The organism is Dyella sp. 01N448 (genome assembly GCF_056399225.1).
Map to the genome: position 1 here is coordinate 56,298 of NZ_JBFTQX010000005.1, position 115,343 is coordinate 171,640.

Annotated in this window: 101 protein-coding genes (2 of these 101 cut by a window edge); 42 read left to right on the top strand and 59 right to left on the bottom strand. The window is 62.3% G+C overall.

All coding sequences use genetic code 11. The features are described 5' to 3' along the window. On the top strand, window positions 1-37 hold the final stretch of the coding sequence (gene fucP, locus AC1DKY_RS09890; RefSeq protein WP_441603834.1) for an L-fucose:H+ symporter permease. Its footprint begins 1,265 nt before the window's first position; 37 of the gene's 1,302 nt are visible here — the last part of the coding sequence; its start codon lies off the left edge, out of view; it ends in the stop codon at window positions 35-37. Then, window positions 34-384: an L-rhamnose mutarotase gene (locus tag AC1DKY_RS09895; RefSeq protein WP_441603835.1), complete on the top strand. Its 351-nt coding sequence runs from the start codon at window positions 34-36 to the stop codon at window positions 382-384. Before fucP ends, AC1DKY_RS09895 begins: the two co-directional genes overlap by 4 nt. Here AC1DKY_RS09895 and AC1DKY_RS09900 read toward each other — a convergent pair whose 3' ends face one another. Genes AC1DKY_RS09900 through AC1DKY_RS09925 form a run of 6 tightly spaced genes read right to left on the bottom strand, consistent with a single transcriptional unit; the run spans window position 385 to window position 6,446 of the window. Next, a complete protein-coding gene (locus AC1DKY_RS09900; protein ID WP_441603836.1) occupies window positions 385-1,530 on the bottom strand; it encodes an alpha-hydroxy acid oxidase in 1,146 nt (381 codons plus the stop codon). It abuts the gene before it with no gap. Window positions 1,531-1,533: 3 nt separating this feature from the next. After that, window positions 1,534-2,853, bottom strand: coding sequence for an L-fuconate dehydratase (locus AC1DKY_RS09905; protein ID WP_441603837.1), 1,320 nt, complete (start codon window positions 2,851-2,853; stop codon window positions 1,534-1,536). 52 nt (window positions 2,854-2,905) lie between these two features. Then, window positions 2,906-3,763: a fumarylacetoacetate hydrolase family protein gene (locus AC1DKY_RS09910; RefSeq protein WP_441603838.1), complete on the bottom strand. Its 858-nt coding sequence runs from the start codon at window positions 3,761-3,763 to the stop codon at window positions 2,906-2,908. Window positions 3,764-3,776: 13 nt separating this feature from the next. Further along, the gene (locus AC1DKY_RS09915) at window positions 3,777-4,523 is read right to left on the bottom strand and encodes an SDR family oxidoreductase (RefSeq protein ID WP_441603839.1); all 747 of its coding nucleotides are present in this window, start codon (window positions 4,521-4,523) and stop codon (window positions 3,777-3,779) included. Window positions 4,524-4,569: 46 nt separating this feature from the next. Then, a complete protein-coding gene (locus AC1DKY_RS09920; RefSeq protein ID WP_441603840.1) occupies window positions 4,570-5,424 on the bottom strand; it encodes an amidohydrolase family protein in 855 nt (284 codons plus the stop codon). After that, complete coding sequence (locus AC1DKY_RS09925) at window positions 5,421-6,446, bottom strand: aldo/keto reductase (RefSeq protein ID WP_441603841.1); 1,026 nt, start codon at window positions 6,444-6,446, stop codon at window positions 5,421-5,423. Before AC1DKY_RS09925 ends, AC1DKY_RS09920 begins: the two co-directional genes overlap by 4 nt. A gap of 276 nt (window positions 6,447-6,722) precedes the next feature. Here AC1DKY_RS09925 and AC1DKY_RS09930 point away from each other — a divergent pair, with 276 nt between their 5' ends. From AC1DKY_RS09930 to AC1DKY_RS09955, 6 genes are read left to right on the top strand one after another with little or no spacing between them, the layout of a single operon-like run. Next, entirely contained in the window at window positions 6,723-7,757 is a 1,035-nt protein-coding gene (locus AC1DKY_RS09930) for a glucokinase (RefSeq protein ID WP_441603842.1), read from the top strand. Between the two features lie 27 nt (window positions 7,758-7,784). After that, window positions 7,785-9,926: a glycoside hydrolase family 2 protein gene (locus AC1DKY_RS09935; protein ID WP_441603843.1), complete on the top strand. Its 2,142-nt coding sequence runs from the start codon at window positions 7,785-7,787 to the stop codon at window positions 9,924-9,926. Next, complete coding sequence (locus AC1DKY_RS09940) at window positions 9,926-11,551, top strand: alpha-L-fucosidase (RefSeq protein WP_441603993.1); 1,626 nt, start codon at window positions 9,926-9,928, stop codon at window positions 11,549-11,551. Before AC1DKY_RS09935 ends, AC1DKY_RS09940 begins: the two co-directional genes overlap by 1 nt. Next, the gene (locus AC1DKY_RS09945; RefSeq protein ID WP_441603844.1) at window positions 11,548-12,606 is read left to right on the top strand and encodes a glycosyl hydrolase family 18 protein; all 1,059 of its coding nucleotides are present in this window, start codon (window positions 11,548-11,550) and stop codon (window positions 12,604-12,606) included. The genes AC1DKY_RS09940 and AC1DKY_RS09945 overlap by 4 nt, the downstream gene beginning before the upstream one ends. After that, window positions 12,593-14,917, top strand: a complete 2,325-nt coding sequence (locus AC1DKY_RS09950) for a family 20 glycosylhydrolase (protein WP_441603845.1) — start codon at window positions 12,593-12,595, stop codon at window positions 14,915-14,917. The genes AC1DKY_RS09945 and AC1DKY_RS09950 overlap by 14 nt, the downstream gene beginning before the upstream one ends. Before the next feature lie 19 nt (window positions 14,918-14,936). Further along, complete coding sequence (locus AC1DKY_RS09955) at window positions 14,937-17,498, top strand: glycoside hydrolase family 3 C-terminal domain-containing protein (RefSeq protein WP_441603846.1); 2,562 nt, start codon at window positions 14,937-14,939, stop codon at window positions 17,496-17,498. Window positions 17,499-17,554: 56 nt separating this feature from the next. Here AC1DKY_RS09955 and AC1DKY_RS09960 read toward each other — a convergent pair whose 3' ends face one another. After that, complete coding sequence (locus AC1DKY_RS09960) at window positions 17,555-18,922, bottom strand: alpha-L-fucosidase (protein ID WP_441603847.1); 1,368 nt, start codon at window positions 18,920-18,922, stop codon at window positions 17,555-17,557. A gap of 77 nt (window positions 18,923-18,999) precedes the next feature. Between AC1DKY_RS09960 and AC1DKY_RS09965 the strand changes: the two genes are divergently transcribed. The 3 genes from AC1DKY_RS09965 (at window position 19,000) to AC1DKY_RS09975 (ending at window position 25,624) form a co-directional block, all read left to right on the top strand. Next, complete coding sequence (locus tag AC1DKY_RS09965; protein ID WP_441603848.1) at window positions 19,000-20,133, top strand: sialidase family protein; 1,134 nt, start codon at window positions 19,000-19,002, stop codon at window positions 20,131-20,133. Between the two features lie 661 nt (window positions 20,134-20,794). Then, on the top strand, window positions 20,795-23,803 hold the full coding sequence (locus AC1DKY_RS09970) for a TonB-dependent receptor plug domain-containing protein (RefSeq protein ID WP_441603849.1): 3,009 nt from the start codon (window positions 20,795-20,797) through the stop codon (window positions 23,801-23,803). Between the two features lie 153 nt (window positions 23,804-23,956). Continuing rightward, a complete protein-coding gene (locus AC1DKY_RS09975) occupies window positions 23,957-25,624 on the top strand; it encodes an alpha-L-fucosidase (RefSeq protein WP_441603850.1) in 1,668 nt (555 codons plus the stop codon). Window positions 25,625-26,558: 934 nt separating this feature from the next. Here AC1DKY_RS09975 and AC1DKY_RS09980 read toward each other — a convergent pair. Beyond that, complete coding sequence (locus AC1DKY_RS09980; RefSeq protein ID WP_477179908.1) at window positions 26,559-27,821, bottom strand: zonular occludens toxin domain-containing protein; 1,263 nt, start codon at window positions 27,819-27,821, stop codon at window positions 26,559-26,561. Between the two features lie 3 nt (window positions 27,822-27,824). After that, window positions 27,825-28,403: a hypothetical protein gene (locus AC1DKY_RS09985; protein WP_441603852.1), complete on the bottom strand. Its 579-nt coding sequence runs from the start codon at window positions 28,401-28,403 to the stop codon at window positions 27,825-27,827. 386 nt (window positions 28,404-28,789) lie between these two features. Between AC1DKY_RS09985 and AC1DKY_RS09990 the strand changes: the two genes are divergently transcribed. After that, complete coding sequence (locus AC1DKY_RS09990; RefSeq protein ID WP_441603853.1) at window positions 28,790-28,924, top strand: hypothetical protein; 135 nt, start codon at window positions 28,790-28,792, stop codon at window positions 28,922-28,924. Between the two features lie 663 nt (window positions 28,925-29,587). Here AC1DKY_RS09990 and AC1DKY_RS09995 read toward each other — a convergent pair. The 8 genes from AC1DKY_RS09995 to AC1DKY_RS10030 all read right to left on the bottom strand — a co-directional run bounded on the left by AC1DKY_RS09995 (window position 29,588) and on the right by AC1DKY_RS10030 (window position 32,902). Further along, the gene (locus tag AC1DKY_RS09995; protein WP_441603854.1) at window positions 29,588-30,031 is read right to left on the bottom strand and encodes a hypothetical protein; all 444 of its coding nucleotides are present in this window, start codon (window positions 30,029-30,031) and stop codon (window positions 29,588-29,590) included. A gap of 94 nt (window positions 30,032-30,125) precedes the next feature. Then, window positions 30,126-30,368: a hypothetical protein gene (locus AC1DKY_RS10000; protein WP_477179909.1), complete on the bottom strand. Its 243-nt coding sequence runs from the start codon at window positions 30,366-30,368 to the stop codon at window positions 30,126-30,128. 26 nt (window positions 30,369-30,394) lie between these two features. Beyond that, window positions 30,395-30,643 (bottom strand): hypothetical protein, encoded by a 249-nt coding sequence (locus AC1DKY_RS10005; protein ID WP_477179910.1) that lies wholly within the window; start codon window positions 30,641-30,643, stop codon window positions 30,395-30,397. Between the two features lie 148 nt (window positions 30,644-30,791). Beyond that, window positions 30,792-31,085, bottom strand: a complete 294-nt coding sequence (locus AC1DKY_RS10010; protein WP_477179911.1) for a hypothetical protein — start codon at window positions 31,083-31,085, stop codon at window positions 30,792-30,794. Between the two features lie 18 nt (window positions 31,086-31,103). Next, window positions 31,104-32,060 carry a replication initiation factor domain-containing protein gene (locus AC1DKY_RS10015; RefSeq protein WP_441603858.1) on the bottom strand — a complete coding sequence of 319 codons (957 nt, stop codon included), beginning with the start codon at window positions 32,058-32,060 and terminating at the stop codon, window positions 31,104-31,106. Window positions 32,061-32,283: 223 nt separating this feature from the next. Further along, entirely contained in the window at window positions 32,284-32,484 is a 201-nt protein-coding gene (locus AC1DKY_RS10020) for a hypothetical protein (RefSeq protein ID WP_441603859.1), read from the bottom strand. Further along, window positions 32,481-32,675 carry a hypothetical protein gene (locus AC1DKY_RS10025; protein ID WP_441603860.1) on the bottom strand — a complete coding sequence of 65 codons (195 nt, stop codon included), beginning with the start codon at window positions 32,673-32,675 and terminating at the stop codon, window positions 32,481-32,483. The genes AC1DKY_RS10020 and AC1DKY_RS10025 overlap by 4 nt, the downstream gene beginning before the upstream one ends. Continuing rightward, a complete protein-coding gene (locus AC1DKY_RS10030) occupies window positions 32,672-32,902 on the bottom strand; it encodes a hypothetical protein (RefSeq protein ID WP_441603861.1) in 231 nt (76 codons plus the stop codon). The genes AC1DKY_RS10025 and AC1DKY_RS10030 overlap by 4 nt, the downstream gene beginning before the upstream one ends. 89 nt (window positions 32,903-32,991) lie before the next feature. Here AC1DKY_RS10030 and AC1DKY_RS10035 point away from each other — a divergent pair, with 89 nt between their 5' ends. Next, a complete protein-coding gene (locus tag AC1DKY_RS10035) occupies window positions 32,992-33,375 on the top strand; it encodes a DUF3693 domain-containing protein (protein ID WP_441603862.1) in 384 nt (127 codons plus the stop codon). 516 nt (window positions 33,376-33,891) lie between these two features. Here the strand turns inward: AC1DKY_RS10035 and AC1DKY_RS10040 are convergent. The 3 genes from AC1DKY_RS10040 to AC1DKY_RS10050 form a co-directional block, all read right to left on the bottom strand. Continuing rightward, window positions 33,892-34,455 carry a hypothetical protein gene (locus AC1DKY_RS10040; protein ID WP_441603863.1) on the bottom strand — a complete coding sequence of 188 codons (564 nt, stop codon included), beginning with the start codon at window positions 34,453-34,455 and terminating at the stop codon, window positions 33,892-33,894. A gap of 803 nt (window positions 34,456-35,258) precedes the next feature. Beyond that, the gene (locus AC1DKY_RS10045) at window positions 35,259-36,056 is read right to left on the bottom strand and encodes an SDR family NAD(P)-dependent oxidoreductase (RefSeq protein ID WP_441603864.1); all 798 of its coding nucleotides are present in this window, start codon (window positions 36,054-36,056) and stop codon (window positions 35,259-35,261) included. A 44-nt stretch (window positions 36,057-36,100) separates the two neighbouring features. Further along, window positions 36,101-37,195 (bottom strand): alkene reductase, encoded by a 1,095-nt coding sequence (locus AC1DKY_RS10050; protein WP_441603865.1) that lies wholly within the window; start codon window positions 37,193-37,195, stop codon window positions 36,101-36,103. Window positions 37,196-37,290: 95 nt separating this feature from the next. Between AC1DKY_RS10050 and AC1DKY_RS10055 the strand changes: the two genes are divergently transcribed. Continuing rightward, window positions 37,291-38,187: a LysR family transcriptional regulator gene (locus tag AC1DKY_RS10055; RefSeq protein WP_441603866.1), complete on the top strand. Its 897-nt coding sequence runs from the start codon at window positions 37,291-37,293 to the stop codon at window positions 38,185-38,187. A 154-nt stretch (window positions 38,188-38,341) separates the two neighbouring features. On the opposite strand, the gene AC1DKY_RS10060 is transcribed toward AC1DKY_RS10055, so the two are convergent. Together AC1DKY_RS10060 and AC1DKY_RS10065 are read right to left on the bottom strand one after the other, a co-directional pair. Then, a complete protein-coding gene (locus AC1DKY_RS10060; RefSeq protein WP_441603867.1) occupies window positions 38,342-38,788 on the bottom strand; it encodes a cupin domain-containing protein in 447 nt (148 codons plus the stop codon). A 196-nt stretch (window positions 38,789-38,984) separates the two neighbouring features. After that, window positions 38,985-39,881 (bottom strand): LysR family transcriptional regulator, encoded by an 897-nt coding sequence (locus AC1DKY_RS10065; protein ID WP_441603868.1) that lies wholly within the window; start codon window positions 39,879-39,881, stop codon window positions 38,985-38,987. 115 nt (window positions 39,882-39,996) lie between these two features. Here AC1DKY_RS10065 and AC1DKY_RS10070 point away from each other — a divergent pair, with 115 nt between their 5' ends. The 3 genes from AC1DKY_RS10070 to AC1DKY_RS10080 all read left to right on the top strand — a co-directional run bounded on the left by AC1DKY_RS10070 (window position 39,997) and on the right by AC1DKY_RS10080 (window position 44,403). Next, window positions 39,997-41,040 carry an aldo/keto reductase gene (locus AC1DKY_RS10070; protein WP_441603869.1) on the top strand — a complete coding sequence of 348 codons (1,044 nt, stop codon included), beginning with the start codon at window positions 39,997-39,999 and terminating at the stop codon, window positions 41,038-41,040. Window positions 41,041-41,166: 126 nt separating this feature from the next. Then, a complete protein-coding gene (locus AC1DKY_RS10075) occupies window positions 41,167-42,804 on the top strand; it encodes a PQQ-dependent sugar dehydrogenase (protein ID WP_477179912.1) in 1,638 nt (545 codons plus the stop codon). Between the two features lie 42 nt (window positions 42,805-42,846). Further along, complete coding sequence (locus AC1DKY_RS10080) at window positions 42,847-44,403, top strand: methyl-accepting chemotaxis protein (protein WP_441603871.1); 1,557 nt, start codon at window positions 42,847-42,849, stop codon at window positions 44,401-44,403. Window positions 44,404-44,504: 101 nt separating this feature from the next. On the opposite strand, the gene AC1DKY_RS10085 is transcribed toward AC1DKY_RS10080, so the two are convergent. Both AC1DKY_RS10085 and AC1DKY_RS10090 read right to left on the bottom strand, forming a co-directional pair. Continuing rightward, window positions 44,505-45,377 (bottom strand): NAD(P)-dependent oxidoreductase, encoded by an 873-nt coding sequence (locus AC1DKY_RS10085; protein ID WP_441603872.1) that lies wholly within the window; start codon window positions 45,375-45,377, stop codon window positions 44,505-44,507. Window positions 45,378-45,477: 100 nt separating this feature from the next. Beyond that, entirely contained in the window at window positions 45,478-46,689 is a 1,212-nt protein-coding gene (locus tag AC1DKY_RS10090) for an MFS transporter (protein ID WP_441603873.1), read from the bottom strand. Between the two features lie 317 nt (window positions 46,690-47,006). Between AC1DKY_RS10090 and AC1DKY_RS10095 the strand changes: the two genes are divergently transcribed. The 7 genes from AC1DKY_RS10095 to AC1DKY_RS10125 all read left to right on the top strand — a co-directional run bounded on the left by AC1DKY_RS10095 (window position 47,007) and on the right by AC1DKY_RS10125 (window position 53,932). Then, on the top strand, window positions 47,007-47,960 hold the full coding sequence (locus AC1DKY_RS10095; RefSeq protein WP_441603874.1) for a LysR family transcriptional regulator: 954 nt from the start codon (window positions 47,007-47,009) through the stop codon (window positions 47,958-47,960). A 463-nt stretch (window positions 47,961-48,423) separates the two neighbouring features. After that, entirely contained in the window at window positions 48,424-48,867 is a 444-nt protein-coding gene (locus AC1DKY_RS10100) for a DUF2231 domain-containing protein (RefSeq protein WP_441603875.1), read from the top strand. Continuing rightward, on the top strand, window positions 48,860-50,170 hold the full coding sequence (locus AC1DKY_RS10105; protein WP_441603876.1) for a PQQ-dependent sugar dehydrogenase: 1,311 nt from the start codon (window positions 48,860-48,862) through the stop codon (window positions 50,168-50,170). The genes AC1DKY_RS10100 and AC1DKY_RS10105 overlap by 8 nt, the downstream gene beginning before the upstream one ends. Before the next feature lie 51 nt (window positions 50,171-50,221). Next, a complete protein-coding gene (locus AC1DKY_RS10110; protein WP_441603994.1) occupies window positions 50,222-52,396 on the top strand; it encodes a TonB-dependent receptor family protein in 2,175 nt (724 codons plus the stop codon). A 460-nt stretch (window positions 52,397-52,856) separates the two neighbouring features. After that, on the top strand, window positions 52,857-53,030 hold the full coding sequence (locus AC1DKY_RS10115; RefSeq protein ID WP_441603877.1) for a hypothetical protein: 174 nt from the start codon (window positions 52,857-52,859) through the stop codon (window positions 53,028-53,030). An 87-nt stretch (window positions 53,031-53,117) separates the two neighbouring features. Further along, window positions 53,118-53,738, top strand: coding sequence for a mechanosensitive ion channel family protein (locus AC1DKY_RS10120; protein ID WP_441603878.1), 621 nt, complete (start codon window positions 53,118-53,120; stop codon window positions 53,736-53,738). Window positions 53,739-53,791: 53 nt separating this feature from the next. Further along, window positions 53,792-53,932 (top strand): hypothetical protein, encoded by a 141-nt coding sequence (locus AC1DKY_RS10125; protein ID WP_441603879.1) that lies wholly within the window; start codon window positions 53,792-53,794, stop codon window positions 53,930-53,932. An 89-nt stretch (window positions 53,933-54,021) separates the two neighbouring features. Here the strand turns inward: AC1DKY_RS10125 and AC1DKY_RS10130 are convergent, their stop codons facing one another. Together AC1DKY_RS10130 and AC1DKY_RS10135 are read right to left on the bottom strand one after the other, a co-directional pair. Then, window positions 54,022-54,789, bottom strand: coding sequence for an Ig-like domain-containing protein (locus AC1DKY_RS10130; RefSeq protein ID WP_441603880.1), 768 nt, complete (start codon window positions 54,787-54,789; stop codon window positions 54,022-54,024). A gap of 4 nt (window positions 54,790-54,793) precedes the next feature. Then, entirely contained in the window at window positions 54,794-56,107 is a 1,314-nt protein-coding gene (locus AC1DKY_RS10135) for a hypothetical protein (RefSeq protein ID WP_441603881.1), read from the bottom strand. A gap of 404 nt (window positions 56,108-56,511) precedes the next feature. Between AC1DKY_RS10135 and AC1DKY_RS10140 the strand changes: the two genes are divergently transcribed. From AC1DKY_RS10140 to AC1DKY_RS10150, 3 genes are all read left to right on the top strand, one after another. Then, window positions 56,512-58,614: a S9 family peptidase gene (locus AC1DKY_RS10140; protein WP_441603882.1), complete on the top strand. Its 2,103-nt coding sequence runs from the start codon at window positions 56,512-56,514 to the stop codon at window positions 58,612-58,614. Window positions 58,615-58,896: 282 nt separating this feature from the next. Then, window positions 58,897-61,107 carry a TonB-dependent receptor gene (locus AC1DKY_RS10145; RefSeq protein ID WP_441603883.1) on the top strand — a complete coding sequence of 737 codons (2,211 nt, stop codon included), beginning with the start codon at window positions 58,897-58,899 and terminating at the stop codon, window positions 61,105-61,107. Next, entirely contained in the window at window positions 61,107-61,814 is a 708-nt protein-coding gene (locus AC1DKY_RS10150) for an acid phosphatase (protein WP_441603884.1), read from the top strand. Before AC1DKY_RS10145 ends, AC1DKY_RS10150 begins: the two co-directional genes overlap by 1 nt. Before the next feature lie 287 nt (window positions 61,815-62,101). Here AC1DKY_RS10150 and AC1DKY_RS10155 read toward each other — a convergent pair whose 3' ends face one another. Continuing rightward, window positions 62,102-62,542 (bottom strand): hypothetical protein, encoded by a 441-nt coding sequence (locus tag AC1DKY_RS10155; RefSeq protein WP_441603885.1) that lies wholly within the window; start codon window positions 62,540-62,542, stop codon window positions 62,102-62,104. Window positions 62,543-62,913: 371 nt separating this feature from the next. After that, a complete protein-coding gene (locus tag AC1DKY_RS10160) occupies window positions 62,914-63,633 on the bottom strand; it encodes a c-type cytochrome (RefSeq protein ID WP_441603886.1) in 720 nt (239 codons plus the stop codon). Between the two features lie 230 nt (window positions 63,634-63,863). On the opposite strand from AC1DKY_RS10160, the gene AC1DKY_RS10165 reads away from it, so the two are divergent. Then, a complete protein-coding gene (locus AC1DKY_RS10165; RefSeq protein WP_441603995.1) occupies window positions 63,864-64,070 on the top strand; it encodes a universal stress protein in 207 nt (68 codons plus the stop codon). 112 nt (window positions 64,071-64,182) lie between these two features. Here AC1DKY_RS10165 and AC1DKY_RS10170 read toward each other — a convergent pair whose 3' ends face one another. Beyond that, on the bottom strand, window positions 64,183-65,148 hold the full coding sequence (locus AC1DKY_RS10170; protein ID WP_441603887.1) for an AraC family transcriptional regulator: 966 nt from the start codon (window positions 65,146-65,148) through the stop codon (window positions 64,183-64,185). A 178-nt stretch (window positions 65,149-65,326) separates the two neighbouring features. Here AC1DKY_RS10170 and AC1DKY_RS10175 point away from each other — a divergent pair, with 178 nt between their 5' ends. After that, window positions 65,327-65,821, top strand: a complete 495-nt coding sequence (locus AC1DKY_RS10175; RefSeq protein ID WP_441603888.1) for a DUF417 family protein — start codon at window positions 65,327-65,329, stop codon at window positions 65,819-65,821. 93 nt (window positions 65,822-65,914) lie between these two features. Here AC1DKY_RS10175 and AC1DKY_RS10180 read toward each other — a convergent pair whose 3' ends face one another. From AC1DKY_RS10180 to AC1DKY_RS10240, 13 genes are all read right to left on the bottom strand, one after another. Continuing rightward, a complete protein-coding gene (locus tag AC1DKY_RS10180; protein ID WP_441603889.1) occupies window positions 65,915-66,853 on the bottom strand; it encodes an acyltransferase domain-containing protein in 939 nt (312 codons plus the stop codon). A gap of 3 nt (window positions 66,854-66,856) precedes the next feature. After that, window positions 66,857-67,762 (bottom strand): triphosphoribosyl-dephospho-CoA synthase MdcB, encoded by a 906-nt coding sequence (mdcB, locus tag AC1DKY_RS10185; protein WP_441603890.1) that lies wholly within the window; start codon window positions 67,760-67,762, stop codon window positions 66,857-66,859. Further along, a complete protein-coding gene (mdcG, locus tag AC1DKY_RS10190; RefSeq protein WP_441603891.1) occupies window positions 67,759-68,433 on the bottom strand; it encodes a malonate decarboxylase holo-[acyl-carrier-protein] synthase in 675 nt (224 codons plus the stop codon). Before mdcG ends, mdcB begins: the two co-directional genes overlap by 4 nt. Continuing rightward, window positions 68,408-69,133 carry a biotin-independent malonate decarboxylase subunit gamma gene (gene mdcE / locus AC1DKY_RS10195; protein ID WP_441603892.1) on the bottom strand — a complete coding sequence of 242 codons (726 nt, stop codon included), beginning with the start codon at window positions 69,131-69,133 and terminating at the stop codon, window positions 68,408-68,410. The genes mdcG and mdcE overlap by 26 nt, the downstream gene beginning before the upstream one ends. Continuing rightward, on the bottom strand, window positions 69,120-70,067 hold the full coding sequence (locus AC1DKY_RS10200) for a biotin-independent malonate decarboxylase subunit beta (RefSeq protein ID WP_441603893.1): 948 nt from the start codon (window positions 70,065-70,067) through the stop codon (window positions 69,120-69,122). Before AC1DKY_RS10200 ends, mdcE begins: the two co-directional genes overlap by 14 nt. Next, entirely contained in the window at window positions 70,064-70,381 is a 318-nt protein-coding gene (mdcC, locus tag AC1DKY_RS10205) for a malonate decarboxylase acyl carrier protein (RefSeq protein ID WP_441603894.1), read from the bottom strand. The genes AC1DKY_RS10200 and mdcC overlap by 4 nt, the downstream gene beginning before the upstream one ends. An 11-nt stretch (window positions 70,382-70,392) precedes the next feature. Continuing rightward, window positions 70,393-72,039: a malonate decarboxylase subunit alpha gene (gene mdcA, locus AC1DKY_RS10210; protein ID WP_441603895.1), complete on the bottom strand. Its 1,647-nt coding sequence runs from the start codon at window positions 72,037-72,039 to the stop codon at window positions 70,393-70,395. Window positions 72,040-72,294: 255 nt separating this feature from the next. Next, window positions 72,295-73,671, bottom strand: a complete 1,377-nt coding sequence (locus AC1DKY_RS10215) for a S41 family peptidase (protein ID WP_441603896.1) — start codon at window positions 73,669-73,671, stop codon at window positions 72,295-72,297. A gap of 287 nt (window positions 73,672-73,958) precedes the next feature. After that, window positions 73,959-75,092: a phosphatidylinositol-specific phospholipase C1-like protein gene (locus AC1DKY_RS10220; protein ID WP_441603897.1), complete on the bottom strand. Its 1,134-nt coding sequence runs from the start codon at window positions 75,090-75,092 to the stop codon at window positions 73,959-73,961. 59 nt (window positions 75,093-75,151) lie between these two features. Beyond that, on the bottom strand, window positions 75,152-77,398 hold the full coding sequence (locus tag AC1DKY_RS10225) for a GH92 family glycosyl hydrolase (RefSeq protein WP_441603898.1): 2,247 nt from the start codon (window positions 77,396-77,398) through the stop codon (window positions 75,152-75,154). A gap of 213 nt (window positions 77,399-77,611) precedes the next feature. Then, complete coding sequence (locus AC1DKY_RS10230) at window positions 77,612-78,940, bottom strand: phospholipase D-like domain-containing protein (protein WP_441603899.1); 1,329 nt, start codon at window positions 78,938-78,940, stop codon at window positions 77,612-77,614. Beyond that, the gene (locus tag AC1DKY_RS10235) at window positions 78,894-79,862 is read right to left on the bottom strand and encodes a CDP-diacylglycerol diphosphatase (RefSeq protein WP_441603900.1); all 969 of its coding nucleotides are present in this window, start codon (window positions 79,860-79,862) and stop codon (window positions 78,894-78,896) included. The genes AC1DKY_RS10230 and AC1DKY_RS10235 overlap by 47 nt, the downstream gene beginning before the upstream one ends. After that, window positions 79,859-80,599: a ZIP family metal transporter gene (locus tag AC1DKY_RS10240; protein ID WP_441603901.1), complete on the bottom strand. Its 741-nt coding sequence runs from the start codon at window positions 80,597-80,599 to the stop codon at window positions 79,859-79,861. The genes AC1DKY_RS10235 and AC1DKY_RS10240 overlap by 4 nt, the downstream gene beginning before the upstream one ends. 564 nt (window positions 80,600-81,163) lie before the next feature. Between AC1DKY_RS10240 and AC1DKY_RS10245 the strand changes: the two genes are divergently transcribed. Further along, window positions 81,164-81,367: a helix-turn-helix domain-containing protein gene (locus AC1DKY_RS10245; protein ID WP_441603902.1), complete on the top strand. Its 204-nt coding sequence runs from the start codon at window positions 81,164-81,166 to the stop codon at window positions 81,365-81,367. Between the two features lie 406 nt (window positions 81,368-81,773). On the opposite strand, the gene AC1DKY_RS10250 is transcribed toward AC1DKY_RS10245, so the two are convergent. From AC1DKY_RS10250 to AC1DKY_RS10265, 4 genes are read right to left on the bottom strand one after another with little or no spacing between them, the layout of a single operon-like run. Beyond that, window positions 81,774-82,202, bottom strand: coding sequence for a DUF4259 domain-containing protein (locus tag AC1DKY_RS10250; protein ID WP_441603903.1), 429 nt, complete (start codon window positions 82,200-82,202; stop codon window positions 81,774-81,776). A gap of 51 nt (window positions 82,203-82,253) precedes the next feature. Then, window positions 82,254-82,502, bottom strand: coding sequence for a hypothetical protein (locus AC1DKY_RS10255; RefSeq protein WP_441603904.1), 249 nt, complete (start codon window positions 82,500-82,502; stop codon window positions 82,254-82,256). Window positions 82,503-82,532: 30 nt separating this feature from the next. Next, window positions 82,533-83,009, bottom strand: coding sequence for a GNAT family N-acetyltransferase (locus AC1DKY_RS10260; RefSeq protein WP_441603905.1), 477 nt, complete (start codon window positions 83,007-83,009; stop codon window positions 82,533-82,535). 19 nt (window positions 83,010-83,028) lie between these two features. Next, window positions 83,029-83,643: a hypothetical protein gene (locus AC1DKY_RS10265; protein WP_441603906.1), complete on the bottom strand. Its 615-nt coding sequence runs from the start codon at window positions 83,641-83,643 to the stop codon at window positions 83,029-83,031. A 224-nt stretch (window positions 83,644-83,867) separates the two neighbouring features. Here AC1DKY_RS10265 and AC1DKY_RS10270 point away from each other — a divergent pair, with 224 nt between their 5' ends. Next, window positions 83,868-84,290: a VOC family protein gene (locus AC1DKY_RS10270; RefSeq protein WP_441603907.1), complete on the top strand. Its 423-nt coding sequence runs from the start codon at window positions 83,868-83,870 to the stop codon at window positions 84,288-84,290. A gap of 119 nt (window positions 84,291-84,409) precedes the next feature. On the opposite strand, the gene AC1DKY_RS10275 is transcribed toward AC1DKY_RS10270, so the two are convergent. Next, window positions 84,410-84,721: an OmpA family protein gene (locus tag AC1DKY_RS10275; protein ID WP_441603908.1), complete on the bottom strand. Its 312-nt coding sequence runs from the start codon at window positions 84,719-84,721 to the stop codon at window positions 84,410-84,412. A 147-nt stretch (window positions 84,722-84,868) separates the two neighbouring features. Between AC1DKY_RS10275 and AC1DKY_RS10280 the strand changes: the two genes are divergently transcribed. Further along, a complete protein-coding gene (locus tag AC1DKY_RS10280; RefSeq protein WP_441603909.1) occupies window positions 84,869-85,837 on the top strand; it encodes a cytochrome b/b6 domain-containing protein in 969 nt (322 codons plus the stop codon). After that, the gene (locus AC1DKY_RS10285; protein ID WP_477179913.1) at window positions 85,830-86,585 is read left to right on the top strand and encodes a molybdopterin-binding protein; all 756 of its coding nucleotides are present in this window, start codon (window positions 85,830-85,832) and stop codon (window positions 86,583-86,585) included. The genes AC1DKY_RS10280 and AC1DKY_RS10285 overlap by 8 nt, the downstream gene beginning before the upstream one ends. A 103-nt stretch (window positions 86,586-86,688) precedes the next feature. Here the strand turns inward: AC1DKY_RS10285 and AC1DKY_RS10290 are convergent, their stop codons facing one another. Beyond that, window positions 86,689-87,393: a hypothetical protein gene (locus AC1DKY_RS10290; RefSeq protein WP_477179914.1), complete on the bottom strand. Its 705-nt coding sequence runs from the start codon at window positions 87,391-87,393 to the stop codon at window positions 86,689-86,691. 471 nt (window positions 87,394-87,864) lie between these two features. Between AC1DKY_RS10290 and ligD the strand changes: the two genes are divergently transcribed. Continuing rightward, entirely contained in the window at window positions 87,865-90,405 is a 2,541-nt protein-coding gene (gene ligD, locus AC1DKY_RS10295; RefSeq protein ID WP_441603912.1) for a DNA ligase D, read from the top strand. Between the two features lie 40 nt (window positions 90,406-90,445). On the opposite strand, the gene AC1DKY_RS10300 is transcribed toward ligD, so the two are convergent. Next, window positions 90,446-90,646: a hypothetical protein gene (locus tag AC1DKY_RS10300; RefSeq protein WP_441603913.1), complete on the bottom strand. Its 201-nt coding sequence runs from the start codon at window positions 90,644-90,646 to the stop codon at window positions 90,446-90,448. 499 nt (window positions 90,647-91,145) lie between these two features. Between AC1DKY_RS10300 and AC1DKY_RS10305 the strand changes: the two genes are divergently transcribed. Next, window positions 91,146-91,586 (top strand): hypothetical protein, encoded by a 441-nt coding sequence (locus AC1DKY_RS10305; RefSeq protein WP_441603915.1) that lies wholly within the window; start codon window positions 91,146-91,148, stop codon window positions 91,584-91,586. A gap of 127 nt (window positions 91,587-91,713) precedes the next feature. Here AC1DKY_RS10305 and AC1DKY_RS10310 read toward each other — a convergent pair whose 3' ends face one another. Then, the gene (locus AC1DKY_RS10310; RefSeq protein ID WP_441603916.1) at window positions 91,714-95,610 is read right to left on the bottom strand and encodes an ATP-binding protein; all 3,897 of its coding nucleotides are present in this window, start codon (window positions 95,608-95,610) and stop codon (window positions 91,714-91,716) included. 348 nt (window positions 95,611-95,958) lie between these two features. Between AC1DKY_RS10310 and AC1DKY_RS10315 the strand changes: the two genes are divergently transcribed. The 3 genes from AC1DKY_RS10315 to AC1DKY_RS10325 all read left to right on the top strand — a co-directional run bounded on the left by AC1DKY_RS10315 (window position 95,959) and on the right by AC1DKY_RS10325 (window position 97,252). Then, complete coding sequence (locus tag AC1DKY_RS10315) at window positions 95,959-96,225, top strand: hypothetical protein (protein WP_441603917.1); 267 nt, start codon at window positions 95,959-95,961, stop codon at window positions 96,223-96,225. 124 nt (window positions 96,226-96,349) lie between these two features. Beyond that, window positions 96,350-96,697, top strand: a complete 348-nt coding sequence (locus AC1DKY_RS10320; RefSeq protein WP_441603918.1) for a YciI family protein — start codon at window positions 96,350-96,352, stop codon at window positions 96,695-96,697. 24 nt (window positions 96,698-96,721) lie between these two features. Then, window positions 96,722-97,252 carry a dihydrofolate reductase family protein gene (locus AC1DKY_RS10325; RefSeq protein ID WP_441603919.1) on the top strand — a complete coding sequence of 177 codons (531 nt, stop codon included), beginning with the start codon at window positions 96,722-96,724 and terminating at the stop codon, window positions 97,250-97,252. Between the two features lie 30 nt (window positions 97,253-97,282). Here the strand turns inward: AC1DKY_RS10325 and AC1DKY_RS10330 are convergent, their stop codons facing one another. Then, window positions 97,283-98,071 (bottom strand): anti-sigma factor, encoded by a 789-nt coding sequence (locus AC1DKY_RS10330; RefSeq protein WP_441603920.1) that lies wholly within the window; start codon window positions 98,069-98,071, stop codon window positions 97,283-97,285. Window positions 98,072-98,530: 459 nt separating this feature from the next. Between AC1DKY_RS10330 and AC1DKY_RS10335 the strand changes: the two genes are divergently transcribed. Next, window positions 98,531-99,556 (top strand): DUF1254 domain-containing protein, encoded by a 1,026-nt coding sequence (locus tag AC1DKY_RS10335; protein ID WP_441603921.1) that lies wholly within the window; start codon window positions 98,531-98,533, stop codon window positions 99,554-99,556. 124 nt (window positions 99,557-99,680) lie between these two features. Then, a complete protein-coding gene (locus tag AC1DKY_RS10340) occupies window positions 99,681-102,509 on the top strand; it encodes a C1 family peptidase (RefSeq protein WP_441603996.1) in 2,829 nt (942 codons plus the stop codon). Between the two features lie 34 nt (window positions 102,510-102,543). Here the strand turns inward: AC1DKY_RS10340 and AC1DKY_RS10345 are convergent, their stop codons facing one another. Next, on the bottom strand, window positions 102,544-104,109 hold the full coding sequence (locus AC1DKY_RS10345) for a phospholipase D family protein (RefSeq protein ID WP_441603922.1): 1,566 nt from the start codon (window positions 104,107-104,109) through the stop codon (window positions 102,544-102,546). A 249-nt stretch (window positions 104,110-104,358) separates the two neighbouring features. Between AC1DKY_RS10345 and AC1DKY_RS10350 the strand changes: the two genes are divergently transcribed. After that, complete coding sequence (locus tag AC1DKY_RS10350; protein WP_477179915.1) at window positions 104,359-104,739, top strand: DUF5329 family protein; 381 nt, start codon at window positions 104,359-104,361, stop codon at window positions 104,737-104,739. A 229-nt stretch (window positions 104,740-104,968) separates the two neighbouring features. Here AC1DKY_RS10350 and AC1DKY_RS10355 read toward each other — a convergent pair whose 3' ends face one another. Further along, a complete protein-coding gene (locus AC1DKY_RS10355) occupies window positions 104,969-105,445 on the bottom strand; it encodes a hypothetical protein (RefSeq protein WP_441603924.1) in 477 nt (158 codons plus the stop codon). 137 nt (window positions 105,446-105,582) lie between these two features. Continuing rightward, on the bottom strand, window positions 105,583-106,563 hold the full coding sequence (locus AC1DKY_RS10360; RefSeq protein WP_441603925.1) for a fatty acid desaturase: 981 nt from the start codon (window positions 106,561-106,563) through the stop codon (window positions 105,583-105,585). A gap of 406 nt (window positions 106,564-106,969) precedes the next feature. On the opposite strand from AC1DKY_RS10360, the gene AC1DKY_RS10365 reads away from it, so the two are divergent. Continuing rightward, window positions 106,970-107,644, top strand: coding sequence for a VOC family protein (locus AC1DKY_RS10365; RefSeq protein WP_441603926.1), 675 nt, complete (start codon window positions 106,970-106,972; stop codon window positions 107,642-107,644). Window positions 107,645-107,698: 54 nt separating this feature from the next. On the opposite strand, the gene AC1DKY_RS10370 is transcribed toward AC1DKY_RS10365, so the two are convergent. The 5 genes from AC1DKY_RS10370 to AC1DKY_RS10390 all read right to left on the bottom strand — a co-directional run. Further along, entirely contained in the window at window positions 107,699-108,382 is a 684-nt protein-coding gene (locus tag AC1DKY_RS10370; RefSeq protein ID WP_441603927.1) for a hypothetical protein, read from the bottom strand. A 155-nt stretch (window positions 108,383-108,537) separates the two neighbouring features. Continuing rightward, window positions 108,538-109,833 (bottom strand): amino acid permease, encoded by a 1,296-nt coding sequence (locus AC1DKY_RS10375; protein ID WP_441603928.1) that lies wholly within the window; start codon window positions 109,831-109,833, stop codon window positions 108,538-108,540. A 12-nt stretch (window positions 109,834-109,845) separates the two neighbouring features. Next, complete coding sequence (locus tag AC1DKY_RS10380; RefSeq protein WP_441603929.1) at window positions 109,846-112,158, bottom strand: Orn/Lys/Arg family decarboxylase; 2,313 nt, start codon at window positions 112,156-112,158, stop codon at window positions 109,846-109,848. Between the two features lie 92 nt (window positions 112,159-112,250). Beyond that, on the bottom strand, window positions 112,251-114,584 hold the full coding sequence (locus AC1DKY_RS10385; protein ID WP_441603930.1) for an Orn/Lys/Arg family decarboxylase: 2,334 nt from the start codon (window positions 114,582-114,584) through the stop codon (window positions 112,251-112,253). Between the two features lie 68 nt (window positions 114,585-114,652). Then, window positions 114,653-115,343 carry the final stretch of a DcaP family trimeric outer membrane transporter gene (locus tag AC1DKY_RS10390; protein WP_441603931.1) on the bottom strand. 785 nt of this gene lie beyond the right edge of the window, so 691 of the gene's 1,476 nt are visible here — the last part of the coding sequence; the start codon falls outside the window, past its right edge; it ends in the stop codon at window positions 114,653-114,655.

Consider the following 115,343-nt stretch of genomic DNA (forward strand, 5'->3'; position numbering starts at 1 on the left):
GCACTGGCAGCGGGCGATGGCGAGCGTGCCGGCATGAGCTGGCAATGCCTGGCGCTCGACCTGCGCGACGATCCGGCGCTCATTGCCGAATACGAACACTGGCATCGTCGCGAAAACATCTGGCCGCAGATCGTCGCGTCGATTCGCGAGTCAGGCATCGAGGACATGCAGATCTTCCGCACCGGCACCCGGCTGGTCATGCTTATGCGTGTTGCGCCGGATTTCGATGCGCAAGCCAAGGCCCTGGCCGATGCGGCCAACGAGCGCGTGCAGGCATGGGAGTCATTGATGTCCAGGTTCCAGCAGCCACTGCCATGGGCCGCGGCAGGGCAGAAGTGGGTGCCGATGCAGATGATCTTCGACCTGGCCGACTGCGTCGGCTGATCAGCCGTTGCGCCACAGGATGTCGCGCGAGATGCGCGAAGCATCGCGTTGACCGGTCAGTGCCATGGTGACGCTCAGTTCGCGCCGGATCAATTCGATGGCCTGCGTCACGCCCTGTTGTCCATGGGCGCCCAGTCCGTAGAGGAAGGCCTTGCCGATCAGGCCGGCGCGCGCACCCAGTGCCAAGGCCTTGATCAGATCCTGGCCGCTGGTGATGCCGCTGTCGAACAACACCTCGATGCGGCCCGCGACGGCATCGACGATCGAAGGGAGCACGTCGATGGTGGCGGGCGCACCGTCGAGCTGCCGGCCGCCGTGATTGGACACCACGATGGCATCGACGCCGCGCTCGACGGCCAGGCGCGCATCCTCGGGGTCCAGGATGCCCTTGATGATGAGCTTGCCCGGCCATTCTTCGCGTATCCAGGCCAGGTCATTCCAGTTCAGCGTGGGATCGAACTGGTTGGCGATCCATTGCGCGAGCGTGGTCAGGCTGTCGGCCCCCTGGATACGTCCGTCCAGATTGCCGAATGAGCGGCTCGGCGCCCTGAGTACGTTCCAGACCCAGCGCGGCTTGCTCATGATGTCGAACACGTTGCGCAGCGTCACCTTGGGCGGCACCGCAAGACCGTTCTTGATTTCGCGATGGCGCTGGCCTTGCACCGTCAGATCGGCCGTCAGCATCAAGGCGGAGCACTGCGCGGCACGGGCGCGGCGGATCAGCTCGCGGGTGAAGCCGCGGTCGCGCATCACGTAGACCTGGAACCAGAACGGCGTGTCGCAGGCGGCGCGCACCTGCTCGATCGAGCAGATGGACACGGTGCTGAGGCAGAACGGTATGCCCGCCTCGGCGGCCGCACGCGCGCCGAGGATCTCGCCGCTGCCGTGTTGCAGCCCGGTCAGCCCGGTTGGCGCAATGGCGAGCGGCATGCTGGCCGGCGAACCGAGCATGGTGGTGCCCAGTGAGCGATGGTCTACGTTCTGCATGACGCGCTGACGCAGTTGCAGGCGATCGAAGGCGCGCCGATTTTCACGCAGCGTCACTTCATCGTAGGAGCCCCGGTCAGCGTACTCGAAGAATGCCTTGGGCACGCGCCGGCGTGCGATCTCGCGCAGGTCGGCGATATTCGTCACTGGCGCTTTCATGGCTCACCCCGTCGCCGTCTTGGGAGCATTCTTCCACACGATGCCATCAGGATAGAGGTGGTCGCGGATCGAGGCCTCGTGCATGCGCGCGGAAAACCCCGGGGCCGTGGGCACCAGATAGCGTCCACGCTCGATCGTCACCGGCTCGACGAAATGCTCATGCAGATGGTCGACGAATTCGATCGCGCGATCCTCCTTCTTGCCGGTGATGGCCACAAAATCGGCCATGGCCAGATGCTGCACCAGTTCGCACAGCCCCACGCCGCCTGCGTGGGGGAAAACGCGCACGCCGAAGTGGGCGGCCAGCAGCAGGATGGCGAGGTTCTCGTTCACGCCGCCCACGCGTGCCGCATCGATCTGGATCAGGTCGACTGCCTGAGCCTGCAGCAGCTGCTTGAACAATACGCGGTTTTGTCCGTGCTCGCCGGTGGAGATGGGGATGGGTGAAACGCCTTGCCGAATCGCCGCGTGACCCAGGACGTCGTCGGGATTGGTTGGCTCCTCGACCCAGGCCAGGCCGATGTCCTTCAGCGGCTTGAGCCATTCGATGGCCGTCTGGACGTCCCAGCGCTGGTTGGCGTCCACTGCGATGGCGATGTCCGGACCCACCGCCTCGCGCGCGAGGCGGCAGCGTCGCAGGTCGTCTTCCATGCGCAGCCCGACCTTGAGCTTGATCGTGCGGAAGCCGTCTGCCACGGCTTTCCTGGCGAGACGCTGCATCTTCTCGTCGGTATACCCGAGCCAGCCGGGCGAGGTGGTGTACGCAGGATAGCCTTCGGCCTCCAGCTGGGCGATGCGAGCCTGCTTGTACGGCTCGGCCTCTTTCAGGATCTCCAGGGCGCGGGCGGGCGTCAGTGCATCGGTGAGATAGCGGAAATCGATCTGGGCGACCAGCTGCTCGGGCGTCATGTCCGCAATGAAGCGCCACACGGGCTTGTTCGCCACGCGCGCCGCCAGGTCCCACGCGGCGTTGATGACCGCGCCTATCGCCATGTGCATGACGCCTTTCTCGGGGCCGAGCCAGCGCAACTGGGAGTCGCCCGTCAGCTGCCGCGCGAACGCGCCCAGATCGTCGACGATGTCCTCCACCGTACGACCGACCACCATCGGCCGCAGTGCCGCGAGTGCCGCGGTCTGGATGTCGTTGCCCCGCCCGATGGTGAATACCAGCCCGTAACCGGCGAGCCCGCCAGGGGCGTCGGTTTTCAGCACCACATAGGCGGCGGAGTAGTCGGGATCGGGATTCATGGCATCCGAGCCGTCGTGCGCCAGCGACGTCGGAAAACGCACGTCGAAGGTTTCCAGGGCGGTAATTTTCACCATCGTGACCGGCCTCCGGCGCCGGTAACTCAATAAGGAAAAAGCAGGGCAGCGCTCAGGCGCGCGAAGCGGGATAGGCGAGCACGTCCTGTCGCTGCCGGCCAAGTCCTTCGATACCCAGTTCGATCACGTCGCCCGGCTTCAGATAGGTGGGCGGATGCAGGCCCAGCCCGACACCGGCCGGTGTTCCCGTGCTGATCACGTCGCCTGGCATCAAGGTCATGTAGCGGCTGATGTAGCTCACCAGCTGCGCCACGCCGAACACCATCGTGCGCGTGTTGCCGTTCTGGTAACGGTGACCGTTCACTTCGAGCCAGAGGGCGAGCTTCTGCGGGTCGGGGACCTCGTCCCGGGTGACCAGCCATGGGCCGATCGGCCCGAACGTGTCGCAGCTTTTGCCTTTCACCCACTGGCCGCCGTGTTCGAGCTGGAACTCGCGCTCGGACAGGTCGTTGATCACCGCATAGCCGGCGACGTGATCAAGTGCCTCGTTGACGTCGACGTAGCGCGTCACCTCGCCGATGATCACGCCGAGCTCCACTTCCCAGTCGGTTTTCGCCGAGCCGCGCGGAATGACGACGGCATCGTTGGCGCCGCCGATGGCGGTCGTGGCCTTCATGAAAAGCACGGGCTGCTCGGGCACCGGCGCGTTCGTTTCAGCCGCATGGTCGGCGTAGTTCATGCCTACGCAGAGCATCTTGCCGACGTGCGCCACCGGCACGCCGAAGCGTGGCGTGCCATCGACACGGGGCAGGGTGGCCGGATCCAGGGCCATCAGACGGCGCAGGCCATCGCGACCAAGCACAACTGCCGAGATGTCGTCGATCACGCCTGAAAGATCGCGCAAGGCGCCATCGCCATCGATCAGTCCGGGCTTTTCCGCGCCAGGTTCCCCATAACGGCAAAGTTTCATGCAGTGGCTTCCATCAGTTCGACCAGCCGCCATCCACGACATGGATGGTGCCGGTGGTAAAGGACGATTCGTCGGAGGCGAGATAAACGGCGAGCGCAGCGATCTCCTCGGGCGTGCCGAGTCGCCCCATCGGCTGCCGCGAGGTGAAGCTCTGCCATGCAGCTTCTTCGTCGCCGCCCAGGGCGCGCACGCGCTCGGCGAGCGATGGCGTCTTGACCGTGCCGGGGCAGATCGCATTGCAGCGTATGCCCGCCGACACATAATCGGCGGCGATGGAACGCGTCAGGCCGATCACCGCGGCCTTGGTCGCGCCGTAGGCAAAGCGATTAGGCACGCCCTTGATGCTCGAGGCGACCGACGACATGTTGACGATGCTGCCCGTGCCGCGACTCAACATGCCCGGAAGCACCGCGCGACACAGATGAAACATGCTGTCCACATTGATGGCGAACGAGCGCCGCCAGCTGTCGTCGTCGGTATCGAGGATGGTGCCGGCATGCACGTAGCCAGCACAGTTGAACAACACATCGATGCGCTCAGTCGCGCCCACCAGCGTCCGGATCGCCGCGTCATCGGTGACATCGAGCCGGTGGATACGAATCGAGGAATGGCTCGCGGCAAGCGAAGCCAGATGGCTATCGTTGATATCGGTCGCCAGCACCGTGGCGCCGGCCTCGGCGAAAGCGAGCGCGGTGGCGCGCCCGATGCCTGCGCCTGCCGCCGTGACGAGCGCGTGCTTGCCGGACAATCGGTCGTTCATGCGAGGCGCTCCACGTCGCTGCAATGGCAGCAGGTAACCCAGGTCTTCATGGCCTTGTTCCGGATGCGGTCGCCGATACGCGGTCAGCGAGTGAATAGACGGTCGCGGCGTTGCCGCCAAACACGGCTGCTTCGTGATGACGGGCAAACCGTCGCGTCAGCTTTTGCGCGCACGCTTTCCATTGCTCGTAGGTCGCATGGGTCGTGAGCACGGGCCAGTCGCTGCCCCACATCACGCGCTGCGCGCCGAAGCTCTCGAAGAGGTGCGCTACATAAGGTTCGATGGCTGCCATGTCGGCGTCCGGACCGGTCAGTGTCAGCAACCCCGATAATTTGCAGGCCACGTCCGGCACTTGGGCGACGCGTGCAATCGCACCGGCCCACGAGGCGAATTGCCCATCCGCGATGTTCGGCTTCGCGCCGTGGTCAACCACGGTGACCAGGCCCGGGTGCCGGGTCAGTCGCTGGGAAAGGGCGCGCAGATGCCGGTTGTCGACCAGTGCATCGAACACCAGGCCGTGGTCGCGCAGGCAGTCGAACGCGCGATCAAGCGAGGGTCGGGCGAGCCACTCCGTATCGGGGATGTCCTGGACCATGGGACGGATACCGCGCAGCAGCCCTTGTCCGCTCTGGACGAGGGCGGCGATGCGTTGCGTGGCGTCGTCCGCTTCCATGTCGACCCAGCCGATCACGCCGAGCACGCCATCGGTCTGTCGGGCGATATCGAACAAGAACAGGGTCTCCTGCTCATCCGGTGCGGCCTGGACGAGGATGCAGGCGTCTGTCGTTGCCTTGAGATCCGGCGGAAGAAACGCGCGCTGCAGCTGGGCCGGGGCATGCGCCAGCCAGCCATAGGCCAGGCGCGCGGGATCCCAGTAGTGGCGATGCGCATCGATGATCATGGTGTCGGCACGCTCTTATCGAGCAGGCCGTGCTCGACCAGCGACGCCCAGGCCGCATCGGGAACCGTGGCGCACATGCGGGCCACGGCGTCATCGACTTCGGCGACCGAGCGCAGCCCGCACACGACTTTCGTCACCGCCGGATGGGCGAGCGGAAACTGCAAGGCAGCCGCGCCGACGCTCGCGCCCGTGCGTGCGCACACATCGTAAAGTTGCTGTGCACGCGCCTTGATCGCCAGCGATGCCGGCGCGTAGTCATAGGTATCGCCAGGACCTGCGTCCGCGCCAAGCAGGCCGGAGTTGTAAGGGCCTGCGATCAGCACAGCCACGCTATCGGCTTGCGCCCGCGCCATGACGGCCTTGCTGCGCCCCTGTTCGAACAAGGTGTAGCGGCCGGCCAGCATGATCGCGTCCAGCGGAAAACGATCCATCACTTCCAGGCAGACCGCCTCTTCGTTCACACCCAATCCAATGGCGCCCACTACGCCCTGGTCGCGTAACTCGGCCATGGCGGGCAGCGCTTCATCGAGGGCTTGCTTCAACACGTGCGGGTGGCGCGAACCATGGGTGAGCTCGCCGATGTCGTGCAGCAACAGCAGGTCGATGCGACCGGTGCGTAGCCGCCGGATGCTGCTTTCCAGGCTGCGCAGGATGCCGTCGCGCGTGTAGTTGAAGTAGGCCCGGCGACCATCGACCGCGAAGCCATCGCCGCGGTCCGTGCGCTCCTCATCCATGTCGATGAGTCGGCCGACCTTGGTGGAGATGGTGTAGCTGGTGCGCTCGATGCCTAGCAGCGCATCGCCGATGCGCGTTTCGCTGAGGCCGTAGCCGTAATAGGGCGCGGTGTCGAAATGCCGGATGCCCTGGCGCCATGCCTGCAGGATGGCTTCTCGCGCCGCCTCGTCGCCCACGCCGGCATACAGGTTGCCCGCTGGCGCGCCTCCGAAAGCAAGGGCGCCCAGTCGGGCTTCGGCCTGGCCTGGCTGGCCGAAGGACTGTTGATGTTCGTGCTGGACCGGCATCAAAACCCCCAAAACCCGCCTCCTGCAAGGCCGGACGACTGCACCATCGGACGACCGCCACCCGGGCGGCGCCGCCTTTCGGGCATCGTACTACTTGTGCATAGATAAAAACTAGGTTTATATGTGAGCGGACGGGCAGGCCGGCAGACCTCGAGTCGACGCGCTGTGGCGTCACGATGGGCCTGCTATTGAATCGATCGAAATCGCCCTGTTAACTGGGGCGAGGCAAGCACAGCATCGGGGTGGGTGATGACGCCGTTGTCGGATAAGAGGCCAGTGCCTCCGCATAGGGACCACCTGCAGGACATGGGCGGGCCGATCGTCGCTGGCGTACTCGGACGGCAGCCGCGCCCGGTGTCTCCCTTTCTCGCCGCCGACCTCGGGGGCACCCACGCACGCGTCGGCCTGGTCGTGCCCGACGCCATCACGGGCAAGCCGGACATCGTCCTTTACCAAGTCTATCGCTGCGCCGAGCACGCCTCGCTGGTCGATATTCTTGGCAGCTTTTGCCGGGAGCATCGCGTGCAGCCGGATGCGCTGGTGCTGGCCTGCGCGGGATTCGTCGAACACGGCGTGGTGATCAACGAGAGCCTGGCGTGGCCTGTGTTGCTGGACAGCGTGTGCATTGAAGGCGGGTTCGCCTCCGTCGATGTGCTCAACGACTTCGAAGCATTCGCGCATGCGGTCGGCCATTTTGAACAGGAGAACAGCGCCGCCATCGTGGATGGTGTTGCCAATCCCAGTGGCGCCGTGGCCGTGATCGGCCCCGGCACCGGACTGGGCGCCGCCCTCTGGCTGCCGGGCCGGCCGCCTCGCGTACTGCATACCGAGGCCGGACACATGGAGCTGGCCGCGCGCCCCGGCATCGAGCAGACCATTCGCGCGCAGCTGGGGCCGATCGACGGATACGTGCCTTACGACCGCGTGCTCAGCGGGCCAGGCTTGTTGCGCCTCTATCGCGCCCTCGCGGCGGTGCAAGGCGTGCCGGCGACGCTCACGGAGCCGGGCGAGATCACCGCCATGGCGCTGGCCGGCATGGACACGCTGGCCACGCAGACGGTCGATCAATTCTGTCGCTGGCTCGGTGCGTTCTGCGGTGATGTCGCCATCGCCTTCAATGCGAGCGGCGGGGTTTGCCTGGCCGGCGGATTTCTCGCGCGCATCACCGGCGTGCTGCGCTCCGGGCCGTTCACCGAGCGGTTCCTGGACAAGGGAGTGATGCGCTCGTTCTTGAACAACACACCCGTGTTCGTCGTCGAGCACGGGCAGCTGGGCGTGCTGGGCGCGGCAAACTGGCGATTGGGCCACTGATACGGGTTTCTTTGCAGGGGCAGGGGAATGGGATTGAGGTGGGGTTACACGCTGGCGGTTCTGATTTCGCTGCTGCTGTGGTCGATGGCTGGCCATGCGCAGGTGCGCATCGACATGGATCACGACTGGCGCTTCCGTACCGACGCCGCCGATGCAGGCATGGCTGCTGGCTGGCCGCGAGCCACGCCGGCCGAAACGCAGCTGGTGGATGTGCCCCACACCTGGAACATCGGCAAGGATGACGACTACGAAGGTGTCGCCTGGTATTTCAAGTCCTTCACCGTGCCGGCGTCGATGCTTTCGTCCCACGTGGAATTGCATTTCGGCGCCACCTTCTATCGCAGTCGCGTCTGGGTCAACGGCGTAGAAGTCGGCGGCCACGAAGGCGGACACACGGCATACGACCTGGACATCGGCCGGCAGCTTCGTGCGGGGGAAAACCAGATCGCCGTACGACTGGACAACCGTCCCGGCGAGGCGACCATCCCCGGTTACGCGATGCGGCAGGTGGCCAGCGGCAGCGTGTGGTACGACTGGTGGCATTACGGCGGCATCGTGCGCGACGTGTGGCTCAGCGTATCGGACCATGCACTGATCCGGCGGCAACGCATCGCGAGCAAGCTTGGCGGCGACGCGGCCAGCGTCAGCAGTCAGGTATTTGTCGAGAACGTCGACGGCAGCGACGGCAGCTATCGCGTCACCGCAAGCATCATCGATCCGGACGGCAAGACGGTGGCGCAAACGCAGCAGGGCGTCTCGGCAAAGGCGGGGCAGTCCACCTCCACGACACTTGCCGTGAACCTGCCACACCCCCAGTTGTGGAACGTCGGCGACGCGCGACTCTATCAGTGGGTAACGGAGCTGCATGCCGCCGACGGCACGGTGCTGGACTCGCGCAGCGATTCGTTTGGCGTGCGCGACATCGTCATCCGTGACCGCCGCCTCTACGTCAATGGCAAGCCGGTGCGGCTGAGCGGCGTCAGTCGCCACGAGGATTCGCCCTGGGAAGGATTGGCCGAATCGGCGGGCACGATACGCCGCGACTGGTCCGACATGGCCGCCTTGCATACAACGCTCACGCGGCCGGTGCATTATCCGCAGAACGACGAGGTACTCGACTTCGCCGACCGCCACGGCATCTTGCTCGTGCCGGAAATCCCGGTCTGGCAATTCAGCCAGGCGCAGCTGAAAAACCCAAAGCTGCTCGCGCTCGCCAAGGGCATGATGCGCGAGATGATCGAGCAGGATGGCAATCACCCCAGCATCTTCGCCTGGAGTGTTTGCAACGAGAGCGATGCCTCCACGCCTGGTGGTCGCGCCTATGTGGACGCCATGGCTTCGCTTATTCGCGACATCGACCCGGGCCGCTATGTGACCTTTGCCGATGCCGACATCAGCAGCAAGCCGTGGAAAGAAGCGCCGGTGATGCACGACATCGACTTCATCATGGCCAATGCCTATTTCGGATCATGGAGCGGCGCGGGCAGCGACGTGGAACCCTGGCTGGATTTCATCGATCGCACTTATCCCGACAAGATGGTGATCATTTCCGAATTCGGCTACCCGGGCGTTTTCTCGCACGACAGCGCTGCCGCCGACAAGGCGCGCGCCGAGAACCTGCTCCAGCAGATGGATGCCTTTCAGCGGCGCAGCTTCATTGCGGGAACGATTTTCTGGACGTATCAGGACTATAAATCCCATCGCAATCTGTGGCCCGGCCAGACCGAAGGTTTTGTCGACCACGGCCTGGTCGATGAGAACCGGCAGCGCAGGCCGTCTTACGCGGTCTACGAAACGCGCAACGAGGCGTTGTCGGTGGCGACGCAATGGCGGGTCGACGCCAGTGGACTGCGTGGATTCGAGGCCACGGTGAGCGGCTATCCAGCCACGCATCTGCCTTCCTATCCCATGCTCGGCTATGTCGCCCACTGGCGCGCCATGGACGATCGCGGCCACGAACTTGCGCATGGCGATGACGTGCTGCGCGACCTGGCACAGCCCATCCGCTTTGAGGGTGCCTGGCCCGCTATGGGCAAGGGCGCTGCTGTGCATCTGGCCGTGGACGTCGCCCGGCCCGACGGCGTGCGCGCCGGCGGCGTGGTCAGCGACTACCACCCGCTGAACATCGGCAGCGCGCACTTTCTTCCGAACAAGGACGAGCAACCATGATGAAACCGGCCGCGCATGGCGCGCTTGTCGCGGGCTGGCTGCTCTGCGCCTCGGCGTGGGCGCAGTCGCCCACGGCGCCCACAGCCGATTCCTTGTCGCCGGCAGCGCAGGATCAGGCCTGGCAGCAGGCCAGCGCCAAATTCGCGCCGCAACGAAAAGCGATCCTTGATCGTGTGGCCAACGCAGCCGGCCGGGGGCCCTTTCGCAGCGACTGGACGTCCTTGCAGAAGTATCGTTCACCTGCCTGGTACGACGACGCCAAGTTCGGCATCTTCATCCATTGGGGCGTCTACTCGGTGCCCGCGTTCGGCAGCGAGTGGTATTCGCGCAACATGTACCAGCAGGGGACAAAGGAGTTCGCCCATCACGTGGCGACGTACGGGCCGCAGTCGAGGTTCGGCTACAAGGACTTCGTACCGATGTTCAAGGCCGAGCACTTCGACCCGGATGCCTGGGCGAAACTTTTCCGCGTTGCCGGCGCGCGCTATGTCGTACCCGTGGCAGAACACCACGACGGCTTCGCCATGTACGACTCGGCGCTGTCAGATTGGACCGCCGTAAAGAAGGGGCCCAGGCGCGACGTGATCGGTGAGCTTGAACGTGCCGTGCGAGGGCAGGGCATGCGCTTTGGCGTGTCCTCGCATCGCGCCGAGCATGACTGGTTCTTCGACGGTGGGCGCCATGTCGATTCGGACGTCAACGATCCGCGCTATGCGGAACTCTATGGCCCTGCCGTAGCGCATCTCAGCAAGGAAGACGAGAACCTGGCGCAGGACTGGACCTATGTCTCCCAGGCCTGGCTGGACGACTGGCTTGCACGCACTGTCGAACTCACCGACAAATACCATCCCGACCTGATCTACTTCGACTGGTGGATCGGCCATCCCAGCTTCCGCAACACGCTGCCGACCCTGCTGTCGTACTACTACAACGAAGGCGCGAAACGCGACGGCGTGGTGGTCAATTACAAGCTGGGCGACTTCGCCGATGGCGCCGGCACGCTGGACATCGAACGCGGGCAACTGCAGGGCATCCACCCCGCCCACTGGCAGACAGACACCTCGATCAGCAACGATTCCTGGGGCTACATCGAGCACGACACGTACAAGTCGCCGACCTTCATCATCCATCTGCTGGTGGATGTGGTCAGCAAGAACGGCAACCTCATGCTCAACGTCGGGCCGCGTGCCGACGGTACGATTCCCGCTGGCGCGCAGGACACGTTGCGCAGCATCGGCGGATGGCTGAAGGCGAACGGCGAGGCGATCTATGGCAGCAAGCCATGGCGCACGTTTGGCGAAGGCCCGACCGAAGTGGTCAGCGGCACCTTCCAGGACACCAAGACCAAGCCATATACCGCCGAAGATTTCCGCTTCACCACCGGCAACGGCAAGCTCTACGCGATCGAGCTGGATTGGCCGGCGAACGCCCAGGCCATCATCCATTCGATCAAGCCGGAAGACAAAGTCACACGCGTCCAGTCTGTGGCAGACAACCGCACCATCCCGTTTACCCAGGATGCCGGCGGCCTGCATCTTAGTCTGCCGTCCCACCCAATCGGCAGCGATGCGTACGTCTATCGCATCACCTTCTCCACTCCCCATTCACTCAAGGCTGCGCCATGAAACGATGGTTGTCCCTGACCGTTTCGCTGTGTCTTGCATTGGCGTCGACCGGCGCCTTTGCGAAGGCTCCCACCGCGTTGTTCTATATGATCGAAGTACAGAAATCGATCAACTCGTTCGAGGCGCACATCGACAAGGTCGACTTGCTGGTGCCCACCTGGTTTGGCGTGGATGGCAACGGCCTGGTATCGGGCGCACCCAACCTCTACGTGCTCAAACTGGCCAAGGCGCATCGTGTGCCGGTGATGCCCATCATCTCCGCTGGCGGCGACCGCAAGAAGTTTCACGATCTGCTGGTCAACGAAACCGCCAAGAAGGCGATGATCGAGGGCATGCTCGAACAGGCGAAGCTCTACGGGTTTGTCGGCTTCCAGTTCGATTTCGAAAACATCGCCTGGACCGATCGCGACGCACTGACCCTGCTGACGCAACAGACCGCCACGGCGCTGCACAAGCACGGCCTGAAGCTATCCATGGCGGTGGTGCCGAATGCGCCGGGCTACGCGGGCCGCGGCCCCTTCGCCAAATGGATATGGGAATACTGGAAAGGTGCGTACGATCTCAAGGCGCTGGGACAGGCACTGGATCTCGTCTGCCTGATGACATATGACCAGCACACCCGCTGGACCACGCCGGGGCCGGTGGCGGGCATGCCGTGGGTGATGGCCAACCTCGAATACGCCTTGAAGGTGGTGCCGAAGGAAAAGCTCTCGCTGGGCATTGGGCTGTATGGCTACCACTGGTTTGCCGGCGATCCGGTGGGTGCGGACGGCAAGGAGAGTTCGAACATCTCCGCGCAATACATCGATGCGGACGAATCGTTCCCGCTGGCCAGGCAGTTCAACGCCACCATGCAGTGGGATCCGGTGGAGCACGAATCATGGTTCTACTTCTATCGCGACCAGATGCGCGAGTGGGTGTTCCTGCCCGATGCGCACGCGTTCCGCGATCGCTACGACGTGGTGAAGCAATACGGCCTGGAGGGCTTCTGTGCGTGGGTGATTGGCGCCGAAGATCCCAAGATCTGGGAGGCGCTCCCCGATGCGGTGCGCTAAGCGCGGTCTGAAGGCGCCGATCGCGCTGGCATTGGCAACGCTGTTTGGGTTCGCCGTCGATGCGCACGCGACAGGCACGCTGCCGATTATTCCGCTTCCCGCGCAGGTGAGCATGGGGCAGGGCGGTTATGCCGTCAGTGCCGCTGCCGTCATCCATGTCGCGCCGGGTGATCGTGCGGCCGCCGAGGCGGCCCGCTATCTGGCGGACCTGCTCGTGCGAACGCGCGGACTTTCGCTACCGGTGAAAGAGGATGCGACAGCCACGAGCCACGGCGACATCGTCATTCGCAGCGATGCGGCCGCAAGCGTCACGCAGCCGGAAGGTTATGTACTCGACGTTGATGCGCAGGGCATGCGCATCACTGCGCGGGATGCGGCAGGCCTGTTCTACGGCGCCGTCAGCGCGTGGCAGCTGATGACGCCCGATGCCGCAAAGGGTGCCGTCTCGGTGCCCTTGCTGCACATCGCCGACTGGCCAAGATTTGCCTGGCGAGGCCTGATGCTCGACTCGGCGCGGCACTTCCAGCAGCCGGTTGAAATCAAGCAGCTGCTCGACGCCATGGCACAGCACAAGCTCAATGTCTTCCACTGGCATCTCACCGACGACCAGGGCTGGCGCCTGGAAATCCGCCGCTATCCCAAGCTCACGCAGATCGGCGCATGGCGCCAGCCGCCCGGGGATGGCGGCACCAGGTACGGCGGCTACTACACGCAGGCCGACGTGAAGGACATCGTCGCCTACGCCGCCGTCCGCCACATCACGGTCGTGCCGGAGATCGACATGCCGGGCCACGCGCAGGCTGCCGTGGCGGCTTTTCCGGATATCGGCGTCACCGGCGAGCGGCCGTCCGTCTCGATCAACTGGGGCGTCAACCCTTACCTGTTCAATGTCGACGAACACAGCATCCGTTTCCTGCACAACGTGCTCGACGAAGTGATGGAACTGTTTCCATCGACCTTCATCCACGTGGGCGGCGACGAAGCCATCAAAGACCAGTGGCAGGCGTCGGCCGCCGTGCAGGCGCGCATGCGCTCGCTCGGGATCAAGGACGAAAAGGCGCTGCAAAGCTGGTTCATCGAGCGCATGGGGCAATACCTGGCGCAACATGGGCGTCGCCTGATCGGCTGGGATGAAATCCTTGAGGGCGGCATACCGCCGTCCGCCTCGATCATGTCCTGGCGCGGTACGCAGGGCGCCATCGATGCGGCGCGACTGGGGCATGACGTGGTGCTGTCTCCCGCGCCCACGCTCTACTTCGACAACCTGCAGAGTCATCGCGACGATGAACCGTCCGGGCGGCTTGGCGTCCAGACGCTGGCCCGCGTCTACGCGTTTGAAGCGGTCTCGCCGGAGCTCACTGCCGAGCAGGCGAAGCACGTACTTGGCGCGCAGGCCAACATCTGGACCGAGTACCTCACGGCACCCTGGCAGATCCAGCATGCGGCCTTCCCACGACTGGACGCCTTGGCCGAGGCGACCTGGACGCCTGCCAACGAGCGGCGCTTCGACAACTTCTTGGCGAGGCTGCCCGCGCAATTCGATCGCTATCGCAAAATGGGCATCTACTATGCCGACAGCGCCTTCGCCGTCGACATGCGTGCGCAGCGTTCACCCGGCAACGGCGACAAAGTCGCCGTGACCCTTGTTGCACAGGAGCCGTCCACCACGATCCGTTACACCACCGACGCAACCGTGCCGTCGGCGAGCTCGCCTGTCTATGGTGGACCGATCGAGACTGCGCTGCCTGTCACCATCAGCGCAACGACGTTTACTGCCGACGGACAGCCGCTCGCGCGCGTCCGCACACAGCGTTTCGACGCGCGGACGCTGGCGAGCTACGACGGCAATGCGCTGGAGGCCTGTCCGAAGGGCGACCTTGGCCTGCGCGTGCCGCTGCTACCCGATGCCACCTCGCCGGCGCCGGTGTACAACCTCGACGTCATGAACAGCTGCTGGCGCATGGCGAACGTGTCCCTGGACGAGGTGGTCGCGATTTTTGTCGACGGTGCATGGCTCGCCCGCAATTACGGCCTGGCGCATGACGCATCGAAAGTCGTGTCGCGCCCGTCACGCCGGCCTGCGGGCGAACTCGAGGTTCACCTCGATACCTGCAGCGGCCCCTTGGCGGCCAGCTTGCCGTTGCCTGCCGAAGCCTTGCCCGGCAGGACGTATCGCGTTGCGGCCGCCGTGACTGCGCACGGCGGCACACACGACTTGTGCATCCTCTCGACGGCGCCGCTTCAAGGTCCTTTGGCAGGCGTCAGCCGCATATCGTTCAATTATCCCGCGCCGCCTGGCGCAACGCAGTGAGCAGGCGGAGCAGACGCGCATGAGGCGATTACATCAGGCCTGCCTGCTGGCGACCCTGCTGTTCGGCGTCTTGCTGGCGACGCCCGCTCCGGCCGACGAGGCCACGGAGCGGGCGGCCAGTCTGGTCGCGCGCATGACGTCGGCAGAGAAGATCGCGCAGTTGCAAAGTGCCGCACCGGCCATCCCGCGCCTTGGCATTCCCGCGTACGACTGGTGGAGCGAGGGGCTGCACGGCTTTGCCCGCTTTGGCGAGGCGACCGTATTCCCGCAGGCCATCGGTTTGGCGGCCAGCTGGGATCCCGCCTTGCTTCATGCCGTGGGCGGCGTAGTGGCGACGCAGGCGCGCAGCAAGTTCCTCGCTACGGGTCTGCAGCACAATCATGGACGCTACAACGGCCTCACGATCTGGTCTCCCAACATCAACATCTTCCGCGACCCTCGCTGGGGGCGAGGCCAGGAAACCTATGGCGAAGATCCACGCCTGACGGCAACGCTTGCCGTGGCCTTCATCGACGGACTGCAGGGCGATGACCCTGCGCATCCCACGGTGATCGCCACGCCCAAGCACTTCGCCGTGCATAGCGGTCCGGAGCCCGGCCGTCATGGCTTCGATGTCGATGTATCCGCGCATGATCTCGAAGACACGTATCTGCCCGCCTTCCGCGCTGCGATCGTGGAGGGTCGCGCGGGCTCGGTCATGTGCGCCTACAACGCGATTCATGGCGTTCCCGTTTGCGCCTTGCCGTGGCTGCTCGGCGAGCGCCTGCGCAAAGACTGGGGCTTCGAGGGCTTCGTCGTGTCCGACTGCGATGCGGTGGACGATATGACGATGTTCCACCACTACCAGAAAGACAACGCCGGCTCATCGGCCAGCGCGTTGCGCGCGGGCACGGACCTGGACTGCGGCTCGGCGTATGCGGGCCTTGGCGGCGCGCTGGCAGATGGCCGGATCAGCGAGCGTGACCTCGATGTGGCCGCAACGCGCCTGTTCGCCGCGCGCTATCGCCTGGGCATGTTCGACGCATCGGCGCCGACGCCGCGGGTCGCCCCTGATGCTGATCGCTCACTGGCGCTGCGTGCTGCAGGCGAATCGATCGTCTTGCTCAAGAATCGCGCGAATACACTGCCATTGAAGCCCGGCGGCCGTATCGCCGTGGTGGGGCCAAACACCGACGCCTTGTCCGTGCTGGAAGCCAACTACCACGGCACGGCTCGACAGCCCGTGACGCCGCTCGATGGCGTGCGCGCACTATGGGGCGAGCAAAACGTGCGTTACGCCCAAGGCGCCACGCTTGCTGATGGCGTGACCGTTCCGATTCCCGTGACGGCACTATCCAATCTCAAGGGCGAGTACTTTCGCGATGCCCGCCTGACCGGCAAGCCGGTGATGACGCGCTCCGACGCCCGGATCGACTTGGATACTGATCACCTGCCGCCCGCGGATGGTCTCGATGCATCCCGCTACGCAGTGCGCTGGACAGGCCAACTGCTGCCTCCCGGCGCGGGCGACTACACCCTGGCCGTGCGCGTGGATCGATGCTTCGACTGTCGCGGGCACGACCCTGTGCGCCTCTATCTCGATGGCCATCTGATCGCTGGCAGCTCGGGCAGCGATGAGCCGCCTGCCGTGAAAATCCATTTTGCCGATACGCGTCCGCACGATCTGCGCCTGGAATGGGAGCACAGCGGCGAGGACCAAGGCATTCACCTGGAATGGATGGCGCCCGCCGATGCACAGCTCGCTGAGGCAGTCAGGGCGGCCGCCGATGCCGATGCCGTGGTTGCCTTCGTGGGTTTGTCGCCAGGTGTCGAGGGCGAGGAACTGAAGGTCGACGTGCCGGGCTTCATGGGCGGCGATCGGACCGCCATCGATCTGCCTGCGTCGCAGCAGAAACTGCTGGAGGCGGTCGCCGCCACCAGGAAACCGCTGGTAGTCGTCTTGATGAGCGGCAGTGCCGTGGCCTTGAACTGGGCCAGTGAACACGCGGACGCGATCATCGCGGCGTGGTATCCGGGCGAGCAGGGCGGATTGGCGGTGGCGCAGACCCTTGCCGGCGTGATCAATCCCGCTGGCCGCCTTCCGGTGACTTTCTATCGCGACGTGCGCGATCTCCCGCCTTTCATCGATTACGGCATGAAGGGTCGCACTTACCGTTACTTCAAGGGCGAGCCGCTGTATGCGTTCGGCGATGGCCTGAGCTACACCACGTTCGCCTATGACGCGCCCAGTCTGTCCGCGCAAAACCTGAAGGCCGGCGACGCGCTCGACGTCGCGGTGAACGTGCGCAACACCGGAACGCGCAGCGGCGACGAAGTAGCGCAGGTCTATCTTGCGTATCCGGACGCCCCCGATGCACCGCAACGGGCGCTGATGGGGTTTGAGCGTGTCTCCCTCGCCGCAGGGGAGCAGCGTGCCGTGCATTTCCATCTTGACGCGCGCGCCCTGAGCCTGGTCGATGCCGACGGTGTGCGTGCCGTCAGGGCAGGGCGCTACGCATTGTTCGCAGGCGGCCACCAACCCTCGTCGGGGCAGCCATCGGTGGCGTTCACCATCGCAGGACACGCCGACGTGCCGCGCTGAGCATGCCGATGAATGGCATGATCAGCGCCAGCCTGGCGCCGCATGTCGGCGCCATGTCAGTTCGAAGGCAAAGCGCCGGCGTCGAACACCTGGAATTCGCGGATGGATGCATCGCCGACGCTGGACAAAATGTTCAGTCGCACGCGTTGCGCAGTGACGCGAGGGAACACATCGATCTTCATGTGGCCGATGGCTTCAGCGTTGGCGACCGCATGCCAGGCCTTGCCGTCGAAAACCTCGATGGCGTACTTGCGCACATGCTGCCCGTCGTCCAGCCATTCCATCGCGAGCGTGCGATCGAACGTCACCGGGTGGCCGAAGTCGACTTCGAGCGTGGCGTGGCGGGAGCCAGCCGGCGCCGACCAGAATGTGTCCTTGTTGCCGTCCAGGGCTGCCTCGGTGTTTTCGTCCGTCTGCACGTGATGGCGCGCCAGGTTGCTGGCATCGCCATAGCGCGCACGCAGCGCCTTGCCAAAGGCTTCGAGGCGGGCGACGTCGGCATCGGGCAGCCGGCCGTGGCGATCCGGCGCGATGCCCAGCATCAATTGTCCGCCACGCCCGACGCTGTTCTCCCAGGTGTCCACGAGCTTGGCGACACTCTTGAGCGTGACTTCGTCGTTGGGGTGCCAGAACCAGTGCAGGTCATGCAGAGGGGTGTCGACTTCCACCGGGCGCCAGCGCTGGTAGCCGTGGCGGTCGATGACGTTCCAGTTCTCGCCGCGAATATAGCCATCCTCCTGGCCCACCCAGCGAAGGTCGCCGTACTCGAACAAGCCCATGTCGGCAAACACCATGGCATTGGGCTGATAGGTTCGCAGCGTTTCGATGTAGCGCGGGAAATCGTAGACATGGCCGGCGCTGCCTGCGCCATCGAGCCACCACTCGACCAGCGGCCCATAGTGCTGGGCCAATTCCTCCACCTGGGCGCGGTAATACACATCGTAAGCTTGCGGCTGCTTGTAGCGCGGCTCATGCCTGTCCCACGGCGACAGATAGACGCCGAACTCCAGTCCTTCGGCACGCGCCGCGTCGGAGGCGAGGCGCACAAGATCGCCCTTGCCATTCATCCACGGGCTGCTTTTCACCGAGTAGTCGCTCTGCGCCGTCGGAAACAGTGCAAAGCCATCGTGATGCTTGGCGACCATCACCATGTAGCGCGCGCCCGCTGCGCGGCTGGCGCGTGCCCATTGCGCCGCATCGACATGGTCGGGATTGAACACCCTGGGGTCGGCTGTGCCGTCGCCCCACTCGCGATCGAGGAAGGTGTTCGTGCCGAAATGCACGATCACGCCAAACTCCAGATCCTGCCAGTGAATCTGCTGGGGGGATGGCTTGGTATCCGCCGCGCCTTGCGCCAACGATGCCTGCGAAAAAAGAGAGAGCGCCAAGGCGGCGCCAAGAACGGTTCGGGCAAGTCGCTTCATTAGCCACCTTTGCAACAATCATTTGGACGTTAATACGTCCTTATGGAAGTTTTCATTAGAGGACGGGAAACGCAGTCGTGTCAATCAAATATGGCGCCGTGCCGAAGGGGAGGTCGAACAGGCCTCGCCTCGCTTTCGCTTTGCTCTTCGTCATGACGTTTCGTGGCGAAGCGGCGCAGACATCCGTGGTTTCGTCCGAGTTCGTATTAACGCACCCACCGACGGCGCAATGCCATGCCGGCACGATCGTTGAAACACCGACGGGGCTCGTCGCCGCATGGTTCGGCGGCAAGCAGGAGCGAGACCCAAGTGTTGGCATCTGGATGTCCCGCCAGGTTTCCGGTCATTGGATAAGCCCGCGCGAGATCGCCAACGGCAGACAATCGGACGGCTCGCGGTGGCCCGCCTGGAACCCGGTGCTGTTCCGGTCGACGACGGGCAGGCTGATGCTCTTCTACAAGATCGGCCCGGATCCGCAGCATTGGTGGGGCATGCTGACGACCTCCGCTGACGACGGCGCCACATGGTCGGCACCGCATCGACTTCCGCCCGGCATCCTCGGGCCGATCAAGAACAAACCCATTCAACTGGCCAATGGCGACATCCTCAGTCCATCCAGTACCGAACGGGGCGGCTGGCGAGTTCATGTCGAGCGGTCGGAGGACGACGGCAGAACCTGGGTGGCTGGCAGCGATCTATCATCGCGCGGCATCGAGGCCATTCAACCGAGCTTGCTCCCGAAGCAGGACGGCGGCATCGAGGCCATTGGCCGCACGCGCCAAGGGAAATTGTTCTGGTCGCAGTCCGCCGATGACGGGCACCACTGGTCGCCATTGCGCCTGCTGGACGTGGACAACCCCAACTCAGGCATCGACGCCGCATCCCTGGCGGACGGCCGCGATCTGCTCGTCTACAACCCGACGTCGCCCGGGTCCCGGTGGTGGGACGGACGAGGAACGCTGGCAGTCGCCATCAGCGCCGACGGCCTGCACTGGAAGAGGGTGCTGACGCTCGAAGACCAACCGGGCCAGGAGTACTCCTACCCGGCCGTGATCCAGTCGCGCGATGGACTAGTCCATGTCTTGTACACGTGGCGGAGAACGCGCATGCGTCATGTAGTGATCGATCCCGCGCGCCTGAGCGACGCCACCGCTCGCCTGTCTGAAAGCATCCCGCCGATCGTGTCAGGCGACTCAGCCGTCCCGCACTGACCGGGACGTTGCCCCCGCCAGGGACGCCCATGAGCGCGTCCAGGGCCGGGACCCAGGCCCTCGTGATTGAGGGCGCCGCCCCGCAGGGAGGGGCGCGAAACCAGCAGGCTCTCATCGTAGGGGCATTGAGCAGGCAAGTGGCCGTCTGCCGGGCAAGTTCTTTTCAAGATTGTTGCAATGCAACTTGCATCGATCCAGTTTAGGCTTATAACTAAGTCAAATATGAACTATAAGTTCGTATATGAATCTCTTCTCGCAGGGGCGGGACGGGGAGGCAGGCGGGAATGGGGCGTGCGGGGCGCGAGCTTGGCACACGCGACCTGGACCAAGGTGAACGAATGGCCCGATGCAGAGCAGGCGTCATGAATCTCCGTTGGCTGTGGTTGGAGCCCTCGACTCGAAGAGGACACATCGGAAAGAGCCGTTCTTGTATGGGAAGAACGTCGGAACCAAGAGCAGCGGATGGCACGGAGAAGGTTGGGCAAAGCCGTTACGCAGCTTGATCACCAGCAGGACGACTTGAAGCGTCTGATCCGGGATGGGGACCGCGAAAGCGGACCGGGGCAGGCGAGCGAACACAGCGCACAAGAAGTGAATAGAGCTGGTGAGCGCAAGGCTCAACAGCAATCACACCATTGAAGCTTTTCGGGGAGGGTTAACCATGAAAAAAATCCGTTTGCGACGCAGCGTACTTGCCACTTCCATGGCGCTGGCGCTTTTCACGCCACTCGCCTTCGCCCAGTCGGCACCAGCCGGCAGCGATCAGTCGTCCGCACAACAGTCATCGGGTGCGCCTTCGTCCAGCAAGTCGGACAAGGCAGTCGAGTTGCAGGGCGTCACGGTCACGGGCTCGATGATCCCGCGCGCGCAAGTCGAAGGACCGGCGCCAGTCGTCTCCATCAGTGCCCAGGAGATCAAGGATCAGGGCTTCACCACGCTGTGGGAGTTCCTCGATTCGTTGCCGCAGGTGGGTCAGCAGACGTCGGATCCGGCCTCCTGGGGTTCGAGCTCGGTCAATGCGCGCTCGGTCAACCTGCGCGGCGTCGGCCCCGGTTTCAGCCTGCTGTTGATCGATGGCCATCGCGTGGTGGATTACCCGCAGCCGCTCAACAAGCAGAGCAATTTTCAGAACTACAACAACCTTCCCCTCGGCATGATCGACCATGTCGAAGTGCTCGCCTCCGGCGCCTCGTCGATCTATGGCTCGGATGCGGTGGCGGGCGTCATCAACGTGATCCTGAAGAAAAACTATCAGGGTGACGAGCTGCAGATCACCGGCGGCACGGCGACGCGTGGTGGCCGCAACTACGGCGACATCAACTTCTTCGGCGGTAAATCCGGCAGCAACTGGCACATCCTGTACAACCTCGAGCAGTACAACCGAACGGCGTTGTGGGGCATGGATCGTCCGTACCAGGACTCGGTGTCCGATGCAGGCTATGGCGCATGGGGCCCAGCCTCGCGCATGTTCGGTTATCAGTACGACGCTGCCGGCGCCATCGCGCTCTCCGCCACGGATGCCAACGGCCACTACATCACGCCGCCGGCGGGCAGCTGCTCGAAGTTCACCAACTCGCAGCTGAGCCAGTCGCATTCGGTCACCACCAATGGCACGCAGATCGCCAGCATCACCGACAACGGTTACTACTGTTCGCAGCCCGCGCTGTTTCAGAACTGGGTGCTGACGCCTGGCACCCGCAGCCAGAACGGCTACATCGCCGGCGAGTACGACTTCAGCAACGGCTTGCAGCTGTATGGTTCGGCCGCCTTGTATGACACGACGGGCATCTCCAACACCCAGCTGCCCGTGGAAGTCACCGGCCAGTTCTACGACCAGAGCACGGGGCAGACCATCAACCAGGCCATCCGCCAGTTGACTGCGCAAGAGATGGGCACGGCGGCCAATACGCATGACCGCGAGCAGAACTGGAACCTGCAGGTTGGCCTGAAGGGCACCATGTTCGACAACCGGTTCAACTGGGATTTGAACCTCAACAGCCAGAAGTACACGGTGCGCGAAGACTATACGGGCATCAACGTCGCCGGCATGAACAACTTCTTCCTCGGCAAGCAGCAGGGCACCACGGCCGACGGCTTGCCGATCTACAACATGAACTGGCAGCAGTGGTGGAATCCGATCACCCCGCAGCAATACGGCCAGTTCGCGGTCAATGGCGAGAACACCTCGTCATCGTGGCTGGACCAGGCGCAATTCCGCATCAATGGCGATCTTTTCAAACTGCCGTGGGTGGACGAGTCGGTAGGTTGGGCAGCCGTGTTGGAAGCCGCGCACAACGGCTTCCTGCTTTCGCCTGACCCGCGTTCTGCCGACCCGACCACGTTCCAGAATCCGTTCGGCGCGTATCTCACCGGCGGCGGCACGCGCCAGCGCTTCTCGCTGGGCACCGAGTTCCGCGTGCCGATCCTTGATTCGCTGACCTGGACCATTTCCGGTCGCGGCGACAAGTACAACGACGCCAGCATGGCCGACATCGCCAAGACCTGGGGCACGGGCCTGGAGTACCGTCCGTACGACGGCCTGCTGCTGCGCGGCAGCTACGGCACCAACTTCAAGGCGCCGGACATGCAGGCCATCTACCTGACCGGCTCGACCTCGCCGGTGGGTGATTACCTCGACCCCCTGCAATGCATCAACGCGATCAAGTCTGGCCAGTCCAACAGCACCTGGTGCAGCCTGGTGCAGCGTCCGACCTCGCAGTACTACAACTTGAACACCAACGGCAGCCGCCTGCTGGAGCCGCAGACCGGCCACTCCTGGACCTATGGTTTCGTGTGGCAGATTCCGGGCGTGCAGGGCTTGTCGGTATCCGCCGATTACTGGCACATGGGCGTGGACAACGCGATCGAGTATCTGGACAAAGACACCGTGCTGGTCGACGAGGCCGGCTGCCTGACCGGCCTGCAGGCCAACGGTACGTCGGCGTTGTCGCCGTATACGGCGCATGTGCCGGGCTCGGCGTATTGCCAGATGGTGACCCAGATGGTTCAGCGCAATGCAGCTGGCCAGATCGTCTCGGAAGAGTCCGGCCCGATCAACGAGGCTTCGCTGTACGTCAGCGGCATCGATGCATCGCTCGATTACAAGATCCACACCGACGACTACGGCAACTTCCGCGCCGGCATCAACTACACCGACAACCTTTCGTACAAGCAGCGCGTGCTGGCTTCGGACCCGCTGCAGAACACTCGCTACAACAATGTGGCAAGCCGCATGACCTGGATCGCCGACTGGACCAAGGGCGACTGGAACGTGTCGATCTCCGGTGTGCGTGACGGCAGCATGCGCGCTCCGAACTACGCCGGCTGCGTCGTGCTGCCCAATGGCATCCAGCCGGGCATGGTCAACGTGCAGAACGGCAGCGAGTCGATCAGCACGGGCGTGTGCCAGGTAACCCAGGATGGCAACCCGGTGGCCGTGGACTCCGCGACGTATCGTGGCAGGACGCCGGTGTGGATCACCTGGAACACGGCAGTCGGCTGGCAGATGAATCCCGATACCACGTTGAAGCTCACCGTATCCAACATCTTCGACAAGGTCGGCTCCATCCCGTACTACGCCGGCGGCTTCGAATTCGTCACGACGGGTCAGACCGCCGATGAGTACAACGGCCGCGAAATCTTCCTGACGTTCGACTACAAGTTCAAATAAACCCGTGTTTCCCAGCCTGTGGCAGGCATGACTCTCCCCGTCTGACGGGTCGGCCTCGGTGTCCCCGAGGCCGGCCCGCTCATGACGGCAAGGGCAGGGGAGGCGCACTTCCATTGATGGGCGCCTTCCGGTGTGAATCAAGGAGTAGGGCGTATGTCGTTGTGGAAGAAGAAGGCCCGCGAAACCCGCGCGCCCGCCAAGTCTTCATTCGCTTTGCCGCATAGCCGCCTTTGGCTGGGCATGGCTTGCGCCTTATGCACAACAGCCGTTGTCGCTGGCAATCCACCGCAAAGTTTCGCACCGCCGGATGCGGCAACGATCGAACACCAATGGGAAGATGCGAATCGTCCTTTCGATGGCGCACGTCAAGCCATACTTGCGCAAACGCACAAGGCGGCCTGGCAAGGCCCGATGTCTCCCGACTGGAAAAGCCTTACCGCTTATCGCACGCCAGCGTGGTATCAGGATGCGAAGTTCGGCATCTTCATTCACTGGGGCGTGTATTCCGTGGCGGCGTACAAGGGCGAGTGGTATCCGCGCCATATGTACGAACGCAGCGGCGAGTACGCCAATTACTACCAACATCAAGTGAGCACCTATGGAGCGATGCCCCAGGTCGGCTACAAGGATCTGATTCCACGTTTCAAGGCAGAGCATTTCGATCCGCAGGCCTGGGCCGCATTGTTCCGCGCGGCAGGTGCGCGTTACGTGGTTCCCGTTGCCGAGCACCACGACGGCTTCGCCATGTACGACTCCAAACTGTCCGACTGGACGGCTGTAAAGATGGGGCCGCATCGCGACGTGATCGGCGAACTCGCCAAGGCGATCCGCGCGCAAGGCATGAAGCTTGGATTGTCTTCGCATCGTGCGGAACACGATTGGTTCTACGAATACGGCCGCAGCTTCGATTCCGACGTCAACGATCCCAGGTACGCGTCGCTCTACGGACCGGCACATCCCACCGAATCGGCCAAGGGTGCCGATGGCAAGGACGTCGACTGGACCTTCGTTTCGGACGCCTATCTCGACGATTGGCTCGCACGCTCGTCCGAAATCGTGCAGGACTACCATCCGGATCTGATGTATTTCGATTGGTGGGTCGGCCAACCGCGCTTTCGCGGCGCACTCGCCGAATTCGCCGCCTTCTACTACAACCAGGCCGCAACGCGTGATCAGGGTGTGGTGCTCAACTACAAGCTCGACAACATGATGCCTGGCACCGGCACCTTGAATATCGAGCGAGGGCAGGCCGCCGATATCCTCGCGCAACCCTGGCAGACCGAAACCTCCGTAAGCCCGGACTCCTGGGGCTACGCCGAAGGCGACACCTACAAGTCACCCGACGAGATCGTGCAACTGCTCGCCGACGTAGTTAGCAAAAACGGCAACCTGCTGTTGAACATCGGCCCCAAAGCCGATGGCAGCATTCCCGACGAGGCAAAGAGCATCCTGCTGGCCGTCGGCCAATGGCTGAAACTCAACGGCGACGCCATCTACGGCTCCAGGCCATGGCAGCGCTTCGGCGAAGGCCCAACCCAAGTCGCCGCCGGCACCATGCGGGACACCAAGACCAAACCCTATACGCCCGAAGACTTCCGATTCACCACCCACGACGGCCACCTCTACGCCATCGAGATGGAGTGGCCCGCGAACAACCAGGCGCTGATCCATTCCATCGCGCCATCGACGACGGTCCGAAAAGTAACGCTACTGGCCACGGGCAAGCCGATCGCATTCCACCAGAAAGCGGACGGTCTACATCTAGAGCTGCCAACGCGTCCGTCAGGCCCGCACGCCTATGTGTATCGGATTGACTACTAGGTTGAGGAGCCGGAGGTTGATGGGAGCGGGCCTTGGGGAGAGCCAACAGCAAAGGGGCCAGGCTGGCGCCGGTCATTTTGTAATTTTACATAATATACATTATGCGAAATGGAAGGCGCCGGAGACACGGCAGCAATTGCCTTGGCACATTCCTGGCTTGGCTGGCCGCCCTGACCCACGGAACGGGCCCATGCCTCGCCGCCGTACCCGCTTAAACTGGCTTTACGACAACGATTTGCAGCAGTTCACAACGCCATCCGGCCAGGTGGTCACGCTCCTGCAAATCGCCCAACTTCTGCAAGATCAGGTCAACTGTAGCCACGATTTCGCCGGCACATGGACTGGCTGGCGAATTCGGCAAAACCGGCTAATAGCGCCTGGTCAGACCTTCAAAACCAGCCAAATCACACCGACCAGTCTCCGCGCTTTCAGTCGGTGGCTGTCGAGCTTTGAGGGTTCCCAGTGCCAGCTGCCACTGGGCACGTACCCGACAGGACAAGTCCATCCGGGTCATATCGATACAGCTTCCCTTTCACGCACTGAACCGCAGGCAGTCCCGTCGAACGAACATGCTGCGGCGGAACAACGGGACTCGTACGCGCCACGGTCACGAGAGAAGGTTGTTCAGATGGCCGACTATCGCCGACGCGCGATCGTTCGATGATGTACCGATACATGGGAATGGTCGCCGCAAAAAGCACCAACGCCAAAGCGTAGTTAAGCCTGTCCCTAGTTGTCATAGCCTGCCCCTGTTCCTTGCGAACAGAGTATCAAAAGCGAGTTTGGCGGGAGAAGGTTCTGACCACTGGACCACGCAGAGAGGATATGCGGGCAGGGTGAGCCTCACTCCACTATTGCCCTCTCCCCTGCCCTTGGTTGCGCCCCTCCGGGGCTTCGTGGTCCTACGGACCACCAATCACGGCTCGCCACGCCGTCAATGGGCTGGGCGCCAATCAGAACGGCTAGGCCCGTGCAGCAGATCAGGCGGCGTGTAGTCCTTAGCCAGGGCGTTTTCCTTCCACTCTTGCGAGGAAACCGGCTCAGGAGACGAACCATTTGACCGCTGATGCTGATCCCCCGCCACATCGCGGGCTCTGTCGCTCGTTTCCACCGGAACAGGCCACGCGGTAACGACCATGGCATGGTCGCGGTACTTCAGCTTCACGCCGTACTGATGGACCTCAACAGTCATCCCCATATCGCGCAGCTGAGCAAATGTAAGCCGCTCGACCACGCCGCCCTGATCACCCTGCCACTCGATCACACCCCATCCTGGGCCGCCATCGACCGTGCCTACGGCAGCAAGGCGCGGCTTCGCGCTCCCCGACGTGTCGAACACATAGGCCACCTCATCCGGCATACCCTTCGTATCCACGGCCTTGCGACCGGCCACGACCTGCTTAGTCACCTGCTGAACAGGTGCAGCCACAGGAGGCACCGCAGACACCTGCGGGCCCGCGACCTGGCGCTGCTCCGCGCGCACCGCCGCATCCCTGAGCATCGGAGAACTCGAACTGAAAAAGCGAACGAACATGATGACGCCCAAGATAGTCAAGGGCACCATCCAAATTGCGTGCTTAATGATCTGCGCCCACACTGTACGACCACCAGCGGTGTAGACCTCCGTATTCGTCGTGCTAGGTCGCACGCCGTGATACAGCGGGAACATCGCTGGATCGTATTTCTTCGTTTCGGCACCGGTCTGTTCGAAGCGATCGGGATGGGTGCTCTGATAGTAGGTGACGCGGTAGCTGTTCTTAGCACCTACGGCGGTCAGCTTCTGAAAAACCGCCTTACGCTCGACGCGAGCGCGAACCGCCGAATGCAAACGCCTGTACCACTGCGACATCAAAACAATGTCCTGACCGTCGTGACGGTGCTCCGCAAAGAAGTTCTCCTGCTCGACCGCCATCGGCTCACGACTGGCCACGTAGTACTTGTGCGCCTCATCGATCACGATCAGTGCATCGTTCTCTGCAACCTTCGGCAGCTCAAGCACCTTGTCTTCTTCTACGCACACCAGCAATTCGCGCACGTCATCAACCGACATCTGAAGGTGCGCGGCAATCGCGGCGTGGTCCAGGCCGTTCAGTCGCGCAAAGACCTTACGACGCTTCGCCAATGCCGGCAGGATGTGTTCCTTCAAGGCATCGTAACTCTTGCCCGCACCGGGCACGCCTTCGTTAAAAACGAGCATAGGTCACCACTGGAAAAGAGTCAGGAATTTCCGCGTCAAGCGGAAGGCGTAGCCCGCGCCGATAAGCGATAGCCCTGCGGGAATCTGCAACTGCACCAGAAAAAATGCGAGAGTCGAACCGGTGTTCGCGAGGATCGAACCCATGGAGTACTGCGATAGCCACGACGGCACGCCGATAGCACTGATAGCCGACGCAACAAGGCCTAAAACCACGCCGATGATGTACGTCACGAGGTCTTTCAAGACCTGCACCGCCGCAACGAACACCGTATGCACTACGTTGGCGATCCACCCGGTGAGCTTGCTCAGCCAGCCAGTGCTAGACGACTGCGCCGGGAGACCGACGAGCTGCCCGAAGCCTGTGCCCAGGCTCGACAACTGCGAAGTGACCGTACCGCCGCCGCTACTGGTACAGGTCTGCACAAGCGTACCGGTATCGACGACACAGGCGTTTCCCGAATTGCCGAGCGAGCCATCGCCGCACACGTAGACCCCGCTAATGACCTTACAAGTGACCCCGGCGCCCTGAGCTTGGGCAGCGCGAGGCACCACCACGCCGAGCGCGAGGAACGAGAGCGCCACGACGAGAAGCGCACACTTAATAGATAGCAATGCGGAACGCACAGAAGGCTGCCACTCCCAGCACGATATAGCCGGCCATCACCAAGATGGCCAGGAACGAAGGGTCACAGAACAAAGTCAGGTCAAGGCCAGACGCGCCCCAATACTCGTTGCCAGCCAGGTGCCACGTGGGACAGGACGTTCCGCTCAGCGACACCGAAAAGAAGCCTGTAGCCGCTGAGACAATGGGCGAGATGGCTACCTGCGCCTGAAAGTTGGAGTACACACTCGACGGGCTATCAGTCCCCGCGGTGTACAGCGCGCCCGTGTCGCCGTCCGCGTTTCCGACATCACAAACGCCCGTATCACACTTGCTCTGAGTCGAAGACGACGACGCAGGCGTGGTCGTGGACCCGTTCGTGACGGTGGTGGTCGTGCCGTTCCCGGTGCCGCCCGTACCATCGCCCGTCGTTGTGCTAGTGCTGGACGTGGTGCTCGTCGTCGCCGGGTTGCTCGTCGTACTGGTCGAGTCCGTCGAGTGATTCGCCGAGGAACTGGACGACGCCGGCACAGTCTGTGCTGTCGTGCCGAAGGTCACACACTTCCCCGAAATCGGGTCACAGTCTGTCGTTGTGCCATCCGCGTTGTGGGTCTCCGATGGCTTAGTGAGCGACTTACTCCCGCCTGGTCCAGACCCGGCACACGCCGCACCCGTCAATACGTAACCACCACCACCCGACCATTGGCCGCCCGACATCGTGCCCGCGTTAAGCGCCATTGAGCAGCCGCCGGAGCAAGTCTCACCGATCGAATCAAATCGCTGCACCTGAGTACCAGGGGCGACCGCTTGACCAGCCGTGCATGACGGCGGCGGCGCACCGCAAAAACCAAACGTTCCGTAGCTTCCGCCACCGGGACCGATCAACTTCCACAGGCTGTTTTGGGCGTCCAAGACGCATTGGAACAAGGCCGGGTTATATGAGTTCGCCTGGGCCGTCTGACAAGAGGCCTGCGCTTGAGCATAGGTCGTGTCACCCACGCCACAGGCGAGCGCTGTCAAGGGCAACAGCAGGAGCGATAGCAATAGCGACGAGAGGAAAGCGAGCCTCGCCACCGAGAAGACGAATCTAACGATCACGGGTCAAGTCCCTTCACGACGGCCCAGCCGGAAAGCGCGCCCATAAACGCAAAGAACAAACACAGAATCACGACCGGCGCCCTCCGTCGTATTCCAAAGCCTCGTCAGACTCCGCGTCGTCCTCAACGTCATCTTCGCGATCATCTTCGCGGTCGAACCACTCGCCGGCCTCATGCAGCTTCTGGCCAAGATCGGCGTAATTTGTGTTGCGCCGGTAGTCGCTACGCAAGCTGTCAGCGGCTCTCGTTTCAGCGTCCGCCGCGTCCTGTTGCCGCTTGAGCTCCGCCTCACGTGCGCCGAAAAAGGCCGCGACCTTACGCCCGCCCCAGCGAGCAAACAACACGGCAGCAACGATCACAGCTGCCGCAATAAGCGCCCCCGTGATCGAGGTAGAAGACAGGCCGTCTATGATCTTGCCGAGACCATCGGAAGCCTGCTGACCAATGGTCCCGGTGCACTCCCCATTCGCGTTGGTGGAGCCGCCGATACCGCAAGGTGATGTACTAGGCATAAGAAGCTCCGAAAACCCCTTCCCTGGCTCCGCGCGCCACCGCGCGCGGAGGCAGGGAAGGTTCTTGCTGCGGGATAGCTGACCAGTACTTCGATCAACCGAAGAACTTGGCCACCTTCTTGCCGCCCCACTTGGCGAAGCCCACGGCGGCCAGGATCACGCACGCGCCCAAGATGGCCGTGATCGCCGTCGCACCACTCAGCCCCGTAAGGATCGAGCTGAAATCGGTACCACCGGTCTGCGCAAATGCGCCATTCGCCACCATGCCAGCGGCAACCATCGCGCCGGTCGCGACCACCTTGCCGCCCTTGACGATCTTGTACTTGACGTTCTGCATACCTTCCTCACTTTGTCTGCGTTGAGTTACTTGCCGAAAAACGAAGCCACCGAGCCGGCCAACCGGCTAACGATGTACATCACCACCACGCAACCCCATGACGACACGAAATACGTTGTCGCCTGCTGCGCCGTGGGCGTTGCAAAGGCGTCCTGAACTGCCTGATAGACGCCGTACTCGCTGCTGGAGACCATTACGTAGCCTGCGCACTCGCTGACCGGCTGCCCTGTCTGGGAAAGTGTTCCGTCTGAGTTGAGTGCTACGCACAGCGCCATGCCGCGAATCCTTAAGGCCGCACACGCGACCTACATTCCTCGGTGAAAGACGCGCTCACAGAGCCGCGTCACCTTGAACCACAACTCGCGCACGCCGAGGAAGAACACGTACAGCGCGAGCAATGCCATCACCGTGTTCATGACTGCGTTACGCTGCCGCGCTGCGAGCAGCAGGCTTGAGCGGGATGAATTCGCGCTCCATCTGCAACCGCCCGTCGCGGTCAAGATAGATGCCAACCGCCTTCACCTCGTAGTCACCCGGGGCGAGGAAATGCGAAGCGCGCGAGGGGTCGAAATACTGCTGGAACTCTTCGACCCGGCCCTCCCCTTTCACGATGCCGCACGTCTGAAAGCCGTGGCGCTTGCTGGAATCCTTCTTGTCCTCGTGGACGCGCACTTCGTTGTAGGCACGGAGCACGGTGTAATGGGTCTTCTCGTTCATGGTCGCCTCCCTGGGCGTTTAGACGGCTAGATTCATGTAATCCGTCTGCGAGAAGCCGAGTTGCTCGCGGACGATGGTTCGGAGGGTTTCAAGATCACGCGCCACGCCCTTGAATCGGCGAGGCACCTCAGAGCGCAGCACGCGCTCCTGGAGAAGCGGCCACACGTCGGGGCCAATGGCACGAATAAACAGGTCAAGCGTCGGCCCGCACTGCGTACGAAGGAACTTCAGGGCGGCGTGCGCCGTAGCATTCACCGTTCGCGCGATGCGCTCAGGCTTTGCCGCCTCCGCCTCTTGGGGCAGGATTTCCTCCAACAACGCGTAGGAGCCGCGCAGGAAGGCCAGAGGGCTATAGAGCAGTTCCAGCGGAAGAACGCAGTCCGCTGCCCACAGGCGCAACTCGCAGCGAATCCAACGCGAATGGCGATCCTTAAGCTGCTTGCCCTTCTCGTAGATGCACAGTTGCTTGCGGCCACGGCTTCCCACGTAAACCGAGCAACCTTTACCCTTGCCGTGATCGTCGATCATGTAGGTGTCGGCGGGACGTCCCTGCTTGGCGTCGAACTTGCCCTCCAGCGCCCACACATTGACCTCGCGGATATCCCGGAAAATCTGGCCTTCGAAGTCATCAAAGGCGATGTCCGCGCGCGAGATATGCGCGCGCAGACGACGGGCCTGAACCGACACGCAAAACCAATCATCGACCAGCGTGCAGCCGGCACCGGAAAGCGAAACGCACACGCCGTTGCCGTTACCGCCAAGGCCAATGCGGCCGACAACCTTGCCGTCAGGGCTGAAGATGTACGCGGATTCCGCGTAGAACTGCCAGCGCTTGGCCTCAACCGGCCCGACCGCGAGAGGCGCGTTCGGATAGAGCCACGCCACAACGTCCTGCACCGTCACGAGCTCAAGGCGTTCCGCTTCGCTCGCAGGAAACACCAGCGTGCAGTAGTCGATACCAAGAGCAAAACCCACGCGGGTTGGGGACTGAGGGTTTAGGCCCGTATTACTATCGGGCCTCTGCGAGCGACGGCGCGTTGCAGGCGCTCCGCCCGCTACAAAGTCATGGGTGCGAGCAAGAGCGGTCATCACAAGTACCCCAGGCGCATCAGGTCGTAGACCACCCAGATGAGAAACGGCGGGGCAAACAAGATGAACGCCCACACCGCGACCGCCCAAGCCCACTTCAAGAAGGTCTTCATGCCTCGCCCTCCCCTGCGCCGAGGGCTTCCAGCAGATGCGCAGCCTTGCCCAGCAGGAACATGCCACCAGCGCGAGAACCCTCGCGGAACGACTCCTCGGCCTGATCCAGATACGAGTGCGCGCGCTCGATGGCATCGAGGGTCGGCATGTCTTCGATCTCAACGCCTGCGACAGACGGGAGTGGCGCAAAGCTCATGCCATCACCTTGCGCATCGCGCGGCCGAAACGACGCCAGCGCGGAGAACGACGCACGAACAGCCAGACACCATGAAACGACATTTCGCCCATGAAGCGACCAGCCCAGCAGGCAGCAAAGCTGCCGAGGAAGGCGAAAAGGGAAATGCGAGTGATGGCGTAGGCCAGCGCCTCAACGGCGACGATATTCATGCCCACCGCTCCCCGCGAACCGACACACCCCAGCCCTTCTCGCGCATTGCCTGCATGTAGCTGGCCGCGCGCAGGCGCTTGTCAAAAAAGAAACTGAAGGGGCTGTACCAATCCTGCGGATGCACGCAGTCAACGCGGAATTGCCACGGCTTCAGAGGGCCGACGAAATCAACCAGGGTTCGAACGAGCCGGAGGCGGCGCGCGCGGCGCAGAGCGGCAATTACCATGCTGGATTCCCCGTTTCGAATGTAAGAGAGGCTCTTACAACGGGGGCATGTATAGTACCCTCTGACACCATTGTCAAAGGGTTTCTTACATGAACGCCGGACTCACGCTACTCGACCGCTACAAGAAGGCAAAGGGCATCGGCGCGGATAACGCTGCGGCCATTGAACTAGGCCTCACGCGCGCCACGGTGAGCGGGTGGCGACACGGCAAGTCGCACCCGGACGCCGAGAGCGTCTCCATCATGTGCGACGGCTGCGGAGAATCTGTAGCCCACTGGCTACCCCTAATCGAAGCCGACCGCGCTAGAACGCCAGAAGCCCGCAAGGTGTGGCTTCGACTTGCGCAAATGGCTGCGGCAGTAGCCCTGACCGTCGGCCTGTTCCCAGGTCACGCCGAGGCCGCAACAGTCGCGAAAATCGGCTCGGAAGCCGGTTCGCAATTGGCACCTGTATACATTATGCGAAATTGTTGAAGGATCTGGCGATTGGCACGACTGTTGTCGCTGTCCTCTTAATTCTGTCGTTTGTCCGCTAATCGTGTCATGTCCGCTTATTCGGTCATCTTTTGACACCGAGCTATTTGCGGCCTGGCCCTACCGGCGACTTCTTTGGTGCGCGAGCGCGTGTGGACGCCTGTGCTTTCGGGGAAAGCGGACGCTTGGGTTTTGCCGCTGCCGCATAGGCTTCCGATAACGCCTTTTCTAGTCCGGCGATCTGGCCAGCTTGCCGCGCAGTCTCTTGTTCGAGGTCACGCGACTGGGCGGCGACTAAATTGAGCTGGCCCTGCATTGCAGCGGCCATATCTCTCTGAACCCGTTCCGCGCCTTCGTGCCGTTGCTGCCATTGCTTGGCTTCCTGTCGAGCACGATCGACTTCCCTGCGAGTCTCCCGTTGAGATGATTTAGGCAACGAAGAGCCGGACAAATCCTCAAACAGATCAGAATTAGGGCGATAGGTGCGAGAAGAAAGCGCGGATTTCCTCCTGATTTCTAATCAGCGATGTCTCGCTGCATTATTGCCATGGCATCTCGGAAGTCTCTGGAGAAAGCTTTGAAACCATCACTAAGGAACCCTTGACGTTCATTGGAAGCGGGTTCGTTTGCGACCCTGTTTAGGTACTTCTCCATCCGCTCTAGAATGCCCCCAAGGGCCGCCCCGCCACGGAAGAACGACGCGCTGTTGTGCTTGTGGAGCTCTAGTCGAACCTGCCTTTTATTGAGCGTCGATGAGTCGTTTTGTTGGATTGAGCCAATGCCTTGAGCCTGACGACGGACTAACTTGACGTCCATGTAGATACGACCAACGTCAGCAAGAATCGCGAATCGAATCTTGCTTTGATCTCGAGCTCGCTGCAGTCCATCCTTGTAGGATTCGAGAACTCCCGTGGTCACGACACCTAAGACCGCGATGAGTCCCACCTGGATGAGCGCTTTGACCCACTCGCCTTCATTCCGGAGCGTTTCGAAGGGGTGCAAACTCAAATACATTGCGCCGCCGACGGCGCTTACTGCCACTACAACAAGGACCAGGGCGCGATATTGGTTCGCTTTCATGTAGTCCTCCCGGTGCAATAGCGGTGCGGAAATCATCCATTGGATCGCGAATTCGTCCTTCGACTGCGGTATCGAACAGTCTTTGACGAACGAGCCACCGTCTATCAGCCAATCTTCCTGTACTACAGGCCGTGACTCAGCAATGGACTGGCTTGGTATGTAGCGAGCACAGCATAAGTGTGTCATTCATGGCATGGCCTCCGCGGCCAAGGAAACTACGCATCCCGCGTCGAAAATCGCCGGCGACTCGGAACCGCTTGATAGCAAGATCCTTGATGCAAGCCGCCGCCCGCACTCGACCGAATGATCGCAAACTCGGACGAGGCCTCCTTGCACTACGCAAGGTGACCGACTGCCGCTCGCGGACCTGGACATGCAAGGCGCAAGGCCTTGCACAAGCAATCGCCCGTAAGTCGTAGGCCTTTGTTTTCAGCGTCGGATAACTGCCTTGGAATCCAATCGTGCCCCTGCAAAGATTGGTCCACGGAGGGAGCGGCATGACGTGCAGCTGGCTCTTACGGCGCTGGTGGACCAAAGTCGCGAAATGGCCAGTGACAAGGGGCTCTTGGGTCCGAAACAACTGGAGGTCACGGGCAACTGCCGTGCCGGACACCTTCGATTCAACGACGATGTCCATGGCGCCGGACTCATCGGCGAGAGTCCCGTTGGCTGCGAATGCGGACCGGCGGAGTAGTCACTAGCCAGGACAGATGGGAGTGCGCCCTACCCCCGATAACACGGGCTAATCGCCCTGCCTCGCATTCGGTATTGCACCCAATTGAGGTTGGGCGCCTGCACGTGCTCTATGCGTCGGCGAGTCCCATGCCGCGTGTCGCTGCGCCGGATAGCCGGACCACGGTCTTTCGCGGAAAGAATCGCGGAAGCACCGTGGCGACGCGCACGCTGAAGCGCCCTGGATAAGTGACCGCCTCGCCTTTATCGAAGGCGACCAATGTACGTTCGACCACCGACTCGGCCGTATCAAAATTCTTCTCCTTCATGCCGGTTTTGGTGCCCTCAAAGAAGCTCGTGGCCGTGGGTCCCGGGCATGCCGCCATCACCTGCACACCGTCACCGACCAGTTCGTAGCGCAATGCTTCAGTAAAGGACAAAACAAAGGCTTTCGTCGCTGCGTAGACGGCCATATACGGCACCGGCTGGAACGACGCATTGGAGGCGATATTGATGATGCCGCCCTGTTTAGCCGTCGCCATGCGAGTCCCGAAGGCGTGTGAAAGTCCGACGAGTGCCTGGATGTTCAATTGGACACTGGCCTGCTCCGCAAGGAGGTCATGGGAGAGGAAGGAGCCCGAGTGGCCAAGTCCCGCGTTGTTGATGAGCAGATCCACCACCAGGCCTCGCGCATCGAGCTCCTTCTCCACCAGTTGCGCCGCATTGGACGCGGTCAGGTCAATCGACAGCGCAATGCATTTCACCCCGTATTGGGTTGCCAGGGACTGCGCGAGGCTCTCCAGTCTTTCGGTTGATCGCGCCAGCAGGACGACGTTGGCGCCACGTGCCGCCAGCGCTTTGGCAAAGGCCGTACCTAGCCCTTTGGACGCGCCGGTGATCAGCGCGGTCTTACCCTTGTAAGCAAACATGGAGGTGTACCTCGGCAATAAGAAATCAATGGGATTTGGACAGCTCAACCGGCACGTTGGTAGTCGGTGTAGCCACGCTCGTCGCCACCGAACAGCGATTCGCCCTCAAAGGGGGCGAGCGGAATGTTCTCGGCAAGACGGTGAGGAAGATCGGGGTTTGCCACGAACGGATGGCCAAATGCGACGAAATCCGCGTAGCCGTGCCCAAGTACCCAATGGGCCTTTTCGAGGTCGTAATGGCCGGCGACGATGATGGGTCGACGGAAACGCGCGCGAATCTGCTGGCGGAATGCTTCAGTGAACTGAGGGGCGTCGTTCCAATCGGCTTCCACAAGGTGCAGATAGGCGACGCCCGTCGCCTGCAGAAAATCGACGGCCTCCAAGATGGTCGGCAAAATGTCGGGGCATGCCATACCGCGTGCCGTCAGGAACGGGGCCAATCGAATCGCGGTCCGCTCCGCACCGACTTCGCCAGCGACGGCATTGATGACTTCACGCAGAAAGCGCAAACGATTCTGACGCGTACCACCGTATTCGTCAGTGCGCGTGTTGGACGTCGTCCGCAGAAACTGATCGACCAGATAGCCGTTGGCGCCATGAATTTCCACACCGTCAAACCCGGCATCCATGGCGTTGCGCGCGGCAGCTCGGAAATCCTCGACGATCCCTTGGATCTCGCGACGGCTAAGGGCCCGCGGTGTCGGCGAATCCACCATCTCACCCAGACCCGTCGACGGATTCACTTTCCATATCTGCCCCTGGAAGGGCAAAGCGGAGGGCGCGACCGGCAACTCACCGTTGTGGAAATCGGGGTGCGACATCCGGCCCACATGCCAGAGCTGAACGAAGATTTTGCCACCCTCGGCATGCACGGCGTCCGTCACCAGACGCCAGCCGGCCACCTGCTCTGGGCTATAGATGCCGGGGGTAAAGGAGTAGCCCTTGCCCTGCGGCGAAATCTGCGAAGCCTCGGTAACAATCAGGGCCGCCGACGCGCGTTGGGCGTAATAGCGGGCATTTAGCGACGTGGGCACGTCGCCAGGCTGCGCAGTGCGCGCCCGCGTCATGGGCGCCATGACGATTCGATGGGAAACCGCGTGGCCAGCGAGGGTCGAGCGGGTAAAGAGGGGAGATTTCATGGGTGCCTCCTAAGGACAGGCACAATCTAGACCCTCTATAATCTGTTGAGTATCCACCACAAAGTGGATGGATAATCCACTTTTTGGAGATAGTCATGTTGAACGACATCGCTGAACTCCGCACCTTCGTTCGCATCGCCTTATCGGGCAGCCTTTCGGCAGCGGGCCGCGATATGGACCTCGCGCTGAGCGTGGTCAGCAAGCGTCTGGCCACGCTTGAACGCAAGACAAATACCCGGCTGATCACTCGCAATACCCGGCAGCTTTCGCTCACCGAAGAAGGCGCGAAATTGTTTGAACGCGCACAGCGCATCCTGGCTGAGGTGGATGAAGCGGAAGCATCGCTGACGCATGGCCGCGTCGACCCGCAGGGAACGCTGCGAGTGAGTGCACCCGTTGCGCTGGGACGCGCACATGTGGGTCCGGTCTGTCGCGAACTGGCGCGGACCTATCCTGCGCTGGCTGTCGAGTTGTCGTTGTCGGACCGGCTGGTGGGACTGATCGATGAGAACATCGATGTGGTGGTGCGCATTGGTACGCCACGCGACTCGGCCCTGGTCATGCGCAAGCTCGCGGACAATCATCGTGTCATCGTGGCAGCACCAGCGTATCTCGAGGCCAACGGCACGCCATTGCGCCCAGCCGATCTGTCGCAACACCAATGCCTTCACCATGGCGCTTTGCGCGTCGCCTGGCGGCTCCTTGGCGTCGACGGTGAAACGCAGGAAGTGAGTGTCGATTCGCGGCTGCGCAGCGATAACGGTGAGGTATCGCTGGACTGGGCGCTCGCTGGCTGCGGACTGATCCTGAAATCATGGATTGATGTTCAAGCCGACCTGCGGAGTGGACGTCTGGTCCGCGTCCTGCCTGAGTGGCGTAGCGAGGACGCCCCCGTCTGCGCCCTCTTCCCGTCCAATCGACTCGTCCCCACGCGGGTGCGGCTATTTCTTGATGCCATGGCTGCTCGTCTGGAAGGCGTGCGTCACGCCTGACTCCTGCGTCATTCGTTGCTCCGCTCTGCAACGAACGACGGTTCGTCCATACCGACCGCTCTACTCCATTGATATGCCCGTTGACCAGGCAAATGGGCTGGCGACGGTACTTCCTGCGGACCCGACGTCGATTTCTCCGGCTCATTGAAGACCATCAGTACTCGGGCTTTCCACCATCCACTTGCTTGAACGTGGGCATGCCTACAGTTCCCGAGTAGGTAATGACAAGAACTGTTGGTTCCTTGCCACTTATCCCGCGATGGACATCGTCCACGGACTCTGTAAATGCCTCGCCAGCCTTGAACGTCTGCTTCTTGCCGCTCGCTCTATCTTCGATCGTCAACTGTCCAGCCAATACATAGCCTGCGTTTGGCATCGGATGGATATGCCATGGCAAGGCAGTGTTGGCGGGAATGGTCAGTTTTAGAACGGTTAGTTGTGGAGCGCCCGTTGGGTACGAGGTGTACCTCTTGCCGTTCCACGAGCTATCGCTTTTTGCCAATACATCGGCATGCGCAGAGGCGACGTTCTGCGCATGCGCGCCAGCGGCGAACATCGCAAGTCCGACAAACAGTCCGCCAAGCTTTAGTTTGGATTTCACGTGACGCTCCTTGGATGATTGTTGCTCCCATGGTGCGCCTTCTGTTCCGCGGCAAGAATCACCGCTACCGCAACTCTTTTTTGCTCAAAAGGGCAAATTGCCGACGACGCGGCCAAGCTCAAGCTGGCCGTGAAGAGGCTGTCAAATCAAGACTGTGGCCCTGTCTGCTGATTCCACAGCATCCAGACCAATGACGCTACACAGGCCGCGCTTCATCCAAGAGCTCAAGGAATGCCCGCGGCGCCTGATCAGTGGGAAGCTGCTCCGATGACGCAACCGTGTATGCCACTACAAGCTCCCAACACAGTTCCGGTTCGGCGAGTTCGGCAATGCCCAGCGCTGGCAGCCGTGACCGGGCGACGGATTCGGGGAGCAGCGCTATGCCCAGGCCGCGCCGAACGAGTTCTGCCAAGGTTTCCAGATCGCTGACTTCGAATGCGGTATGCCTTTCGATGCCCACGTCCCTAAAGCCGCGATCAATGAGCTTGCGCGTTCCCCATTCGACATCAAAGTCGACGAATGGATATTCCTTCAATTGAGCTAACGGCACGTTGCTCCGGCCTGCCAACGGATGCTCTGGCGCGCAGGCCACTACCAACGCGTCGCAGGCAATCATCGTGGTGGCAATGTCGTCCAGCGGCTCAGCCACCGGGACAAAGGCAATATCCAGGCGCCCGCTTCGCACCAGGGCCAGAAGATCCGAGGACGCTCCCTGCGAAAGCCTCACTTCGATATCCGGATACTGCGTGTGGAACCGCTCAATCATTGCCGGCAGATCGAGAAAGGGCGGCAGGCTTTGCATCGTGCCGATGCTTAGCGTGCCTCGTCGCAAACCCTGCACGGCGGCCACTGCGTCGCGGGCATCGGCGATGGCTGCCAGCGCAACCCTTGCCTTGCCGAGAAATACCTTGCCGGCGGCAGTCAGGCTGACTTGCCGCGTGTTGCGTACGAACAGCGGCGCGTCGAGTTCAGCCTCCAGCTGGCGGATCGAGGTAGAGAGCGCCGACTGCACGATGTTCACGCGCCGTGCGGCGCGAGTGAAATGCTGTTCCTCGGCGAGGGCCACCATGTGTTGCAACTGCCGCAGTTCCACCGAGCTCTCCGTCATCACCATCTGCTTGACAGATTAATCCTATCAAAATATTCAATTTGAACGATGACTGGTCGGGGACTACTTTCCACGCAGTCCTTACTCAGGAGACTCCCCCATGGCCATCCCCGCCAACATCCTCACCTCTGCCGCCCCGCTTCCCACGCGCCAGCTCGGCCTCACCGACATGCTCATCACACCGGTGGGTTTTGGTGCATGGGCCATCGGTGGCGCCGACTGGGCAGTGGGCTGGGGCGCGCAGGACGACAACGACTCCATCGCCGCCATTCGTCACGCCGTTGCGCGTGGCATCAACTGGATCGACACCGCCGCGATCTACGGGCTGGGTCACTCCGAAGAGGTAGTGCGTCGCGCCTTGGCTGGCTTGCCCCGCAGCCAGCGGCCTTACGTGTTCACCAAGTGCGGCCTGGTATGGGATGAACATGATCGACTGGCGTCGCCGCGCCAGGTCGGCGCCCCCGCCAGCATCCGACGTGAAGTAGAGGCATCGCTGCGTCGACTCGATATCGAGCGCATCGATCTCTATCAGATGCACTGGCCAGCCAAGGACGGAACGCCGCTTGAGGCATATTGGCAAACGCTGCTCGATCTGAAGCAGGAGGGAAAAGTCCGCGCCGTCGGTCTTTCCAATCACAACGCCGTGCAACTGGCCGATGCCGAAGTGCTCGGCCATGTCGACACGCTGCAGCCGCCGTTCTCGGCCATTCGCCGCGACGTGGCTGCCGCCGAACTACCCTGGTGCCACGCCAATCAGACCGGCGTCATCGTCTACAGCCCGATGCAGTCGGGCCTGCTTTCCGGCAGTTTCACGCTGGAACGCGCTGCAGCACTGCCCAAAGACGACTGGCGCTCGCGCAATGCTGAGTTCACCGGCGACAAGCTCGTCGGCAACCTCATGCTGGCTGAAACATTCCGCGCGATCGCACAGCAACGCGGGACCACGGTGGCCGCCGTGGTCGTCGCGTGGACGTTGGCATGGCCAGGCGTGACGGGCGCCATCGTCGGCGCACGCAGCGCCGCGCAGGTGGACGGCTGGATTGCAGCCGCTAGTCTGCAACTGACGCGCGACGAGCTGGCCTTCATCGCCGAGGCTATCGTCACGACGGGCGCGGGCAGCGGACCCACTTTGCCGGTCGCTTAATCCCCGAAACACCACGGGCGTGGGTCCAGCGCCACGCCCATTCATGGCAAGACCGGGGAAGAACCAATGCATCGCCTGTCCCACGTATCCATTCGCCGCTTCCCTGTCGCAAAGCTCGCAGCATGCATGGCTGCGTTCGGCGTGATCATCGGTGGCGGCCTTCCCTTTCTTGCTGTCGCACAGGAGGACGCGGCGCGTTTTCATCACGCACCGCTATCCGTCGACGACGTGCGCAACCCTTTCGCCACCCAGGCAAACGCCGTCGACGCGGGCAAGGCGCTGCATGCCGCGCATTGCGCGGCATGCCACGGTGCATCAGCGCAGGGGAATGGCAACGTGCCGTCCCTGACCGGCACGAAGGTCAAGCAGGCATCGCCAGGCGCCCTCTTCTGGTTTATCAGCAAGGGGGACATCAACGATGGCATGCCCGCGTGGAACAGTCTGCCTGAGCAGGATCGCTGGAATCTGGTGAGCTTCGTGCAATCGCTGAGAGCCGGCGCCGACGCCCCTGCCAAGTCGGTCGCCACTGCCTCGATGACACCTGGCCACTGGCCCGCACCCAAGGCGCCGTTCACCGATTTTCGCTACGAATCGCCGGGCGCCAGCCGCAAGATCACCGTGGCCGACCTGCCCGCCCCTTACGCCACGGCATCTGCCGGCAATGCGCCGCAGCTGGTGGCACGCCCAGCCGACACATGGCCCAAGGCCCCACCGGGATTCAAGGTGGAACTGTTTGCCGACGGCCTGGATAACCCGCGATTACTGCGTACCGCACCCAATGGCGATGTCTTCGTCGCGGAAACAGCTGCGGGGCGCATCACGGTGTTCCGCGGCATCACGGCAGACGGCCATCCCAGGGAAACCCACGTCTTCGCCAGCGGACTCAACAAGCCGTTCGGCATCGCGTTCTACCCGGCCGGGCCGCATCCGCAGTGGATCTATATCGGCGATACCGACCAGGTGGTGCGCCTGCCCTATAAGGATGGGGATCTGCAGGCAGCAGCAACGCCCGAACCTATCGTCGACCTGCCTCATGGCGACGGCGGGCATGCCACGCGCGATGTGAGCTTCTCCCCCGACGGCACGCGCATGTATGTATCGGTGGGTTCCGCCACCAATGTCGACGACCCCGACACGACGCCAACAGAGAAGCATCGCGCGGACATCCTGGTGTTTCGCCCCGACGGCTCGGATATGCAGGTCTATGCCTACGGGATACGCAACGCCGTTGGACTTGCGGTTGATCCGAAAACCGGCGAGCTCTGGTGCTCGGTCAACGAGCGCGATGGACTGGGCGACAACCTCGTGCCGGATTACATCACGCATGTACAACAAGGCGGATTCTACGGCTGGCCCTGGTGGTACATGGGCGCCCACCAGGACCCGCGCCACGCCGGCAAGCATCCGGAACTGGCGAGCAAGGCCATCGTGCCGGACGTGCTGCTCAATTCCCACAGTGCATCGCTGCAGCTCATGTTCTACACGGGCGAGCAATTTCCCGCCGACTATCGCGAGGATATTTTTGCGGCGGAGCATGGCTCCTGGAACCGATCGGCACGCGCGGGCTACGAAGTGATACGCATCCCACGCCACGGCGGTGATCGGGCCACCGGTGAGTACCAGGATTTCCTCACAGGCTTCGTACTGCCAAGCGGCCAGGCGTGGGGCCGCCCTGTCGGCGTCACCACTGCCAGCGATGGCTCTTTGCTGGTGAGCGATGACGGGTCAAACAGCATCTGGCGTGTGAGCTACCCCAGGCCGTAAGCACGCACGCTCCAACCGCCTCCATGATGGAACCTCACGTTCATGTTGCAACTGAAGCACAGCCTCAAGACGCGGCTGGCGATGATTCTTGCTGCGCCCGTACTGCTCTGCCTGGTGATCGCCGCCATGGGCATCAAGGGAATCGTGGACGCGGATCAACGCGCCACGCAGCTGTATGAGCAACTGGTCGCCCCCAGCCAGGCGATTGAAAATTCGTACCGCGGCACTCTGATCCAGGCGATACAGATGACCGAGGCCATGTCTTCCAGGGACCCTGTGCTTCGCAAGGAACGCCTGGCTCTCATCGATAAGCTTCAACAGGGCATCGACCGGCAATTTGGCCGGTTTCTGCAAAGCCCGAAGACCGAAAAGCTAAAACCGATCGCGACCGCCATCGAGCGTGATCACCAGGCATACCAGCTGGCAGTTTCCCGAGTGCTTGGGTTGCTGCGCGACGGCAACGACGAAGCGGCGTTCGCGGCCGAGACCAGCGATGCCCGCCCCCACGGACTCGTGCTGTATCAGGACATGGAGAAAATCTCGCCTGAGCTCGACCGGGAAATCACCGCGTCGCGCGAGCAGGATATGGCGACGTACCGGGCCATGCTGATCGCGATGCTGGCCATCCTGCTGATCGGCGGCGCGACCTCTGGTCTGTGCGGCTGGCTGCAGATCCGTGCCATCGGGCATAGCATCGGCAACATCCAGGAGGCGCTGTTTGAGGTCAGCACCACGCTGGATCTGACCTGTCGCGCACGGATCGTGCGCATGGATGAAATCGGCCATACGGCTGCGGCGCTCAATCATCTGGTCGACCGCGTCGGGCAGGCGCTCGGCTCCGTACACGATTCCATAGGCTCGGTGAGCGTCGCTTCACACAAGATAGCGACTGGCAACGCCTTGCTCTCCTCGCGCACCGTACAGCAGGCCGCATCGCTGGAGGAAACCGCGGCCAGCATGTTGCAGCTCACGCAGACGGTGAAACAGAACGCCGCCAATGCGCATCAGGCAAATGCGCTGGCAGTGAACGCTGCGCAAATGGCTGATACCGGCAACTACGCCGTGCAAGCCATGGTGCAAACCATGGGCAAGATAAGCGAGAGTTCGATGACGATCTCCGAGATCGTTGGCCTGATCGAAGGCATCGCCTTCCAGACCAATATCCTGGCGCTCAACGCTTCGGTGGAAGCAGCGCACGCCGGCGCGCTGGGCCGTGGTTTCGCCGTCGTAGCCAGTGAGGTACGCAGCCTCGCACAACGCTCAGCCACGGCTGCCGTAGCGATCAAGGAGCTCATCGGCTCGTCCGTGGCGATCATCCAGGATGGCTCGATGCAAGCCGCGGACGTCGGCGGGATTATCGGCAACGTCCAGCAGGCCGTTAAGCAGGTCTCCGTCTTCATCGGTGAGATTGCCGCCGCCTCGGAGGAACAGAGCAACGGCATCGAGCAGGTCAACCAGGCCGTGACCCTGATGGATCGGATGACCCAGCAGAACGCGATCCTCGTCGAAGAAGCGGCCACAGCAGCCAGCTCACTGGATGGCCAGGCCCTGCAACTGAAGGCAGCGGTGGACGCATTCCGGCTGGCTGCGACGTGTTAGCAACAGACGGATACGAGGATGGGGAGGTGAAGTCTCCCCTCCCCATGAGCTCAGCCTGCTGGGATCAGCATGATCTTCGTGCGCTTGACTCCCTGCGCTTGTCAGGCGCGCTTGCCGAGACGGCGATAGATCGCGGAAATATCCAGTTCGCCGAGGCCCGCGTCCACCGCCTCCGACCATACCTGGTGGATACGCTCAAGCGCCGGCATCTGGATGTCCCTGGCGACGTCCAATGCCAGGCCCGCGTCCTTGACGCCCCACGCAAGCGCCATCTGCGCATCGAAACGACCGTCCTTGATCATGTCCAGTTTGACCTTGGCATACGGCGGTCCCAGCGGGCCGCCTTCGAGAGCCGACCAGAACTCGTCCGTGGTGAAGCCAAGCATCTCGGCCAGTCGGGTGGCTTCGGCGATGCCCTGCATCATGGTGATCAGCCATGCATTGACGACGAGCTTCATGCGCGAGCCGGCGCCCACCTCGCCCAGCCACTGCGTATGACTGCCAATCGCCGAAAAGGCAGGCTCGATCGCACTTGCGGATGCACGATCGCCACTGGCCAATATTCTTATCTTGCCCTGTTCGGCAGGTCCCTTCGTGCCGGAGACCGGCGCATCGATAAACGTGATGTCAGGGCGAATGGAATGGATCGCTCGGGCCAGATGCATGGTCGACCCGACACCGATGGTTCCCATCTGCGCGATGACGGCTCCTTTTGGCAAGCTCGCCAGTGCGCCGTGCTCACCGAGCAGCACGCTTTCGGTGATCGTGCCGTCGGGCAGCATCGTAATTACCACGCCCGCACCTTTGGCGGCTTCGCGCGGCGTGTCGGCAATCTGTGCTCCCGAGAGGCTTTCGGCACGGACTCGACTGCGATTCCACACACGCGTCGGAAAATCATGCTTGAGCAGATTGCTTGCAAAGGCGTGCCCCATGGCGCCAAGGCCCAGGACTGCGATGGTTGTTTTTTCAGTCATGCGAAATAGTCTCCGTCGGGCGAACGTTTTCATACAGATCAAGCGTGGTCGGCACACTCACGCCTGGCATCATCGCCGCGACGTGTTGGCGTTCATGGCACTAATTTGCAGCCATGCGTCTGGCACGCAGACGCAACACCTGCGTGAGCGCGAAACCGAGCACCGCCGCACCGGCGGCAAAGCCATAGATGGCGGCGAAGCCCAGGCCAGCGGCGACCCAGCCGCCGACCGGGCCGGCCACGGCCATGGCGACGTCGAGGAAGGCATAGAACAGGCCGATGGCAGCGCCCCGGCTGTGCTCCGGAATGCGCTGCACGGCTTCCAGGCCAAGCGATGGAAACACCAGCGAAAAGCCCAGGCCGGCAATCGCAGCTCCCGCGGCCGCGGCAAGGGCATCGCTGGCCATCCACAGTGTCAGCAAGCCGATGGCCTCCACCGCGAACGACGCCATGGCGACCTTGTAGCCGCCCACCCAGTCGATCGTGCGGGCAAACACGAAGCGCGCACCGACAAACGTCGCACCGAACACGCTGAGGCTGGCCGCTGCCCCGGTCCAGTCGTGCGCGGCGAAATACAAGGTGATGAAGGTTGCGATGCAACCGAAGCCGATGGAACCCAATGCGAGCCCCACGCCATAGGGAATCACATGAGCGGCTACGGCACGGAATGGCGAGCGTTCGCCGCTGACGATCGCGGTGGCGGGCTTGCGGCAGGCCCATGGCAACGCCAGCAGCATCAGCACCAGCGTCGTCGCGCCGATGGCGGAGAAACCATAGGCATGCGCGAGCGTGACTCCCAGCGGTGCACCCGCCGCGAGTCCGCCGTAGGTAGCCACGCCGTTCCAGGAAATGACGCGCGCCGTGTACTGATGACCGACCTGCCCCATGCCCCAGGTGATCGCTCCTGTTCCCACGCAACTTTCGGCGCAGCCAAGCACCAGCCGCGCCAGCATGATCATGCCCAGACTCAGGATGGGTTGCCGCGAGAGCAGCACAGCCAGCAACAGCAAGCCTCCGCTGGCCGCGCAAAGCAAGAGGCCGGCGAGCACGGTGTATTTGGGTCCGAGCGAGTCCGCCATGCGCCCGGCGTGGGGACGGCTGAGCAAGGTGGCCAGATATTGGGTGCTGATCGCCAGTCCCGCCAGCATTGCGCCGAAACCAAGCGTGCCATGCACGAAACCTGGCAGCACTGCCAGCGACAGGCCGATGGTCAAGTAGGTAGCGAAGGTGAAGGCAACGGTAGTGAGGATCGGCGCAATCACGGAGGGGCGGCGAGCCATGCCAACCACCGGTGCGGAGCAGGATTCAGTCATGGGAAAGTCGTGCGCAGCAAAGAGCGGGAGCGGGTGCCTAGGCACCCAGAGCATGGCGTCGAATCAAGTACTACGATGCAGCATGACGTGAGATTCACGCTGAGCCGCTGCCGACCCCGATTCAAAAGGCATCAGCGATACCGCCTTTTGATGAGGCCGGTCGAGTTCCGGGTAACGCGACGTATCATTCATAAGTGGCCTCGGAGCCTGACAGTCGCCACTGATACTGCGCGCGGACCGAGGCATTGAGAATGCCCGCAGACGCGAATGATTTTTGCAAAAATGGGCAGGCCCCCACGCGACGGAGAGGAACGAGAGTGGATTACTTCGCTGCCATGCGCGCGTTCGCTCACGTCGTGGAGCTGGGCAGCTTTTCGAAAGCGGCGGAGGAGGAAGGCATCAAGGTCTCCACCGTCTCTCGATACATCAGCGCACTGGAGAGCGATCTTGGGGCCTCCTTGTTCAACCGCTCCACGCGCGCACTGCATCTCACGGAAGCGGGCCGCCATTTTCACGCCAACGTCATACGCATCCTTGATGACCTGACGCAGGCGCGGCTGGCGGCGACGTCGCTCAATGCACGCCCCCAGGGGCTGTTGCGGCTCAATATTCCGGTGGTGTTCGGCTGCCGGCACATCGTGCCGCATCTGGCCGACTTCATGGCCGAGTATCCGGACATCCGCGTCGACGTCACCCTGGCCGACGAAACGGTCGAGCTCATCGCCAGCGGTTGTGATCTTGCCATCCGCATGGGCGTGCTGAGCGACTCTCGACTGATTGCCAAGCGACTGGCACCGCATCGGCGCACCCTGGTGGCCAGCCCCGCCTATTTGCAGACCTCTGGCGCCATCAAGGAGCCTCGTGATCTGGAAGACCATCAGTGCGTGCTGTTTGCCCTGCAGCCAAGGAATACCTGGCACTTCCTTGGGGACGACGCCAAGCGCGCGCCACCCCAGGAGGTGGCCGTGCATGGCAGGTTTCGGGCAAATCATTCGGAGGCCCTGCTCGATGCCGCGCTGGCAGGCCTCGGCATCGCGCTGCTGCCGACCTGGCTCACCGGCAACGCGATCGCCGAGGGTCGCCTGGTGACGGTGCTTCATGAATGGCATATCCAGGCTGCGGCCGGGCCGACGCCCGCCATTTGGGGGGTCTATCCGCCCAAGAAAGTGGTCCCTCCGAAAGTGCGGGCGTTCCTGGCTTTCATCGAAAAGCGCTTCGGCGAGCCTCCTTACTGGAGTCGCATGGATGCGCACGCCAACGAAGAAGCGTAGTGGAAGAAATGACGGCGCGCCCGCCCGCGCGTCGTTCTAAAAGGGGCCGCTTTCTTCGCGTCCGCGACCTACGCAGCATGCGCTCGCTCAAACACGTGCATCACGCCGCGGCCATCGTCTCGTGCATGGGAGGCCCGCGTGGCGATCCTTCCCCTTTGCGCAAAAATCATTCGCGTACAAGGGCATTCTCAGTGTTCACGTTTGCGCGCAGCATGCCGTGCGTGACGCGTGCAGCGCCCTCTCTTACAAGGCTATGCACGTCGCTGCGGTCTGCCATGCATAAGGACCCGTGCCGCTTGCTGTTCTGATCCGTCGTCTGCTTGTCATGCGCCTTACAAGCGACCGATCGACATGTCGCGGCCCCTCCCGACTCCGCAAGATAGACCTTTAGGCAAGCCTTGGGAGCGCATGCCGAACGCTCCTGACATGCGCTTGGTTCGTCCATCCCAACGAGAAGAACTCCATGAACTCTCTTGTCGCTTCGCGCCCCTCCATGGTGGCCAGGGCCATCTATGGCCTGCTGAACCCGATTCCGTTCGGCCTCTTCGTCGGCGCGTTGATCTTCGACGTCATCTATGCGCGCAGTGCCATCATTTTGTGGGGCAAGGGCGCCGCCTGGTTGATCACGTTCGGGCTGCTGTTTGCGATCGTCCCGCGCGTGCTGAATCTGGTGCAGGTGTGGATCACCTCCCGGCGCACCGCCATGGGCTCGGACAAGCTCGACTTCTGGCTCAACCTGGTGGCCATTGCCGCTGCGATCGTCAATGCCTTCGTGCATAGCCGCGATGCCTACGCGATGGTTCCCGCCGGCGTCTGGCTCTCGGTCTGCACGGTCACGTTCCTTGCCATCGGCCATCTCGTCATGGCTGCCCAGCACTCCACCTCGGGGAATCTCGTCCATGAGTAAGCTCGTCAATCAGAGCGCGTTGGCGCTGGCCTTCGTGGCTATCCTGGGTGGATGCAGCGAGAAGGCATCCTTCGAGCCCGCACAGCAGTCGGGCGGCGACCCATCACTGCCCTCGGCTCAAAGCTTCCTGGTCCCGCCGATGCAGGTTCCCGATGGCGTCGGCTGGAAGCACGGCCAAGCGCCCACTGTGGCGGACGGACTGAAGATCGAACCGATCGCCAGCGGACTCATCCATCCGCGTCAGCTTTATGTCTTGCCTAACGACGACGTGCTGGTGGTGGAGTCCAACGGCCCCGGCACCGAACCGGTGACCACGCCCAAGCAGCTGATTGCCGGCATGGTGAAAAACCGCTCCGGCAAGGGCGCCAAGGGCGGCAACCGGATCACCTTGCTGCGCAAGAACCGCGACACCGGTGAGTGGGAACAGCACATCTTCATCGCACACCTGAACTCGCCCTTCGGCGTGCAGTTGATCGGTGATTGGCTCTATGTCGCCAACACCGACGGCATCGTGAAGTTTCCGTACGTGAGCGGCGAAACGCAGATCACTGCGCCTGGCGTGCTCTTCGCCGACCTGCCCGGCACCATCAACCATCACTGGACCAAGTCCCTGCTGGCCAGCCCAGACGGCAGCAAGCTGTACGTCGGCGTCGGCTCCAACAGCAACATCACCGAGAACGGCCTGGAAGTGGAATACCGGCGCGCCGATATCCTGGAAGTCGAAGTGGCTTCCGGCGCGAGCCGCATCTACGCTTCGGGCATCCGCAACCCGACCGGACTGCAGTGGGATCCGCAAACCGGCAAGCTCTGGGCCATCGCCAATGAGCGCGACGAAATCGGCGCCGACCTCGTGCCGGACTATCTGACCTCCGTGCAGGAAGGCGGGTTCTACGGCTGGCCCTACAGCTATTTTGGTCAGCACGTCGACACGCGCGCCATGCCGCAGCGACCGGATCTGGTGGCGAAGGCCATCAAACCCGACTACTCCATCGGCTCCCATGTCGCACCGCTGGGCCTGCTGATCTCCAACAGCAACGCGTTGCCTGTGAACTATCAGGGCGGTGCGTTCATCAGCGAACACGGCAGCTGGGACCGTTCGCCGCTGAGTGGCTACCAGGTCGTCTTTGTCGCCTTCAAGGATGGCAAGCCAGTTGGTGTGCCCGAGCCTGTCGTGGCTGGCTTCTACTCGAAGGATGAGTCGCAGCTCTACGGTGCCCCGGTCGGACTCGCGCAAGACGCAGATGGCGCGTTGCTCATCGCGGACGATGTTGGCAACACCGTCTGGCGGGTGACCAGGAGCTAAGGTGAAACGTCGGTGGAACGGGCGCAATTCTGGAATGAACCAGTGACGGATCTGACCTATGTCGCATTGAACGCAGCGGGCCGCGGATATCAGGCAACCCTGCGTAGCCTGACCAAGACACCGCTGGCCGCTGCGCTGGCGTTGTCGGCGGCCTTGCCAGTGCATGCGCAGACGAATGCCGCGCAGACCACCCTGCCCGCGATCGAGGTCAATGCCAGCCGCCTCGATATCCCGCCGTTCGACGTGCCCGCTGCGCTCAGTGTGGTGCAGGTGGATCCCGGCAACGCCGGCCGACCCGGCGTGAACTTCTCCGAGGTGTTGGCCGGCGTGCCAGGCATCCTCGCGCGCGACCGGCAGAACTACGCGCAGGACGAGCAGATCTCGATACGCGGTTTTGGCTCGCGTGCCACGTTCGGCGTGCGCAGCATCCGCGTCTACATGGATGGTATGCCTGCCACGCTGCCAGACGGCCAAGGCCAGGTGTCGCAGTTCAATCTCGACTCGGCCGACCGTGTAGAGGTGTTGCGTGGACCATTCTCGGTGCTCTACGGCAATGCCGCCGGCGGCGTGGTGCAGCTGTACAGCGCCGACGGCACCACCGTGCCGCAGACCACGCTTGGTGTATACGGCGGCAGTTATGACAGTTTCCGTTTCTCGGCCGATACGCGCGGCATCATAGGCCCGGTCGACTACAACATCGCCGCTTCGGAGTTTCTCTCCGGCGGCTATCGCGAGCACAGCCGCGTGCGACGCGAATCGGACAACGCCAAGTTCGGCATCGATCTGGGCGAGCAACGCAAGCTGACCGTCGTACTGAACCGATTCAGTCAACCTGAAGCGCAGGATCCACTCGGGTTGACCCGCGCGCAGGTCGACCAGAATCCGCGCCAAGCCACCGCGGTGGCCACGCAATACAACACGCGCAAAAGCGCCGAGCAGAACCAGCTCGGGCTCATTTACGAGCAGGCGCTGAGCCACGCCGATGAGCTACGCGCGATGGTGTACTACGGCCAGCGCGACATCACTCAATATCTGTCGATTCCGCCGTCGGTGCAGGCCAACCCCCTGCAGTCGGGCGGCGTGGTATCTCCGGAAACGCACTATGGTGGTGCTGATCTGCGCTGGACCCATCGGGGCGAGCTCGGTGGCGGTGACTACGAAACCGTGCTCGGCGCCAGCGGCGACTACCAGATCCAGCACCGCACCGGTTACGAGAACTTCGTCGGCAGCACGCTGGGCGTGATGGGCGCACTGCGCCGAAATGAGGACGACAACGTCGACAACGTGGCGCAATACGCGCAGTTCTACTGGCACTTCACGCCACGGTGGTCGGTGCTGCTGGGACTGCGCCACGATGAGGTGCGCTTCACCGAACACGACTTCTACATCACCCCGAGCAATCCCGACGACAGCGGCCACGTCAACTACAGCGCCACCACGCCGGTGCTTGGTCTGCAATATCGTCCAAGCGATGACCTGCGGCTCTACGCCAGCGTCGGCAACGGTTTCGAGACGCCCAGTTACGACGAGTTGGGTTATCGCAGCGACGGACAGGCTGGCCTCGCCTTCAACCTGAAACCGGCCCGCAGCCACAATGACGAGGTCGGCGCCAAGTGGCAGATCACCCGCGGCATCGAGCTCGATGCTGCAGCGTTTCGCGCTGACACGCACGATGAACTCACGGTGGCCACCAACATCAATGGACGCGCCACCTACCAGAATGTCGGGCACACGCGTCGCCAGGGCGTCGAGCTATCCGCTACCGGCGAGCTGGCGCCGGACTGGCGGCTCAGCGTCGGCTACACCCATCTCAAGGCGCGCTTCCTCGATGGCTTCCTCACCTGCACAACCACGCCCTGCCCGGTGCCGACCACGCCGGTGGCCGCGGACTCACGCATTCCCGGCGTGCCCGAGGATTACGGCTCGCTGAGGCTGGAACACGGCAACGGCAGCGGTTGGCGCGAGGGTGTCACGGTGACCGGCGTAGGCTCGGTCACCGTCAATGACATCGACACGCAGCGCGCGGCTGGTTATGGCCTGATCGACGTGGATGCGGGTTACACGTTCAACCTCAGCGACACCACCCGGCTCGACCTCAGCGCTCGCGTCAACAATCTCGCCAACCGCCGCTACATCGGCTCGGTCATAGTCAACGATGGCAATGGTCGCTACTTCGAGCCGGGGCCCGATCGCAGCGTGATGTTTGGCGCGCGTCTCCGTTTCTGAAACGACCATCGCCACGTAGCCTTGAGTGCTAGCTGAGACCTGATGCGCTGTGACTGGGATTTCAGGCGGTCGAGCGATCGCCGTACCCACGATGCCTTGCCCTAATCGACGCCGCCCGGCGGCCGCGCGAACTCAGCGCGACCGCCCACTCCTTTCACGATCAACGAGGTCCGCTCTATGGCGGAAGCCGGCGCTCGGCAGCCCCGCGTTCAGGCCGATGACGGTTGCGCGTGGCCCCAAGATATTTCTCAGTACCTATCGCCGAAGACTCAACCGGCGTGCCGACCAGCTAGGAAGCAGTAAAAATTCACGATTGGCGCCGCATTTTTTTGCTGGGCTTGCCAAACTGTCCTTCAATTTTATTTGACATACCAATAGCTCAAATTGCGCTAGATTGGGAGGCGAAGGTGACGCAGTGCACCAGCGTCATCGGCATACCTTAGACCTGTGGAGACTTGTGATGCCTTTTGTAACCTTCACCGTGCGGCGCGGCCTCAGCAGTGCCGACAAATCCCACTTGTCTGCGGCCATGCTGGAAGCTCAGGTGGCTGCCGGCTTTCACCGGGATGATCGCTTCCACCGCTTTCTTGAAGTCGGCCCGGATGACCTTCAGGTGGATGCCCGTTTCCGATGACGCGCCTTCAGAGAATCAACAAAGCAGACGCCGCCTGGACACAATCGCCCGCACTGACCTTCTGCGCGTCATCACCGTGAGCTTCCCGTGGGCGGGCTGCTCGCCACCTCAGGCGCCATGGCAATCATCGTCGGTCTTGCCGTCCAGAGCACATTGAGCGACGTATTTTCCGGCGTCGTGCTCAATGCGACCCAGCCGTTTCAAGTTGGCGACTCGGTAACCATCGGTGACACCCAGGGCAATGTCATCGACAGGACCTGGCGGGCCACGACGTTACTGAACAGTCGTGGCAATTATGTGCTGGTGCCAAACAGCGTGGCTGCCAAAGCCAACATCGTCAACTTGAGTCGCCCACCCCAGATTCACGGCATCACCGTGCGAATTCGTCTGTCGCCAGCCATTCGGCCTGCACTGGTGATTTCCGCCCTGGAGGACGCCATCAGCAGCACGACTGACGTCCTGGCTCATCCCGCACCCGTGGTCTCTGCGCTCGGGATACACAGAAAATTCATCGAATACGAAATCCTGGTCTACGTTGCGTCGGCCAACAAGAAGACGGGCGCGCAGAATCAGGTCATCGATCAGGTCCATCGGCATTTGAACGCCCATGGCATCTGCCTCGGGCAAGAGCAGCAAAGCGATGAGTTCACGGGCAACCCGGAGAGACTTCTACGCAATATCGAGATGTTCAAGTCCCTATTCGGCTAAACAAGGATGCGGTCACTCCGCTACTTCAAGAGTTTCCAGAGCTCGCGAAATCCATGCTCAGCGACCTGCTCGCGTTTCAGGCGCAGGAAGCCGAGCTGCTGAGGGGAAGCACCCATCAGGCAAGCGAAAAGGAAGGGATATTCCAGAAGCTGATGGATGGCTTGCGGCGGCTGCATGGCGTCGCGCGGAAATAGCAGGCGATGCTCTCTCGTGATGTCGCTGATTGAGTCCTGCCGGTTTCTCGCCTTGGTTGGAATGCCGGCCGCTTCACTGACGGCAATGCCTACAACGCCTGATCGCTGCCTAGCCTGAAGGCAATGGAGGCATCCGTCGCGATCGGTTGCGGGGAATCCATGGGCGTTTCAAAGTGACCACCAAGCCGATTTCCGGAAGGGTCTTCCAGCGTGCCTCGAATGACGAGTCGATATTCACCCGGATGCCACGCCGCGCCTGGCGTGAACGTCCAGGTCGTTTCGCCTTTGAGCAATTGAGCCCTGCCTTCGACAAGTCGATCGTCAGCCCCAACCACGACCAGGTAGTCAACATCGCGACCGTCGATCGGAGCATCGAGGGTGACGACGAGAGGCTGTCGTGAACCCGGGCTCACCTGCGACAGCCGCCACGCGGACACGACCGGGCCGTTCGCGTCCACGGGGCCTATATGCCAATGCTGGATAGGGCGTCCATCGAAAGTGAGGACGATGTCGTCGCCCTCGCTCAGGATAGGGCCCCATTGTTCGCGCGCAACCAGACCAGTCTTCACACGCCCAGGATGCAACAGAAGAGTCAGGATCTTTCCGTCGGGCGACCACAATTCCTGCGGGAGGAACGGCTCCCGAACCGTTCGTCCGTCGGCATGTGCCAGGGCGATACGCGACAGTACTTCACCTTCGACAGGCGCCCCGAAAACAACCGACAGGCGCAGAAGATTGGCGGGAACCTCGGCGCCCGAGGGCTGGACGAGAACGACCTGCGGCGTTGGCTGCCCGGCCCTTGCGACTTGCCATACCGCCGCAAGGGCCAGGGCCCAGAGCAATGGTCGCCAGCGCACGGCTCTAGTCCGAAGCCTTGATGAACTCAGGCATCTCTTCATCCTTCAGCAACATGTTGACGTACTGATGCTGGGGCTTTTTGCCCTTGAAGCTGAAATCGGGAAACGTGTACTCGGAGATGTGATCCGTCAATCGGAAGCTCAGGTCTTTGCCCATGGAGACCAGTTGCAGAGCATCGCGCTGCAGGTCACGGCGAACGACGACAAATGACTTGTCGTCGAGATTGTCCAGGCGCATCACGCCAGCAAGCGGGGCCTCCCCCACATCGAGCCCGGTGATCTGCCCGTACGGAACTTGCTTCTCAATGCCGGGGCGAGCGCGTGCTGCGTCCAGCTCGGACACTGGAATGACATCCGCTATGCGGTTGTAGTTGACAAGCATGAGGAAGTCCTTGGCCTTCCCCTGCCCGGCACTCGTGAATGAGACCATATCGGCGGGTGTATTGCCGTAGCCAAGTTCGGCCACCGTCTTCCCGCGCACGTGGGCGCCATCTTTCAGATCATCCAGCGGGATGATCACCAGCGGTGTGCACGTGTAGGCGGCAACGAGATAGGGCTTCCCGCCAAGGTTCGCGAAACTCATCGCGCGGATCGGCGCGCGCGTCTCGAGCTGGTCGTGTCCGCCATGGAAAATCTCCAAGGAGGTGATCGTCTGCTTGGCGTCGAACGGGTAATGGATACGCCGCAGCGTCGATGCGAACTCCTGGTTCGACAGTCCTGCGACGAAAAGCTCACCATCACGCCATTTCATGTCGGTGACGGTGTAGCTGCGCTCAGGACTTTGCTTCCAGAATTTCTCGTTCGTCGCAGGGGCGTCGCGAAGCGCTATTGAGGTTGAATGAGCGGCCTTCAGATCGATCCTGTGCGCTTTCTTGTCGCTAGTCACGAGAAACAGCGCCGGCGCCTTATCCGGACCGTAACTGATCGCTACGTAGACTTGCGCTGTTTTGGGACGAACCACCATGTCCTCGACGGTGACCTTTGCGCCGCCGACCTGCGGCGAAAGCAGCGCCTCCAGGTCGAGGACATTGAACGTCGTCCCCACAGGTTGCGGCGACGCCGGCGCAAGCTCGATCGCGTGAACTTCCGCGGATTTCCAGTCGGCAACGAAAAGGATGTTGTCGGGCCCAGCCGCGAGTCGTGAGATCGACTTGACGTCTGCGGCGAATGCATGGGCGGCTAGGCCAAAAATGCAGGCCATGGCAATAATTGAGCGGCGCATAAAAACCCCCTCGACACGACTATGGAATGAAATTCCGGGTGAACCGAAGTCATCGCCCGTCTTAGCTTGCTCGTTCTGCAAGAGGTGGTCGAACAACTTGGTATCTTGCGCCGATGCTAGGGAATCTCCAACGCTCGCCGCCAGGCGTTCTCAAGGAAACTCACTATTGATCAACTTGCACCAATGGCATTTCACATACCAGTAACGCCTCGGCCTTGACCGAGGCAATCGAAGGTCGGGCTCGCCAAAAACTTAAGCGAACGAGGAACCCACCGGTACACGCTTCGATGTTGTGAACCACCTGTGGAGCCACTGCCTCACCAACATGAAGGAGCACGGTACGTTTCAGCGCGCTTCATGCTGTCTTTCAGAACGCAGGATGTCTGGTGACCGAGTCGCCCATGGGTCAAGAGTCATGGCATCGATTTTCGCGCCCGACGCATCCAACCGTTCCAGGCTGGCATCAAGTAACAGCCAGTCGCCGCGAGAGTGAGTCGGTAATGAAGCCTGCGTGCACAAAAAGAATGAAGGCATGCGCCTTCGCCTTCGGATTGATGATGGCGTTTGCAGACTCGACCCTCGCCCGCCCCCTTACGCAGTCGGATCTTGTCGAGCTGGCCCAGATCGGTGCTGCCACCGTATCGGGTGACGGACAATGGCTGGTATGGGAGCAATCCTCAGAGAACCTGCTTGCGAAGCGAACGCAACGCTCGCTGTGGCGCCTTGATCTCACGCGAAGCGGCGGCAAGCCCGAGAAACTCACCACCCTTGATGACGCCGCGCCGACGGCTCCTGAGTTTGGGGCGGACGGTGCGTTGTACTTCCTGTCCGAACGGCCATCGGCGACGCCGACGATCTTTCGGGTCGCGATGGATGGCACCAGACCAACGGCCGTTTTGGCATCCGACGGCCTTGGGGGATTTCGCATCGCTCCTCGGGGCGATTCCATTCTCGTCTGGGCGGATAGACGGCCGCACGCGTCATTCCTCGACGACAAGGGCGGCGCGCCCCAAGCCATCGGCGGCGCACGGATCTTCGATCAACTTCCCATCAGGCGCTGGAACCAATGGGCAGACGGCAATCGGTCCCAGTTATTCCTGATGCGTTTGCGCAGTGGACAAGTCACAGGACGAGGCTGCGCGGTTGCGCCCACGCTGGTCGGAGACGTTCCATCCAAGCCTGGCGGCGGAAAAGAGGAGACGACGTGGAGCCCGGACGGCAAAACGATCTATTTCTCGCTAAGAGTTTCCGGCCGGATCGAGCCGCTATCAACCAATGCAGATATCTACGCCCGGCAAGCAGACTGCTCCGATGGTCCGGTCGATCTCACCGCTGCGAATGCAGCAGCGGACGACCTGCCCACGGTGTCGCCCGACGGGCGATGGCTGGCGTGGCTCGCGGCCTCGCGTCCGGGCTATGCCGACGACAGGCGCGTGGTGTGGCTTCGTGATCTGGCAAGCGGAATGATTCATCCGCTCACCCAGGAATGGGATCGGTCGCCTGATGCCATCGTCTGGTCCGCCGATTCGAGAACGCTCTACGTGACTGCCAATGACACGCTGGACCATCCTGCGTTCATCGTCGATGTTGAAGGCGGTGCCGTGCGGCGGCTGACCGCCTCTGGCCATATCACGCTGATAGCGGCCGAGCCCGATCGTTCGCTGATCCTCAAGAAGGATGGCCTCACGCAGCCGCCGGATCTGTGGCGTCGAGAAGCTTCGGGAGAGCTTGAGAGGCTCACGCATATCAATGCCGAAAAACTGGCTGGAATCGACTGGCCACAGGTATTTCGTTTCACATTTATCGGCGCCAAGGGAGACGAGGTTTGGGGTCTGGCGCTACGCCCACCTGAGCTGGCTCGCGGCAAGAAAGCCCCCGTCTCGCTGATTGTTCATGGTGGTCCGCAATCCTCGCTCGGCGACATCTGGTATGCCCGATGGCCGTTGAATCTGGCGCTCTATGCGGAACACGGTTATGGCGTGGTTTCCATCGACTTCCATGGAAGCACGGGGCACGGCCAGGCGTTCACGGATGCCGTCAATCGCCATTGGGGTGATCTGCCTCTTGAGGACATCCAGCGCGGCCTGGCGGCAGCGATCGAGCGCTTCGATTTCCTCGATGGCGATCATGCCTGCGCGGTAGGCGCCTCGTACGGCGGCTACATGATGAACTGGATCGAAGGCCATTGGCCGGACCGATTCCAATGCATCGTCCAGCACGACGGCATCTTCGACGAACGCGGGATGACCTACGAGACGGACGAACTGGCCCAGGATCACTGGGACTTCGGAAACCAGCCGTACTACGTCGCCCCCGCCGACTACGAGCGCTGGAATCCCGTCAATGCCGTTGCCCAATGGCGAACGCCGCAGCTGGTGATCACTGGCGAAAAGGACTTCAGAAGCCCCAGTGGGCAAGCCGTGGCGGCGTTTACAGCGCTGCAGGAGCGAAATATTCCATCCAGGTTGATCGTATTCCCCGACGAAGGGCACTACGAAGTAAAAGCGGCGGACACCATCCAGTGGTACGACGAAGTCTTTCAATGGATGGACCGGTGGACATCCAGCGCTGCGAACGCGAATCGAAGGCAGGCCGCTCGGTGAAGTCGATCCGGTGCCACATCCGGCGGCATCGTTGGCCCCGCCCCTCCGAAGCACCGCAAGTCCCTGACACAGCAATCCTTACGACCGGCTTATTAAATCGCTTTAATAAATCTTAGCTTTACCTTACAAAATCACTTTCACAAATCTTATGATTATCTTAGCGAAAATAAATACGATTATTTGGCGAATTATCGAATAATCATTTTGTTGCCAAATTGTCATTTGCCGTCATTACGGTGTCGCCCCACGTCGCCTCTTCCCAAAATCAACAACGGGCACACCATGACACGGCATATTTCGGCGCTATTCGGGCGCTCCCGCACCACGCTTGCTCTTTGCCTGGCCGCCGCGATCGCCTCCCCCGCATGGGCTGGCGACAACGCCACCGCCGACACCAGCGCCACGCCGCAACAGGCCAAGAGCCTCGATGCGGTGCAGGTGACCGGCACCGACACGGTGACCACGATCGCCCCGTCGCAAGCCTCCATGGTGGCCACCGAGCCGCAGTCGACCATCGGCCGCGTCTACATCCAGGAAAATGTGCCACCGACCGGCGACTACACCGACATCGCGCAAATCTCGCCGAGCGTGTACACCGTGACGCCGAACGGTTCGGGCCTGATGGAGGCGCCGGTCGTCTCCATCCGCGGCTTCCAGGACGGCCAGTACAACGTGACGTTCGATGGCATTCCGTGGATGGACTCCAACGACTTCACGCACCACTCCACTTCGTACTTCACCAACCAGCAAACCAACTCGGTGACGGTGGATCGCGGCCCCGGCACCGCCGGCACGCTCGGCAACGCCACCTTCGGCGGCACCATTTCGGTGGATTCGCTCAATCCGCAGCAGCAGTTCGGCATCAACCCGTACATCAGCCTGGGCAGCTGGGAAACGGCGATCGAAGGCGCGACGATCAATACGGGTGCCTTCACCAGCAGCGGTACCAGCGCGGTGATCAACCTGCAGAACAGCTCGTCGGACGGTTACCTCACCTTTGCCGGCCAGCGTCGCCAGACCGTGTTCGCCAAGGTGGTCCAGCCCTTGGGCGAGAACACCACGCTGACCTTCGTCGCCATGGACAACGAGCTGAACCAGTACGTGCCGTTCGGCGCCACCAAGGCGCAGATCGCGGAGCACGGCAACAACTATGCGCTGAACGACGACCCGACCAGCCAGGCCTACTACCGTTACAACAAGGACGAGATCAACACCAACTTTGGTTACATCGGCCTGCACTCGGCGTTCGATGGCTGGACGATCGACAACAAGGTCTACACGTACGGCTACAACCATTTCGGTTTCAACGGCCTGGATCCGAACGGTGAAACGCCGAACGGCACGTTCTATAGCGCCACCGACGTGCCTGGCCAGCACATGCGCAACACGAACCGTTCGTGGGGCGACATCTTCCGCGTGGGCAAGGAACTGGGCCCTGGCGAACTGCGCGCCGGCGTATGGTACGACCACCAGGACGACATCCGCTGGCTGTATGAGTTCGACGATACGATCAACCAGCTCAATCCGGTGATCGCGCCCGGCGCGTCCTCGCTGGCGCTGGCTTCGGCGGATCGGCGCATGACCGACACGCTGATCACGATCCAGCCGTTCGTCGAGTACCAGTGGAACATCACCGACAATGCGTATGTCATTGGCGGCGTGAAGTACAACAACTTCGAGCGCGATCTGAACGCAACGGTCAACCAGAAGACGGAAACGCCGCTCGACTATTCCAAGAAGTGGAATGCCACCCTGCCTTCGGCCTCTTTCCACTACAACTTCAGCTCGAACTGGACGGCTTATGCGCAGTGGGCCAAGGGTTACCTCGCGCCCAACCTCAACCTGCTGTACGTGCCCAATCCGGCGGTTTCCGATAGCGCCGTGGCGCCGGAAAAGACCACCAATATCCAGCTCGGCACCACCTGGACCGACGATCGCCTGACGGTATCGGGTGATGTGTACAAGATCGACTTCAACAATTTCGTCCAGAGCCAGAAGGTCGGCGGCGTCACCGAGTTCTACAACGGCGGCGGCGTGCACTACAAAGGCCTCGAGCTGGAAGGCACCTACGTGCTCGGCGCAGGCTTCAGCGTCTACGCCAACGGCTCGCTCAACCGTGCGATCCAGACCACCGACAACCAGTGGAATGCGAACACGCCGCACAAGACCGCCGCGATTGGTTTCATCTATAGCGACGGTCCCTTCTACGCATCGCTGTTCGACAAGTTCGTCGGCAAGACCTATTACACGGCCAATGCTGAGGACGACACGCCGATCGGCGGCTATGCGATCACCAACTTCGCCGCCAGCTACAAGTTCGATCCCCACATCAGCGATGTGAAGGACATCAAGATCGGCGTGCAGCTCAACAATCTRTTCGACAACACGCACATCAACGCGCTGGCCGGCGTCACGGCGGCGGACAGTACGCCGCTGTACTGGACCATTCCGGCGCGCAACTTCAACTTCACCATTTCGGCTGACCTGTTCTGATGAAACGCCTTGCGCTCTTGTCGTTGATGTTGCTGATCGGCCAGCCCGCACTGGCCGATGGCGTCAGCCCGAATCGTGCTTCTATCGAACTGCCGAACCTGCTGCCGCCTCCCCCGGCAGCAGGTTCGGCTGCGGCCAGGCAGGATCTGCAGGCCGTGCTCGCCGTACAACGGTCGCGAACGACCGACGAACAGTCGGCAGCGAAAGCGGATATGGAACGCTCCATTTTCCGTTTTGCCGACACGCTTGGCCCGGCCATGCAAGCGGCGACATTGCCGAAGACGGCCGCATTCTTTGAACGCGTCGCCGACTTCGACAAGGCCGAGGTGAAGGATGCCAAGCTTTACTGGCGACGGCCCCGTCCCCCAGTGACGTCCGACCAGGTGCACCCGCTGTCCAAGGAAAAGCCGGACGATTGGAGCTACCCGAGCGGACACGCCACCTTCGGCTATACGACGGCGATCTTGCTTGCCAACATGGTGCCGGAAAAGCGCACGGAAATATTCGCTCGAGCCGACCAGTACGCGCAGCATCGCGTAGTGATGGGCGTGCATTTTCCAAGCGACGTGGAGGCCGGGCGCCTGGCCGGAACCGTGATCGGTGCGCAGTTGCTACAGCAAGCCGACTGGCAGGCGGACTACCAGGCGGCGTGCGCTGAACTTCGGGCAGCACTGCAATTGCCGCAATCGCCCCCGCAAACACCTTGATACGCACTCAAGGCAGGGAATCTAACTGGTGCTGACCAACGCGGGAAAACGCGAACGGCGCGGAGCTGGTGAAACACGCCCCCAGAGTTGACCAGCCCCGCCCCCTGTTCAGTCGGGCTCGTGGACGGAGCCCGGCGAATGGATCAAGGTCCCGCCGCGATAACTTGCCCCGATCCGCGCCGCCCTGCACTCCCTTCCCTTCCCTGGGAATCGTCGAGCTCTGCGTTGGGCCAGAAGCAGACCTGGGCGATGGTCTTGGGACCCATCATTTCGAGAAAGCTTCAGCGCTACTTGTCTTCCGAAATCGTCATGCCACCTATGCTCACGCCGAGGTCGATACCTTGGCCTGCGCCAGATAGCGCAAGCGAGACCTGGCCCTTGGTGAGCACCTGTGCCGTGCCGGATTTCACGGCGCCTGCGCTGGCATCCGCCTGTGCATAGGTGCCGAGCACATCGCCAATCTTGGTGATATCGCTGAAATTGCCGATGCCGTTATCAATGCGCGATTTGCCGGCCGTCAGTCCGCCGCCATGGCTTTCGATCTTGACCTTCATGGTCTGACCGTTCGTGCAGGTAACCACGCCGGTTCCGCTCGTGTGCTTGTAGATCACCGACCAGCCGGATAGGTTGAACCGCATGGTGCATTCCAGGTTGGCGGCACTGACGATCTGGCAGAGGGTTAGCGCGCATAACACCAAGGATGTCTGAACGAGGCGTCGACCTTTCATAGGATGACTCCGTGACTGAGAGTGAGAGTTCCGGCTATCCATCGCATGCTGGGTGACGCGACACCTGAATCCTGATGACGATCACCGGGGTGAAGATCACCGATTCTCCATGTACCCATACCGCAGCAGCAGCTCATCGTCCCGCAAAGACGCGCTTCAGAAAACCGTAGTTTTACGCAGAGTCCGGCGTGCCAGTCGATCCATGCCGCATCGGATGGCGAAGTCGCTACCGCGCGCGCCATTGCCCTGGCCAAACCCGATGATCAGGCCCGAACGAGGGATTCGAGCATCGGCGACATGGCAATGTGCCGTTGTGGAGAACGTATCGGCTTGGTCCATGTCTGGCCAAGCGATCTCTGAGTAAACGATGGTCAGGGCATGGTTACAGAGAAAAAAGCAGCAGACGCTTCGATCTGCGCGTCGTCCATTTTTGATGCAACCTCGGTCATCGATCCCGGCTTGGGCGGTGCGGCTCGGGCCCTTGCCTGGAATTCGTGAATCCGTGCGATCAAGAATGTCTTTGGCTGGCCCGCAATGGACGGAAAGCGCGCGCCGTTACCTTGCCCGGATGGGCCGTGGCAACTAAAACAAGAGGGAACGCCATGCGTGCCCCCGCTTTCGGCAAGCCGCCTGCCAGCCGAAATCATCTCCGCCGAGGGAACATGCTGTGCCTGCGCAAGCGGTGGATGTTGCCCTGAAAAATACGTTGCAAGCGCGTGCATGTCGTCCTCGGAGAGCCTTTGTGCTACCGGTTGCATGACGACGCTGGTTCGAGTCCCGTCCTTGAACATCGACAGGGCGTGCGCGAGGTAGTCCGCATTCATGCCGGCCAGGCGAGGCGCACCCACTGCATCGGAACCCGCCCCGCGATCGCCGTGACAGCTCACGCACAGGGCGACAGGAGGTGCCTGGGCCGCCAAGATCGTGGTGGCGGTGGACGTGGCTGATGGTCCGGCCATCGCAAGTGCTGGCAGCAATGCGAGCAGGATGCAAAGGGTGACGACTCGACTTAGTCGGCCAGAGGGAGATTCGTCCTTGCCATGCCGAGTGTGCGGGAACCCGAGATGTCGCCAAACATGGGGAGTAGGCATTGTTCTGCACTACATGAAAGCGGAGTGCCGACGATACACCGGCTACCTGTTTCGATGCCGCGCATGCGCATCGTTATCGTTTGTGCCTTCATCGCGCTCCCTGGAGACGCAATGTGACCGGGCAGTCGGCAGACAGTCGTCCAGCTGTTCGCATCAACGCCGGGCCGGAGTTCAACGGGCTCGCGTATGGCGGAATCTCGCTGACGCTCACGCCACGCGAGCGCAAATAGATCGTCGGATCGAATGGTGGTTGGCGATCCTGGTTCGAATACGCGCATCGCCCGCATGAAGCCATCGACCGTATCGCTCGCGAGCAAAGGTGTGACCTCATCGTGATGGGTTCCCATGGCCGCTCGGGGATGGATCGCCTTTTACTGGGTAGCGAAACCAACAAACTGCTTCTGAGTACGGAAGTGCCTGTCCTTGTGTGTCATTGAGATCGATGATGGAACGAGAACGGCAGCGCACTGCACGATGCGCCGTGGCCCGATCACGCGCGCGTCCTCGCATCATCGTCCCGCGCTCTTGTGTTCACCACGCAACAACTAACTAGCCAGCGCCTTCGTCGACTCCCGCCTGCTTTCGCCAGCGTGCCGGGGTCACGCCCATGTGCAGCTTGAAGGCTCGCTGGAAGGCGGCTTCGGACTGATAACCGATGGCTTCAGCAATGGCGCCGGTGGAGGCGTTCGTTGTTCGCAGTTCGTTCGCCGATAGTGTCATGCGAATATCCGTCAGCAAGTCGCTGGCCGACATGCCGAGTTTTTCCTGGAACAGACGGACGAACGTCGCCCGCGACATATTGCACTTCTGTGCGAGCAGCGGAAGCGTCCACGGATGTCCGGGGTTGTGGAACATGGCATCCAGTGCCGGAGCAAGCCGCGGATACCCCGCCAATGCCAGCAGCCCGGCGGGCGCTTCGCCCGACGCACTGGCAAACCGCAGTGTCAGGGCAAACAAGGCAGTCGACAAGGCGTCGAGCATCGCGCGTCCACCCAGGAAATCAGCACCACTCTCGGCTTGCATGAGCGCCATGAGGCTGTGTAGCGCTGCGCCGCTTTCCTCGCCGTCCGATATTGCCGCGGCAACGCCGGTGCGCGCGATGAGGCGCGCCGGAAGATAGCGGCGCAGGAGACGCGCATGCGGGGGCGACAGCACAAAGCGTCCGCACAGCATATCCAGCCGATCACCCCTGCCTGCGTTGTGACTGAACACCAGGTTGGCGGCAACGCGAGTCTTTGCGGGCTTGGCACGAGCTCCGCTGCCGTCGTGCAAGCTATGCGCTTCACCATGGGCCAACAGCAGGATGTCGCCAGCTTCCAGAACTTCGGGCTTCCCTCCATCGGGATCGACCAAGGATGCCGAGCCACTCAGGACGATGTGGTAGGCCATCTCGCCGCTTGCAAAAGCCGCCTGATCAATACGCCAGGGCGCTCCGTATTGGCAGCGCAAATCGAGCTGCCCGTGCACCGGCGTCACTTCCAGCAATCGGCTCAACCAATCGAGCGGTGGAGACATGGCCCATCTCCTTTGATACGTTTGAGCATGTTATCAAGACGATTCTATATTAATCGTCTCAGCAGTCCTTCGTAAAGTGGCTCCGTCGCACAGATCAACCCGAGCGGATGTGACGCCGCCCTGGTGGCCCGATGCACACCACGCGACTTCTGCCAACCCATCTCACGAAGGAAAAGCCATGAACGCCCTCCTCCAGCTTCTTGCCAAATCCGGCCTGTTGAAGAAAGACCTCGATTACCACCTGCTTCGTGCTGCGATGGTCGTCATCTTCGCCTGGTTCGGCTACGACAAATGGTTCCAGTCCGAGATCACCGCACTGGCACCGCTGATCATGCACGGGCCTCTGATCTTCTGGACGATCCCGGTGCTGGGCATCCACGGCACCGCCATCCTTCTTGGCACTGCCGAATGGACGTTCGGTTCGCTGCTGCTGTTGGGCTTCTGGAACAAGAAGCTGGGTGTGTTGGGCGCGCTCGGCTCTATCGCCACCTTCATCTCCACCCTGACGATTCTTCCGTTCGTACCCGATGGCTGGGACGCTGGCGCCGGCGGCTTTCCCGCGATGGCGATGAACGCAGCCTTCCTGTTGAAGGACCTCGTGCTGCTAGTCGTATCGGTCTATCTGCTCAGGGAAGACGTGATCCGCGCGTTGAATCTTCCGCGCAAGCATTGATGGTCGCGGCCTGCTTTCGAGGTCGTACGGCGCGGGAGGCTATCGAGCCTCCCCGTTGCCGCGTGTCGAACAAATCAGGCAAAGGCATGGAGCTCACGCCGATCCCATGACTCGCTTCAACCAATCGAGTGCGCCGCCTACCGAACGAAAATCGTCAAGGCTTCGCGCGGGAATCCCGGGATAGGCGCCTGCGGCCATATCGGCGAGGGCGCGACCGGGACCCAGTTCCAGAAAGACGGTGGCGCCCGCCTCCACGCAACCCGCCAGGCACTTTTCCCATTGGATGGGATGCGATATCTGCAAAGCAAGCTTGTGGATATCGGTGCAGGCATCCAAAACGGGATCGCCATCGATGCCACTGAAGAGACGAACCTTCGGTTGGCGTGCGGTTTGAAGATGGACGTCTGCCAGCGCGCGGTCAAAAGCGACAGAAGCGTTGGCAAGCAGATAGGTATGGGAAGGCACGTTCACGGGAATCGACGAAACGCGTAAGGCGCCATGTTGGGTGGCTTCGTGCGCGATGAGGTCCAGTGCGTCCTTTTTACCGGCGAGTACCCAGGCGTTGGCGGGATTGCAAATCGCAATGGCTGCTTCGCGACCTGCGCATAATTGATCGACGCTCGCCCGATCCAATCCACGAATAAAGAGCATGCCTTCATCGCCATGGCTTTGGGCATCCATCAGGCAGGCCCGTGTGTCGATGAGGTCGAGCGTGTCGACGGCTCCTGTCAATCCCGTCACGCCCCAGGCGGCGACTTCGCCCACACTGTAGCCGGCCACACAGCGCTGGCCCGGAAGTGCGCTATCGAGCAGCGCTGCTGCGGACAGTGCCTGGAGCGCGCATAGCAGTTGTGCCGTCCGATTGAGGTGGAGTGTCTCCTGGTCGGCTTGCCTTACCAGGGTGCGGGGATCGCTGCCGAGCTGCGCCGAGACATGCGAAAACAATGAAGCGGCTTGAGGTGCGTCGCCTGTCAGCTCGAACATGCCGGCGTGTTGACCGCCCTGCCCGGAACAAAGAATGGCCAGTGCCATGCTTTACCTCATCTCAGCGGCAGAGCGATGCGATGGCAGCTGTTCCAGTGCCATGGCGAAGACGCTCATGGCGAGTAGGTCTGCCGCACCACCCGGACTGAGTCGGCGCCGGACAAACGCGCGATGAATGCGTTCGGCACGTACCTGCCACGCCGGATCGCCGACGCCGCCTTTGTCGAGAAACGTTTGCGCTGCTTGCTGCGCAAAACGCAGACCCTCCGCGCCGCCGCGATGCAACAGGTTGGTGTCTTCGATGGCGGCAATCAGGGCAAAGCACGCCTGTACGCGCGCCGCTTCGAGATGGCCCGGCGCAAGGCGTTGCGCATCGTGCAGTGCAGGCAGTCCAACTTCATAGATGCTGGGGAAACCTTGCGCTGCTTCCTGGCGAGCACCGCCGGCACCATAGCGCGCGCCGGCCATTTCGCCATGGCTATCGGGGAGTCTCGGACCGGCAAGGATCTCCCTGCCCCATCGACGCTTCACCACGGTGCCCAAGGCTTCACCCGCATCGACAAGGCCGGCTTCTCGCAAGCCTGCCGCCGCGCAGAGCAAGCCGACACCAAAGATCGCGCCGCGGTGCGTGTTCACGCCACCGGTGGCAGAGAGCATGGCGCGTTCGGCGCGCAAGCCGATCTTGCGTAGTGTTGTCATGGAGGCATTGTGCATGCCCGCTTCGGTCAAGGCGGCAATGTAAGGCCGCAGAGCCGATGCGCTCCGCCTGAAGGTGTCGGCGTCCATATCCAGATGGCTCCCCGTATCGACATGACTCACCAGGCCAGGCTTGGGCCACGTCTCGATTTCCAGTATCAAACTGCGCTCGGCCCATGCCGCCACGCGCTCCTGGAAAGACTGAACAGGCAGGCGGTCGGCCAGGAGAGCATGCGACGCAGCGGACATGCGAGCATTCATGATGCGATTCCGATGAACGATTCACGCCGACACAGGATCACGTCAGCAGCCCTCTTGAGGATCAGCTCAGGCACGCCGGAGTGCAGTTCGCGCCAATTCACGCCGGCGCCATCGGCACGCAGAAGTTCACCATCGATTCGTACCGGTGCGTGCGAATCGATATCAGCCAGGTCCGAAAGAAACCAGCTGATCCGATTGCGATCTGGAAGCGTCCAAACGATATCGAGATCGGAGCGCGGGCTCAGATAGGTCAGGCCTGTCAGCCGCTGCCATGCCAGGCTGCCGAACACACGAGCCTCCACGCCATAGGCCCCTGCGTGAGTTGCCAGTTGCCGCAGGCTCGGTCGCCACGCAGCTGGTGCCGTATCGACGCATTCGGCCAGTGTGGGCAGCGGGGTCGCGGCAACCATATCGTCGGCGGCCATCTGTATGGCTATGCGTCGCTTGCCTGCCGAAGGCGGCAGCGGCAAGCCAAGCGGCAACCCGTCACTGTCGCCGGGCGCGGGGCGACGCACGATGAGTGGCCAGCCGCGAGCTACCCAACCGGGCAGCAACGGCTCATTCGCCAAGTCGCTACGTGACGCCAGCAACGCGTTCCACGCAGCGGAACTGACGTGAACCAGCCGGTGTCGCTGCAGCAGCGGGTCAGACTGAGGCGCGTGCAAGTTCATGGACACGCCTCGCGATATCGGCAGCCTTGGGGCGACCGTTGCGTTGTGCACCAAGTTGGTCGCGGTTGTCTTCGCGCTCGGCCGGACGGGACAGTTGCGCCTGCAGTTGGTCGGCGAGCGAACTGGCCGGGTCCAGCGTGACAGCCACAGCGCCCGTCTGAAACAGGTTGTCCAGACCAGGCGCAAAGACCGGCGTGGACCTGGCCTTCTCCTCAAGCACGTCGATGGACAATTTGGTCACGCGCGACATGGAAGGAAGATCCATCACCGCCGGCTCCGCACCGGGCAGCGCCAGCAGCGTGCGTGTTGCCAGCGCCGTGGCGATGAACGCCCCCGCGGCTGTATGGCCATAAAGCAGGCCGACCGTGGGGTGCCCCAGCTTGTCGGCGAGTATCAGGCACTTCGCCAGATGCGCCAGGAACTCATTGATGCCCAGCAGCTCGTCGCGCTTGCTCATGCGCTGGCTGCCGCTGTCGATCAACACCAGGATGGGCTCGTTGCTACCTGACTTGATGACTTCGATGACGTCACTGGCGAGCCTGGCGGCCTCTTCCACGCCGACAGGCGTTTGACCTTCGACGCCGATCACGGCGATCGAACCACCCTCCGGGAGACGGCCCTGCCCGGATATCAGGCCGCCCACACGGACGACGTCGTGGCCACCAGGAAACAGCGATGCAAGAATCTTATCGAGCGTCATGACGAAGCTCCTGAAGTCGATCGGCCAGCGCAACGAATGCCTCGTAGGACATGGCGGGAATGTTTTCCGGCTCGCTCGCGCCCAATAAGCGCCAGATGTCGAGCGCATCGGCGCAAGCGCCAAAGTCGCCGATACGCTGTGCAAGGCGAGCCTGCTCCGCCTCCAGCGTGGCCAGCGTCGGCGCCGACACAAGCTCGATGAGATAGCGGGCGGCATCCCGGAAGCTGTCGATGGTGTCGTCGGCAAACACGTCCGCACCGCCGATCAGGCGCCGATGTTTGCCGCCCATGGTGCGCCATACCAGGGCGCGGTCCCTGGAGTCGAATTCCTCTACGCCACGATTGGTCTCAATGACTTCCGGCCCGGAAACACTGATGCGTCCCTGTTCCGACACCGCCAGGGCCGAACAGCAGCCCGCAATCAATCCGCCACCGCCGTAGCATCCTGCTCGGCCACCCACCAATCCCACCACGGGCACACCGGCGAAGCGCGCTTCCATCAAGGCGCGCATGATCTCGGCAATCGCCAGTTCACCGGCATTCGCTTCCTGCAGGCGCACACCACCGGTGTCCAACAGCATAAGCACCGGCACCGAGGCGATATCGCGGGCGGCACGCAGCAGTCCTGTCAGTTTGGCGCCGTGTACTTCGCCAAACGCGCCGCCCATGAAACGGCCTTCCTGCGCGGCAACGAACACGGGCGCGCCATCGATCCGGCCGTGCCCTACGATCATGCCGTCGTCAAACTGCTCGGGCAGGTTGAACAGCGCCAGGTGCGGACTTGTCTCGCGCATCTCCGGGCCGATGAATTCCACGAAGCTGTTCGCGTCGAGAAGACCTTCTACACGCTGTCTGGCTGAGGCCTCGTACCAGCTATCGGTTGATACAAAGGACTGGAGTCCGAGTTTCGTATTGTCCAGGGCAAGCGTGCTCATGTGTGATCTCCTTCCAGGGCGCTAACCGCCTGCGCCAGTCGAAGAGCGACCGTGTCGGGTCGCGCGCCACCGTCGTTGACCGAGAGCTTCAGCCCTCCCGGCGAGCGGCGTTCGACGAAGTCGGAAATCACGGCCTGCCACACGTCGCCGAAACCTTCTGCTGCCGTGCGAATGTCCACTTCACACTCCCCATCGGGAAGTATGCGTTCGACCAGCACCTCCAGATTTCCGGAGGCCACCACGCCGACGATGGCCTGTCGCCTTGTGCCCTTTGCGCGCTGCTGCGCCTTGTTGCGGTAGTTGAGTGTTTCCACGATGGGTCTCCTCACCAATTTCGGAATTTGGACGGCGGTGCGTACAGACGGCCGGACCATTGCACCAGGTCCTTGATGGAGCGTGCAGCCAGCAAGCGGCGATCGGCGTCCAGGGGGTCAATGCCCAGATCTTCCGGGCGCCGGATCACGCCGCGCTCCCTCAACTGCTGCACCAGCTTCTTGTCGCGCGCGCGCCCTACGTCGGTATAGCCCGCGACGCCGCGAATGGCGTGCTCCCGCTCATCATTGCTACGGCACAGCAGAAGGTTGGCAATACCTTCTTCGGTGACGATGTGGGTCACGTCGTCGCCATAGACCATGACGGGCGCCAGTTCCAGGTCGAGCTTTGCAGCCAGTTTCAAGGCGTCCAGTTGCTCCACGAACATGGGGGCGTTCTTCTCGCCAAAGGTCTCGCCAATCTGCACGACCAGCTTTCGACCACGACGCAACGGAGCAGGACTATCGGGATCGGCTTCCTTGCCCGCCTGCAACCAGGCCTGGCTGGGATGGCGCCGGCCGCGTGCGTCGCTACCCATGTTGGGAGCGCCGCCAAAGCCCGCCACACGGTCGGCGGTGACCGTCGATGAATTGCCATGCAAGTCGATCTGCAGCGTGGAACCGATGAACATGTCGCAGGCATACAAGCCGGCGGTCTGGCTCATGGCGCGATTGGAGCGCAGGGAGCCATCAGGGCCCGTGAAGAACACGTCGGGCCGCGCCTGGATATAGCCATCCATACCCACTTCCGAACCAAAGCTGTGGATCTGCCGCACCCAGCCCGATTCGATCGCGGGGATCAAGGTGGGATGCGGATTGAGCGCCCAATGGCTCGCCACCTTCCCCTTCAGGCCCAGGCGTTCGCCGTAGGTGGGCAGCAACAGCTCGATGGCGGCCGTGTTGAAGCCAATGCCGTGGTTGAGGCGCTGCACGCCATAGGGCGCGTAAATGCCCTTGATGGCGAGCATCGCGGTAAGGATCTGTGTTTCAGTGATGGCGCCGGGATCGCGCGTGAACAGCGGCTCGACGTAGAACGGCTTGCCGCTTTCGATGACAAAATTCACCCAGTCGCCCGGGATATCGACACGGGGCAGCTTGTCGACAATCTCATTGACCTGCGCTATGACGATGCCGTCCTTGAACGCGGTCGCTTCAACGATGGCCGGGGTGTCCTCGGTATTGGGCCCCGTATAGAGATTACCTTCGCGGTCGGCACTGACCGCCGCGATCAATGCCACCTGGGGCGTGAGGTCGACGTAATAACGTGCGAAAAGCTCCAGATACGTGTGTATCGCACCAAGCTCGATCTTGCCGGCAAAAAGCAATTTGGCGATGCGCTGGGACTGCGGTCCCGAATAGGCATAGTCCAGGCGCTTGGCGATACCGAGCTCGAAAAGATCCAGGTGTTCGGGAAGCACCACGCCCGACTGCACCATATGCAGGTCATGGATTCTGTCTGTGTCGACCGCAGCCAGCGCGCTCGCCAGCAGGTCGGCCTGCTTCTGGTTGTCGCCCTCAAGGCACACCCGATCGCCGGGCCGAATAACCGCCTCGAGCAAGGCCGTGGCGTCTGCTTTTGCGACCCGCTTGCCCTGCGCGTACGTCGCCCCTGCGCGTAGCCTCTCATCGCGCAGGCGCTGCGCGCTGTCCCAGACGGTCATACAAAATCCTCCACGTACTTCAATCAGAGCGTTTCCGCCGATAAGCGATGACACGGGAGTCGCGGTCAGAAGGCCCGCTGCAACATGCCTCGCATTCGATGGAAAGATCCTAACGCGCGGAACGACTGGGATTTATGAAGTTATCAGAGGGGATTCAGAGGGATCCTCGATGAGAGCAGGCGCGAGTGCAAAATCGGGGGTCAGAGTGCACATTTTTGCACGCCTTTTGGCCACGCGAGAGTTCTGGTCGCGAACTTACATCTTGCGGGCTGGACGCAAAGCTAGCTGACGTGCCGTCTCGAAGGCTGCGTCCTTGCCCATGTTCCAGTCTTCAAATCTGAGCGGCACGACGATATCCGGCTGCAGAGTCTTCACTCTGACTGGATAGAACCAGTTGAGCCAAAAGCATACGCGCCAGTTCTCGCAGGGCTGCTGGTAGTCGTGTTTCGCCGTCTGCGCGTAGACGCATACCTTGAGATTGGGCAAGCAGGCTTTACTGCCCTCGGAGAAAAAGGACAAGCGATCGCCGACGGGTTCGCCAATGATGGTGACCCGGTCGCCGCCAGCGTCTTTGACGAATGCAGCCGTCGTGATCGCAGCGGAAAACGTCTGCGAATTGGCGAGCACGAAAATGCGGCCGTCTCGCGCGATCACGTTGGGTAGTGCATGCGCGAAGTGCCAGGTGTTGGTGTAATCGCCACCACCATCGCCGCGCAGGTCGAGTATCACGGCGCAAGGCGGGTTTGCGCGAAGCGTTGTTTCCGCCGCGGTGAGAAACGGCGCAATCCGGTGGCTGCCGACGTCCCCGATACTCTGCAGTTGCACAACCTGGGCACAGCTGCCCGCGGCGGGGAATATCCGGTAAGGGTTATCGAGATCCCGCCACGTTTGCGGCAGCTCGGCGGATTGCGGATGGTATGCGCTCCAGCCTTGCTCGGCGCCCTTGCTCAACTCGGGCGACAGCCAGGGTCCTTCCAGAGGCATGCTGTCGTCCTTGCGCTTCGAATAAGCATCCAGCGGACGCGTCACCGTTCGACCGTCGGGCAGCACGACAGTCCAGGTCGAAGCCGTGGCGGTGGCAGCGACGCCCAAACCGTAAAGCAAATCCTGCACGCTGATGTATGCCGCATCGTTTTCCCGGCGAAATGGCTCCACGCCGCCGCGAAGCGTGTCCAGTTGAAGCAAGATCTGATCGATCGGATGACCGTCGATACTCACTACGCGGCCGCCGAGCATGTCGCGATAGGCAGCCGCCGCCCGGGTTACGTAGAAACCTTCCGCAAAGCGCGTCACCCTTAGCGGAACGAGCAGCGTGCCCTGATCGGACGTTGCATCCATTCGGGAATGACCATTGTCGGCCAGCGCCATCACTTGCATTAGCGCCACGTGCAACTTGGCTGACGGCAGCGCACTTGGCAGGGCCCGCAGGGCGGCGATGCGTGCTTCCGCCTTTTGGCGGTCGGCAGGTGAAAAAGCACGATCGCGCGCTACCACCTTGGCGAAATAGTCGACATCTTGCTGCTGCGCCTCCAGTGGCGACGCCGCTGTCGGATAACTAGCGTCTGGCGCAGCGCGATGGAAATTGAAGTGCAACGCAAGAGCGAACCCGCCTGCGATCACAACGAGCGCCAAGGCCGCACTTGCGGAAATAAGGGCCACTCGTCGAAGGATTGCGCGCACTGATCACCCGTTTGTTCAGTCCGTGACGCCCAGCATCGCCTACAGGTTGCATCGGCCGCCTGATAAGCCAGTAGTGCCGCAAGTCACATGGGCCTGGAGGCTTGCCATGAGCGCCCTGGCTCGCGGGGATAAAGCTGAACTGCCCGGTGGGTGACCTGATACCGCAATAACTTCATCCAGTCGCAAGCGCAGCGCTGCCATGCAATGGCCCGCCCGATCGGCAGCGGGCCACCTCACAGTCAATGCTTCGCCAGCTTCTCCAGCGTCTTGCCCTTGCAGGCATCCGGCACGAGCACGGGGTTGCACCGTGCAGCGACGCCATCGGGCAAACCAACCTGATAACCGTGCTCCGATGGTTCACCGGCGGGATAGTCGGTGCTGATCATCTGCGCGCCGCTGTTGATGACGGCATCGCGGCGGGTGCCGTCGTTGCGCTTGCCCTGCCCTTGCTCCGGGTCGTCCGAACGCGTGCGTACCAGGTAGCCGCGATGCACCAGTTCGTTGATCTGCGCTGCGGTGCACTCGTTGCATTCGGTGAAGGCTGCGTCCGGCGCGCCCGGCGTGGCGTTGGTGAAGATCATTCGGTCCTTCAGCACCGGATGTCCTTCGAGATAGATAGACTCCGCCTTGCGCTGGTCGAGCAGGAACACCACCTTGCCGCGTGCCTTGGTCAGTGTCGGCCAGCCGCCTTCGCGCACGGCCTCGTCCAATGTGGCGTGGCCGCCGCGCACCTGGTCGGGCGTGATGATCTCGTCGGCGGCGAAGACGGAAGCGATCTCTTTGTCCAGTGCGTCGAACACCGCCGGCGTGAACGGATCCGGCGTCACGCTGGGAATCTTTGCCTGCAAGGCGCCTTCTTTCGTTTCGATCAGGATAAAGATCGGTACGTGACCCGGATGCGCCTTTGACCACGTCCGCACTTCCGTGAGGCAGGCGGTGAACGGCTGGCAGGTGCTGCGCTGATCGATGTCCTGGATGTGCATTACCTTGAAACCGGGTTGATCGAACGCGCCCGGCGGCGCCATCGGCGGATCATCCGGCAGGCCGGCCAGGTCGATCATGTGTGAGATCGACGGATGCGCGTACTTGCCGCCTTTAGGGTCGGCAAACACGTCCAGCTCGATCTGTCGCACGCCGTCGTCCAGCTGACGTGTGAGCGCCGGATGGCTGTAGTCGATGGCGGCGAGCGCCTGCGGCGCTTCCGATTGCATCAGCCGCGTGGCGCTGGGCGCGAAGCCCATGTGATAGCTGTTGTGCGTGCCGATGACCTGGATCTGGTTGATGCGCAGCGCATCGTCGGCCGCAGCCGGCGACACCAGCGCCACGGCGGTCAGTGCAAACAGCGACCATGAAATGGAATGACGGAGAAGCATGTCGGACATCCTGAAATCGTGGAGAGACCGCGCCGGGTTCGCCGGCGTGATGCAGGGAATCAACGCTTGGCCGTGCAGAGCGCAAAGCCGGGATCGGACAGGGACGGCGGCGGTGTTGCGGTGCCCCAGCGTGAAGGTGTCGGCCCCATGACCAGCTTCAGCGTGCCGCCCTTGGCGATCTGGCCGTGGCGGAACCACGCGTTGTCCAGCGGCTGGCCATTGAGCGTGGCCGACTGGATGTAGCGATTGACGCTGTTCCCGTCGAGGTTGTCCGCGACGATGGTGAAGGTGTGGCCGCCACCGAGGTCGATGTCCACGCGCGGATACGACGGCGTGCCGATCAGGTACACGTCCTGCCCTGCGTTCGGATAGAAGCCCATCGACTGGAACGCGTACCAGCTGGACATCGCACCGGAATCGTCATTGCCCGGAATGCCGTCACGCGTATCCTTGAACGCCTTGTGCAGATAGGTCAGCAATCGATCCGCCGTGCGGTCCGGGCGTCCGGCCCACAGATAGAGATCGGGTATCAGGAAACCTGGCTCGTTGGTGATGTCGAAATGCAGGCCGTCGAACAGGGCATCCAGTCGCTTGACGAAGGCTTCGTTGCCGCCGGACAGCTGCACCAGCTTGCGCACGTCCTGCGGCGCGTAGAGCGAGTACGTCCACAAGTCGCCTTCGTAGTAGAAATCCGGCCAGGTGCCGCGGCGCACCAGGTATTGCGGCGCCCAGCTTCCATCCGCGTTGCGTGGACGAAGGAAACCGGTGATGCCCTCCTGTTGCCACGAGGCATCCCACAGGTTCGCCCAGTTGCCGGCATGGGCCTTGTACAGCTCGGCATCCTTCGCATGACCAAGACCACAGGCCACTTCGGCGATGCCGAAATCATCATAGGCGTATTCGACGGTGCGCGAGCCGGCGCGTTCGGTCGGCTGCGCGATGTAACCGAGCTTGTTGTACGACTCCAGGCCGCCGCGCCCTTCCTTGCGTGCATTGGCGGGCGGCACCTGCGCATCTTTCTCCATCGCCTTCAGCGCCGTGGCGTAGTCGATACCGCCAAGCCCCTTGACGTAGGCATCGGCCACCAGCACGTCGGCATTGCTGCCGCCCTGCGTGCGGCCGTTGTCGTTGCCCACGCGCGCATCGGGCATGTAACCGGCGTGACGATAGGTATCGATCAGCGAACGCAGGATGTCACGCTGGCGATCCGGCGCGATCAGGATCAGCAGGGGCGCATCGCTGCGGAAGGTGTCCCAGATCGCCTGGAAGTCGTCGTAGTACGGCTCCTTCGAGGACCACTTCGGATTCTCGCCGGTGTGGTCCGACGGCATCATCATGGTGTGGTACAGCGCGGTATAGAACTGGCGACGCTGCGACGGTATCGCGCCGCTGATCTCGATGCGGCCCAGCGCCTTGTTCCACTGCGCCACGGCAGCGTTGCGCACGTCGTCGAAGCGCCAGTCGCGCACTTCTTCGGTCGCGTTGCGATGCGCCTGCCCTGCACTCACAAAGGAAATGCCCACCTTCGCCTGGATCGCCTGCCCTGGCGTAACGCGATAGTCCAGCGACGCGCCCGGCGGCCGGTCGCTGCCGGTGCTGGCTTTGGGCGTGGCGCTCAAGGTGTCGCCCAGCCACGTCTGTGCGCCTTGCGAAGGCGTATCGGTGATCAGGTCGACATACACGTCGTACTCGCCGCCCTCGTTCCAGCCGCCGATGTAGCGACCCACGCCGACGATCTCATTTGGTGAGACGACCGACATCTCGCCGCCGAGGAAGCGCTGCGTCTCCTCGCCCGTCCCTTTGACCAGCAGATCCAGGTCCAGCGTGATGTGTGCGTCGCCGGCCTGCGCGAACGTATAGCGATGCATGCCCACGCGACGCGTTGCAGTCAGCTCGGCTTTCACCCCGTAGCGATCCAGGTTCACCGCGTAATAGCCGGCGCTCGCCTGCTCGCCGCTGCGTGACGAATGGATGTCCTTGGGATCAAGAGCCCCCATGACCGGCGCGACGCGGATGTTGTCGTACTTGCCGCCGCCACCGCTCAGATGCAGATGGCTGAAGCCGCGGATGTCGCCTTCGCTCTGGAAACCCTTGCGGGCGCCGAAGTCGTGGACATCGGGACCTAGCTTCACCATGCCGAACGGCGTGGTCGCGCCGACAAACACTTCGCCGAACCAGTCCTCGCCGATCAGGGGATCAACGTCCGCCGCATGATCGGCGGCCATCGCGGGAACTGCGCAAACGAGCGTGGCAAGGCCAAAAAGTGTCACGCGCAAGACCTTGCGCAGCGATGGATAGCGTTTCATCAGGATCATTTTTCGACTGTCTTCTTCGTATAAGTCAACCGGACCGCGGAGTTGCGCCCGGACAGGTCATCAGCGTCGGGTCGCGTCGCTGCGCCGTCATCGTGAGGACGCTGCGATGGCCGGACAGGTTACTCAACGAAAGTTGCAGTCTTAGATCAGGCATGCACCGGCAATCGAGGTCGCCAGCAGCCACGTTGCGCGCGCAGCCGACCTTCAATGTGTTCGCGGCGCCTGATAGCTCTCGCCGGGGACCAGCGTTGTGACGTAGCCCCCGCTCCAGTCGCGATCAAAGATCGATGCCAAGGTGCTGGCGGCCGATTTCCCGTTCAGGCGAACCGACACGTCCACGGTGTTGTGGAAATAGCTCCACTCCCAGTTGCCCGTGCCGACGAACGATTTGTCGTCGTCCGCGACGGCATATTTGGCGTGCTCCACTCTCGCGTACGGGATGAATCCGCTCGGCGATGGAGGAACACGGCTGAACTTCACCGTGATATTGGGTAACGACGCAAGACTCTTCAGGTAGGACTGCGTAGGTTCGCTGAGCGACCAGTCGCCGACGATGATCCGGACATCCACGCCCCGGGCGGCTGCGTCGCGAATGGCTGTGTCCAGATCAGACCACCAGCCTTTGGCGCCAAAATGTCTGATCGCCGACAGTGTCATGACCTGTATGCGCATGACGTGCTGGCTTGCGTTGATCATATGGATCAATGCCCCCTCTTCGCTGCTGACCCATGCAGGCATGAGTGACGGCGGGCTGAAAGCAGGGAAAGCCGTGATCAGTGAAGAGTCGCCATCCTGGAGAACGACCGGATTGTCTTCGGTCGCGGGCGTGAAGCCGGGCGAAACCTGGGCCGCCTCGGCAGCCTTGGGCAAATCCGGATGGCCGGCCAATTGCCAGTCGAATTCAAAGGACGCTTCCACCGTTTTTGCGAAGCGCTCATTGCGAATACGCGCGCCTATCTCGTGGATCTGCTCAAGTGCTCGCCAGTCCCAGTTCTGGCTGCCAATGAACACCGCCTCCTCGTCGATCACCATGTATTTGGCGTGCAGCACCCCACCCGTCAATTCGTCCACGGGAAGAACGCGGATCGTGATGCCAGGTACTTGACGCAGGCGATCCACGCCCTCCTGGTTACTCTTCAGGAACGTGTGATCCACCAGCACCCGCACGGCGACACCTGCCGCAGCGCGCTCGGCAAGTGCGTTCAATACAGGCGAAAGTGCCCCGCCGCCCGGCTTGTCTGCGATGTAAAACGCGGCCACGTCGATGCTCTTGTGGGCCGAGCGGATCATCTGCAGCCATATGGCCCGCGTGCGCGGCACGCCCGGTTCACCATAGAACGTCCCCTCCGGCACGCTTTCAACGATCTGGAAGTCAGGCACGGGAGCGCGCGGAACGGGCTTTGCGGCAACGATCGACAACGAACAGAGCCCCAAGCCCATGCATGCACAGATCAGCTTGAGCGTCGTTGACCGAACGCTTCGTGGCTTAAGGTGGACCCAGCAGAATGGCTTCTTTGTTGGAGACAGTTTCATGTGGTGACTCGTGATGCCTCGTGGGAAACGAAATGGCGGTATCGGTGCGATGTGGTTCGCCTGCGATCGCGCATTGGTGATCTTCCAATTCCTCGGCGCTGCCGCGGTTGCCCTGGTCGAGCGACGCCTTGATGCTGAGCAGGATGAATCCTGGACGGCCGTCCGGCGCTCGCGCTCCGACGACGGCGAGGCCATGACGACCCATGGCGTCTCCTGCAGGGAGTGCGGCCGCCAAGGACTTGAACGGATCAACCGATAGCGATTCGCCGCCCACCCATCGGGCGTCATAGGCATGCCCAAAGGGAGGCAGCGGCTGAGCCAGCTTCTGCCACTGGATGCCGATGGTGGGAAGCAAGCGTTCCAGAACCTCGTGCACATCGGTCCGCACACAGTCGATATGGATGTGGAGCTGATCCTGTGATCGTCCGTAGCGGGAATTCACCGCGAGCATCAGCTGGTCACGCGGACGAGGTCCGTGCAACGCCGCCTCCACATATCGCTTCGCGTCCCAGGCGCGCGCGAAGTAGTTGGGCGCGCGGTCCTTCTGCAATGCCGGATCTTCCACGCCGCTGATGCGGTCAAGCGGAATCACCAGGTACTGATAGCGCCCCTTCTGATCCTTCAGGATGGCGTAGCCACCATGAGTTCCATCGCCTGGAACTACGATGCAAGGCGATGGCGGGTGGACACGGGAGGCCGCTGCAGGCGCGCAGACTTGACCCAGCTTCTTCCAAAGTGCGTTTCGGTCTTTGACGCCATCCGGTTCTCGCACCTGGCCATCGGCAGTGACTTCCTGCGACAGGCTTGCCAGCACGAGCCCGAGGAAAATCAGGCGCAGTCGCTTGTGCCAGGCTGCGCAGCTCATCATCGAACCCGTGGCCCAACGCCTGCTGGCCGTCCGTACCAAACGCTTGGCTGTCATGCCCGTTCGCCTCGGGCCAACAGCCACATGGACACCACGCCAGCGGCAATGCCGATGGCGGGCGCCAACCGCGCACTTCCGGTTGCCTTGAGCCACGCCGCGGGGAGGATGTCCGCCAATGCGACATACAGGATGGAGCCGGCGGCGAACGCCGCTGTCAACGCTGCTGCTCTCTCCGATGGCAACGTCGCTGCCACGGCGAGCGCCCCGGCAGGCACGGCGATGGCCATGGCGAGCGACAGAATGAAGGCGCGCCGCGGATCATAGCCATTGGAAACAAGCACGCCGGCGCTCGCCATCTCACGGGGAATCTCGTGGATCGCAATAGCGGCAAGCGCCGCATATCCGGCCGCAGGACTCGCCAAAAAAGCGCCGGCCAGGATGATCCCATCGACGCAATGGTGAATGAAATCGCTGGCGAGCGTCATCCGCGCAGCCGGCGCGATCACGCTTGCACTGAGGCCCCGGGCACGCACCACGTTCTCGACCAAGGCGAGAAATGTCGCGCCAATCATGAAGGCGAGCATGATCTCGCTCAGGTCGTCATGTGACCCCAACGCGTGCGGCAAGAGATGCAAAAGGCTGTCGCCGATCAGCAATCCCACGGCCATGGCCTGCAGCCATGGCAGCCAGCGAGTCCGCACGCCCCCAGGCATCCAGACGACGATGCGGGAGAACAAGGACGTCGCCCCAAGCACGAGGGACGCCAGGAAGATTTCGATCAGACGAGCATGCACGGATACGTCCCGATTGGCCGTTGCTTGACGACATCCATGCCCATCAATGAGGCCATCAAATGTTATGTTATAACATCATGGTGACGCACTAGGGCGACGGATACAGCCCTGCCAGAAGTCATGGCGCGCCAGTAAGACCATGCGATTGCGCGCCATGCCGTGAGCCCCGGTATGCAGAAATGCGCAGAAATGCCCGCCGCCAAATTCATGGTGAAGCTTCATCCCCCTGCACAACGCGTCGCTACTTCTTTTGACGGATGGCGAAGTTTGGTGCTTTCTGTGAATTCTTGAACGGTTCCGCGATACGAATCAGTGGACGCATAAACCGCCTTCATATCACTTGATGGCAGAGGTGCGCGCCATGGTTTCTCGGTACACGCGTCAATGCGTTCGCAAGTTCGTTTCGCCTCGCCCTCCTTCCACCCACGGGCGATGCACGGGGATCCATTTCATCGAGTCATTGCCGGGAACCTTGGCGATGGCTTCGTAGACTTTTGGTGCATCTGATATCCAGGAGCCGATCGTTCCATGGACAACGTGCGGGGGAATCGGCTGGGGGAAGCCATGCACGCACGTGGCGTCTATAAGCTCAGCGTCTTGGCCGCGCTGTTGGGCGTCACCGAAAGTGCCGTCAGTCGATGGCGGCACAGTGGCGCGATGACAGTGGAGAACGTCGCTTGCGCGGACGATGACTTCCTCAAGCAATGCACGGCAGCCACGCTGTCGCGCCGTCGAAGCAGGCCGTGGACTGGCGTCATGAGCGCGTGAAGCCGGTCCATCCAACCCATCGCGTTCATGCCAAGGGGTTTGACCCCACTCAACATCGGCAAGGCGGTCAGCACGGTATTGGATACCACGCTGGTCACAACCCTCCCGTGGTGGTCCGACTTTCAACGTGCCGCACTAGCCTTCCAGTCGGACGCACAAAAGACACTGCAGGCACTTCGTGCGGATCTGCTTGATTACATGAATGAGGCTTATGCAACGGTACTGAAAGATGGTGAAGAACCATAGGACAGATGGGTCATGACCCATCTCGCCGGATGCTGGCGCGTCCGGCGAAATGGCGTCGCCAAGGAGCACGATGCTATGGGTGGCACTGGGCATGTCTAGCCATGCGTGGAATCGACCCACTGACGTCGCCGTCGAAGGCGATATCTCGCGTCCTTGCAGGTCACTGGCCGGAACGGCTGTGTTTCATATCTCTGGCCAACGACTCGACATGGCCGATCCAGGCGGAAAGCAAATCGGCGTCTTCTTCCCAGAGCTCTCTCAGTTCGCTGGACTCGCCGCAGACGCGCAAGCATGCCTTCGAACCGAGCTCGGCCAGGGAGGAGAAGTCGAGTGAGGCCAGGCCTTCGCGCCAGGCTATCCGCGCTCCGGTTTCGTCATCGTCCAAGGGCTGCCCGTTCCTTGCCGACAGGATGACTGCCGCGCAAGCGAGCACTGCCTGGCCATCGTCATAGTCCACGTAGTCCGCGGCAAGCGCGCGTTCGAATGCTGCTCGCATCACTGCTCGCGGGTCGGCCCGCGGAATGAGCTGTTCCTCGAGGAAATCCAAAGCGGTGTCATCGTCGAAGACTCTTGCAGCCCACGCGCCCATCTGCTTCTCCTTACGTCAATAGCTGGTTGAAATGCTGCCTTGGCGACACAGTCATTCCTTCAACCTGTGGCTGTCCTCGGCGGTCAGGTCCAGCCCGTAGACCTCTCGCAGCTTCTGGATGTGCTGCAGCGTCTTCGTCGAAAAGGGCTTCTTGTTCTCAAAGGCATGCAAGGCGATCCCTTCAATCAGATCGCCCAATGAGATGTCCATGGTCTCGGCGAGGCTCTTGAGTACTTTCAAGATCCGCTTTTCGATGCGTACGCCTGTCTGCACGCGATCGATCTTCTTTTCGTCATTCATGGTGAATTTGTCGGTTGCCCAGATTTGAAATCAACTCTTGGCCAAGGACTTCCGGAACAGGAGGCTCCTTGGGCTGCGCTCCAGAAAAGGCTCTTCCTTGTAATCCAAGCTTCGGTAGAGGGCAACCGCGGAGACGAGATCCTGGCCGGTGTCGAACTCGATGGTCCGGGCACCCTTCCCTGCCACGAATTGTTCCGCCCGCATCATCAATGCCCGTCCCATGCCTGAGCGCCGTGCCGAAGGAACTATCCAGAGGCGATAGAGCCTGGCAAGTCCGGCTCCTGCAGCATGACTGACCACGATCATGCCCAGTACCGAGAGATCACGGATGGCGAAAATGACATGGGCCTGCTGCAGCTCCTCCGCAGCGAGTGAACCCTCCGGCTGGTCGTGGCCGCTCTGGCGAAGCTCGGCCGTCATGTGCGAACTGATGCGATGAAACAGGCTGCAGTTCGCCGCCGTCTCCAGAAAATCGATCGTGTTGCTTGAGGTGATCGCGTCGCTCATTGGAGTTGCTCGATTCCGATTAGTGGGGTTGCGCGGTGGAGTGCGCAAGCATGCCGACGATCGCGTCGCGCCACTCCGGGCCCTGCGCCGTGAAAAACTGCTCGAACTCGGCGAGGTACCTGGCATCGGCGTTTTTCAGCAGCGTGCGACTGCACCACACGTGCACGTGCACGGTTGCCGGATCTCTCTGGCTCAGCGAAATGTCGTAGCGCGACACTCCCGTCGCTGGAATGAAGATGAGATAGCCGACCTTGCCCTGCGCGGGCTCGTAGCGATCCATGACCCAGGTTGCAGCGCCCCACTGCGACTTCGTCTGAAAAACGGCGCCGACTTCCTGGCCGCCACCGGCGGGGCGCACAAATTCAGGGTTCCAGTCAGGCGCCCACTCTCGCTCTTTTACCGGCCCAAAATAGGGCGCCAGCGCCGCCACGGTTCCCGGCAAGTCGAAGTCGAACTCGCGTTCTGCATACATCGATGGAGCTCCTGTATGGGATGAAGGGATCGACACGCCGTGGATGCCGTGTGCGGCAAGCACACCGTGCCCCTCCTTCGCATCGCCTTGCGAATGCACCACCGCCACTCCCAGGCCGATCGCCAGGGACGCGGCTACAGGGCCGATCAGTATCATCTTCATGCTCATTGAAACCCCCAGCCAGGTAGGTGGCTCTCGACCACGCCGTCCGCTCATTGCAATTGAGGTACCGTGGTACCACGGTACATCCTAGAGCCGAAATGACCTGCCGTGCAAGCGGGTCGCCGGGCGTGGCTCCTGCCCTCGCGGCCGAATGAACACGCACTCCACGGTCCGTTGTCAGGACAATGGCCCGCGAGTAAGTTGCATCCATGGCGCTTAAACGGATGGACAACGTAGGCATCGTGGTCGAGGACCTCGACGCGACGATCGCTTTCTTTCGCGAGCTCGGCCTCGATCTCGAGGGGCGGACCATGATCGAAGGAGCATGGGCCGGACGCGTCACGGGATTGGGCGATCAACGCGTCGAGATTGCCATGATGCGCACGCCCGACGGCCACAGCCGGCTCGAGCTCTCCCGGTTTCTCGCTCCGCCAACAATCGCCGATCACCGGAACGCTCCGGTGAACGCGCTGGGCTACTTGCGCGTCATGTTCACCGTGGATGATGTCGATGAGACGCTCGAGAGGCTTCGCAAGCGTGGCGCGCAGCTTGTGGGCGACGTCGTCCAGTACAAAGACGCGTATCGCCTCTGCTACATCCGCGGACCTGAAGGACTGCTTATTGGACTCGCCCAGGAACTTGGCTGACATCCCGGGCCCATGAACCGGCTCAGGGCCTCTGAGGTGAGTAGTCCGCGATATCGCCGGGCATCAGCTTGCGCGTGCGCCAGTGCCCGCATGAGGGTATGGCTTCAGGCGAACAGGCACTAGGGAAGCTTGAACTTTCGCGTGGCGCGCACCGGCCAGATCGAGGTGAAGCTCGATCCGCCAGCCACCCGGAATGCCGCGGAAACGCCGTTCGTTATGCCCAGTTCTTCCAACACGTCTTTTGCGCGCCGAAAGGATAGCCGCGGATCGGACGCGAGCATGAAAAGATTGATCTCTTTGGGGCTGACATCGTAGCCCTCCAGCTCGACGGTATGGCCCAGGGCCTCCTTCAGCCTTGCCTCGATCGTTGCGAGGAAGGCTTCGTCGGCCAGCGACTTGCGCCAGAATTTGATGATGAGTTGATAGTCCATCGATCGATTGTAAGCGCAACTACCTGCGCTATCGTCAACAGCCTTTCACCATGCGGCAAGCCACCGGGCAAGCAAGTGTCTGCGCATCTTCAGGCGAGTACACTGTTCGCATACTGGCCCGTCATCGCCACACCCAGGTGCAACGACATGAACGCCCCCAGCGCCGTCGAGTCCCCTAGTGTTTCCGTGACACCCAGGTCGTCGTCGACGGCTTCACGGCTGGTCTATCGTCATACGCTGCCGATCCGGATCATGCACTGGATCAATGTGATCGCATTGACCCTGATGCTGCTCAGCGGCCTGCAGATCTTCAATGCGCATCCCAATCTCTACTGGGGCAATCGCTCCGACGAGGGCACGGCCTGGCTGGCCCTGGATGCACATGAAGATACGGCCGGCAATCTGGTCGGCACCACGCGGGTTGGCCAGCACCAGGTCACCACGACCGGCGTACTGGGCGTGTCCAAAGGCAGCGACGGCACGCCGACCGCGCGGGGTTTTCCCTCTTGGCTGACGGTGCCCAGCGCGGGCTGGCTGGCCATGGGCCGGCGCTGGCATTTCTTTTTTGCCTGGGTGTTTGTGCTCAATGGGCTTTGCTATATCGCCTACTCATTCGCGCATAAGCACCTGCAACGCGATATGTGGCCGACACGTGCGGACTGGCGTGGCATCGGCCGCTCCATCGTCGATCACATCCGGTTCAAGCACCCCCATGGGGACGAGGCGCTGCGCTACAACATTCTGCAACGGCTTGCTTATCTGACCGTGATCTTCATCTTCGGCATCGGCATCGTATTGATGGGCCTGGCGATGTCTCCGCGCCTGGATGCGGTGCTTTCGCCCCTGGTCGAAGCGGTGGGTGGACGCCAGTCAGCAAGGTCGATTCACTTCATCATCGCCTGGGCGTTTGTCGCCTTCGTGGTGATTCATGTCTTCGAGGTATTGGTGAGCGGGGTCTTCAACCAGTTGCGCGGCATGATTACCGGCTACTACAAGGTCAAGCCCGGACCGGCGGCGACTGTCGATGCCAAGCCTGAGCCAGCGGCGCCCGCCATGTCTCCCGAGCGCGCCACTGCCGAACAAATGCCGATCGTGGAGGACCCTCGCCATGAGTGATCGCCGATCGTTTCTGCGTATGGCCGGCATGGGTGCCGCGGGCATCTTCCTCGCGGGTTGCGACCGTATTTCACAGAGCGGCCTGGGCGCCCGGGTATCGGGCAGCGCCGAAGGGTTGAATCGTCGCGTGCAGACGCTGCTGTCGCCCTCCACCGCCATGGCAAAGGAATACTCCGAGGCCGAGATCTCCCCGGTGTTTCATCCCAATGGCACCACCATGCCGGACACGCCTGCCTATCAGGCATTGATGGCCAACCAGTTCCGCGACTACAAATTGCAAGTGGACGGACTGGTGACGCATCCGGCGATGCTATCGATTGACGACCTGAAGGCGCTGGATGACCGCACCCAGATCACCCGGCACGATTGCGTGGAAGGCTGGAGCGCGATCGGCAAGTGGCGCGGCACTGTACTCTCGGCCGTGCTCGACCACGTGGGCGTGAGTCCACAGGCAGCCTTTGTCGTCTTTCATTGCTTTGACGAAATGGACGCGGACACGCCGTACTACGAAAGCGTGGACATCCGCGAAGCAAGACATCCGCAGACTTTGCTGGCCTTTGAATTGAACGACCAGCCGCTGCCGGTACCGAACGGCGCACCCTTGCGCCTGCGCCTTGGCCGGCAGCTAGGTTACAAGCAGGCCAAATACATCAGCCGCATCGAGCTGGTGAGCTCGTTCAAGGATATCGGCGACGGCAAGGGCGGTTATTGGGAAGACCAGGGTTACGAGTGGTACGCGGGCATCTGACCCGAGGCCGGAACCCGGGTCGCGCAGCGCACGTGGAGTCCGGACTTGTCCATGGTGCATGGACAAGTCCGGATCGACCGCGATGGCCTCGACGCAATGCCTGTTACATCGGCGGCGCAGTACCGTTCAGCCCGACTGCCACGAACCCGGCAGCCACCGGATTGCCCGGCTTGCCGGCCACGAAGACCTTCGCACCTTTGACGATGGCGCTCTTGTCGGCTGGCGCGAAGGTCACGATCGGCGTGTTCGCCGTCACATTGATCGTCTTCTCGCCCGAGCCGTAGTCGACCACCAGCGTGCGTGCGCCACTGCCATCAGCCGTCTTCACCGTGCCGTTGGTCATCGCCGAATGCATGGCCGAACCACCGGCTGCGCTGCTCTTGACGGTGCCATTGGTCATCGCCGACGACTTCACGCTGCCGTTGGTCATGGCCGACCCGGCACTGCCATGGGCGGGCAGATCCCAGGCGTAATCACCCAGGCCCGTGCCCTTCATCGCCGGCGGAAACACCACGACTTCCAGGGCGTTGGCGGCGGCGCCGTGCGGCACGTTGGCCGAACCAATGTAGGAGCCTGGCTGGATCGCATCCAGATTGCTGGGCACCACGCCGGCGATATGGGTATCGGCTGCGATCGCGACGTTCTGCGCGCCCGTCGCCGTCTGCACCGTAAAGCCCGTGGCGGTGACATCCGTCACCGTGCCGCGCACATGCACCGCTTGATCCGCGGCGATGGCGGGTACGGCGGCTGCCATGGCGATGGCCATACCGGCGAGCAACAGCGTTCGGTTCAAAGTTCCATATGTCATGACTAACAACCTCCAGTGGATATCTCGGATCAGGTGTGACCACTGTTACTTCGCCTGGAATCAACTGAAGGTTACTCAGGAGATGTTGGAACGGCATGAAGATGGAGCGAGCAGAGGCGACCCAGGCGCCGTACGAGCCTCAGGCCGGCCAAAGCAGGAACCGCGCCAACGCCCGCTCAAGGCGCAATCCGCACGTGATGGCCTTTGGAAGGTCATGCAGCGAGCAGCACCGTTGCCGTTGGACGGCGCGACTTGCGCAGGACTACTAAGCCTCGCGCTCTCAACGTGCATGTCGCGAGACAGGCTAAACAGGAGGTGCACGTCGGGCTTCGTGTCTGCAAAAGGTTGACGGTCGATTCACCTGCCCCGTGAGAATCGTTGCGCTGCATGAGGTGGATCGACGTTGCGCGACCCCATGAGACGCCACCCAGTCACGACCAGGCAAGCCGCCATGGCGGCGGGAAGACAGCCATGTCACTACGCGACTACGCCCGCAAGCGGCACTTCGACAAAACGCCAGAGCCTCGTCCAGAAAAGTCCGTCGGAAAGGCTGGGCGTGAACTGTTTGTGGTGCAACTGCATCACGCGCGGCGGCGCCATTACGACTTCCGGCTGCAGGTGGGAGACGTACTGAAGAGCTGGGCCTGCCCCAAGGGACCCAGCTACGACCCCAAGGTGAAACGGCTCGCCGTGGAGGTGGAAGACCATCCGGTGTCGTATGCCTCCTTCCACGGCGATATTCCCGATGGCTACGGCGCAGGTCACGTCGATACCTTCGACACGGGGGTGTGGGCGACCTCGGGCGATGCGGAGGCGCAACTTCAGAAAGGACATCTGCGCTTCGAGCTGTTCGGCCAGCGGCTCAAGGGTGGCTGGCACCTGGTTCGAGGTCATCGCCAGGAAAAGAAGCCCGTGTGGTTCCTGATCAAGGACGAGGATGCCTATGTGTCCAAGGTCGAGGCCGATGACCTGCTCGACGCGACCATGGTTGCCAGCACTAGGCGAGCATCGGGAAAGAGCGGCGGCGCGAAAGAGGTGGCGCAGAAGTTGACGCACTCAAAGCGCCGACACGCTCCAACCGCCGGCAAGCGACGCGTATCGCCCTCGCGATGGATCGCCAAAGTCGAGGGCGCCAAGAAGCGAGTCGCACCCAGGGGCTTTTTCAAGCCGGAGTTGGCGACGTTACGCGACGCGCCTCCCACGGGTGACGACTGGCTCAACGAGGTGAAGTGGGATGGCTATCGCATCCTCACCTCGATCACCGACGGACAGGTGGAATGCTGGTCGCGCAATGCCCTGCCCTGGACCCACAAGCTGCCCGAGATCAGGCAGGCCATCGAGGCGCTCGGGCTGAACTCGGCGCAGTTGGACGGTGAACTGATTGCCCTCGTCGATGGACAATCGGACTTCAACGCCTTGCAGCAGACCTTGTCGGGCGAACGCGCGTCGCCGCTGGCCTATGTGCTGTTCGACCTGCCTTATCTGGAAGGCTACGACCTCTCCCGCTCGCCCCTGATCCATCGCAAAGAGGCGCTGCAGCGCCTGCTCCAGGACGCCCCATCCCAGCTTGCCTATAGCAGCCACATCGTGGGTGGCGGCGAAGCGGCCTTTGAGAGTGCGAGCGCCCACCACCTCGAGGGCATCATGTGCAAGCGCGTCGGTTCGCCTTATCGGGGTGGACGTGGCGACGACTGGGTCAAGGTGAAGCGCCTGCAGTCCGATGAGTTCGCCGTGGTGGGCTATACCGCTGCCAAGGGATCGAGGAAGGGATTTGGCTCGCTGTTGCTGGCCAGGCCTGCGCCCGCTGGCGAGTGGAGTTACGTAGGTCGCGTGGGTTCAGGCTTTACCGACGCGATGCTGCGTGAACTCACCCGCACGCTGGCGCGCGCCGGCTCGCGTTCGCCCACCATCAAGCATGCGAGCGAAGCGCCTCGCGATGCCCACTGGATTGCGCCGACCGCGGTGGCCGAGGTGTTCTATCGCGGCATCGGCAATCACGGACTATTGCGGCAACCCAGTCTCAAGGCCATGCGGCCGGACAAGTCACCCAGGGACTTACGCAGTGGCGATCGCATCGGCAAAAGCCATGGGGCTGCAAAGTCGCGCCGTGGCACGTCGACCGAACCGGCAGGCATCGTCATCACACATCCCGATCGCGTGGTCTATCACGGGGAAGGCATCACCAAGCAGGACATCGTCGACTACTATACGGCAGCCATGACGTGGTTCCTGCCTGGCGTCATCAACCGGCCGATGTCCGTGATTCGTTGGCCCGGCGGCATCAACAAGCCCAGCTTCTTTCAGAAGCACTTGCCAACCGGCGGCCTCAATCATGTCGGCTCCGTCCGCCTGAAAGAGGAAACCGGCGCCTCTGCTGTCTACCTCTATCCGGACAGCGCGGACTCGATCATCGAGCTGGTGCAATACAACGCGATCGAGTTCCATCCCTGGGGTGCGCATATCGATGACCCTGATGGCGCCGATCGCATCGTGTTCGATCTGGACCCAGGCCCCGATGTCGAATGGACCCGCGTGAAGGCCGCCGCTCGCCTGCTCAACAAGCTCCTGGATCAGCTTGGCTTGAAGAGCTTCCTGCGCACCACCGGCGGCAAAGGGCTGCACGTCGTGGCGCCCTTGAAGCCGGTGGCACCGTGGGACAAGGTGAAGTCCTTCGCGCACGGCTTTGCGCAGGCGCTCGAATCGATGTACCCGCTGGAGTTCGTGTCGGTCAGTTCCAAGACGCGACGCGCAGGCAGGATCTACGTGGATTATCTGCGCAACGGCCGCGGCGCCACGGCAGTGGCGTCCTATTCGCTGCGTGGCCGCCCAGGCGCACCTGTCGCCATGCCCTTGCGCTGGAGCGAGCTGAGCCGCCTGAAAAGTGCTTCGCAGTTCGACATGCGCTCTGCTCTTGCACGACTGAAGCGGCAACGTGCCGACCCATGGGAAGGCATCGACACGACCAGGCAGAGCCTGGCGACAGTCATGAAGGCGCTCGAAGCGAGATCGTAGGCTCGGTCACCGATAGGTGGCCCAGCCTCCTGCGCAGCCTTCAGGCGCTGTCGTTCGCCGCCGATGCATTGAGTGCCGACGCCACGGCGGCGTCGCCGCTGACGATGTCCTTCCACTGGAGTTCCGTGCCCTTGCGATGACCGCGAGGCGTCAACTTCAAACCATTCGCGTCGAGCACCAGGGTATAGGTCTCGCCATCGATGGTGACTTCGCGGCGCAGGGTTTTGTCGAGAGGTGTCATGGAAGGCTCCGTGGGTTCTCGTTCGTGCGTGATGGTACTACCCTCGGCGCGTCATGGTGACCGGTCCGCGACATCGCACATCCACCACAGAACGTCGACAACATCGATACATGCAGCCACGCACAGTTCATCGTTTCGCCAGTCAGCCCATGTCATGAAATTTTCACGCCGAGCGGCCTTGATCGTCTTCATCGTCGCACTGCTGGTTATCCTTGCCGCAGGTTTCTACCGCGCCGCGATGCATGAAGATTTGCGGCCCGAGCCTGCGCCTGCGACATCGGCACAGCAGCCATAACAAGCCGCGCCGGCAATTTACACACCGCCGCAACGAGCGATGCGGAAGGATGCACGGGCGATCGGCTGCGAGTCCGCACTACCCAGGCTGGATTCTCCGACCGGGCAAGGACATCAAGGCCATTCGCACCGGGGCAGCGTCCGTACCGCATTCGGACCCTGCCCCTCTTTTTTGTCTCACTTCGCAGCCCTCAGGACTCCAGCCATGCCGATCCGGAAAAACAGGGCCCTCACCCAGGCGTTGCCCATCGCCTGGTGGTGGGATCTGGCGGCGAAATCGACACAGATGTTGGGCGCCTCGGCGGAGGTGGTCCTGCGGCGCAGTGCTCAGATCAGTGGCATGAGCAACCCGCCCTCCGCGGCCGATCAAAGGGAATTGACCACGATGGTGACGGAGAAGGTGGCAGCCGCGCAGCAATCAGCCACAGCCATGATGATGAGCGCGAGCGCCACCGCCTCGAAGTTCTGGTGGAACCAGTGGATGGCGAGCACGGGACTGAGCGGTCGCAAGGCCGTCACCTCCTCTGGCATCGCCGCCAGCGCATCGCGCTCGTCTGCCGCCATGCTCACGGCCGGTCTGCAGCCGTATCGCCAGCGGGCGATGAGTAATGCCAAACGGCTGCGCAAACGCCGACCCAAGCGGTGACTTCGTCTGTGGACGGCCGTTTGCAGGAGCGCACTTGTGCGCGACCACCTGGGGGAGCGGTGTTACGGTGGCGCTTCGGTCGCGCACAAGTGCGCTCCTACAGGGTCGCGCGCGGTGGCGTTTAACCTCAGCGCTGCCGGACCAGGCGTTTCGCTTCCAATCGCTCGATCATTCCATCGACCTGCGATAGTTCGGCGAGGACGGCGTCGCGGCGTTCGTTGACGCTTAGACCGGGCGCCGGTTCCTGCAGGCCCATGCGCAGCAATTGCAGTGAGCCGGTGATGCGATGGAGCACATCGCGCTGGGCGGTTGTATCGCCCGCCTTCACCGCCTCGTCGAATCTGGCGAGATCCGACCGCCCTGCTTCCAGCAGGCCGTGCAACAGCGTCTCGACTTGTTCTTCCGAACCGAAGATGGCGACCAGCTGAGTCACTGCATCGTCACTGGCCTGGGTTTGCCGATCGACGACTTTCGCCAGGCTGCCGACCATGCTTTCAATCTTCTGTTGCAACTCTTCCAGGCGGGCAGGCTTGGCGAGGAAGTCGTCCATGCCGGCCCGCCGGCACTTTTCCACCTGCTCCGGCAACGCGCTGGCCGAGAGCGCAATGATGGGCATGTGGGCGCCCGTTTCGACTTCCGCATCGCGTATGCGCTGCGACAGCGCATAACCATCGAGCACGGGCATGTGACAGTCGGTCAGCAGCAGGTCGTAGTGGGCGGCAGCCAGCGCCTCCCAGGCGCGCTGGCCATCCTCGGCCATGGTGCATGCGTAACCCAGAAGATCCAGCTGTCGCTCGATCACGGCGCGATTGATGGGATGGTCTTCGGCCACCAGGATCCGGGCGGAGCGCGCCTGGCGGGGCGCGGCAACGCTTTCCTTGTCGCCCGCCGAGTCCAGGCCCAGCGCCGCGCGGCACGCCTCTACCGCTGACCGCCACAACAAGGGACTGCCGCAGAGCATCATCTTGCCGCCTTCACGATAAAAGCCCCGCGTATCGGTATCGGGTATCACGTGAATCGCCGGCACACCCTCCACGATGACGCCTTGCTCGATCAGACGCGCGTCCGCGATATAGACGTCCGCATCGTCTTTACTGAGTTCCACGACGTCCTCCGCATCCGTCTCGATCACGCTAAAGCCCATCGCAGACAACGCGTTGGCCAACTCGCGCTCGAACATGCCGTCACGCGTGCAGACCAGGGCCCGCTTGCCTTCGATACCGGGAATGATGCTGGTGCCCTGCAGCACCGGTAGCACCACTTCGACGGTGGCTCGCGTGCCCTCGCCCACCTTGCTTTCAAGGCGAACGTCGCCGCCCATCATGCCCGCCAGGCGGCGACAGATGCTCAGGCCCAGGCCCGTGCCGCCAAAACGTCGGGTGGTGGACGCCTCCGCCTGGGTGAACGGCTGGAACAGGCGATTGAGTTGATCAGGCGAGATGCCCATGCCCGTATCGGTGACGCTGAATCGCAGGCGCTGCCCTCCCTTGACCTCGCCGAGCAGATCGATACGCAGCTTGACGTGTCCGGACGCGGTGAACTTGAGGGCGTTGCTGATCAGGTTGTTGATGATCTGCCGAATGCGATTGGCGTCGCCTCGATATTCCGACGCGAGTCGCCAGTCCAGCACCAGGTAAAGGCGCAGGTGTTTCTCTTGCGCCCGTGCCGCGAAGGTGCCCACCGCACTGTCGGCCAGCAGGCGCAGGTCGAATGCCTGCGGCTCCAGTTCGAGCTTCTCGGCCTCGATGCGCGAGAAATCCAGGATGTCGTCGAGGATCTGCAGCAGCGCCACCGCCGAATCCTGCGCCATGCCGACCATGTGCGACTGCTCGGTGCTCAGCGGCGTCTTGGAGAGCAACTCCACCAACCCCAGTACGCCGGCCATGGGCGTGCGGATTTCGTGACTCATCATGGCCAGGAACGCACCCTTGGCGGCCACCGCCGCCTCGGCCGTGGCCTTCGCCTCCACCAGTGCCCGCTCCTGTTCCTTTTCGATGGTGACGTCGGCGCAGTAGACGCTCCAGAAATAGCCGCCTTTCCCACTGGGCTTGGGTTCGCCGCCCAAGGCGCGAATCCAGCGCGTCACGCCGTTCACCCTGGTCTTGAACTCGACCACGCCCGAATGCTTCGATCGCAGGCTTTGATCCACCGCCTTCTGGACCATCTCGCGATCCTCATCGACGGCCGCTTCGAGCGGGCCGGCGTGGCCGGCAAGAATGTCCTCGCGGGACATGCCGAAGATGGCCATCGAGGGCCCGCTCACTGATTCATAGGTGCGGCGGTCCGCGGCATCCACGTGCAGACGGATCACCACGCCAGGGAGATTTTCGTTGGTGTCGACCAGTCGCTGCTCGGATGCACGAGCCCTCGCTTCGGCATCCCTCATGCGCTTATAGGCAAAACCGATGATGGCCACGATGGACGCCACCACCAGCAATCCGATCAGCACCCAGTTCCACGGCACGCCGTAGCTGTAGTCGGCGCGCAGCCAGCGCGTGCGGATCGCCTGCCGCTGATTGTCCTTGACGCCCGCAATCACGCGATCGATCAAGCCCGCAAGACGGGCCTTGTCGCGACTGACGCCAAAGGTGATGTCCTGATCCAGACCCGCAGGCGCCACCACTCGCAGGGTGGCGGCATAGCGATCGCGGATCAGCGCATCAATGGCGGGCAAGGTGCCGATGTAGGCCGACACTTCGCCTTTTTCGACCAGGCGCAACCCTGCTTCATTGCTGGCGACCGGCACCAGTTCGCTGCGCGGCAGCAGCATCTTGAGACCGGCGAGCAGACCCGCCTCTTCGCGCACAGCCACCTTCTTGCCGCGCAGGTCTTCCGGGCCGGCGATCGCGGCGCCATGCAGCGGCGCCACGATGACTTCAGGAAACCGCTCGTACGGGCGGCTGAATACCATGGCCCCGGCGTCGTAGTCGGCGGGCATCGCGGCCGCGACCATGTCCACTTCATTGGCGCCGACGCGGCGTTGCAGTTCGTCCAGGTCGCGTGCAGGCACCAATTCAAAACGCAGGCCGAGCTCTTTCTTGATCAGCGAGAGATAGTCTTCGGCCAGGCCATCGAGCATGCCGTCCTTGTTGATGAAGCTATACGGATAACGATCGGTTTCGTAGCCCACGCGCAGCGTGCCCAGGCCGGCGAGCCACTGGCGGTCGGCATCGGAGATCGCCGTGCTGCGTGGAAGCGGCGCAGTGAAGTCCTCGTCCATACCCCATTGCTGGCGAAGACTGGCGAGCTGGTTCGCCGGCACGGTGGCCTCGGCCTTGCGCAGGATGGAGGCCAGCACCAGGTGATCGCGCGGCACCGCCAACGAGGCCTGCAGCGGCGGGATATCGGCAAGGCGCTGAAGGATGGTGACGTCGTCGTGCTCGCGCTCCGTCAGCAGCCAGCGCGTGCGTGCGGAGGAACCGATGTACGCGTCGGCCACGCCCTGGGCCACCATGTCCAGCGCCTCGCGGCCATCGTCGGTGAAGATGAGTGTGGCCTGGGGGAAACGATCCTTGATGATCTTGTTGTAGACGCGGGCGACACGCTCCATCGCGATCCGCCCATGGACCACATCGGCCTCGGTGCGGACCTTCAGGTCACCCTTGCGAGCAACCAGCACCAGGCTGGCTTCGACGTAGGGGTTGAGGTATTCAAGGCGATCGCTACGCCGGTACGGCTGGCCCACCAGCAAGTCGAAAGGAATGGGCTTGCCCGAATCGCTGAAGGTCACCGCATCCCAGTCCGTGAACGGACGAAACTGCAACCTGAGTCCTACGCGGCCAGCAAGCAGCTTGGCGTATTCCACGCCAATGCCTTCGGCCCCGCCCGCCACCCAGGCCTCGATGGGAAAGTGATTGCCCGCAAAAATGCCGACGTCGACCACTGGGTGCCGAGCGATCCAGGCCGACTCCTCTGCGCTCAGCGCGACCTGGGCGTCCGGCTTGACCGGCACATCGGGCGGGACCTGCGTGGCGGATGCAACGAACGACAGCGACGCGCACAGCAGGAACAGCGACCACAGCACCCACCGACAGCCCCCCTGCCGCGACCCACTGGAAGGTGAGGCAATCATGGTCAGGCCGTGAAAGCGATGCATAAACGTGCCCAGCCTTGTCGATTCGATCAGTCAGATTAGGCGCACACGATCGACAGCATCTATAAGAATAGTCTCAATTACAGGCGGTGGCGCTGGTTGATTCATGGGCGCTGTTTCGTGACTCCCAAGCTGCCGCAGCGGGGCCTGGCTGTGGGCGTCCGGACGTCGTCGTCAGCGCGCTCCATGGCAAGCATTGCGCGGTCGTGCTGCCGTTTCGGCGACAGCCAGCTTTGCGCCGCTACGCTAGGCAAACCCTGGGAAACCCGAGGTATCGCCATGACTGCAGTTACGAAGACGCCGCTTGAACACGTCAACGATGTGCTGGCGCAACTCAAGGAAATGCGTCACTACGCGAAGAACAACGTAGAAGCGCTGACGGCGCAGTGGTTACTGTTCGACGGCGAGCTGAAGAAGCTCAAGCAGGCCGGTTCCATCGAGACGCTGATGACGCGCCAGAGCGAATTGCACGATGCACTGAACGACCAGATCGCCACGTTCGAGGAGTTGGCCGTGACGCTGCAACCTCCTCCGGAAGAGACCTAGCCACGCGGGATGCCGCGTCCACGCGAAACGTTTTTCGCACGACGTGTCGAATCCGCGTCCTGCCGTTCGTCATGACAGTGAGGGCAGGCATTGTGCCCGCCTCAGGGTGTTCACGGGAGTCGTCATGCCACAGTATCTGGTTGCCATTCATCACCCCGACAACTATGACCCGTCGCAGGAAGGCGAAGCGATGATCAACGATATCCACCGGCTCAACGAGGAGATGATCGCCGCAGGCGCCCGGTTGTTCGCCGGCGGCCTGGAGTCGCCTGGCAAGGCGAGGTCTCTGCGCAAGCAGTCCAGCGGCGAGGTGCTGGTTACCGACGGCCCGTACGCCGAGGCCAAAGAGCATGTTGGCGGTTTCTGGATACTGGATGCCGCCAACATGGACGAGGCGCTGAGCTGGGGACGCAAGGCCGTCGTCGCCTGCCGGGCACCGGTTGAGGTGCGCGCCTTTCTCCGCCATAGCTGACCGCTTCTGCCTGGGAGGCTTTCCATGGCCACGCTTGTCTTCGCAATGAACCAGTCCCTCGATGGCTATGTCGACCACGACAAGTTTGGGCCCAGTCCATTGCTGTTTCGTCACTTCGTAGAGCAGGTGCAGAACCTGACGGGCAGCGTGTACGGCCGCCGCATGTACGAGATCATGCGCTACTGGGACGAAGACTCTCCCGAGTGGAACGCAGACGAACGCGACTTCGCCATGGCGTGGCGGCGCCAGCCGAAATGGGTCGTGTCGCGCACGCTGTCGTCGGTCGGCCCCAACGCCACCCTTGTCGCCGATGACATCGAGGCTGCCATACGGCGGCTGAAGGCCGAGCTCACCGGGGAGATCGAAGTCGCCGGTCCCGGTCTGGCGCGCAGCCTGACCGAGCTTGGTCTTATCGACGCGTATCAGATCTATCTGCACCCCGTCGTGCTTGGTCAAGGCAGGCCGTACTTCGCCGGCCCTCGGCCGCGGCTTCGCCTCGTGGCCAATGATGTCATCGACGGGGATGTGATCCGACTGACCTACGTTCCCGCCTGATGGCGCGCTGGCTCCGACGGACGCCAGCGACTAACTCCACCATCTCCACCGTGGCAAGTACAAGCTTGCCGTATGGGGCTGCCCGCCGCTGTCCGGCGCGGCGCCGATGGCGCCCGTGGCGACAACGGGCCCGGTGGGCTGGCCCGTCGGCGAGCCACTGATGGGCTCCACCGATACCGCGAGGGCGGCCGTGGGTCCCAGTTGCGCGAGCAGAACAGGATCGAGCTTCAACGTGGTAGGTGCGTTGGCGGCAATCATGCCGACCGAAATGGGCTTTTGACCTGAAGGCACCAGCCACAACTGCGGCGCCTTGCCTTGGGCGAAGGAGCTTGGCGCCACCGGCACGACAATGATGCGGGCCTGTTGGATATCCATCGTAGCCGTCCAACCCACCTCACCATTCGTCTGGGTGATGGTCGATGCCATGAACGCAACCGCTGGCGCGCCCGGCCTCGTGCGCGGCCCCATGCTCACAAACAGCAACAGCAGGCACGCCGCGGCCAAGGCGCTCTCGCCCAGGCCGAACCAGTGCCAGAAACGCAGGCTGTCCCACAGGCGGGGCCGGGTGTATGCGCGCTCCCGTGCATCCAGGCGCAGCGCCTGCTGGATGCGAGTCCACACATGATCGGGCGGCTCGACCGGCGCAATCTCCTCACTCATGGGCTGCAATCTGCGATGCCAAAGCTTCACGGCGGTAGCGGCCTCGTCGCTGGTTTGCAGCTCGTGTGCCACGGCGGCGCGCGCATCGGCATCCAGCACGCCAAGCACATATTCGGCGTAGCGCAGCTGGGAGTCGTCGTGGTTCAGTGGTGTGTTCATGCGTCCAGGCACGTGCGAAGTTGCAGCAGGCTGGCGCGTCCATGCTGCCGGCCATCGGCCATGGCGAAAGCGAAGTAGCGCCCAGTGCAAGACCCACCCCAAGAAGCATCGAACGTGCACGTTGATTGCTCTTCATGTTCATCTCCGTAGCTGGCGACTTCCGACTGGAAGCACTGTTAGATACGGATGCGCGCGGTCAACGGATGCACAGGCGCCCAAAAAAAACTTAAGCGTCTGGCGTCGGCGAGCTAGGTAAAACTACTGAATCCACTTGATGGGTTTTACCGATGCAGGCATCGATGCTGCCGGCGCAAGCTGAGCGCCAGCTCGCGGCCCTGCGCTAAATCTCGATGCCGCACGTGCCCGCTACGGCCATGGTCGCTGCGCCCGCCGCAACAGCCGTGACCCTCGCGCCTTCTGGACATCATCCGTCGCCCGTTTACAACCATCGGAAACGCCATGCGCATACCGACCTTACGCACCGCCCTTGGCATCGCCCTCCTCAGCACCGCGTACGTCCACGCAGGTGCGGCGCCGACGGACGTTACGCCCGTCACGATCAACAACTTCGCCCGCGCCGAATCCGATACGTACCTCGCGTCCCTGGTAAAACGCGGCGGCCTCGGCGTTCTTCGTTCCGAACGCGAACCCGCCTCCATCGACAAGCAGGATGTCATCCGTCTCAACCGCGACACGCTCTATACCTTTGGCGTCTTTGACCTGGATGCCGGCCCGGTCACCATCACCCTGCCCGACGCCGGCAAGCGCTTCATGTCGCTGCAAGCCATCAATGAAGACCACTACGTGCCTGCCGTGGTTTACGGCGCGGGCAGCTACACCTTCGACAAAGAGAAGGTGGGCACTCGGTATATGGCCGTTGCCATCCGCACCCTGGTCGACCCCAAGGACGCAAAAGACCTGCAGGCCGTCCATGCACTACAGGACGCCATCAAGGTCTCCCAGGCAAGCCGCGGCACGTTCGACGTGCCGCATTGGGATCCGGTAAGCCAGAAGAAGATCCGCGATGCGCTGCTCGTGCTTGCCTCATCCGCCAACGGTTTCAAAGACGCGTTCGGCAAGAAAGGTGACGTCGACCCCGTCGCGCATCTCTTGGGCACCGCAGCCGGCTGGGGCGGCAACCCCGACAAGGACGCCACCTATCTCGGCGTCACGCCGCCAAACAATGATGGCAAGACGGTCTACCACCTCACCGTCAAGGACGTACCGGTCGATGCCTTCTGGTCGATCAGCGTCTACGACGCCAAAGGCTATTTCGAAAAGAACGCACTGAACGCGTACACGCTCAACAACATCACCGCCAAACGCAGCGCCGACGGCTCCATCGTCGTCCAGTTCGGCGGTTGCAATGGCACGATCCCCAACTGCCTTCCCATCATGCCCGGCTGGAACTACACCGTCAGGCTTTACCGGCCGAGGGACGCGATCCTGAGCGGCGCCTGGAAGTTTCCGGAGCCGACGACTTAGGACCCCAGGGGCACGACATCCCCGGTGCATAGCTTGGCTGGCTCAATACGACCACCACCCCATGGGCAGCGTGCGAAGGCGGCAAGCATTCGTCGCGAAATAACCAGGAGAATGAACCGTGGCCATGCTACTGATGAAGGACGCAACAGGGCCGGATGTCACGCAATTGCGCAAGAAACTGGCATCGGCACTGCAGGCAGACGCCGGGGCGTTTCCCGGCCTGGCGGCGGGCAATCGTTTCGACGACCTCACTGACGCCGCGGTCCGACGCTGGCAATCGGGCATTGGCCTGGTGGCGGATGGGATCGTTGGTCCGTATTGCCAGAGCGTCCTGGGCATGGTCGCCTTGCGGGCGACCGACGTGCCAATCACCGTGGATGCGGTTAAGCAGCTCTTCCCAGCCACCAAGGCGTCCAATATTGCCCGCAACCTTCCCTATGTGGCGGCAGCCTTGAACGTCGTCGGGTTGCGCGATCGCCCGATGATCTGCGCCGCGCTAGGCACCATTCGCGCGGAGACCGAAGGCTTCGTGCCAATCTCCGAGTTTCCCTCGCACTTCAACACGACGCCGGGCATGCCAGCCTACAGCGCCTACGATGGGCGCACCTCGCTCGGCAACACACAGCCCGGTGATGGCGCGCGCTTTAAAGGCCGCGGCTTTGTGCAGCTGACGGGGCGAGCGAACTATCACACCTACGCGGCGCAGATCGGCCTGGATATCGAAAGCTTTCCGGACCTGGCGAACGCGCCTGAAGCGGCAGCCGTGCTGCTGGCCGTGTTTCTCAATCATGCCGCTGACAAGATGCGCGCGGCGCTTGCGTCCAACAACTACGCCGCAGCGCGCAAGCTGGTCAATGGCGGCACCTACGGGCTCGACAAGTTTCGCAGCGTGTTTCAGCTGGCGGACTCGGTGTGGCCGGTGGTTGCCCGCGCAGGTCGTACGGCACGTGCCCGCAAGACGGCCACTGCCCCGACGCCGGCCCGCAAATTCACCGCCAGCAAAGACCCCGTCGACTTGCGCGATCGTTCCTATACGCCGCCACCGGTCAGCCTGCCCGACTGCTCGCCCAGCGACGAGTACGTACAGCAACTTCTACCTGCCTACAGCAGCGCCGGCCTGATCCTGGATCAGGGACAGGAAGGCGCATGCACCGGCTTTGGCCTGGCGTGCGTCATCAACTATCTGCGTTGGCGAAAAGCCAGCATGCCTTCGACGCTGGACTCGGTCAGCCCGCGCATGCTGTACAACTTCGCGCGGCGGTACGACGAATATGCCGGCGACAATTACGATGGATCAAGCTGCCGAGGCGCGCTGAAGGGMTGGTTCTACCACGGCGTATGCCTGGAGGAAGACTGGCCCTATCAAGCCGAGGACACACAACCGCCCAGCTTCGGATACGCCGATCGCGCCACCGCCAACACCCTGGGCATCTATTACCGCATCGACCTCAAGACGATCACCGACCTGCAGGCCGCCATCCTGGAAGTGGGCGCCATCTACGTCTCCGCGAACACGCATGATGGCTGGCAGAACGTGCCGACCTCGCGCAAGAAAATCACCGGACACGACACCCTGCCCGTGATCGAGTTCGACGGACGTACCTCGCAGACCGACGGCCACGCGTTCGCGCTGGTGGGATTCAATACGCGCGGTTTCGTGGTGCAGAATTCCTGGGGCAAGAGCTGGGGCTGCGGCGGCTTTGCCGTGCTGACCTACGCGGACTGGCTGGCCAACGGCATGGATGCGTGGGTGGCCGCGATGGGCGTGCGCGGCCTGGTGTTTGGCCAGCGCGCGGCGGCCATCCCCGGTGCAACGGGGCGCGCCGGCGCCGATCGATCGGGCGCATGGAACGAGGCCGACGCCTACGCACACAGCGTCGTGCTCGGCAATGACGGGCGCGTCACGCGATATCTCACGCAGGACGCCTTGAACCGAGGCCTGCTCTACCAGGCATGCACGTTGCCGGATCAGTGGTTCCGCCAACAGGCGTCTGCCACCAAGCGCCTGGTAATCTATGCGCATGGCGGCCTCAACAGCGAGGCGGCCGCCATCACGCGTGCGCGCATCATGGGCCCCTACCTGATCGGCAATGGCTGCTACCCGCTGTTCATGGTGTGGAAGACCGGCATGCTTGAATCGATCGAGGACATCATTGCCGACCGATTCCGGCCTGCCCCTTCGCGCGTCGGCGGCGTCCGCGAGGCCTTGACGAATGTGACGGATGGATTGATCGAACAAACCATCGGACGTCCGTTCGCGCGTCCGATCTGGAGCGAGATGAAGGAGAACGCAGAGGGTTCCAGCTTTCCAACACGCGGGGCGGATCTGCTGGTAACGGCCTTGCAGAATCTCGAGCAGAGCTGGGGCGACAAACTTCAGATCCACCTGATCGGGCATTCGGCGGGCTCCATCTTCCTTGGCTGGCTCGTTGACCTGCTGGCCGCGCGCGGACTCGATGCGCGGGCCACGTCCATCCATCTCTACGCTCCGGCTTGCACCGTGCAGTTCGCCAATCGCCACTACACGCCGCACGAGGCGCTGATGAAGTCGATGTATCTGGACATCCTGTCCGACGAGAACGAACGGGACGACGATGTGGCGGCCGTCTACCGCAAGTCATTGCTCTATATGGTTTCAGACGCGCTTGAGCAGGATGTGCGCACGCCCATCCTCGGCCTGGCCAACGTCATGGACGTTGGCTACAACGGGTGGGACGGCTCATCGAGCACCGGCGAAGCGCTGGGCAACTGGCGCCAGGCGGCCAAGCAAAGCGGATTGGACAAGCGCATCGGCATTCTTGATGTCGACAAGGTGAAAACCAGCAGCTCCGGCAGCACCATCAGTGCGGGACATGGCAGCTTCGACAACAACATCGAGGTCGTCAGCCGCACGCTCGAGCGCATCACCGGCGCCAAGCTGGCCATGCCGATCGACGATCTGCGCGGGTTCTAAAAGACGAGGCGTAACCACGCACCCGCCTCAACGACTAGAGCAAGCCATCGATGGGGAGCAAACGCAGGAACGTGACTTCGGTACGCCGCTTGGTGGTCGCACCCGGGTCGCTCTTGTAGGTCACCGGCTTGCCGTCATCGTCGGCTTGCCAGATGAGTTGGTGGGAGGCGGGAGCCATCTCTACCAGATAGGCATTGGAGGGCTGCGTTGCCGTCTGGAAGAAATCGCTGATCGCCTTGGCCAAGCCTGGCGAATCCACGATGACGCCCATTTCGGTGTTGAGCAGCTTGGAGCGCTGATCCATATTGAGCGAGCCGATAAAGACCTGGCGGCTGTCCACCACAATGGTCTTGGCGTGCAAACTGATGCCCGACGACTGGCCCATCGAGGTGGAGGGCTGGCTTTGGCCGGACGATGGCTTGAGCTCGTACAGTTGCACGCCGCCTTCGACCAACGCCTTGCGCGAGTGCACATATCCCGCATGCGCCGCGGTTTCGTCGGTCGAGGCGAGCGAGTTGGTGAGTATCTTGATCGAGATGCCACTCTGCGCCAGGGCCACAAGGTGCTTGGTGCCGGCGTCGCCGGGAATGAAGTACGGTGTTGTCGCGATGATCTCGTGCTGGGCACCATCCAGCATGGTCTTCAGCCGCGGACCAATGCGCAGTGCCGGCTCGTCGTGGGTGGCCTCGATCTTCTCCGGCTGATCGGCCACGAGTTCCGCATCGCCCCAGAACCATGCGCCGCGCTTGTCGGCGGTCGGGCCATCAGGCAATTCGTCAAGTACGGACTGGGCGTAATCGGATTGCGCGAACGCTCGCACGTCCTTCTGGAGCAACTGCCGCGCGGCGGCCAGTTGCTGACCGGAACCATCCGTCTTCTTGAGCTGGTTGAGCGGATATGCGGCATCGCAATTCCAATAGGCATCGAACGCTTCGGACGCCTGCTGCACGACGGGGCCGATGGCCACGACATCGAGATCGCGAAAGTGCGTGTCGCTCCCCGCATCAAAGTAGGGGTCGCCGATGTTACGTCCACCAACGATGGCCACGTTGTTGTCGACGATGAAGGACTTGTTGTGCATACGTCGATTCAGGCGCCGCCACTCCAGCATGAACTGGGTGGCACGCGACAGCAGGCTCGGATCGCGCGTCTGAAAGGGGTTGAACAGGCGGATCTCGATATTCGGGTGGGAGTCCAGCGCCTCGAACAGGTGATCCTTGTCGTCGAAATTGTTGTCATCGATGAGCATGCGCACACGCACACCGCGATCCGCCGCAGCAAGCAGGTGCTGCAACATCAGATGCCCCGTCATGTCGTTGGCGAAAATGTAGTACTGCAGGTCGATCGAGTGCGCGGCGTGATCGGCCAACGCCACCCGGCTCAGCAAAGCGTTGGTGCTCAAGGTCAGCAAGCGGAAGCCGGACTGCTGCTGGTGCCTGTCCACTTCGGCGTGCGTGTACTGCGCTGAGGCGGTATCGGTGGCCGGCGGCAGGTGATGCGTTTGCGCCTTGTCGGTATTGGGCGGCAGTGTGGAGCACGCCTGAAGGACGTGACAAAGAATGGTGAAGGAAAGTACGACGACCCAGCGATGCACACGCATGTTTACATCCTCGGATCGGGCAAGCCGTCAACGTATCGTGGATCCGCTCGCATTTCGTTTCCATCATTTAATTAACATAGCTACGCCCTATCCCTGCTGACTGCCGGTGCGCTCATGATCGTTGCGATGCGCAGTCGTCGCTCTTCGTTCATAAAGGGCATTGACGCCCAGGCCTTCGACGTGTGCGTAATAGCGGCGCACCAGACCTGCACTGATCGCATCGCACGCCTTACTCATCGAGATGACGCCGTGAGCTATCAACGATCGTTCGGCAACATCGTCATGGCGTTCGCGCTGGTGATCGCCTCGACCGTCGCGCACGCCGGACTGGACGCCCAAGGCCAGCGCGAAGTGGCAGCCTTGCTTAGCTTTGTCGGCCAGAGCCATTGCAGCTTCATCCGCAACGGCAAGAGCTATAGCGCAGCCGATGCGAAGAATCATCTTGAGCTGAAGCTCAACTACTTGCTGGAGCGAGACAAAGTAAATTCTGCGGAGGAGTTCATCGACCGCGCGTGCACGGTAAGCAGTTTCAGCGGCCGGCCTTATCTGGTGAACTGCGGCGGCGCCGATCGGCCCTCGGCGGATTGGCTGAAAGAGGAACTACAGCTGCTGCGAAAGACGCAGCCCTAGGTATTGTCTCTTCTCTTCGGGCATGGCTGAAAGCAGTCATGTCGCGCGAGCCCGCTCTTGCCGAGCGGGCTCGCTTGCAAATACTCATCACCAACGCATGCGGAAACCCAGCGTGCCGTTCACCACGCTTCGAATCGACTGCAAAATCCTCCGTTCGCTCCGCTTGAGCGATGAAGGATTTTGCCATCGCCGGCGCGACCGATGCGTCAGTCAGCGCCCGCCGCTTACCTCAGGGATCGGGTACAGGCACCACGCGCAACGTGGCGGCAAACATCTCGCGTGTCTGTGGATCGGTGATAAGCGCGGCCGCGGCCTGGGCCTGCGCGTAGTGCCTGGCATGTGCCGCCGCATTGCCCTCGGCGGCGGCGACATTGGCGGCGACCGCCTGGGCAAATGCCAACTCCCACGGTGCGCTGCTGTGTTGCTCGAAGTATGGCAATGATTTCCTGAGATAGTGAGCTGCCGGCGCAGGAAGCTTGAGCAGCGCATACGCATGAGCAAGCAGCTGCGCCGCATGGGCATGATTGCTTGCGTCGCCGACGATCTTCCACAAGTACATGGCTGCATGTGCAGCCTGCAGCATCTCTTCGCTTTCCTCAGCCGAGCGGTGGTCGATTTCGGTGAGCGTCCAGGCTCGATTGTTGGCCTGAGAGGCCAGACGCCGCTGCCAAAGGGCGGCGTCTTGTTGAGTGGGTTTGTCAGCCATGAATCCAAGCCTCCACGTGCGTCGCGCGCCCCGGCTGCCTGCGCGAGAGGGCTGCACGCCCGGTTATACACCTGCAAGCGTCGATGAATGATGGGAGTGTCCGCCCAGCGCTTGCGGCGCGACCAGGCTCCCCTTCGTCAGCGCACTTTGCCAAACCCGCGAAACTGGCGGAATGCTGCCCGGAAATAGCCGGTCTCGGTAACTTCAGCCGCGGAACCCGCACGAGCGAGCGGCGGAAGTGCCGTCCACGGCAGTGTCGGATGCTGATGATGCAGGCGATGAAGATGGTGATTCATCAGCACGGGATGCCAGATGGCCGGAGCGCGAAAATTGCGGGCGCGCGCATCTTCGTCCAGCAGCACATCGTAGTGCGGCAAGTTATCCGCGACCGAGAGCCACAGTCCGCGCAGAAACATCGTTGCCGCAAGCGCAGGCCACCACGCCCCGTAGAGATAAAATGCAACGGCGTGGAGCGCAACCGAGAGCATCCAGTCGCGCCGTATCAGGGCGCGTCGCTCCGCATTGCCGGCAAAGGCCACGAACAGGCGTTGCACCTCACGGCCGGTGGGTTCTTCGCTGCGAAGCTTATGGGCGACGAGTCGGGACACCCATGGCGCCGGCAGCAGCGTGAGCAGGGGCAGCGCAAGTTCCGCCAGATAAAGGCCGCCCAGCAAATGCGCGTAGTAACCGATGCGAGCAAGCAAGGGTGGCGTCGCACCATCATGCACATCGGGTCGGTCAAAGGATTCGCGCGTGTAGCGGTGATGCATCAGGTGCCCGAAACGGGCAGCGTCGAACGGCAACATGAAGGCGATCGCCAGGGCGCGTCCAACGGCTTCGTTGAGCCAGCGCCGGGGCAGCAAATGCCCATGGATGGCTTCATGGATCAGCCCCCAATGCATCGGCGTCACCACCACCAGCGGAACCGCGATCCACAGGGCGGATGCCCCGTACTGCCGCAGCAAGAATGGCCATGCCATGAGTTGCATAAGCATGGCGATGGCGACGACGCCCAGGAGCGCCAGGTTGGCGCGAAGGTCGATGGGGACATGCCTGGACGTTCGCCGTTCGGTCGCTGCCTGAGCGCCACCCGCTTCTACCGCTGCCTGTCGATCCATCGCCTACCCTTAAGTGCACCATGGTCCCCGCCTAAACTAGCGGTGCCTTTTGACATTCAGTGGTCGATCCGCAGCGCTGACAACCGCTCCCCGGCAACGGTTCGCCATCTTTCCCTATTGAAACCCATATGCCCGGCAAAATCTCAGTCCGGGTTCGCAGGCGGGCCGGGCGAATATAACCCGCAGGGAGACCCGGTCCAGGTGCCCGAGGCCCATACCCTGCCGAACCGCCCCGCACCTGCACCGCTCACCCGGGACGGCGGGAAGCCCACTTCGCGTCGACGACGACCGCTTCATCTGCCCCGCGGCACACTAGCGATCTTGGTGTCCCCGCCCCGGTCCCGCCCACCCGCCTTGTTGTGGCCACGCAAAGGCCGCGTTGCGGTCCAAGCCATCGGAGGTTCACATGAGCAGCACTGCCGCCGAGACCCTGCAGGCGCGGGGCGTCGACATGAAGTTTGAGATCGTCGTCATTCCCGTATCGGACGTCGAGCGCGCCAAGCGCTTTTATGTCAGCCTGGGTTGGAGGCTGGACGCCGATTTCGCCTCCGATGACGGCTACTTCCGCGTTCTCCAGTTCACGCCGCCCGGCTCCAGTTGCTCCGTCATTTTTGGGAAGAATGTGACGGCAGCGGCGCCAGGCTCCGCCCAGGGCCTGTACTTGATCGTCTCCGACGTCGAGGCGGCCCGCAAAGAACTCGCTGGACGTGGTGTGCAGGTCAGTGAAGTGTTCCACGGTGCCGGCACCTATGCCGGCTCCGATGAGCCCTACCTGTTCGGGCGGGTTCGCGTCAGCGGCCCGGACCCCGAGCGCAACAGTTACCGCTCGTTCGCCTCGTTCCACGATCCGGACGGCAATGGCTGGCTGTTCCAGGAGATCACCCAGCGACTGCCCGGGCGCATCGACACCGGCGTGGCCACGTACACCTCCTCGACCGATCTCGCGGCGGCGCTGCGGCGTGCGGGAGCCGCGCACGGCGAGCACGAGAAACGCAACGGCGGCAAACACGATGAGAACTGGCCGGACTGGTACGCCCAGTACATGATGAGCGAGCAGACGGGGAAAGATCCGCCGCTGTGAGCATCACCAGCCGGGCGCGTCAGCGAGCCATGCGACCCGGTGCGCTTCGATGCATCACCCACCCAGGGCGATGATCGCCATGGTCAGGCACACGCCTATCACCATCATGCCCAGGCCTGCCCGCCACGCGCCCAGGCCGGCGTACCTGCCCAATACGAAGCCACCGAAGAACAGCATGGCCAGGCTCAGCACGCGCGAGACCAACAGTGCCCTGGGCACATCATCGATCAGCATGAAAGGCAGCACGACGGGGAACGTCGACAGCACGACGATGAAGAACACGCGCGCAGCCCGCAAGAAATCGATGAAATAAAGCCGCGGGCGTTCCGGCAGCGGTTCAAGATGGACCAACCTGCCCCGCAATGGCTCCAGGTCGGCGTCCGTCACGAGGATCTCGATAAACGACGGCAGCGCGTTTCGGACCAGTCCGATACCCGTCGCCGCATCGGGTGCGCTCTTCATATCAAGTGCAAGCGTCAGCCGATGGCCGCGGCTGGTCAGCGTATGCAAGAGATACATCATGGCGTCGGCCAGGCCCCAGGCGAGGTTGCAACCCAGGGCGGCGCGCCACATGGTCGATGGGGATTCCTGATCGGGCCCGACCGTCGAGACGGCGCCGACAAAGGTCAACGCCATCAGCAGGCCAAAGCACATCTCTGAAACGCGCTCCACCACATCCAGACCCGCGCCCGCAACCACGGATGGCTTGGCTTCTGAGGGGCTTCTCGCGTGATTCATGACGCTACTCCTCTAAGCGGGTCCGTTGCCGGGGCGTGTCGAGTGAGCACCCGGATGCGGACAACGGAACGGCGATCGAAGTGTTGGCCTGCTGATCGGTCTCACCACGAAGACCGCTGGAACGCATCGATGCGGCGGCGGTAAAGATGGCCGTCCTATTTCTTTTTGATCAGTGCGAAAAGCGGCGCGGAAATAAGCAGGATCAGAAGCGCCTTGCGGCCCAGTTCCGCGCCCTGCCCCAGCACGACGCTCAGGCAATACAGGCAGGCCACCACGCCAATCACGATATAGAGTCGAACCTTGCCAGCCGACATGTCGATCTCACGATTGAGTCGCCACATGGACACGACTGAATAAAGGTACGGCAGCACCATGAGCACGACCGTGGCATCCGTGATGTGGGCGAACTGCGTCGCCACATCCGGCGACGTCGTGATGACCAGCATCAAGGTCATCATCGCGCCGGTCACGATCAGGTTCTGAACCGGCATGCCCTGCTGGTTGGTCAATGAAAAACGATGGGGAAACATGCCGTCGCGGCCAGCTGCCTCGGCGGACTGGGCGGTAATCAGAATCCAGCCCACCAGCGAACCGGATGCCTTGAGGATGGCCGCCAGCGAAATGATCACGGCCGCCCAGGGACCCAGCATCACCTGGGCGGCCTCCGCGAATGGCGCGCCGGAAATGCGCAGCTCGGCCCCGGGAATGATGCCCATCAGCACGGTGCAGCAGGAAATATAAATCGCCGTCGAAACCAGCAAGCCAATGATGGTGGCCAGGGGCACGTTGCGCTTGGGGTTCTCGATGACGCCCGCTGAAACAGCGGCGCTCTCCACGCCGAGAAACGCCCACAGGGCAATCGCGCCACTTCGACTGATCGCCGTGATCGTCGGCAGCTGCTCGGGATTCCAGCTGGCGGCAAAAACATCGGGCCGGAACCAGAACCAGCCGAGCAGACCAACGAAGGCAATCGGCAGGATGCCGGCCACGGTGCTGATCGCCGTGAAATGTCCCACTGCGCGGGCATCTCGCGTGTTGAGCCAGACAAACAGCCAGATGATGCCCGCCGTGCATGCATTGGCGATCCACGGATTCTTCAGCACCGGAAAAAAGACCGCTAGGTAACCGGTCACCGACACCGCAATCGCCACGTTGCCGATGACGTTCGCGACCCAGTAGAGAAAGTTGGTCTGGAAGGCCGGGAATGCGCCCATGTGATCGCGCGCATAGGCATACGGGCCGCCCGCCTTGGGCTCGACCATGCCCATGTGCGCGAAGACCAGGCCTAGCGCACTGGCACCGAGTGCCGCCACGATCCAGCCAAACAGCGAAATACTCCCAACGCTGGCCAGGCTCGATGGCAACAGGAACAGGCCGGTCCCCACCATATTGGCGACGACCAATGAGGAAGCCCCAAGTAGCCCCATTTTCTTGCCGCCGTCGGTGACCATAGGGGTTCTCGCCTAGTAAGACCTCAGACACTGCAAGTAGTACTCACCGTCTTCGACCTCCACGCCATGCGTGTCATGGCCAAATCCAGGGAAGGTGTGATCCCAGCTCTGCAGTGCCTTGAGGTAGCCCACGTAAGGGCCATCGGCCGAACCGGCCACCTCGCCGGGCATCAGCATCGGTATGCCGGGCGGGTATGGAACCACGCTGGTCGCCAGCGTTCTGCCGGCCAGATCGGCCAAGGCCACACGCTCGATCTGCACCCGCAGCAACTGTTGATAGGCATCTGCCGGCGACATGCGCACTTCGGGAAGGCTCGAATAGGCATGCTGCAGATGCTGCGTCTGACTGGTCCGCTTCATCTCCGCAAACATCTGGTCGCCAAGGCCACGCAAGCCAAGACTGCCGTAACGCTCCGGATGACCTGACACCAGATCCGGCATCACACGCTCCAGCGGCCGGTCTTCATCGTAGTCACGCTTGAAATCCAGGAAGGCCGTGATCAAGGTGCTCCATTTCGCCTTGGTGATGCCGATCGAGAACAGGAACAAGACACCGAAGTCACTGGTCTTCTCCACCACGATGCCACGCGCCCCGAGGTAGGCCGTGAGCAGCGTCGCGGGGAATCCCTGCGCGCCGAGCGAACCGTCGTCCTGGACACCGGGAGTCAGCACCGTCACCTTGATCGGATCGAGCATGCAGTAGCCGTCTTCCAGATCGCCGAAGCCGTGCCAGTTGTCGCCGGGATGGAGGACCCAGGCATTGGCGTCCTCCGCGAGCAGCTCCGGTGCCGCATCGACAAATTCGATCTTCTTGCCGGTGTTGAGGTCAGTGATCACTTCCGGATTCCATGTACGGAAGAACCACGAGCCCTTCTGGGCGAAGTCGCGATTCAAGCGCCCTACGATCTGGCGGAAATGGATCGCCTCATCGATGCACTCACGGGTCAGGCTCACGCCACCCAGACCATCCATCATCGAAGCGGCGACTTCGTTTGACGCCATGATCGGGTAGAACGGCGAGGTGGAGCCGTGCATCATGAACGACTCATTGAATCGCGCATGCGGGATGCTGCTGCGACCGTCGCGCACGTGGATATACGACGCCTGCGAAAACGCGGCGAGCAATTTGTGCGTGGAGTGGGTGGTGAAAACCGTCGGCCCGTTCGGATCATGCGCCGTGGCCGGACCGTGCATGGCCAGTCGCCCGGAGTAAAGCGGATTGAACCTGGCATAGCCATACCAGGCTTCATCGAAGTGGACGCGATCGACCCAGCCACCCACTTCCTCAAGCACTCTTGCGGTGTTGTAGCAAAGGCCGTCATAGGTGGAGTTGGTCACCACCACGAACACCGGCTGTTGATCCGCCAGGTTCTTCGATAAGGGATTCGCCGCGACAGCGCTGCGAACGCTGGCCTGGGAAAACTTGTCCGGATAGATCGGCCCGATCAGCCCGTATCGATTGCGATGTGGCACCAGATAGTGCGGAATGCCGCCGGTCATGGTCAGGCCGTGCTCGATCGACTTGTGACAGTTGCGGTCGCACAACACCACCTGGTCGCGCCCCACGCAGGCCATGAAGATGATGCGATTGGACGTGGATGATCCGTTGGTGACGGTATAGCTGCGATGCGAGCCGAAAATGCGCGCGATGTACTTCTCGCTCTCGCCTATCGGCCCGGTATGGTCCAGCAGCGAGCCGATCTCTCCTACGCTGATGGACAGATCCGTGCGGAAGATATGCTCGCCATAAAAATCGTAGAAGGCGCGACCCGTCGGATGCTTGAGGAAGGCGGTGCCACCGGTGTGGCCTGGTGTATGCCATGAGTATTCGTGCACTTCATTGAAGTTGGCCAGCGCGGCGGTCAGCGGACCGAACAAGGTCCCGAGGTAAATCCGCATGGCGGCGTGCACACGGCCGCTGACAAAGGTGGCCGAGTCCTGCGACAGCCAGATCAGCTCGTTGATCGCCTGGACCGTCTCCACGCTCAGCGTTTGCGCCTTCTCCGGTTCCGTCATGAGAAAGATGGGCACGTTCTCGTTGCGCGCACGAATGACGTTGATCAGACCGATGGCCGCCGCATTGTCCTTCTCGACGCCTTCGGCATTGGGCAGCGACCAGTCGATCAGCATGGCGTGGATGGCAGCATCGGAGACGATGGAGGAGCGCGCGTCGTCGACGGTCGAGGCCGTGGTCGTCTCGATATTGCGGTCGGCAAACTCCTGCTCCAGCGTGCGGCAGGCCCTGCCGCCGGCGCTGTCGGTGCCGACTTTGGAGTGAACCAGCAACACGCGCAGCTTTTGACGCAGGTTACGACGCTCGAGCATGATGATTCTCCTGGTTGGCGGCATGCGTATGCCCGCCGCCATCTGAAACCCACTGCGCGCCGTGATCGTTCGTCACTGACACGGCCCACCATTCATTTTTTGCGCGTAGCCTTTGCCTGCTTGGCCGCAACCTGCTTATCCAGCACGACGCGCACCCACATATCGCCATTGGCATCGGCGTGCATGTTCTGCACTTCTCTTGCGAAGCCGGGGAACTTGCGCCCATAGGCCTCCACGGCCTGCAGGAAGCGAAAGATCGGGCCGCCTTTGGGATCCATGCGCTCGCCCGGCATCAGCACGGGAATGCCCGGCGGATACGGAACAATCATTAGCGCGGCGATCCGCCCTGGCATATCGGCAATGCGCACTTCTTCCGTGGTGCCGTGAATCAGATGCTGATAAGCCTCCGCCGGGGTCAAAACAGGCTCGGAAAGCGTCTCGCCGGCCTTGTTCGCCATCGCCTGCAGATCGAGCTCACTCATCGCCTCGTGCATCTCATCGCACAGCTGCGGCAGGGTCATCTCGCGGTAGCGATCGGGATAGGCATGCACCAGGTCGGGCAGCGCCTCTTCGAGCGTCGCATTGCGGTCGTACAGCCGCTTGAACGACAGCAAGGTCTCCAGCAAGGTGCCCCACTTGCCCTGCGTGGTGCCCACGGAAAACAGCACCAACACGGTGTAGTCGCCGGTTCGCGCAATCGCCTGCCGACGCGCATCGAGGAACTTGGTCAACACCGCACCGGGTATGCCGCGCTTGGCCAACTTGCCCTTGGCATCCGTGCCTGGGCAAAGAATGGTGACCTTGGTCGGATCAAGCATGCAGAAATCATCCTTGACCACATCGTCCGGCAAGCCGTGCCAGGCGTCGCCAGCCCGCAAGGTCCAGCACGCTGTCGATTCGGCCAGTACATCGAGCGGCGCCTCATGGAATGGAACCTGTTTTCCCTTGATGGGAACACGCGGTGGCTGGAACAGCGAAAAGAACCATTGCCCGTCGTCCTGCAGACGCTGACCGACCAGCGCGACCGTCCGGCGAAACGCCACGGCAAGGTCAACCGTTTCGCGCAGCAGGGCCGGGCCCGATGGCTCATCCATCATGGCCGAGGCGATATCCAGCGACGCGATCAACGGGTAGAACGGCGATGTGGTGCCATGCATCATGAATGCTTCTTTCACCGGCGCCATCGCCAGCTCACCACGCTTGCTGTTGCTCACGTGGATATAGGACGCCATCGAGAATGCAGGAAGCATCTTGTGCGTCGACTGCACGGCGAGGACGGTCGGGCGATTCTTGATGTCACGCGGCACACCCATCGCGAAACGATGCTTGTAAAGCGGATGGAATTTTCCGTAGGCGTACCACGCCTCGTCGAAATGCACGCGATGGACGCTGCTTGAGAGCATCTCCACCACCTTGTCCACGTGGTACAGCAACCCGTCATAGGTTGGATTGGTGACCACGGCGTAGACAGGTTCCTTCGACTTGGCGCCCGCCGACAGAGGCGAATCGGCGATCAGGCTCTGGATATGCGCATGGGAGAAACGCTTGGGAGGAATCAGGCCGATCATGCCGTAGCCGTTGCGGCTGGGCTGAAAATAAACAGGCCGCGCCCCTGACAAAGTCATCGCATGGTTGAGCGACTTGTGGCAGTTGCGGTCGGCAATGACCATCTCGTCCTTGCCGATGCAGGCCTGGACCACGATGCGATTGGAGGCTGACGAGCCTGCGAGCACGTAGAACGTCCAATCCGCGCCAAATACCCGCGCTGCCATGCGCTGCGAATCGGCCGGCGGCCCCTCGATATCCAGCCATGAACCCAGCTCCGCATTGGATATGCCGATGTCGGCCCGCATGATGTTCTCGCCAAAGAACTCATGGAACTCCGCGCCGGCAGGATGCTTGAGATAGGCGGCACCGCCCATGTGGCCCGGGGCATCCCACTGATACGCGCCCTCTTCCGTGAGCTTCTTGAGCGCCTTGAAGTACGGCGGCAGCAGGCCGCTGTGATAGTCGTCGATGGCGAACTGCAGGCGGCGCGCAAAGAACTCGGGCGTCTCGCTGCCGACGTTCACGTATTCGCGCACCTCCGAGATCAGACTCAACGGTACGTCGGGCGTCTGGATGCTGCGCGTCAGCAGGAAGATCGGCACCTTCAGCGACTTCTCGCGCACGGCACGCACGATCTTCATCGCCGACTCTTCCGCCATCGTCCCGGTCTCACCGAGATCCCAGTCAATCGCCACCGCCGAATACGAGGGCTTGCCGCGCGCGATCGCCAGGCCGTCCTCGCCACTCATGGCCTGCACGACCTGGATGCCGCGATCTTCGATGGCCTTGCCCAGGCGGGACAACGCCAGCCGGAAGGCCGATCCCTCGTTCGGCAAGTCGGTGGAGACAAAAAGAATCCATGGATGATTCATCGACATGAGGTGCGTACTCCGGTGCAGTTCAAGCGTTGCCGATACAGGCGGTAACCCGGCGCATTCGCGCGACCTCAGGGGTTAAGGTCATAGCGAAACGTTGTTTGCAGACGCTGTCCCTGCCCACGCAGATCGGTAAGCGCAATGTTCTGGCCCCACAGGTACTCCACACCGAACATGGCGCGCTCGCTGAATTTCCAGGCCAGGTTGATCGACCCGAACTTGGTGCTCTTGGGCTGGTCCGGATTGATCAGCATGTTCGATTGTGGGCTGATCCTGAGATAACCCCAGGCCACGCTTGAGGTCAGGTCTTCGCGCCAGGCGTGCGTGTAACCCGCGCCGTAGCCTCGTGCGCGGATGGCGCGCAGGTCGCCTTGCGTCGTAAAGGCGGCGTCCAGTCCAAGCCCTGAAATATCCTGCAGGAAATTGGCGTAACCCTTGCCGTAGCTGGCCCATCCCTGGACGCTGTCATGTTCGAACAGGGCCGTGGTGCCGGTCAGCTGGGTTGCAAAGCCCGTCGTGCTGCGCGTGCGCGCCGTGGCGTTCTCCACGCGCAGATCGCGAAGAATATTGGCCCACAGGACATGCCAGCTGGGCGCCTGCCACCTCAAGCCGAGGGTGATGTCGGGGCGACGCGAATACGTGTTGAATCCTTCGATGACGCTGATGTCCGCATTGGGCTTTTCCAACGACATCGGCAAGGTCAAGGCGCTCTCGCCGCTCCTGTACAGCACGGGTGAGAAGCGGATCTGCGGACCATATTTG

Coding starts and splice junctions, on each gene's coding strand:
- AC1DKY_RS09895 (WP_441603835.1), top strand. CDS start 34: ATGAGCTGGCAATGCCTGGCGCTCGACCTGCGCGACGATCCGGCGCTC.
- AC1DKY_RS09900 (WP_441603836.1), bottom strand. CDS start 1,530: ATGAAAGCGCCAGTGACGAATATCGCCGACCTGCGCGAGATCGCACGC.
- AC1DKY_RS09905 (WP_441603837.1), bottom strand. CDS start 2,853: ATGGTGAAAATTACCGCCCTGGAAACCTTCGACGTGCGTTTTCCGACG.
- AC1DKY_RS09910 (WP_441603838.1), bottom strand. CDS start 3,763: ATGAAACTTTGCCGTTATGGGGAACCTGGCGCGGAAAAGCCCGGACTG.
- AC1DKY_RS09915 (WP_441603839.1), bottom strand. CDS start 4,523: ATGAACGACCGATTGTCCGGCAAGCACGCGCTCGTCACGGCGGCAGGC.
- AC1DKY_RS09920 (WP_441603840.1), bottom strand. CDS start 5,424: ATGATCATCGATGCGCATCGCCACTACTGGGATCCCGCGCGCCTGGCC.
- AC1DKY_RS09925 (WP_441603841.1), bottom strand. CDS start 6,446: ATGCCGGTCCAGCACGAACATCAACAGTCCTTCGGCCAGCCAGGCCAG.
- AC1DKY_RS09935 (WP_441603843.1), top strand. CDS start 7,785: ATGGGATTGAGGTGGGGTTACACGCTGGCGGTTCTGATTTCGCTGCTG.
- AC1DKY_RS09940 (WP_441603993.1), top strand. CDS start 9,926: ATGAAACCGGCCGCGCATGGCGCGCTTGTCGCGGGCTGGCTGCTCTGC.
- AC1DKY_RS09945 (WP_441603844.1), top strand. CDS start 11,548: ATGAAACGATGGTTGTCCCTGACCGTTTCGCTGTGTCTTGCATTGGCG.
- AC1DKY_RS09950 (WP_441603845.1), top strand. CDS start 12,593: ATGCGGTGCGCTAAGCGCGGTCTGAAGGCGCCGATCGCGCTGGCATTG.
- AC1DKY_RS09955 (WP_441603846.1), top strand. CDS start 14,937: ATGAGGCGATTACATCAGGCCTGCCTGCTGGCGACCCTGCTGTTCGGC.
- AC1DKY_RS09960 (WP_441603847.1), bottom strand. CDS start 18,922: ATGAAGCGACTTGCCCGAACCGTTCTTGGCGCCGCCTTGGCGCTCTCT.
- AC1DKY_RS09970 (WP_441603849.1), top strand. CDS start 20,795: ATGAAAAAAATCCGTTTGCGACGCAGCGTACTTGCCACTTCCATGGCG.
- AC1DKY_RS09975 (WP_441603850.1), top strand. CDS start 23,957: ATGTCGTTGTGGAAGAAGAAGGCCCGCGAAACCCGCGCGCCCGCCAAG.
- AC1DKY_RS09980 (WP_477179908.1), bottom strand. CDS start 27,821: ATGCTCGTTTTTAACGAAGGCGTGCCCGGTGCGGGCAAGAGTTACGAT.
- AC1DKY_RS09995 (WP_441603854.1), bottom strand. CDS start 30,031: ATGCCTAGTACATCACCTTGCGGTATCGGCGGCTCCACCAACGCGAAT.
- AC1DKY_RS10000 (WP_477179909.1), bottom strand. CDS start 30,368: ATGCAGAACGTCAAGTACAAGATCGTCAAGGGCGGCAAGGTGGTCGCG.
- AC1DKY_RS10005 (WP_477179910.1), bottom strand. CDS start 30,643: ATGGCGCTGTGCGTAGCACTCAACTCAGACGGAACACTTTCCCAGACA.
- AC1DKY_RS10010 (WP_477179911.1), bottom strand. CDS start 31,085: ATGAACGAGAAGACCCATTACACCGTGCTCCGTGCCTACAACGAAGTG.
- AC1DKY_RS10020 (WP_441603859.1), bottom strand. CDS start 32,484: ATGAGCTTTGCGCCACTCCCGTCTGTCGCAGGCGTTGAGATCGAAGAC.
- AC1DKY_RS10025 (WP_441603860.1), bottom strand. CDS start 32,675: ATGAATATCGTCGCCGTTGAGGCGCTGGCCTACGCCATCACTCGCATT.
- AC1DKY_RS10030 (WP_441603861.1), bottom strand. CDS start 32,902: ATGGTAATTGCCGCTCTGCGCCGCGCGCGCCGCCTCCGGCTCGTTCGA.
- AC1DKY_RS10035 (WP_441603862.1), top strand. CDS start 32,992: ATGAACGCCGGACTCACGCTACTCGACCGCTACAAGAAGGCAAAGGGC.
- AC1DKY_RS10040 (WP_441603863.1), bottom strand. CDS start 34,455: ATGAAAGCGAACCAATATCGCGCCCTGGTCCTTGTTGTAGTGGCAGTA.
- AC1DKY_RS10045 (WP_441603864.1), bottom strand. CDS start 36,056: ATGTTTGCTTACAAGGGTAAGACCGCGCTGATCACCGGCGCGTCCAAA.
- AC1DKY_RS10050 (WP_441603865.1), bottom strand. CDS start 37,195: ATGAAATCTCCCCTCTTTACCCGCTCGACCCTCGCTGGCCACGCGGTT.
- AC1DKY_RS10055 (WP_441603866.1), top strand. CDS start 37,291: ATGTTGAACGACATCGCTGAACTCCGCACCTTCGTTCGCATCGCCTTA.
- AC1DKY_RS10070 (WP_441603869.1), top strand. CDS start 39,997: ATGGCCATCCCCGCCAACATCCTCACCTCTGCCGCCCCGCTTCCCACG.
- AC1DKY_RS10075 (WP_477179912.1), top strand. CDS start 41,167: ATGGCTGCGTTCGGCGTGATCATCGGTGGCGGCCTTCCCTTTCTTGCT.
- AC1DKY_RS10080 (WP_441603871.1), top strand. CDS start 42,847: ATGTTGCAACTGAAGCACAGCCTCAAGACGCGGCTGGCGATGATTCTT.
- AC1DKY_RS10085 (WP_441603872.1), bottom strand. CDS start 45,377: ATGACTGAAAAAACAACCATCGCAGTCCTGGGCCTTGGCGCCATGGGG.
- AC1DKY_RS10090 (WP_441603873.1), bottom strand. CDS start 46,689: ATGACTGAATCCTGCTCCGCACCGGTGGTTGGCATGGCTCGCCGCCCC.
- AC1DKY_RS10100 (WP_441603875.1), top strand. CDS start 48,424: ATGAACTCTCTTGTCGCTTCGCGCCCCTCCATGGTGGCCAGGGCCATC.
- AC1DKY_RS10105 (WP_441603876.1), top strand. CDS start 48,860: ATGAGTAAGCTCGTCAATCAGAGCGCGTTGGCGCTGGCCTTCGTGGCT.
- AC1DKY_RS10115 (WP_441603877.1), top strand. CDS start 52,857: ATGCCTTTTGTAACCTTCACCGTGCGGCGCGGCCTCAGCAGTGCCGAC.
- AC1DKY_RS10125 (WP_441603879.1), top strand. CDS start 53,792: ATGCTCAGCGACCTGCTCGCGTTTCAGGCGCAGGAAGCCGAGCTGCTG.
- AC1DKY_RS10140 (WP_441603882.1), top strand. CDS start 56,512: ATGAAGCCTGCGTGCACAAAAAGAATGAAGGCATGCGCCTTCGCCTTC.
- AC1DKY_RS10150 (WP_441603884.1), top strand. CDS start 61,107: ATGAAACGCCTTGCGCTCTTGTCGTTGATGTTGCTGATCGGCCAGCCC.
- AC1DKY_RS10155 (WP_441603885.1), bottom strand. CDS start 62,542: ATGAAAGGTCGACGCCTCGTTCAGACATCCTTGGTGTTATGCGCGCTA.
- AC1DKY_RS10160 (WP_441603886.1), bottom strand. CDS start 63,633: ATGCCTACTCCCCATGTTTGGCGACATCTCGGGTTCCCGCACACTCGG.
- AC1DKY_RS10170 (WP_441603887.1), bottom strand. CDS start 65,148: ATGTCTCCACCGCTCGATTGGTTGAGCCGATTGCTGGAAGTGACGCCG.
- AC1DKY_RS10175 (WP_441603888.1), top strand. CDS start 65,327: ATGAACGCCCTCCTCCAGCTTCTTGCCAAATCCGGCCTGTTGAAGAAA.
- AC1DKY_RS10180 (WP_441603889.1), bottom strand. CDS start 66,853: ATGGCACTGGCCATTCTTTGTTCCGGGCAGGGCGGTCAACACGCCGGC.
- mdcB (WP_441603890.1), bottom strand. CDS start 67,762: ATGAATGCTCGCATGTCCGCTGCGTCGCATGCTCTCCTGGCCGACCGC.
- mdcG (WP_441603891.1), bottom strand. CDS start 68,433: ATGAACTTGCACGCGCCTCAGTCTGACCCGCTGCTGCAGCGACACCGG.
- mdcE (WP_441603892.1), bottom strand. CDS start 69,133: ATGACGCTCGATAAGATTCTTGCATCGCTGTTTCCTGGTGGCCACGAC.
- AC1DKY_RS10200 (WP_441603893.1), bottom strand. CDS start 70,067: ATGAGCACGCTTGCCCTGGACAATACGAAACTCGGACTCCAGTCCTTT.
- mdcA (WP_441603895.1), bottom strand. CDS start 72,039: ATGACCGTCTGGGACAGCGCGCAGCGCCTGCGCGATGAGAGGCTACGC.
- AC1DKY_RS10220 (WP_441603897.1), bottom strand. CDS start 75,092: ATGCTTCTCCGTCATTCCATTTCATGGTCGCTGTTTGCACTGACCGCC.
- AC1DKY_RS10225 (WP_441603898.1), bottom strand. CDS start 77,398: ATGAAACGCTATCCATCGCTGCGCAAGGTCTTGCGCGTGACACTTTTT.
- AC1DKY_RS10230 (WP_441603899.1), bottom strand. CDS start 78,940: ATGAAACTGTCTCCAACAAAGAAGCCATTCTGCTGGGTCCACCTTAAG.
- AC1DKY_RS10235 (WP_441603900.1), bottom strand. CDS start 79,862: ATGACAGCCAAGCGTTTGGTACGGACGGCCAGCAGGCGTTGGGCCACG.
- AC1DKY_RS10245 (WP_441603902.1), top strand. CDS start 81,164: ATGCACGCACGTGGCGTCTATAAGCTCAGCGTCTTGGCCGCGCTGTTG.
- AC1DKY_RS10250 (WP_441603903.1), bottom strand. CDS start 82,202: ATGGGCGCGTGGGCTGCAAGAGTCTTCGACGATGACACCGCTTTGGAT.
- AC1DKY_RS10255 (WP_441603904.1), bottom strand. CDS start 82,502: ATGAATGACGAAAAGAAGATCGATCGCGTGCAGACAGGCGTACGCATC.
- AC1DKY_RS10260 (WP_441603905.1), bottom strand. CDS start 83,009: ATGAGCGACGCGATCACCTCAAGCAACACGATCGATTTTCTGGAGACG.
- AC1DKY_RS10265 (WP_441603906.1), bottom strand. CDS start 83,643: ATGAAGATGATACTGATCGGCCCTGTAGCCGCGTCCCTGGCGATCGGC.
- AC1DKY_RS10270 (WP_441603907.1), top strand. CDS start 83,868: ATGGACAACGTAGGCATCGTGGTCGAGGACCTCGACGCGACGATCGCT.
- AC1DKY_RS10275 (WP_441603908.1), bottom strand. CDS start 84,721: ATGGACTATCAACTCATCATCAAATTCTGGCGCAAGTCGCTGGCCGAC.
- AC1DKY_RS10280 (WP_441603909.1), top strand. CDS start 84,869: ATGAACGCCCCCAGCGCCGTCGAGTCCCCTAGTGTTTCCGTGACACCC.
- AC1DKY_RS10285 (WP_477179913.1), top strand. CDS start 85,830: ATGAGTGATCGCCGATCGTTTCTGCGTATGGCCGGCATGGGTGCCGCG.
- AC1DKY_RS10290 (WP_477179914.1), bottom strand. CDS start 87,393: ATGACATATGGAACTTTGAACCGAACGCTGTTGCTCGCCGGTATGGCC.
- ligD (WP_441603912.1), top strand. CDS start 87,865: ATGTCACTACGCGACTACGCCCGCAAGCGGCACTTCGACAAAACGCCA.
- AC1DKY_RS10300 (WP_441603913.1), bottom strand. CDS start 90,646: ATGACACCTCTCGACAAAACCCTGCGCCGCGAAGTCACCATCGATGGC.
- AC1DKY_RS10305 (WP_441603915.1), top strand. CDS start 91,146: ATGCCGATCCGGAAAAACAGGGCCCTCACCCAGGCGTTGCCCATCGCC.
- AC1DKY_RS10315 (WP_441603917.1), top strand. CDS start 95,959: ATGACTGCAGTTACGAAGACGCCGCTTGAACACGTCAACGATGTGCTG.
- AC1DKY_RS10320 (WP_441603918.1), top strand. CDS start 96,350: ATGCCACAGTATCTGGTTGCCATTCATCACCCCGACAACTATGACCCG.
- AC1DKY_RS10325 (WP_441603919.1), top strand. CDS start 96,722: ATGGCCACGCTTGTCTTCGCAATGAACCAGTCCCTCGATGGCTATGTC.
- AC1DKY_RS10330 (WP_441603920.1), bottom strand. CDS start 98,071: ATGAACACACCACTGAACCACGACGACTCCCAGCTGCGCTACGCCGAA.
- AC1DKY_RS10335 (WP_441603921.1), top strand. CDS start 98,531: ATGCGCATACCGACCTTACGCACCGCCCTTGGCATCGCCCTCCTCAGC.
- AC1DKY_RS10345 (WP_441603922.1), bottom strand. CDS start 104,109: ATGCGTGTGCATCGCTGGGTCGTCGTACTTTCCTTCACCATTCTTTGT.
- AC1DKY_RS10355 (WP_441603924.1), bottom strand. CDS start 105,445: ATGGCTGACAAACCCACTCAACAAGACGCCGCCCTTTGGCAGCGGCGT.
- AC1DKY_RS10360 (WP_441603925.1), bottom strand. CDS start 106,563: ATGGATCGACAGGCAGCGGTAGAAGCGGGTGGCGCTCAGGCAGCGACC.
- AC1DKY_RS10365 (WP_441603926.1), top strand. CDS start 106,970: ATGAGCAGCACTGCCGCCGAGACCCTGCAGGCGCGGGGCGTCGACATG.
- AC1DKY_RS10370 (WP_441603927.1), bottom strand. CDS start 108,382: ATGAATCACGCGAGAAGCCCCTCAGAAGCCAAGCCATCCGTGGTTGCG.
- AC1DKY_RS10375 (WP_441603928.1), bottom strand. CDS start 109,833: ATGGTCACCGACGGCGGCAAGAAAATGGGGCTACTTGGGGCTTCCTCA.
- AC1DKY_RS10380 (WP_441603929.1), bottom strand. CDS start 112,158: ATGCTCGAGCGTCGTAACCTGCGTCAAAAGCTGCGCGTGTTGCTGGTT.
- AC1DKY_RS10385 (WP_441603930.1), bottom strand. CDS start 114,584: ATGTCGATGAATCATCCATGGATTCTTTTTGTCTCCACCGACTTGCCG.